At 70.6% G+C, this 114,280-nt stretch carries 93 protein-coding genes and 2 pseudogenes; 49 read left to right on the forward strand and 46 right to left on the reverse strand.

Going from position 1 to position 114,280, the window contains the following annotated elements:
• Positions 1–3 precede the first annotated feature (3 nt).
• Together ACH4D5_RS25735 and ACH4D5_RS25740 are read left to right on the forward strand one after the other, a co-directional pair.
• Positions 4–579 (forward strand): TerD family protein, encoded by a 576-nt coding sequence (locus tag ACH4D5_RS25735; protein ID WP_362988564.1) that lies wholly within the window; start codon positions 4–6, stop codon positions 577–579.
• 20 nt (positions 580–599) lie between these two features.
• Complete coding sequence (locus tag ACH4D5_RS25740) at positions 600–1,007, forward strand: CoA-binding protein (protein ID WP_398306816.1); 408 nt, start codon at positions 600–602, stop codon at positions 1,005–1,007.
• 85 nt (positions 1,008–1,092) lie between these two features.
• Here ACH4D5_RS25740 and ACH4D5_RS25745 read toward each other — a convergent pair whose 3' ends face one another.
• The gene (locus tag ACH4D5_RS25745; protein ID WP_398306818.1) at positions 1,093–2,172 is read right to left on the reverse strand and encodes a PucR family transcriptional regulator; all 1,080 of its coding nucleotides are present in this window, start codon (positions 2,170–2,172) and stop codon (positions 1,093–1,095) included.
• 143 nt (positions 2,173–2,315) lie between these two features.
• Here ACH4D5_RS25745 and ACH4D5_RS25750 point away from each other — a divergent pair, with 143 nt between their 5' ends.
• On the forward strand, positions 2,316–2,756 hold the full coding sequence (locus ACH4D5_RS25750; protein ID WP_398306820.1) for a nitroreductase family deazaflavin-dependent oxidoreductase: 441 nt from the start codon (positions 2,316–2,318) through the stop codon (positions 2,754–2,756).
• Positions 2,757–2,861: 105 nt separating this feature from the next.
• Here the strand turns inward: ACH4D5_RS25750 and ACH4D5_RS25755 are convergent, their stop codons facing one another.
• The 5 genes from ACH4D5_RS25755 to ACH4D5_RS25775 all read right to left on the reverse strand — a co-directional run bounded on the left by ACH4D5_RS25755 (position 2,862) and on the right by ACH4D5_RS25775 (position 7,083).
• Positions 2,862–3,512 (reverse strand): CGNR zinc finger domain-containing protein, encoded by a 651-nt coding sequence (locus ACH4D5_RS25755; RefSeq protein WP_398306822.1) that lies wholly within the window; start codon positions 3,510–3,512, stop codon positions 2,862–2,864.
• Between the two features lie 98 nt (positions 3,513–3,610).
• Positions 3,611–4,774: a 12-oxophytodienoate reductase gene (locus ACH4D5_RS25760; protein ID WP_398306824.1), complete on the reverse strand. Its 1,164-nt coding sequence runs from the start codon at positions 4,772–4,774 to the stop codon at positions 3,611–3,613.
• Positions 4,775–4,840: 66 nt separating this feature from the next.
• Positions 4,841–5,914, reverse strand: coding sequence for an LLM class flavin-dependent oxidoreductase (locus ACH4D5_RS25765; RefSeq protein WP_398306826.1), 1,074 nt, complete (start codon positions 5,912–5,914; stop codon positions 4,841–4,843).
• Positions 5,914–6,468, reverse strand: coding sequence for an SRPBCC family protein (locus tag ACH4D5_RS25770; protein WP_398306828.1), 555 nt, complete (start codon positions 6,466–6,468; stop codon positions 5,914–5,916). The genes ACH4D5_RS25765 and ACH4D5_RS25770 overlap by 1 nt, the downstream gene beginning before the upstream one ends.
• A gap of 117 nt (positions 6,469–6,585) precedes the next feature.
• A complete protein-coding gene (locus tag ACH4D5_RS25775; protein WP_398306830.1) occupies positions 6,586–7,083 on the reverse strand; it encodes a winged helix-turn-helix transcriptional regulator in 498 nt (165 codons plus the stop codon).
• A 196-nt stretch (positions 7,084–7,279) separates the two neighbouring features.
• Here ACH4D5_RS25775 and ACH4D5_RS25780 point away from each other — a divergent pair, with 196 nt between their 5' ends.
• Together ACH4D5_RS25780 and ACH4D5_RS25785 are read left to right on the forward strand one after the other, a co-directional pair.
• Positions 7,280–8,149, forward strand: a complete 870-nt coding sequence (locus tag ACH4D5_RS25780; RefSeq protein ID WP_398306832.1) for an AAA family ATPase — start codon at positions 7,280–7,282, stop codon at positions 8,147–8,149.
• A 50-nt stretch (positions 8,150–8,199) separates the two neighbouring features.
• Entirely contained in the window at positions 8,200–9,624 is a 1,425-nt protein-coding gene (locus ACH4D5_RS25785) for a VWA domain-containing protein (protein ID WP_398307094.1), read from the forward strand.
• On the opposite strand, the gene ACH4D5_RS25790 is transcribed toward ACH4D5_RS25785, so the two are convergent.
• Positions 9,590–10,558 carry a tellurite resistance/C4-dicarboxylate transporter family protein gene (locus tag ACH4D5_RS25790; RefSeq protein ID WP_398306834.1) on the reverse strand — a complete coding sequence of 323 codons (969 nt, stop codon included), beginning with the start codon at positions 10,556–10,558 and terminating at the stop codon, positions 9,590–9,592. The genes ACH4D5_RS25785 and ACH4D5_RS25790 overlap by 35 nt on opposite strands.
• Positions 10,559–10,693: 135 nt before the next feature.
• On the opposite strand from ACH4D5_RS25790, the gene ACH4D5_RS25795 reads away from it, so the two are divergent.
• The 3 genes from ACH4D5_RS25795 (at position 10,694) to ACH4D5_RS25805 (ending at position 15,840) form a co-directional block, all read left to right on the forward strand.
• A complete protein-coding gene (locus tag ACH4D5_RS25795) occupies positions 10,694–12,007 on the forward strand; it encodes an acetyl-CoA carboxylase biotin carboxylase subunit family protein (RefSeq protein ID WP_398306836.1) in 1,314 nt (437 codons plus the stop codon).
• 72 nt (positions 12,008–12,079) lie between these two features.
• A complete protein-coding gene (locus ACH4D5_RS25800; RefSeq protein WP_398306838.1) occupies positions 12,080–14,119 on the forward strand; it encodes a CocE/NonD family hydrolase in 2,040 nt (679 codons plus the stop codon).
• 176 nt (positions 14,120–14,295) lie between these two features.
• Positions 14,296–15,840 (forward strand): FAD-dependent oxidoreductase, encoded by a 1,545-nt coding sequence (locus ACH4D5_RS25805; RefSeq protein WP_398307096.1) that lies wholly within the window; start codon positions 14,296–14,298, stop codon positions 15,838–15,840.
• Here ACH4D5_RS25805 and ACH4D5_RS25810 read toward each other — a convergent pair.
• The 7 genes from ACH4D5_RS25810 to ACH4D5_RS25840 form a co-directional block, all read right to left on the reverse strand.
• Positions 15,835–17,106, reverse strand: a complete 1,272-nt coding sequence (locus ACH4D5_RS25810) for a carboxylesterase family protein (protein ID WP_398306840.1) — start codon at positions 17,104–17,106, stop codon at positions 15,835–15,837. The genes ACH4D5_RS25805 and ACH4D5_RS25810 overlap by 6 nt on opposite strands.
• A 91-nt stretch (positions 17,107–17,197) precedes the next feature.
• Positions 17,198–18,166 (reverse strand): anti-sigma factor RsbA family regulatory protein, encoded by a 969-nt coding sequence (locus tag ACH4D5_RS25815; RefSeq protein WP_398306842.1) that lies wholly within the window; start codon positions 18,164–18,166, stop codon positions 17,198–17,200.
• Positions 18,163–19,056, reverse strand: coding sequence for an MEDS domain-containing protein (locus tag ACH4D5_RS25820; RefSeq protein WP_398306844.1), 894 nt, complete (start codon positions 19,054–19,056; stop codon positions 18,163–18,165). The genes ACH4D5_RS25815 and ACH4D5_RS25820 overlap by 4 nt, the downstream gene beginning before the upstream one ends.
• Before the next feature lie 64 nt (positions 19,057–19,120).
• Positions 19,121–20,317 carry an XdhC family protein gene (locus ACH4D5_RS25825; protein WP_398306846.1) on the reverse strand — a complete coding sequence of 399 codons (1,197 nt, stop codon included), beginning with the start codon at positions 20,315–20,317 and terminating at the stop codon, positions 19,121–19,123.
• Positions 20,310–22,439 carry a xanthine dehydrogenase family protein molybdopterin-binding subunit gene (locus ACH4D5_RS25830; RefSeq protein ID WP_398306848.1) on the reverse strand — a complete coding sequence of 710 codons (2,130 nt, stop codon included), beginning with the start codon at positions 22,437–22,439 and terminating at the stop codon, positions 20,310–20,312. Before ACH4D5_RS25830 ends, ACH4D5_RS25825 begins: the two co-directional genes overlap by 8 nt.
• A complete protein-coding gene (locus ACH4D5_RS25835; protein ID WP_398306850.1) occupies positions 22,436–23,428 on the reverse strand; it encodes an FAD binding domain-containing protein in 993 nt (330 codons plus the stop codon). Before ACH4D5_RS25835 ends, ACH4D5_RS25830 begins: the two co-directional genes overlap by 4 nt.
• Entirely contained in the window at positions 23,425–23,970 is a 546-nt protein-coding gene (locus ACH4D5_RS25840) for a (2Fe-2S)-binding protein (RefSeq protein ID WP_398306851.1), read from the reverse strand. The genes ACH4D5_RS25835 and ACH4D5_RS25840 overlap by 4 nt, the downstream gene beginning before the upstream one ends.
• A 248-nt stretch (positions 23,971–24,218) precedes the next feature.
• Here ACH4D5_RS25840 and ACH4D5_RS25845 point away from each other — a divergent pair, with 248 nt between their 5' ends.
• The 4 genes from ACH4D5_RS25845 to ACH4D5_RS25860 all read left to right on the forward strand — a co-directional run bounded on the left by ACH4D5_RS25845 (position 24,219) and on the right by ACH4D5_RS25860 (position 27,609).
• A complete protein-coding gene (locus ACH4D5_RS25845) occupies positions 24,219–24,797 on the forward strand; it encodes a TetR/AcrR family transcriptional regulator (protein ID WP_398306853.1) in 579 nt (192 codons plus the stop codon).
• A 164-nt stretch (positions 24,798–24,961) separates the two neighbouring features.
• Positions 24,962–25,657 (forward strand): type 1 glutamine amidotransferase domain-containing protein, encoded by a 696-nt coding sequence (locus ACH4D5_RS25850; protein WP_398306855.1) that lies wholly within the window; start codon positions 24,962–24,964, stop codon positions 25,655–25,657.
• Positions 25,658–25,661: 4 nt separating this feature from the next.
• Positions 25,662–26,225 (forward strand): TetR/AcrR family transcriptional regulator, encoded by a 564-nt coding sequence (locus ACH4D5_RS25855; protein WP_398306857.1) that lies wholly within the window; start codon positions 25,662–25,664, stop codon positions 26,223–26,225.
• A gap of 49 nt (positions 26,226–26,274) precedes the next feature.
• A complete protein-coding gene (locus tag ACH4D5_RS25860; protein WP_398306859.1) occupies positions 26,275–27,609 on the forward strand; it encodes an aldehyde dehydrogenase family protein in 1,335 nt (444 codons plus the stop codon).
• A gap of 17 nt (positions 27,610–27,626) precedes the next feature.
• On the opposite strand, the gene ACH4D5_RS25865 is transcribed toward ACH4D5_RS25860, so the two are convergent.
• Together ACH4D5_RS25865 and ACH4D5_RS25870 are read right to left on the reverse strand one after the other, a co-directional pair.
• The gene (locus tag ACH4D5_RS25865; RefSeq protein WP_398306861.1) at positions 27,627–28,286 is read right to left on the reverse strand and encodes a M15 family metallopeptidase; all 660 of its coding nucleotides are present in this window, start codon (positions 28,284–28,286) and stop codon (positions 27,627–27,629) included.
• Positions 28,287–28,611: 325 nt separating this feature from the next.
• Positions 28,612–31,758, reverse strand: coding sequence for an AfsR/SARP family transcriptional regulator (locus ACH4D5_RS25870; protein WP_398306863.1), 3,147 nt, complete (start codon positions 31,756–31,758; stop codon positions 28,612–28,614).
• Positions 31,759–31,973: 215 nt separating this feature from the next.
• Between ACH4D5_RS25870 and ACH4D5_RS25875 the strand changes: the two genes are divergently transcribed.
• Complete coding sequence (locus tag ACH4D5_RS25875) at positions 31,974–32,600, forward strand: histidine phosphatase family protein (protein ID WP_398306865.1); 627 nt, start codon at positions 31,974–31,976, stop codon at positions 32,598–32,600.
• 30 nt (positions 32,601–32,630) lie between these two features.
• On the opposite strand, the gene ACH4D5_RS25880 is transcribed toward ACH4D5_RS25875, so the two are convergent.
• From ACH4D5_RS25880 to katG, 3 genes are all read right to left on the reverse strand, one after another.
• The gene (locus ACH4D5_RS25880; protein ID WP_398306867.1) at positions 32,631–33,995 is read right to left on the reverse strand and encodes an FAD-dependent oxidoreductase; all 1,365 of its coding nucleotides are present in this window, start codon (positions 33,993–33,995) and stop codon (positions 32,631–32,633) included.
• A gap of 156 nt (positions 33,996–34,151) precedes the next feature.
• On the reverse strand, positions 34,152–34,769 hold the full coding sequence (locus ACH4D5_RS25885) for a TOPRIM nucleotidyl transferase/hydrolase domain-containing protein (protein ID WP_398306869.1): 618 nt from the start codon (positions 34,767–34,769) through the stop codon (positions 34,152–34,154).
• A gap of 104 nt (positions 34,770–34,873) precedes the next feature.
• The gene (gene katG / locus ACH4D5_RS25890) at positions 34,874–37,099 is read right to left on the reverse strand and encodes a catalase/peroxidase HPI (protein ID WP_398306871.1); all 2,226 of its coding nucleotides are present in this window, start codon (positions 37,097–37,099) and stop codon (positions 34,874–34,876) included.
• 307 nt (positions 37,100–37,406) lie between these two features.
• On the opposite strand from katG, the gene ACH4D5_RS25895 reads away from it, so the two are divergent.
• Positions 37,407–37,847: a Fur family transcriptional regulator gene (locus ACH4D5_RS25895; RefSeq protein ID WP_398306873.1), complete on the forward strand. Its 441-nt coding sequence runs from the start codon at positions 37,407–37,409 to the stop codon at positions 37,845–37,847.
• Here ACH4D5_RS25895 and ACH4D5_RS25900 read toward each other — a convergent pair.
• The 3 genes from ACH4D5_RS25900 to ACH4D5_RS25910 all read right to left on the reverse strand — a co-directional run bounded on the left by ACH4D5_RS25900 (position 37,831) and on the right by ACH4D5_RS25910 (position 44,450).
• On the reverse strand, positions 37,831–38,688 hold the full coding sequence (locus ACH4D5_RS25900; protein ID WP_398306875.1) for a hypothetical protein: 858 nt from the start codon (positions 38,686–38,688) through the stop codon (positions 37,831–37,833). The two genes, ACH4D5_RS25895 and ACH4D5_RS25900, sit on opposite strands and share 17 nt — an antisense overlap.
• On the reverse strand, positions 38,685–43,922 hold the full coding sequence (locus ACH4D5_RS25905) for a caspase family protein (protein WP_398306877.1): 5,238 nt from the start codon (positions 43,920–43,922) through the stop codon (positions 38,685–38,687). Before ACH4D5_RS25905 ends, ACH4D5_RS25900 begins: the two co-directional genes overlap by 4 nt.
• A 105-nt stretch (positions 43,923–44,027) precedes the next feature.
• Positions 44,028–44,450 carry a secondary thiamine-phosphate synthase enzyme YjbQ gene (locus tag ACH4D5_RS25910; protein ID WP_398306879.1) on the reverse strand — a complete coding sequence of 141 codons (423 nt, stop codon included), beginning with the start codon at positions 44,448–44,450 and terminating at the stop codon, positions 44,028–44,030.
• A 102-nt stretch (positions 44,451–44,552) separates the two neighbouring features.
• Here ACH4D5_RS25910 and ACH4D5_RS25915 point away from each other — a divergent pair, with 102 nt between their 5' ends.
• The 6 genes from ACH4D5_RS25915 to ACH4D5_RS25940 all read left to right on the forward strand — a co-directional run bounded on the left by ACH4D5_RS25915 (position 44,553) and on the right by ACH4D5_RS25940 (position 49,965).
• Positions 44,553–44,636: a putative leader peptide gene (locus ACH4D5_RS25915; RefSeq protein ID WP_355809829.1), complete on the forward strand. Its 84-nt coding sequence runs from the start codon at positions 44,553–44,555 to the stop codon at positions 44,634–44,636.
• A 191-nt stretch (positions 44,637–44,827) separates the two neighbouring features.
• Positions 44,828–45,712: an ABC transporter permease gene (locus ACH4D5_RS25920; RefSeq protein ID WP_398306881.1), complete on the forward strand. Its 885-nt coding sequence runs from the start codon at positions 44,828–44,830 to the stop codon at positions 45,710–45,712.
• Positions 45,685–46,440, forward strand: a complete 756-nt coding sequence (locus tag ACH4D5_RS25925; protein WP_398306883.1) for an ABC transporter ATP-binding protein — start codon at positions 45,685–45,687, stop codon at positions 46,438–46,440. The genes ACH4D5_RS25920 and ACH4D5_RS25925 overlap by 28 nt, the downstream gene beginning before the upstream one ends.
• A gap of 55 nt (positions 46,441–46,495) precedes the next feature.
• Positions 46,496–47,542 (forward strand): ABC transporter substrate-binding protein, encoded by a 1,047-nt coding sequence (locus tag ACH4D5_RS25930; RefSeq protein WP_398306885.1) that lies wholly within the window; start codon positions 46,496–46,498, stop codon positions 47,540–47,542.
• 2 nt (positions 47,543–47,544) lie between these two features.
• A complete protein-coding gene (locus ACH4D5_RS25935; RefSeq protein ID WP_398306887.1) occupies positions 47,545–48,753 on the forward strand; it encodes an LLM class flavin-dependent oxidoreductase in 1,209 nt (402 codons plus the stop codon).
• Positions 48,754–48,906: 153 nt separating this feature from the next.
• On the forward strand, positions 48,907–49,965 hold the full coding sequence (locus tag ACH4D5_RS25940; RefSeq protein WP_398307098.1) for an NAD(P)-binding domain-containing protein: 1,059 nt from the start codon (positions 48,907–48,909) through the stop codon (positions 49,963–49,965).
• A 49-nt stretch (positions 49,966–50,014) separates the two neighbouring features.
• On the opposite strand, the gene ACH4D5_RS25945 is transcribed toward ACH4D5_RS25940, so the two are convergent.
• The 4 genes from ACH4D5_RS25945 to ACH4D5_RS25960 form a co-directional block, all read right to left on the reverse strand.
• A complete protein-coding gene (locus ACH4D5_RS25945; protein ID WP_398307100.1) occupies positions 50,015–51,346 on the reverse strand; it encodes a S8 family peptidase in 1,332 nt (443 codons plus the stop codon).
• Between the two features lie 263 nt (positions 51,347–51,609).
• Complete coding sequence (locus ACH4D5_RS25950; RefSeq protein WP_398306889.1) at positions 51,610–52,311, reverse strand: antibiotic biosynthesis monooxygenase; 702 nt, start codon at positions 52,309–52,311, stop codon at positions 51,610–51,612.
• Between the two features lie 119 nt (positions 52,312–52,430).
• Positions 52,431–53,243 (reverse strand): endolytic transglycosylase MltG, encoded by an 813-nt coding sequence (gene mltG / locus ACH4D5_RS25955; RefSeq protein WP_398306891.1) that lies wholly within the window; start codon positions 53,241–53,243, stop codon positions 52,431–52,433.
• Positions 53,244–53,286: 43 nt separating this feature from the next.
• Positions 53,287–55,095 carry an ABC transporter ATP-binding protein gene (locus tag ACH4D5_RS25960; RefSeq protein ID WP_398306893.1) on the reverse strand — a complete coding sequence of 603 codons (1,809 nt, stop codon included), beginning with the start codon at positions 55,093–55,095 and terminating at the stop codon, positions 53,287–53,289.
• Positions 55,096–55,189: 94 nt separating this feature from the next.
• Here ACH4D5_RS25960 and ACH4D5_RS25965 point away from each other — a divergent pair, with 94 nt between their 5' ends.
• The 3 genes from ACH4D5_RS25965 (at position 55,190) to ACH4D5_RS25975 (ending at position 60,218) form a co-directional block, all read left to right on the forward strand.
• On the forward strand, positions 55,190–55,633 hold the full coding sequence (locus ACH4D5_RS25965) for a MarR family winged helix-turn-helix transcriptional regulator (protein ID WP_398306895.1): 444 nt from the start codon (positions 55,190–55,192) through the stop codon (positions 55,631–55,633).
• Positions 55,634–55,667: 34 nt separating this feature from the next.
• The gene (locus tag ACH4D5_RS25970) at positions 55,668–58,592 is read left to right on the forward strand and encodes an FAD-binding and (Fe-S)-binding domain-containing protein (RefSeq protein WP_398306897.1); all 2,925 of its coding nucleotides are present in this window, start codon (positions 55,668–55,670) and stop codon (positions 58,590–58,592) included.
• Between the two features lie 144 nt (positions 58,593–58,736).
• Positions 58,737–60,218, forward strand: coding sequence for a Gfo/Idh/MocA family protein (locus ACH4D5_RS25975; RefSeq protein WP_398306899.1), 1,482 nt, complete (start codon positions 58,737–58,739; stop codon positions 60,216–60,218).
• A gap of 69 nt (positions 60,219–60,287) precedes the next feature.
• Here the strand turns inward: ACH4D5_RS25975 and ACH4D5_RS25980 are convergent, their stop codons facing one another.
• Complete coding sequence (locus tag ACH4D5_RS25980) at positions 60,288–61,901, reverse strand: peptide-N4-asparagine amidase (protein ID WP_398306901.1); 1,614 nt, start codon at positions 61,899–61,901, stop codon at positions 60,288–60,290.
• 105 nt (positions 61,902–62,006) lie between these two features.
• Positions 62,007–62,765, reverse strand: a complete 759-nt coding sequence (locus ACH4D5_RS25985; RefSeq protein ID WP_398306903.1) for a L,D-transpeptidase family protein — start codon at positions 62,763–62,765, stop codon at positions 62,007–62,009.
• 202 nt (positions 62,766–62,967) lie between these two features.
• Here ACH4D5_RS25985 and ACH4D5_RS25990 point away from each other — a divergent pair, with 202 nt between their 5' ends.
• The 4 genes from ACH4D5_RS25990 (at position 62,968) to ACH4D5_RS26005 (ending at position 70,345) form a co-directional block, all read left to right on the forward strand.
• Entirely contained in the window at positions 62,968–64,824 is a 1,857-nt protein-coding gene (locus ACH4D5_RS25990; RefSeq protein WP_398306905.1) for an ABC transporter transmembrane domain-containing protein, read from the forward strand.
• Positions 64,821–66,602 carry an ABC transporter ATP-binding protein gene (locus ACH4D5_RS25995; RefSeq protein WP_398306907.1) on the forward strand — a complete coding sequence of 594 codons (1,782 nt, stop codon included), beginning with the start codon at positions 64,821–64,823 and terminating at the stop codon, positions 66,600–66,602. The genes ACH4D5_RS25990 and ACH4D5_RS25995 overlap by 4 nt, the downstream gene beginning before the upstream one ends.
• Before the next feature lie 129 nt (positions 66,603–66,731).
• On the forward strand, positions 66,732–68,540 hold the full coding sequence (locus ACH4D5_RS26000; protein WP_398306909.1) for an ABC transporter ATP-binding protein: 1,809 nt from the start codon (positions 66,732–66,734) through the stop codon (positions 68,538–68,540).
• Entirely contained in the window at positions 68,537–70,345 is a 1,809-nt protein-coding gene (locus ACH4D5_RS26005; protein WP_398306911.1) for an ABC transporter ATP-binding protein, read from the forward strand. Before ACH4D5_RS26000 ends, ACH4D5_RS26005 begins: the two co-directional genes overlap by 4 nt.
• Before the next feature lie 65 nt (positions 70,346–70,410).
• Here the strand turns inward: ACH4D5_RS26005 and ACH4D5_RS26010 are convergent, their stop codons facing one another.
• The gene (locus ACH4D5_RS26010; RefSeq protein ID WP_398306913.1) at positions 70,411–71,205 is read right to left on the reverse strand and encodes a metal-dependent hydrolase; all 795 of its coding nucleotides are present in this window, start codon (positions 71,203–71,205) and stop codon (positions 70,411–70,413) included.
• 61 nt (positions 71,206–71,266) lie between these two features.
• Here ACH4D5_RS26010 and ACH4D5_RS26015 point away from each other — a divergent pair, with 61 nt between their 5' ends.
• The 4 genes from ACH4D5_RS26015 (at position 71,267) to ACH4D5_RS26030 (ending at position 76,628) form a co-directional block, all read left to right on the forward strand.
• Positions 71,267–73,840, forward strand: a complete 2,574-nt coding sequence (locus tag ACH4D5_RS26015) for a DEAD/DEAH box helicase (protein ID WP_398306915.1) — start codon at positions 71,267–71,269, stop codon at positions 73,838–73,840.
• Between the two features lie 46 nt (positions 73,841–73,886).
• Positions 73,887–74,789 carry an acyl-CoA thioesterase gene (locus ACH4D5_RS26020; protein WP_398306917.1) on the forward strand — a complete coding sequence of 301 codons (903 nt, stop codon included), beginning with the start codon at positions 73,887–73,889 and terminating at the stop codon, positions 74,787–74,789.
• 28 nt (positions 74,790–74,817) lie between these two features.
• A complete protein-coding gene (locus tag ACH4D5_RS26025; RefSeq protein WP_398306919.1) occupies positions 74,818–76,008 on the forward strand; it encodes a winged helix DNA-binding domain-containing protein in 1,191 nt (396 codons plus the stop codon).
• Positions 76,009–76,115: 107 nt separating this feature from the next.
• On the forward strand, positions 76,116–76,628 hold the full coding sequence (locus ACH4D5_RS26030; RefSeq protein ID WP_398306921.1) for a tetratricopeptide repeat protein: 513 nt from the start codon (positions 76,116–76,118) through the stop codon (positions 76,626–76,628).
• 48 nt (positions 76,629–76,676) lie between these two features.
• Here the strand turns inward: ACH4D5_RS26030 and ACH4D5_RS26035 are convergent, their stop codons facing one another.
• Positions 76,677–77,612, reverse strand: coding sequence for a DUF6397 family protein (locus ACH4D5_RS26035; RefSeq protein WP_398306923.1), 936 nt, complete (start codon positions 77,610–77,612; stop codon positions 76,677–76,679).
• A gap of 112 nt (positions 77,613–77,724) precedes the next feature.
• Entirely contained in the window at positions 77,725–78,138 is a 414-nt protein-coding gene (locus ACH4D5_RS26040) for a roadblock/LC7 domain-containing protein (RefSeq protein ID WP_362988439.1), read from the reverse strand.
• Between the two features lie 92 nt (positions 78,139–78,230).
• Between ACH4D5_RS26040 and ACH4D5_RS26045 the strand changes: the two genes are divergently transcribed.
• A complete protein-coding gene (locus tag ACH4D5_RS26045; RefSeq protein ID WP_398306925.1) occupies positions 78,231–78,659 on the forward strand; it encodes a PPOX class F420-dependent oxidoreductase in 429 nt (142 codons plus the stop codon).
• A gap of 70 nt (positions 78,660–78,729) precedes the next feature.
• Here the strand turns inward: ACH4D5_RS26045 and ACH4D5_RS26050 are convergent, their stop codons facing one another.
• The 5 genes from ACH4D5_RS26050 to ACH4D5_RS26070 are packed head-to-tail and all read right to left on the reverse strand — an operon-like array spanning position 78,730 to position 83,614.
• On the reverse strand, positions 78,730–79,335 hold the full coding sequence (locus tag ACH4D5_RS26050; RefSeq protein ID WP_398306927.1) for a GTP-binding protein: 606 nt from the start codon (positions 79,333–79,335) through the stop codon (positions 78,730–78,732).
• Positions 79,316–79,729: a DUF742 domain-containing protein gene (locus ACH4D5_RS26055; protein ID WP_398306929.1), complete on the reverse strand. Its 414-nt coding sequence runs from the start codon at positions 79,727–79,729 to the stop codon at positions 79,316–79,318. The genes ACH4D5_RS26050 and ACH4D5_RS26055 overlap by 20 nt, the downstream gene beginning before the upstream one ends.
• 18 nt (positions 79,730–79,747) lie before the next feature.
• Positions 79,748–80,182, reverse strand: a complete 435-nt coding sequence (locus ACH4D5_RS26060; RefSeq protein WP_398306931.1) for a roadblock/LC7 domain-containing protein — start codon at positions 80,180–80,182, stop codon at positions 79,748–79,750.
• On the reverse strand, positions 80,179–82,785 hold the full coding sequence (locus ACH4D5_RS26065; protein WP_398306933.1) for a nitrate- and nitrite sensing domain-containing protein: 2,607 nt from the start codon (positions 82,783–82,785) through the stop codon (positions 80,179–80,181). Before ACH4D5_RS26065 ends, ACH4D5_RS26060 begins: the two co-directional genes overlap by 4 nt.
• Before the next feature lie 55 nt (positions 82,786–82,840).
• Positions 82,841–83,614, reverse strand: coding sequence for an MHYT domain-containing protein (locus ACH4D5_RS26070; protein ID WP_398306935.1), 774 nt, complete (start codon positions 83,612–83,614; stop codon positions 82,841–82,843).
• Between the two features lie 152 nt (positions 83,615–83,766).
• Here ACH4D5_RS26070 and ACH4D5_RS26075 point away from each other — a divergent pair, with 152 nt between their 5' ends.
• Complete coding sequence (locus tag ACH4D5_RS26075) at positions 83,767–84,366, forward strand: methyltransferase domain-containing protein (RefSeq protein WP_398306937.1); 600 nt, start codon at positions 83,767–83,769, stop codon at positions 84,364–84,366.
• Between the two features lie 28 nt (positions 84,367–84,394).
• Here ACH4D5_RS26075 and ACH4D5_RS26080 read toward each other — a convergent pair whose 3' ends face one another.
• Positions 84,395–85,153: an alpha/beta fold hydrolase gene (locus ACH4D5_RS26080; protein WP_398306939.1), complete on the reverse strand. Its 759-nt coding sequence runs from the start codon at positions 85,151–85,153 to the stop codon at positions 84,395–84,397.
• A gap of 136 nt (positions 85,154–85,289) precedes the next feature.
• On the opposite strand from ACH4D5_RS26080, the gene ACH4D5_RS26085 reads away from it, so the two are divergent.
• On the forward strand, positions 85,290–85,823 hold the full coding sequence (locus ACH4D5_RS26085; protein ID WP_398306941.1) for a PadR family transcriptional regulator: 534 nt from the start codon (positions 85,290–85,292) through the stop codon (positions 85,821–85,823).
• On the opposite strand, the gene ACH4D5_RS26090 is transcribed toward ACH4D5_RS26085, so the two are convergent.
• Positions 85,800–86,705 carry an oxygenase MpaB family protein gene (locus ACH4D5_RS26090; RefSeq protein WP_398306943.1) on the reverse strand — a complete coding sequence of 302 codons (906 nt, stop codon included), beginning with the start codon at positions 86,703–86,705 and terminating at the stop codon, positions 85,800–85,802. The two genes, ACH4D5_RS26085 and ACH4D5_RS26090, sit on opposite strands and share 24 nt — an antisense overlap.
• 100 nt (positions 86,706–86,805) lie before the next feature.
• Here ACH4D5_RS26090 and ACH4D5_RS26095 point away from each other — a divergent pair, with 100 nt between their 5' ends.
• Both ACH4D5_RS26095 and ACH4D5_RS26100 read left to right on the forward strand, forming a co-directional pair.
• Positions 86,806–87,111, forward strand: coding sequence for a hypothetical protein (locus tag ACH4D5_RS26095; RefSeq protein WP_398306945.1), 306 nt, complete (start codon positions 86,806–86,808; stop codon positions 87,109–87,111).
• Positions 87,112–87,240: 129 nt separating this feature from the next.
• Entirely contained in the window at positions 87,241–88,062 is an 822-nt protein-coding gene (locus ACH4D5_RS26100) for a hypothetical protein (RefSeq protein ID WP_398306947.1), read from the forward strand.
• A gap of 40 nt (positions 88,063–88,102) precedes the next feature.
• On the opposite strand, the gene ACH4D5_RS26105 is transcribed toward ACH4D5_RS26100, so the two are convergent.
• Complete coding sequence (locus ACH4D5_RS26105) at positions 88,103–88,285, reverse strand: hypothetical protein (RefSeq protein ID WP_398306949.1); 183 nt, start codon at positions 88,283–88,285, stop codon at positions 88,103–88,105.
• Positions 88,286–88,462: 177 nt separating this feature from the next.
• On the reverse strand, positions 88,463–89,515 hold the full coding sequence (locus ACH4D5_RS26110) for a fatty acid desaturase family protein (RefSeq protein ID WP_398306951.1): 1,053 nt from the start codon (positions 89,513–89,515) through the stop codon (positions 88,463–88,465).
• 147 nt (positions 89,516–89,662) lie between these two features.
• On the opposite strand from ACH4D5_RS26110, the gene ACH4D5_RS26115 reads away from it, so the two are divergent.
• From ACH4D5_RS26115 to ACH4D5_RS26125, 3 genes are all read left to right on the forward strand, one after another.
• Positions 89,663–92,629 carry an SNF2-related protein gene (locus ACH4D5_RS26115; RefSeq protein ID WP_398307102.1) on the forward strand — a complete coding sequence of 989 codons (2,967 nt, stop codon included), beginning with the start codon at positions 89,663–89,665 and terminating at the stop codon, positions 92,627–92,629.
• Positions 92,626–93,948, forward strand: a complete 1,323-nt coding sequence (locus ACH4D5_RS26120) for an SWF or SNF family helicase (protein WP_398306953.1) — start codon at positions 92,626–92,628, stop codon at positions 93,946–93,948. Before ACH4D5_RS26115 ends, ACH4D5_RS26120 begins: the two co-directional genes overlap by 4 nt.
• Before the next feature lie 134 nt (positions 93,949–94,082).
• The gene (locus tag ACH4D5_RS26125) at positions 94,083–95,435 is read left to right on the forward strand and encodes an esterase-like activity of phytase family protein (RefSeq protein WP_398306955.1); all 1,353 of its coding nucleotides are present in this window, start codon (positions 94,083–94,085) and stop codon (positions 95,433–95,435) included.
• Between the two features lie 20 nt (positions 95,436–95,455).
• Here ACH4D5_RS26125 and ACH4D5_RS26130 read toward each other — a convergent pair whose 3' ends face one another.
• Positions 95,456–95,779, reverse strand: coding sequence for a hypothetical protein (locus ACH4D5_RS26130; RefSeq protein WP_398306957.1), 324 nt, complete (start codon positions 95,777–95,779; stop codon positions 95,456–95,458).
• Positions 95,780–96,037: 258 nt separating this feature from the next.
• Positions 96,038–97,204, reverse strand: a complete 1,167-nt coding sequence (xylA, locus tag ACH4D5_RS26135; RefSeq protein WP_398306959.1) for a xylose isomerase — start codon at positions 97,202–97,204, stop codon at positions 96,038–96,040.
• Positions 97,205–97,329: 125 nt separating this feature from the next.
• On the opposite strand from xylA, the gene xylB reads away from it, so the two are divergent.
• From xylB to ACH4D5_RS26165, 6 genes are all read left to right on the forward strand, one after another.
• A complete protein-coding gene (gene xylB, locus ACH4D5_RS26140; RefSeq protein ID WP_398306961.1) occupies positions 97,330–98,784 on the forward strand; it encodes a xylulokinase in 1,455 nt (484 codons plus the stop codon).
• A 14-nt stretch (positions 98,785–98,798) separates the two neighbouring features.
• Complete coding sequence (locus ACH4D5_RS26145) at positions 98,799–100,025, forward strand: ROK family protein (RefSeq protein WP_398306963.1); 1,227 nt, start codon at positions 98,799–98,801, stop codon at positions 100,023–100,025.
• A gap of 306 nt (positions 100,026–100,331) precedes the next feature.
• Positions 100,332–101,402: an acetamidase/formamidase family protein gene (locus ACH4D5_RS26150; protein ID WP_398306964.1), complete on the forward strand. Its 1,071-nt coding sequence runs from the start codon at positions 100,332–100,334 to the stop codon at positions 101,400–101,402.
• A 144-nt stretch (positions 101,403–101,546) separates the two neighbouring features.
• The gene (locus tag ACH4D5_RS26155; protein ID WP_398306966.1) at positions 101,547–102,146 is read left to right on the forward strand and encodes an N-acetylmuramoyl-L-alanine amidase; all 600 of its coding nucleotides are present in this window, start codon (positions 101,547–101,549) and stop codon (positions 102,144–102,146) included.
• 74 nt (positions 102,147–102,220) lie between these two features.
• Positions 102,221–103,510, forward strand: a complete 1,290-nt coding sequence (locus ACH4D5_RS26160) for a GAF domain-containing protein (protein WP_398306968.1) — start codon at positions 102,221–102,223, stop codon at positions 103,508–103,510.
• A 172-nt stretch (positions 103,511–103,682) separates the two neighbouring features.
• Positions 103,683–105,206: an aldehyde dehydrogenase family protein gene (locus tag ACH4D5_RS26165; RefSeq protein ID WP_398306970.1), complete on the forward strand. Its 1,524-nt coding sequence runs from the start codon at positions 103,683–103,685 to the stop codon at positions 105,204–105,206.
• A gap of 161 nt (positions 105,207–105,367) precedes the next feature.
• On the opposite strand, the gene ACH4D5_RS26170 is transcribed toward ACH4D5_RS26165, so the two are convergent.
• Positions 105,368–106,756, reverse strand: a complete 1,389-nt coding sequence (locus tag ACH4D5_RS26170; protein WP_398306972.1) for a tyrosine-type recombinase/integrase — start codon at positions 106,754–106,756, stop codon at positions 105,368–105,370.
• The gene (locus ACH4D5_RS26175) at positions 106,753–106,950 is read right to left on the reverse strand and encodes a helix-turn-helix domain-containing protein (RefSeq protein WP_361846699.1); all 198 of its coding nucleotides are present in this window, start codon (positions 106,948–106,950) and stop codon (positions 106,753–106,755) included. The genes ACH4D5_RS26170 and ACH4D5_RS26175 overlap by 4 nt, the downstream gene beginning before the upstream one ends.
• A 1,167-nt stretch (positions 106,951–108,117) precedes the next feature.
• Here ACH4D5_RS26175 and ACH4D5_RS26180 point away from each other — a divergent pair.
• The 3 genes and pseudogenes from ACH4D5_RS26180 to ACH4D5_RS26190 all read left to right on the forward strand — a co-directional run.
• Positions 108,118–108,546: pseudogene (locus tag ACH4D5_RS26180) on the forward strand (transposase); the annotation flags it as partial.
• 32 nt (positions 108,547–108,578) lie between these two features.
• A complete protein-coding gene (locus ACH4D5_RS26185) occupies positions 108,579–109,160 on the forward strand; it encodes a hypothetical protein (RefSeq protein ID WP_398306973.1) in 582 nt (193 codons plus the stop codon).
• 684 nt (positions 109,161–109,844) lie between these two features.
• Positions 109,845–111,481 (forward strand): annotated as a pseudogene (locus ACH4D5_RS26190) (TROVE domain-containing protein).
• Between the two features lie 52 nt (positions 111,482–111,533).
• Here ACH4D5_RS26190 and ACH4D5_RS26195 read toward each other — a convergent pair.
• Entirely contained in the window at positions 111,534–112,226 is a 693-nt protein-coding gene (locus ACH4D5_RS26195; RefSeq protein WP_398306975.1) for a hypothetical protein, read from the reverse strand.
• Between the two features lie 109 nt (positions 112,227–112,335).
• Here ACH4D5_RS26195 and ACH4D5_RS26200 point away from each other — a divergent pair, with 109 nt between their 5' ends.
• A complete protein-coding gene (locus ACH4D5_RS26200) occupies positions 112,336–112,851 on the forward strand; it encodes a hypothetical protein (RefSeq protein ID WP_398306977.1) in 516 nt (171 codons plus the stop codon).
• Between the two features lie 558 nt (positions 112,852–113,409).
• Here ACH4D5_RS26200 and ACH4D5_RS26205 read toward each other — a convergent pair.
• Positions 113,410–114,054 (reverse strand): class I SAM-dependent DNA methyltransferase, encoded by a 645-nt coding sequence (locus tag ACH4D5_RS26205; protein WP_398307104.1) that lies wholly within the window; start codon positions 114,052–114,054, stop codon positions 113,410–113,412.
• Between the last annotated feature and the right edge of the window lie 226 nt (positions 114,055–114,280).

Genomic DNA, 114,280 nt, shown 5'->3' on the forward strand with positions numbered 1-114,280 from the left:
ATCGTGGGAGTTTCCCTGGCCAAGGGCGGCAACGTCTCGCTGAGCAAGGAGGCGCCGGGCCTCACCGCCGTACTGGTCGGCCTGGGCTGGGACGTGCGCACCACGACCGGCACGGACTACGACCTCGACGCCAGCGCGCTGCTCTGCGACGACTCCGGCAAGGTCGTCTCCGACCAGCACTTCGTCTTCTACAACAACCTGACGAGCCCGGACGGCTCGGTCGAGCACACCGGCGACAACCTCACCGGTGAGGGCGAGGGCGACGACGAGGCCGTGAAGGTGAACCTCGCGCAGGTGCCCGCCGACATCTCGAAGATCGTCTTCCCGGTGTCGATCCACGACGCCGAGAACCGCGGCCAGAGCTTCGGCCAGGTCCGCAACGCGTTCATCCGCGTGGTGAACCAGGCGGACGGCGTGGAGATCGCCCGCTACGACCTGTCGGAGGACGCCTCCACGGAGACCGCCATGGTCTTCGGCGAGCTCTACCGACACGGCGCCGAGTGGAAATTCCGTGCGGTCGGCCAGGGTTATGCCAGTGGGCTGCGCGGCATCGCGACAGACTTCGGCGTGAACGTCTGACGGTTTTGAGGAGGCAGGTCATGTACGGCGACCAGGAGACGGTGCGCAGGATCCTGACGGAGCTCGGCGACACCTGGGCCGTCGTGGGCCTGTCCAACAACCGCGACCGGGCGGCGTACGGCGTCGCGGCCGTCCTGAAGCGCTTCGGCAAGCGCGTCGTGCCGATCCACCCCAAGGCGGAGACGGTCCACGGCGAGCAGGGGTACGCGTCCCTGTCAGACGTGCCGTTCCGGATCGACGTGGTGGACGTGTTCGTCAACAGCGCGCTGGCGGGCCGGGTCGCCGACGACGCGGTGGCCGCCGGCGCGCGGGCGGTCTGGTTCCAGCTCGGCGTGGTCGACGAGGCGGCGTACGACAGGACGCGCGCGGCGGGCCTGGACATGGTCATGAACCGCTGCCCCGCGATCGAGATCCCGAAGCTGGGCTAGCCCGACGCCACCTTTCAGAACGGCTGGCCGGTTCAGAACGACTGTCGGTTCAGAACGACTGTCGGTTCAGAACGGCCGGCCGGTTTCAGAACGGCTGGTCGGGCCAGTCCAGCAGGCGGGCGCCGATCACCGCGGTCTGGAGGGTGTAGCGGTGCACGGGGTCGGCCGGGTTGGCGCCGGTGAGCTTGTGTATGCGCTCCAGACGGTACGTCAGGGCGCGCACGCTCAAGGAGAGGCGGCGGGCCGCCTCCGCCGCGACACAGCCCGCGTCGAAGAACGCGGCGAGCGTGTCGATGAGCGGCTGCGCCCCGCCGCGGGCCTGCCGCAGCGGGCCGAGCGTATGGACCACCAGGTCGGCCATGGCCTGCCGGTCGCGGGTCAGCACCGGGTAGACCAGCAGATCGGCGGCGTGCAGCACCGGCTCGTCGAGTTCCAGGCGTTCGGCGAGATCGAGGGCGTTGAGCGCCTCCTCGTACGACTGGACGACACCGCCCGGGCCCGGCTGCGAGCGGCCGATGGCGACCCGGCCGCCCTGGACGGCGGCGTACGCGTGCTTGGCGAAGAAGGCGAGAACCTCACCCTGGTCGCCGGGGGCGATGCACACCATCCGGCCGTCCTTGGTGGTGAGCAGGATGCTGCGGTCGCCGAACCGGCCGATGAGGGCGCGCTCGACCTCGCGGGGCACGGCGTCCCCCTCCTCGTATCCGCTCGCTCCCTGGGCGACGGCGACCGCGTGTTCGTAGGAGAGACGAAGGCCGAAGCGTTCGGCGCGCTCGGCGAGCAGGCCCAGGTCGCTGCGTCCGTGGAGGAGGTCGTCGATGAACTCCCGCCGGGCGGCCTCCTCCTGACGGACCGCGAGGCGCTGCGCGCGCTCGTACCCCTCGGCGAAGGCGTCCACGGCCTGTTCGACGGCGGCCAGCGCACTGTCCGTGGAAACCGTCCGCGCGGCGGGCCAGTGCTCGCGGGCCGCCGCCAGATGCGCGCCCACCAGAGCCCGCAGCCCCAGCCCCGCCTCGGCCGCCCGCTCCCCCAGCACCCGCCGCGAGTCCAGCTCGTCACGGTTCAGCCTGCGCCCGGTCGCGGCCGCGGCGGCCAGCATGCGGGCATAGCCGTCGAGGTACTCCCCGGGTACGCCGTACCCCTCCACACCTGCTCCGTCCGCCATGCCCGCCCCGCTGCCGTGGTGAACCGCCGCCACCGTACTGAATGATTTGATGCCTTTTTAACGCATACGGATTAACGCATACGGAGTCGGGGAGTGCCGACCGGGGCCGGAACAATCGGTGGTCCCTCACCGTTGAAGCCGGTATGCCTCTGACTGGTGAATACGAGCCCGGCACATGGGACTGGGCGAGCAAGCAGGCCCAGCTGTACGAGAGCTCCGGCGGGACCGAGGGGACGACCATGCAGGGAAAGCCGGTCATCCTGCTGACCTCGGTCGGCGCCAAGAGCGGGAAGCTCCGCAAGAACCCCCTGATGCGCGTCGAACACGCCGGGGAGTACGCGGTGGTCGCGTCGAAGGGCGGCGACCCGGCGAACCCGTCCTGGTACCACAACCTGATCGCGCACCCGCACGTGGAGCTGCAGGACGGCCCGGTGAAGAAGGACTACCGCGCGCGGGTCGCCTCCGGTGAGGAGCGGCGGCTGTGGTGGGAGCGGGCGGTCGCGGTCTGGCCGGCGTACGACGAGTACCAGAAGAAGACGGACCGGGAGATCCCGCTCTTCATCCTGACCCCGTTCGAGTCCTGATCCTGTTCGGGCCCTGATCCTGTTCGGTCACCGCCCCTGTTCGAGTCCTGCCCTTGTTCGGGCCCTGATCCGCTTCGGGTCGGGTGCCGATCCTGTTCGGGCGGCCTACCGCTCCCGCTGCCGGGCGCGGTAGGCCCGCAGGTTCGCCGCGTTGCCGCAGGTCTTGACGTCGTGCCAGACGCCGCTGTTGTTGCGGGAGCGGTCGTAGAAGGCCACACGGCAGGCGGGGTTGCGGCAGGACTTCAGACGTCGGGTGGTGTCCGCCTGCTGCGCCTCGTACACCGCCGCGAGGAAGAGGGCGACGAGTCGGCGCCACCCTCCGTCGCCGTGGGGTTCGAGTCGTACGACACCGTCCGCACCGAGCCGCAGTACCGCCTCGGCGGTGTGCTCCGGCACCGGGGACGGGTCCGCGGCCTCGCCCCCTGTTCCCCGGGCGGCGATCCCCTGAAGACTGTCGCGGAAGGCCCGGAGCTCGGGCAGCGCGTCGGCGTCCAGGATCACGCGCGGCGCCGGTCGCCCGGTGACGGCCGCCCACTCGGCGCACGCCTCGTCCGCCCACGACTGCGCGTCGGCCACGTCCCCGAGCAAGTCAGCTCTTCCGGAGCCCGCAGAACCCGAACCCGCAGAACCCACCGAACCCGGCGAACCTGGCGAACCCGGCGCCCCCGCCGAGACGGTGTTGAGCAGGTCCTGGACGAGTCCGAGGCCGCCGGGCGCGGACTCCAGGCGATACCGCTCGGTCGCCGACCAGGTCATCGTGGATCACCTTCCGGGGTGCGGGGGAACGCCCCGGCCTTCGGGGCGCCCCACTCTTTCACGCCGGACCGGCACCGCCCTCCCCCGCCCGTCAGGTGTCACACCAGTGCGCTCAACAGCGCGGCGTCGTACGGCACCGCTTCGTCGAGGCGGCCGGTGAGGGCCTTCGTCGGCCACTCGGGGTCGGCGACGAGCGCGCGGGCGACGGCGACCAGATCGAACTCGTCGCGCTCCATGCGGTCGAGGAGCGGGCCGATGCCGGTCACGCCGGATCGCTGGGTGCGCCCCGGCGCGCCCGCGAACTGCTGGGCGAGGCCCACGGAGCCGACGGTGACCGAGGGCTTGCCGGTGAGCTTCTTCGTCCAGCCGGCGAGGTTCAGATCGCTGCCCTCGAACTCGGGGAGCCAGTAGCGCCGCGTCGAGGCGTGGAAGGCGTCCGCTCCCGCCTCGGCCAGCGGCACGAGGAGCGCCTCCAGTTCCCGCGGCCCCTCGGCGATCCGCGCGTCGTAGTGGTCGGTCTTCCACTGCGAGAGGCGGAACAGGACCGGGAAGCCGGGCGAGACCGCAGCCCGCACGGCGGCGACGACCTCGGCGGCGAACCGGGCCCGGGAGGCGGGGTCGCCGCCGTAGGCGTCGGTGCGGGTGTTGGTGCCGCGCCACAGGAAGCTGTCGATCAAGTAGCCGTGGGCGCCGTGCAGTTCGACGCCGTCGAAGCCGATGCGTTCGGCGGCGGCCGCGGCCTCGGCGAAGGCGCGGACGACCGCGTCGATGTCGTCGAGCGTCATGACCCTGCCGTGCGCACGCCCGTCGAGGTCGATGCCGGACGGCCCCTCCGCAGGGATGCTGGACGGACCTTCCGCGGAGCCGCCGTGCGGCTGCCCCGCACCGCCCCGCAGCACACCCGTGTGCCACAGCTGGGGCATGATCCGGCCGCCCGCCGCGTGCACCCGCTCGGCCACCGCCGCCCAGCCGGCGAGGGCCCGCTCACCGTGGAAGTGCGGCACGCCGTCGTACGCGGCGGCCGCGTCCCGCCGCACATAGGTGCCCTCCGTGACGATCAGACCTGCGCCGCCGGCCGCGCGCCGCGCGTAGTACGCGGCGACATCCTCGCCGGGCACGCCGTCCGGCGAGAAGCGCCGGGTCACGGCGGCCATCGCGATGCGGTTGCGCAGCGTCAGGTCGCCGAGGGCGAGGGGGCGGCCCAACAGACGTGCGGCGCGCGACGCGTCCTCGTTCGATACGCCGCTGTCCACGGTCTCCATGGCGGGTTCCTCTGCTCTCGAGTGCTCTTGGGTACAAGCACTATGAAAGAAGCGTAACCGCTTTGCCTATGTCGGCTGCCCTTGCGTCCCGTCCCCGTCCACCTCCCGTACGAGCTCGATCGCCCTGCCCAGCGTGCTCAGCCGCGCGTCGAGCGTGTCGCCCGCCGGATAGAGCCGGACCGTGTCGACGCCAGCGGCGCGCCAGACCCGCAGCCGTTCGCGCACCATCTCCTCGGTGCCGATCAGGGTGGTCGCGAGGACCATCTCGTCGCTCACGAGAGCGGCCGCGCCGTCCCGGTCGCCCGCCTGCCAGCGCTCGCGGACCTCCGCGGCGGCCTCGGCCCATCCCTGCCTGCTGTAGGCGGCGTTGTAGAAGTTGGTGGTGGCGGAGCCCATCCCGCCGAGGCTGAAGGCGAGTTCCTTCTTGCGGCCCGCGACCATCGCGCGCAGGGCGTTCTCGTCGTCCGCGAACGCCACCTCGGCGCCCTGGCAGATGTCGAGGTCGGCACGGGTGCGACCGGCCGCCGCGAGGCCCGCGTCCAGGTGGTCGAAGTACGCCTCCTTGGCGCCCTCCGGCACGAAACTGGTGCCGAGCCAGCCGTTCGCGACCTCTCCCGTGAGGCGGAGCATCTTCGGGGAGAGGGTGGCGAGATAGATCGGCAGGTCGTGCTCGGTGCGCAGCGAAAGACGCATGGGCCGGGCCTCGCCGCCGGGCAGCGGCACGGTGAACTCGCGGCCCTCATGGACGATCTTCTCGCCGGAGGCCGCCCGCCGGATGATGTCCACGGTCTCCCGCATCCGGGACAGCGGGCGCGCGAACGGCACGCCGTGCAGCCCCTCGATCACCTGCGGCCCCGACGGTCCGAGGCCCAGCAGGAACCGCCCTTCGGAGATCTGCGCGAGCGTGAGGGCGGCCCGGGCGATGGCGACGGGGGTGCGGGTGCCGAGCTGGATGATCCCCGAGCCGAGCAGCAGCCGTTCGGTGCGGGCCGCCAGGTAGCCGAGCGGGGAGGGCGCTTCGGAGCCCCAGGCCTCGGCCACCCAGCAGATGTCCATGCCCAGCTTCTCGGCCTCGGTGACGAAGTCGACCGTCTCCCGCCAGTCCGCCCCGGACGCCTCGATCGTCGTCGACGTACGCATCAGGACCGCGCCCCTTCCACGGCCGACGTACCGCCCGCGTCGGCCACGCCCTCGGCCAGCGCCTTGATCGCGTCGACCGTGGCGGTCATGCTCCGCTCGAACTCCCTCAGCCGTACGAACACGATCTTCTGCTCCTTCTCCGGCATCCGTTCGATCGCATGGCTGAGTCCCGAGCGGCCGGGGCCAAGGCGCATCCACTGCGTCAGGAGCGTGCTTCCGTCCTCCTGTGCCGCGAGACAGAACCGCCACAGGGCGCTGGGGTGTTCGGGGTCGTTCACCGCCCACGCGAACTCGCGCGGCGCCTCGCACGCCACGACGTACGACGTGGTCTCCCACTCCCCCAGGGAGTCGTGCCTGCTGCGCCCGGTGAACCGTGCGCCGAGCGCGGGGCCGCTCGCTCCGTCCAGCCATGCGACCGACTGCAACTCCGCACTCAGCGCGGGCAGCAGGCCGATGTCGGAGACGAGCTCCCACACCCGCTCCGGCGGCGCGGCGATCCGCCCGCTCACCTCGACCGTCGGCCCGTCCGCGTAACGCGCGCCTGTCCACTCCATCGAAGACCGCCCTCCACGTCGCCTGGGAGGCTGACGCCTCTGACCTTGAGAGTTGCGTAGATAGACTCACTCGTCAAGGGTCGAGAACCGTCATAGGCACGCGGAGGCGCGGCGCCCTCAGCGGCTGAACCGCGCCTGCACGTCCGGGCGTTCGGCGAGGCGGGGCGGATAGCCGGGACCGAGCCGCGGGCTCGTGTTCGCGGCCGTCATCGGTTCCCCGCAGTCGGCGCAGACGACCTCGGCGCGGCTGTCCTGGCCGCAGCGGTCGTGGTGGAACACGATCGGCGCGCCCTCCTCACCGCTCAGCCAGCGGTCGCCCCAGCTGTTCATGGCGGCGAGGACACCGAAGAAGTCGCGGCCCTTCTCGGTGAGCACGTAGTCGTAGCGCACCGGCTCGCTCTGGTAGGCCCGCTTCTCCAAGAGGCCCTCGTCGACGAGGCGGCGCAGCCGGTCGGTGAGGGTGTTGCGGGCGATGCCGAGCTCTCGCTGGAAGGCGTCGAAGCGCTTGATGCCGTAGAACGCCTCGCGCAGGACGAGCGGCGTCCACCAGTCGCCGAGCAGGTCCATCGTGCGGGCGATGGAACACGGCCAGTTCGCAAAGGAGGTCCGCCTCATGACGCCAGCATACGGAGGTCGGTCTCAGCACGAGACCCAGCAGACCCGGCAGGCCGGCAGGGCGGAACCGCGCCTGGGACGTGACGTTCGACGCAAACGGCGCCCGCCTGTTGTGAGCGGGCGCCCGCGGCTGATCAGGTACGGAGACCGGGCCCTCGCGGTAACCGGCCGAGCCGAGCAGTCAGGAGAACTCCCCATGACGACCGGGTACTTCACATCCGTCGACGACGTCTCGGCACGCCTGGCCACGACCGGCTATCTGGCCTCCCCGGCCGTCGCCACGACCGTCTTCCTGGCGGACCGGCTCGGCAAACCGCTGCTCGTGGAGGGCCCGGCCGGAGTGGGCAAGACGGAGCTGGCGAAGGCCGTCGCCGAGATCGCGGGCGCCCGGCTCGTACGGCTGCAGTGCTACGAGGGTGTCGACGAGTCGCGCGCGCTGTACGAGTGGAACCACGCCAAGCAACTCCTGCGCATCACGGCGGGCCGCGACGAGTCGTGGGACGAGACGCGCACCGACATCTTCAGCGAGGAGTTCCTGCTCTCGCGCCCGCTGCTCACCGCGATCCGCGGCGACGAGCCGAAGGTCCTGCTGATCGACGAGACCGACAAGGCCGACGTCGAGGTCGAGGGACTGCTCCTGGAGGTCCTCAGCGACTTCCAGGTCACGGTGCCGGAGCTGGGCACGATCCGCGCCGGGCGCCGCCCGTTCGTCGTCCTCACCTCCAACGCGAGCCGCGAGCTGTCCGAGGCCCTGCGCCGCCGCTGCCTGTTCCTCCACATCGGCTTCCCCGAAGAGGAGCTGGAGCGCCGCATCGTCCACATGAAGGTGCCCGGACTCGACGAGGCGCTCGCCGCGTCGGTGGTGCGGGTGGTCGGCGCGCTGCGCGCGATGGACCTGCGGAAGGTGCCGTCGGTCGCGGAGACGATCGACTGGGCGCGTACGCTCCTCGCGCTCGGCGCCGACACGCTGGACGAGACCGTCGTACGCGACAGCCTCGGCGTGGTCCTCAAGCACCAGGACGACGTGCTGAAGGCCGTCGCCAAGCTGGACCTGGACGCCGTGTGACGGCCCCGCCGACCGAGGACGGGCCCGACTCCACCGCTCCCGACTCCACCGTGCCCGGCCCTCCCGCACCCGACTCCCCCGTCCCCGGCATCACGGGCCGCCTCACCGGCCTCGTCGGCACCCTCCGCTCGCACGGGCTGCGCATCGGCCCCGGTGAGACCGTCGACGCCGCGGCCGCCCTTGAAGTGCTCGGCCTCACCGACCGGGAGCGGGTCAGGGAAGGGCTCGCCGCCGCGCTGCTCCACCGAGAGGACCAGCGCGCCGTCTTCGACCCGGTTTTCGACCTGTACTTCCCGCTGGGCGTCGGTGCGCCGGACGGCGGGAGCGACCGCGTGCACCAGGGCGGCGGTGACGCCGACCGGGACGCGCTGCGGGAACGGCTCGTCGCCGCCCTCGCCGCGAACGACCAAGGGCTGCTCGGCCAGTTGGCGGGCGAGGCGGTGGACGGCTTCGGCGGCTATGGCTCCTCCTCGTCGGGCGCGGACGGCTGGTCGTCGTACCAGACACTGAGCCGGCTGCGTCCGGAGACGCTGCTCACCCGTGTCCTCGCCGCACTCCGCGCGGGCTCCACCGGGCAGGACACCGGTGAGGCGGCGTTCACGGACCGCCTCGAAGCGGACGAGGTACGGCGCCGCATCGAGGGGTTCCGAGAGCGGGTCCGCACCGAGGCGCGCCGCCGGGTCGCCGAGCGGCGCGGCACCGAGGAGATCGCCCGCCGTGCCGTGGCGACCACCGCCGACCGCGTCGACTTCCTCCTGGCGGGCCGGGCGCACCTGGACGAACTCCGCCGGGCGGTGCACCCCCTGGCGCGCAGGCTCGCGACCCGCCTCGCGGCCCGTCGCAGGCGGGCCGCGCACGGCAGCATCGACCTGCGCCGCACCTTGCGCGGTTCGCTGTCGACGGGTGGCGTGCCGATGCGCCCTGTGCTGCGCCGTCGCCGTCCCGCGCGCCCCGAACTGGTCCTGCTGTGTGATGTGTCCGGTTCGGTGGCGGGCTTCGCGAACTTCACAATGCTGCTGGTCCAGGCGTTGCACGACCAGTTCAGCAAGGTGCGTGTGTTCGCCTTCGTCAACCGCGTGGACGAGGTGACAGGGCTGGTCGCGCGCGGCGCCGCCGATCCGGGGGGCCTCGGTGCCCGGATCCTCGGGCAGGCCACCGTGACGGGCTGGCACGGGAGCAGCGACTACGGCACCTCCCTTGGCGAGTTCGCCGAGCGGTACCTCGACGCGGTCGGCCCGCGCTCGACGGTCTTCGTCCTCGGCGACGCCCGGACGAACATGAGCGATCCGAACCTCCCCGCGCTGCGGCACATCGCCGAGCGGGCCCGCCGCGTGTACTGGCTCAATCCGGAAGGGCGCTCGCAGTGGTCGACCGGAGACTCGGCGGCGTACGCGTACGCCGATCTCGTCGAGATGCACGAGTGCCGCAACGCGCGGCAGCTCAGCGGTCTGATCGCACGTCTGCTGCCCGTCTGACCATCCCCGCGAACGCGCACAGCCAGGCCGCGACCGCGATCCACAGCAGCACCCTGCCCGGCTCCCGCAGCCAGGAGAGATCCGCCGCCGCGCTCACCGAGAGCGTGGCGACGGCCGTCATGCCCATCGGGAAGACAGTGGCCCAGCGCCGCACGTCGTAGCGCGGGCGCGGCCAGCGCACCTCGGCGACCAGCAGGACGAGGTACCAGGCGAGGTCCAGCGCGAGGACGACGAGGGTCACCGTGCGCAGGACGTCGTGCCAGGCCCCGGTGAACAGGGGCGCGGCCATGAGCTTCGTCCCGGCGAGCGCGGAGATCGCGAGGGCGCCGCCCGCCACCCACTGGTCGCCCGCTCCCGTCCGCAGGCCTGCGAGGTCGAAGCGGGCGAAGGCCGCCGCGTACAGCACCAGGCCGAGGCAGAAGAAGCCGAGCGCGACGCCGGAGAGCGGGCGCGCGGGCAGGGCGATGGCCAGGGTGCCGCACAGCACCGCGACCCCCTGGGTGGCGACGCAGACGAGGAAGACCGCGCCCGGCATGCGGTGTCCCCAATGGCGTACGACAGCGGGCAGCAGGACCGGCCAGAGGGCGGCGGCGATCACCAGCAGGGTCACGGCGAGCGGCTGCCGGCCGAGGAGCGAGAGGCGGGTGCCCAGCACGCAGGTGGCGGCGACGGCGGTGAGCGCGGGCGGCGTGTCCGCCTCCGCCGCCCAGCGCGAGCGCCGGCGCGCCAGGCGGAACGTGAAGTCCGCGGCGAGCGCGATCCAGGCGGCCGCGGCCATCGCCAGGGCCGCGCGGGAGAGCGTCTCATGGCCGAGGAGGTGCAGGCCCACCGAGATGATCCCGGTGGCCATCACCGCGGATCCCGCCGCGGGCGGCAGCCCCGTCCACCAGGCGGTGAACCGGGCCTGGCGCGTCGCGAGCGGGCTGGGCGTCATGGCTCCAGGATCGGCGACCCGGCCCGGGTCCGCCGGTCGGGCGGGGCCGGCCGGGATCTTCCCGCGCCCCGCCTGACGTGTGCCTTTTCGACGTGCGGGTACCCGGCCGCTCCGACGACGACTGGAGGAAAATCCGTGGCTGCACCCCGCAAGAACGTCTTTGTGCTCGGTCTGGACGAAGCCAATCTGCCCACCTTGAACAGCATTCCCGACGCGGCGCACTACCGCTTCCACCCGCTGCTCACCGTCGAGGAGCTGCAGGGGGGCGAGGTCTCCGTGCCGGAGCTGCTCGACAAGGCCCAGGGCATCCTCGACTCGTTCGACGGCAGCATCGACGCGATCGTGGGCTACTGGGACTTCCCCGTCAGCACGCTGGTCGCGATACTCGGCGACCGCTACGGCACCCGCAGCACCAGCCTGGAGTCCGTCGTCAAGTGCGAGCACAAGTACTGGAGCAGGCTGGAACAGCAGAAGGTCATCGACGAGCACCCGCGCTTCGGCCGGGTCGATCTCGACGCCGACGATCCGCGGCCGCCGGAGGGGGTGCGGTTCCCGATGTGGCTCAAGCCCGCGCTCTCCTATTCCTCCGAGCTGGCCTACAGCGTCAAGGACCAGGACGAGTTCCGGGAGGCCTGTGCCCGGATCAAGGAGGGCATCAGCCGGGTCGGGCGCCCCTTCGAGTACATACTCCAGCAGCTCGACCTGCCCCCTGAGATGGACGGGGTCGGCGCCCAGGTCTGCCTCGCGGAGGAGGCGATATCGGGCGTGCAGGTCGCCGTGGAGGGTTACGTCCACCGGGGCGAGGTCACCGTCTACGGCGTCCTCGACTCCATCAACTACCCCGACTCCTCCTGCTTCCTGCGCCACCAGTACCCGTCCGGCCTGCCCGAGCCCGTGATACGGCGGCTGCACGACGTGTCGAAGCGGGTGATGCGGCAGGTCGGCATGGACTCGGCGACGTTCAGCATCGAGTACTTCTACGACCCGAGCACGGACGCCATCAACCTCCTGGAGATCAACCCCCGGCACTCCCAGTCGCACGCGGAGCTCTTCGCGTACGTCGACGGCGTCCCCAACCACCACTGCATGGTCAGCCTCGCCTTCGACAAGGACCCGGCGCTCCCCCACCGCGAGGGCCCGTACGCGACGGCGGCCAAGTGGTACTACCGCTGGTTCGCCGACGGCGTGTCGCACCAGGTGCCGACGCCCGAGGAGATCGAGCGGATCGAGCGCGAGAACCCGGGCGTACGCGTCGATGTCCTCGCCGAGGAGGGCAGGAAGCTCTCCGAGGTGACCGACCAGGACAGCTACAGCTACGAGCTGGCCCACATCAGCACCGGCGGCGACAGCGAAGAGGACCTGCGGCGCAAGTACGACCGGTGCGTGGCCGCGCTGGGGCTCGCCTTCGACGACACCGAGCCCGGCGGCCGCGACCTCACCAACGACTAGCCGGCCCACCGAACCACCCCGCACCACCCGTCGGCCCCGGCGGGAAAGCAACTGAGAGGACGGCCCCGCACCATGCGTTACGTGGGCAATCTCCCGTACGCGACGAAAGAGGAAGAGCACGTCGTCATCCCCATGTCCGACGGCGTCCGGCTGTCGGCCCGCATCTGGCGGCCCACGGCCTCGGACGACGACCCGGTGCCCGCCATCCTGGAGTACATCCCGTACCGCAAGCGCGACCTGAGCTCGCAGCGCGACTCGATCCACCACCCCTACATCGCGGGGCACGGGTACGCGTGCGTGCGGGTCGACCTGCGCGGCACCGGCGAGTCCGAGGGCGTGCTCACGGACGAGTACCTGGAGCAGGAGCAGACCGACGCCGAGGAAGTCCTCGCCTGGCTGGCCGAGCAGCCCTGGTGCGACGGCACCACCGGCATGATGGGCATTTCCTGGGGCGCGTTCGCCGCCCTCCAGGTCGCCGCCCGGCAGCCCGAGAGCCTCAAGGCGATCGTCATCTCGTCGTTCACGGACGACCGGTACGCCGACGACATGCACTACATGGGCGGCGCGATGCTGTCGGACAACCTCGCCGAGGCCGGCACCATGTTCGCCTACGCCACCTGTCCCCCGGACCCCGCGGTGGTCGGCGACCGCTGGCGCGAGATGTGGCAGGAGCGCCTCGACCACGCCCGGCCCTGGGTCCTGGAGTGGCTGCGCCACCAGCGCCGCGACACGTACTGGAAGCACGCCTCCGTCTGTGAGGACTACCAGGCCGTGCGCTGCCCCGTCCTCGCCTCCAGCGGCTGGGCGGACGGCTACTCCAACGCCGTGACCCGGCTGCTCGCCCACCTCGACGTGCCGCGCAAGGGCCTCGTCGGCCCCTGGTCGCACAAGTATCCGCACCTGGGCGAGCCCGGCCCCGCCATCGGCTATCTGCAGGAGGTCGTGCGCTGGTGGGACCACTGGCTCAAGGGCGAGGACAACGGCGTGATGGAGGGCCCGATGCTGCGGGCCTGGATGCAGGAGAGCGTGCCGCCCTCCACCTCGTACGAGGAGCGCCCCGGACGGTGGGTCGGCGAGCCGGACTGGCCCTCGCCGCACATCGAACAGGTCAGCCGCCCGCTGGCACGGCACCGCATCATCATGGACGGCGAGGCGCCCGGTGACGAGGTGCCCGCCGGTGAGGTGATGACCGTGCAGTCCCCGCTCTCCGTGGGCCAGTTCGCCGGGAAGTGGGCGTCCTACAACGCGCCGCCGGACCTGCCCTACGACCAGCGCGAGGAGGACGGCGGGTCACTCGTCTTCGACTCGCCCGAGCTGACCGAGACCGTGGAGATCCTCGGCTCACCCTCCGTCGAACTCGACCTGTCGGTCAGCGAACCAGTGGCCACCGTCGCCGCCCGCATCTCCGACGTCGCCCCCGACGGGCGCGCCACGCGGGTCACCTACGGCGTGCTCAACCTGACCCACAGGAACGGCACAGGCGAGCCCGAACCGCTCGAACCGGGCCGCCGCTACCGCGCGACCCTCCAGCTCAACGGCGTCGCCCAGTCCTTCCCGCCCGGCCACCGCATCCGGCTCTCCCTGTCGACGTCCTACTGGCCGCTGGCGTGGCCGCCGCCGCGACCGGTGGTGCTCAGCGTGTACGAGGGGTCCAGCGCGCTGCGCCTCCCGGTGCGCCCGACGGCGGAACCGGACAACGCGCCCCAGCGGCCCTTCGGCGAGCCCGAGGGCACCCCGCCGCTCGCCACCACCCGGCTCTCGCCGCCGGAGCAGCGCTGGGAGGTCAAGCGCGACCTGGTCGGATACGACTCCTCGCTGGAGATCGTCAAGGACCGCGGCACCGTGCGCTACGACGAGATCGGCCTCGATGTCGGCTGCCGGGCGTACGAGCGGTACACCGCGACCGGGGACGACTTCACCTCCGTGGGCGGCGAGTCCGACTGGACGATGCGGTTCCGGCGGGACGACTGGGACGTCAGCGTGCGGACCCGCACGGTGCTGAGGTGCGACGAGGACAACTTCTTCGTCGACGCGACCCTGGACGGCTACGAAGGAGAGCGCCGCGTCTTCTCCCGCACCTGGAACGAGACCCTGCCGCGCGACTGGCTCTGACCCGTGCCCGCCAGACCCGGCCGCACCCGCGGAATGCCGCCGGCCGGTCCTCCGACCGGCCGTGACCGGCGGCGCGGCGGCCGGGTTTGGCGCACGGGCCGGGGGAGACTCGCACTCACGCACGCCGAGACCTTGGAGGCCGCCATGCACACCGTCACGGATGCCGCATGAACGACATGAAGACACCCGGCGCGCTGCCGGGCCGCCCCGAGTCGTACTGGATGGAGACCAGCGCGTCGACGTCCCACCCGCCCCTGGCCGAGGACATCGAGGTGGACGTCGCCGTGGTCGGCGGCGGTGTCGCGGGGCTGAGCACGGCCTGGGAACTCGCCCGCGCCGGGCGGTCGGTCGCCGTCCTGGAGGCCGACCGCATCGCCGCCGGCGTCACCGGCTACACCACCGCCAAACTCACCGCCCTGCACTCCCTCGTCTACGAGCGGCTGCGCCGCACGCGCGGCCCGGAGGGCGCCCGCCTGTACGCGGAGTCGCAGCAGCGGGCGGTGGAGCACGTGGCGGCGGTCTCCGCCGAGCTCGGCATCGACTGCGACCTGGAACGCGCACCGGCCTTCACCTACACGACCCGCGCCGACCGCACCGACGAGCTGCGGGCCGAGGCCGCCGCGGCCCGGGAGGCCGGCCTCGCCGCCACGTACACGGAGGAGACCGGCCTGCCGTTCCCCGTGGCGGGCGCGGTGCGCGTCGAGGACCAGGCGCAGTTCCACCCCCGCTCCTACCTGCTCGCGCTCGCCGACGACCTGCTGGCGCGCGGCGGTGTCATCCACGAGCGGACCCGGATCACCGGCCTGCGCGAGGGTTCGCCGTGCACCGTGACCTCCGAGTCCGGGCACACGGTCACCGCCCGGGCGGTCGTCATCGCCACGCACTACCCGGTCTTCGACCGCGCCCTGCTGTTCGCCCGGCTCTCCCCCAGGCGCGAGCTCGTCGTCGCCGCTCCCCTGGCGGCCGGCCAGGACCCGGGCGGCACCTACATCACCCAGGACGAGGGCAAGCGCTCGGTGCGCACCGCGCCGTACGGCGGTGACGGCGGGCGGCTCCTCATCGTCACGGGGGACAGCTTCACCCCGGGCACCGGCGACCCCGCCGCGGGGTTCCGCACCCTGGACACGTGGATGCGGGAACGCTTCGACGTCGGGGAGACGGCCTACCGGTGGGCGGCGCAGGACAACGACGTCACCGACACCGTCCCGATGGTCGGCCCCTTCCACCCGGGCGCCCGGCACACCTATGTGGCGACCGGGTTCGGCGGCTGGGGCATGAGCGGCGGCGTCATGGCGGGCCAGCTGCTGACCAAGCTGATCCGCGGCGAGAAGTCGCCGTGGGCCGAGCTGTACGATCCCCGCCGGCTGTGGAGCGCCGTGCGGGAGATGCCGTCCCTGCTGAGCACGCAGGCGGAGGTCGCACGGCACTTCATCGGGGACCGGCTCCGCCCGACCCACGTCGACTCCGTGGACGAGATCCCCGCGGGGTCCGGGGCGGTGGTCCGGGTCGAGGGGCGGCGCTGCGCGGTGCACAGGGACGCGTCGGGCGCGCTGCACGCGGTCTCCGCCACCTGCACCCACCTCGGCTGCCTGGTCTCCTTCAACGACGCCGAGACGACGTGGGAGTGCCCCTGCCACGGCTCCCGGTTCGCCACCGACGGGTCGGTCCTCCAGGGGCCGGCGACCCGCCCGCTGGAGCGGCGCGAACTGCCCGGCTCATGACGCCTTGCCCCTGACCTTGGGCGCCGGTCCACCGGTCAGGGGCGCGGGCAGGTCACCGGGCGTTCCCGTGCGGGCGAAGGTGAGCCACGCGGAGCGCAGCGCCCTGCCGAGCCGGTCGGTCTCCTCCCACGGCGTCCCGCCCAGCATGGGGGCCGATCGCCACGCGTCGCGCGTCCCGAAGAGCAGGGGCAGTTCGAGGCAGTGGGTGGCGCCGAACGGGGATCCGGCCGGGCGCCAGTCGATGCGGTACGCGTGCACCCGGGCACCGGCCCGGGCCAGGCGCTCCCCGTAGCGGGACAGCGGCTCCTCGTACACCTCGCGGGTGCGCACCGCCGGGTCCTCGCCGTCGCCGAGGAACACGGTCATGTCGTCGGCATTCCAGCCGTACAGGACGTCGAGGCGGCGTACGTTCTCGTCGGACGGGGTGTCCGGGGGCGCGAGGGGGGCGACTCCTTCCACGGGTATGAAGGCGGGCTCCATCCGCCGGCCCGCCGTGCGCAGGTGAACAGCTGCCGTCTCGCTCTGGGCCGCCAGGATCGCGGGTACGTCGGCCGTGCGCGGATCCGTGCCGAGGGCGTCGGCGAAGACCTGCCCGAGCGCGAGGGACTCCTCGCGGGGGCGGGCGGTGATCTCCAGCGGGGCGCTCTGCAGGACGGCCCGGCGGAAGAGGCCGCGCGCCTCGGGCAGTTCCATCAGGAGGCGGACGGAGATGCCACCGGCGGACTGTCCGACCACGGTGACGTTCGCGGGGTCGCCGCCGTAGCCGGCGATGTGCGTGCGCACCCAGCGCAACGCCTCCACCTGGTCGTAGAGGCCGAGGTTGCCCTCGCTCACCCCGTCGAGACAGAGGTAACCGAGTGCTCCCAGGCGGTAGTTGACGCTGACGACGACCACATCGCCTTCGGCCGCGAGGACTCCCCCGTCGTACCAGTCCATGAGGCCCGCGCCGGTGGCGAACCCGCCGCCGTGCAGCCACACGAGCACCGGCCTGGCCCCCGCGTCCCGGGCCGGTGTGGCGATGGACAGGTTGAGGCAGTCCTCGCCCTGCGGGTGGGTGTCGGAGGGGGGACCCATCACGAAGTCGAGCCGGGAAGGGGGTTGCGGACAGATCTCGCCGGTGGCGGGGCGCGGGTCCCGGTCCGGTACCGGCCGGGGCCGGGCGAAGCGTTCGGCGGTGGCGTAGCGGATCGGTCCCGTCCGGATCACTTCCTTACCGGTCACTTCCGTACCGATCTCTTCCGTACGGGACGGCGTGCTGTCGCTCATGCTTCCGCACCTTCCGTGGTGAATACACTCAACACGGCGAAGTCTCCGCCACCGGCGGAAAATACGCCACCAGTTCGACCCGGGCGTGCGGTCAGCGGCGGAAGTGGACGCGGACCGTCGATCCGTCGGCGCCGAGGTGCGCGGTGACCAGATCGCTCAACTGCCGTACGACCCAGAGGCCCTGGCCCTTCGCGGCGCGCGGGTCGGGCGGGACGTGTCCCAGATAGCCCGTGTCCCGCGCCTCGACAGCGGGGCGCCCGCCACCGGAGTCGGCGATCTCGCAGACCACCCAGTCGGCGTCGCTCCACAGCCGCAGCACGCCCCGGCCGCCGCCGAACCGGACGGCGTTGACCACGGCTTCGTGCACGGCCGCCGCCATGTCGCGTGCGCGGTCGTCGGTGAGCCGGCAGCGCCGGGCGTACTCGGCGACGGCGATCCGGGCGGCCACCGACTCGCCACGGGTGAAGGGGACTGTCCGGGGTGCGTGCGGCGGTGCGGGTGTCTCGGGTGAGGTGCGCGCGAGTTCGTCGCACTCGGCGTAGAAGGCGGGCGGGTCCGCGTACCGGCCGCCGTCGGCCGATCCGTCGCCCGGGACCATCTCGGGGTGGGTGCGCCGGGCGTCGGCGAGGACTCCCGCGGGCAGGACACGGGCGTCGTAGGGGCACAGGACCCAGTGACCCGATGCGGCGAACGCCACGTTGATCAGGGATTCGTAGCGCGTCCATTCGCGGGTCTCGAAGGCGGTCCGCCCCGTCCACACCGGTTCGCCGATGACGCGGACGCGCCGGTCGCCGCCCTCCTCGCGCTCCGTGCAGTAGGCGTTGTACCGGCCCAGGGTGCGGGACGGGTAGTGGTACCAGTCCAGGGCGTCGACGAAGTCGACGTCCCGCGCGGCGCCGCCGAGCGCGTCCCGCAACAGGGCGAGGTTGTCGCCACGGACGACGGCGAGCACCGCGTCCCCGGCCGTGAGGCCGTCCCGGACGAATCCGACGGTGCCGGACAGAAACTCCTCGTCAGAGGAGTAGCGGAGTGCCTGGTGGACGAAGCCGGTCCGCTTCATCGCTCCTCGTGCCCCCTTCCCAGGTCCAGGCCGGGGATGCGGTCCCAGCCGGTGGCCTGCATGACCCGGCGCACGTGCGGGGCGACGCCGTCGAGGACCAGGCCGCCGCCCAGTGCGTACAGACCGAGGCCCGTGAAGACCAACAGGCGCAGCGCGCAGACGTCGATGAAGGTGAGGTCGCGCAGGTCGAGACAGGCGCGGTACCGGTCGTCCGGCCGGTCGGCGGCCCGCTCGGTCTCGGCGCGCAGCGCGCGGGCCACCGCGGTGAAGTTGCTGTCGTCGACCTCGCCGCACAGGGCGAGGCCGGGCGGCGTGAACGTCCGGGTGATGCGCAGCAGTTCGTCCTGCCACACGTCGTCGGCGATCGCCCTGCCCTGGTGCAGCGTGTCGAGGGCGGCCAGTTCGTCCGGGCCGAAGAGGCGGCGGTCGTACTGGCACAGGCCCAGGACGGGCAGCGTCGCGAAGAGGGGATCAAGGCGTCGCTCGGCGTCGCAGAGCCCCTCGGCCGTCTCGGTGTCCCGGCGCGGCGCCACCTCGAAGGCGATCCGCAGCCCGAGGAAGCCGTCGGCCTCGGCGGCCGCGGCCTCGCGGCGCACCAGTCCGGAGAGGTCCCGCAGCCTCCCGGGCTCGCTCAGCCGGGAGCTGGTCCGCAGCCGGCCCTCGGCGAGCGCGCCCTGCACGTCGCACCCGTGCCGCCGCAGGAAGCCGAGCAGGGCGGCGGGCGGCTCCTCGGCCGAGGTCAGAAGCAGTCCGCGCTGACCGCAGGCCAGGGCGTCGAGGAGGTACGCGGCGAGCACCGCCTCGCGCTCCTCGTCCGTCCGGTGGCCGAGGAGGAGATGGTCCCCCGGCCGCATCTGCCCGACGGCTCGCAGGGCCGGCGTGGTGTCCATCTCACGCACCCCCTCCGCACGGCGTCCGCCGCGCCGCTACCCGGTGTGGCTGGACGACTACACGTTACGCATGTGAGGCGCCCTCCGGAACGGGCCCCCGGTGTTCCCCACCCTGCCGGGTGTCACCGGGCACGTCGTGGTGGATCGGTGTGCGCGAGCCGGTCAGCGGCAGGCCGGTGCCGCCCTGCCGCGCCGCGACGATCTCCGCCGCGATGGACAGGGCGGTCTCCTCGGGCGTGCGGGCCCCGAGGTCGAGGCCGATCGGCGAGTGGAGCGCGGCCAGTTCGTCCTCGGTGACGCCCTCCTCGCGCAGGCGGCGGTTGCGGTCCTCGTGGGTGCGGCGGGAGCCCATCGCGCCGACGAACGCGACGGGCAGCCGCAGCGCCGCCGCGAGGAGCGGCACGTCGAACTTGGCGTCGTGGGTGAGCACGCACAGGACGGTGCGGCTGTCCGTGGCGGTGCTCCGGAGATAGCGGTGCGGCCACTCGACCACGATGTCGTCGGCCTCGGGAAAGCGGGCCGGGGTGGCGAAGACGGGGCGGGCGTCGCAGACCGTCACGTGGTAGCCGAGGAACTTGCCCGCGCGGACCAGGGCCGCCGCGAAGTCGACGGCACCGAAGACGATCATGCGGGGTGGCGGCACGCTCGACTCGACGAGGACCGTCACGGCGCTCCCGCAGCGCGTGCCGCTCTCGGAGACGACGAACTCGCCGGTGCGGCCGGCCGCCAGCAGAGCGCGGCTCTCCCCCGCCGCCGTGCGGTCCAGCTCCGGGTGCCCGCCGAGCGTTCCCTCGTACGTCCCCGCTGCCCCCTCCTCGCCCTCCGGGGCCACCAGGAGCGGTCTGCCGAGGAGTTCGGCCGGGCCCTTGAAGACGCGGGCGAGGGCCACGGCCTCGCCGCGTCCCGCGGCGGACAGGGCGGCGGCGAACACCGCCCTGTCCGGCGCGGCCGCGGTCACCGGGGTGACCAGGACCTCGATGACCCCGCCGCAGGTCAGCCCGACGGCGAAGGCGTCCTCGTCGCTGTAGCCGAACCGCTCGACGGTGGCTTCGCCGTCCTGGAGGGACTGGAGGCACAGGTCGTAGACCGCCGCCTCGACGCAGCCGCCGGAGACCGAACCGATGACGGTGCCCCCGGCGTCGACGGCCAGCGCGGCGCCCGGGCCCCGCGGTGCGCTGCCGCCGACGCTCACGACGGTGGCGACGGCGAAGTCCCGGCCCTCCTCGACCCAGCGGTTCAGGTCGTCGGCGATGTCAAGCACGGGACGCGGTTCCTGCCGACAGGACGCGGTCGGGGCGGATCGGGAGGGTCCGGTGGCGGACGCCCGTCGCGTGCCAGACCGCGTTGGCGACCGCCGCAGCGGCCCCGACGATCCCGATCTCCCCGACGCCCTTGATGCCCACCGGGTCGTCCGCGTCCGGGTCGGCCACCCAGTCCGCCTCGATGTGCGGCACGTCGGCGTGCGTGGCGATGTGGTAGCCCGCGAGGTCGGGGCCCACGAGACCGCCCGACGCCGCGTCCCTGACCGCCTCTTCGTGCAGTGCCATGGACAGGCCCCAGGTCATGCCGCCGATCAACTGGCTGCGCGCGGTCAGTGGGTTGACGATGCGCCCCGCGGCGAAGATGCCGAGCATGCGCCGCACCCGCACCTCGCCGGTGGTGACGTCCACGGCGACCTCGGCGAACTGGGTGCCGAAGGCGTGCCGTTCCTTCTGGCTGAGCGCACCGATGGCCTCGCTGGTGCCCGCCCGTGCGGTGATCCCCTCCGGCGGGATGTCCCCGCCGGGCACCAGCTTCTCCCGCAGCTCGCGCGCCGCGAGGTTGATCGCCCAGCCCCAGGACCGGGTGCCCATGGAGCCGCCCGCGATCATCGCGGGCCCGAAGTCGCTGTCGCCGATGTGGACGCGGACCCTGTCCGGGGCGACTTCCAGGGCGTCCGCGGCGATCAGGGTGAGAGCGGTCCGCGCTCCGGTGCCGATGTCCGCCGCGGTGATGCGCACGGTGTAGGTGCCGTCGGCCTCCGCCGTCACGCCGGCGGTGCTCGGGGCGACGAGCACCGGGAAGGTGGCCGCGGCGGTGCCGGTGCCGAGCAGCCAGCGTCCCTCGCGGCGGAGGCCGGGGCGCGGATCGCGGTCCGCCCAGCCGAACCTGCGGGCGCCCTCGTCGAAGCACGCCAGCAGATTGCGGCTGCTGAACGGCAGGCCGGAGACGGGGCCGACGTCCGGTTCGTTGCGGGACCGGAGCGCGATGGGGTCCATGCCGCACTTCTCGGCGAGCTCGTCGAGAGCCGACTCCACCGCGAAGGATCCCGGCGCCTCGCCGGGGGCGCGCACCCAGGTCGGTGTGGGCACGTCGAGGCGTACGACGCGGTTGACGGTGTGGTGCGCGTCGGCGGCGTACATCGAGCGTCCGAACCCGGCGCTCTGTTCGACGAATTCATGGACGGTCGACGTCAGGCTCTGTGCCTGGTGGTCGAAGGCGAGCAGCCGCCCGTCGGGCGCGGCGCCGAGCCGGACGCGCTGTGTGGTGGGGCTGCGGTAGCCGACGAGGGAGAACATCTGGCGGCGTGTCATGACGACGCGGACGGGGCGGTCGAGGGTGGTCGCCGCCATCACGGCGAAGACCTGGTGGACCCGCAGCCCTTTGGACCCGAAGGCGCCGCCGACGTGCTCGGACCTCACCCGCACCGAGGCCGGGTCGAGGGAGAAGAGCTTCGCCAGCTCGTCCGCGACCCAGGCACTGCCCTGGTTGGAGTCGACGATGTCGAGGCGGCCGTTGTCCCAGCGCGCGGTCGCGGCGTGCGGCTCCATCGAGCTGTGGTGCTCTTCGGGCGTGCTGTACTCGGCGTCCACGACGTGGGCGGAGGCGGCGAGTTGTGCCTCCAGGTCGCCCTTCTCCATACGCATTCCGTCGCCGTCCGGCGTGTACGTGCCCGGACGCCCCGCGGAGAACTCGATGTCGTGCGGCTCCTGGTCGTAGTGGACCACGAGCGCCTCGGCAGCTTCCCTCGCCTGTTCGGGCGTCTCGGCGACGACCAGCGCCACCGGCCAGCCGACGAAGGGCACCCGGTCGTGCTGGAAGGCCTCGACGATCGGGTCGGGCCGCCCGAGCATGCCCACGTAGTCGGCGTCGACCCGCGGTGCGTTCCCGTGGTGCAGCACGGCGAGGACGCCGGGCATCGCGAGGACGGCCTCGGTGTCGAGGGAACGGACGCGGCCGCGGGCGATCGTCGACAGCACCAGCCAGCCGTGGGCGAGGTCGGCGAAGGGGATCTCTCCGGCGTAGCGGGCCGCGCCGGTGACCTTGTCGCGGCCCTCGACGCGGGTGTGCGCGGTGCCCACGGCACCGGTAGGAGCCGTGGTCGCTGTCGTCGTGGTGGTCATCGGGGCGCCTCCTCGGTGAGTTCGGTCAGCAGGGCCACGACGAGGTTGCGCGTGAGCGTCACCTTGTAGCCGTTGTCGGGCAGGGCGCGGGCGGCGGCCAGTTCGGCGTCGGCCGCGGCGGCGAAGGCCTCGGCGCTCGCCGGGACGCCGGTCAGCACCCGCTCGGCCTCCCGGGCCCGCCACGGCCGGGACGCGACCGCGCCGATGCCGATGCGCACGTCCCGCACGAGACCGTCCTGTACGTCGAGGGCGGCGGCGATCGAACCGATGGCGAAGGCGTAGGAGGCGCGCTCGCGCACCTTGCGGTAGCGGGAGACGGCCGCGACCGGGGCGGGCGGCAGGGTGACGGCCGTGATGAGCGCGCCGGGCGGCAGCGCGGTCTCCAGATGCGGCGTGTCCCCCACGGGCAGGTAGAAGTCGGTGATCGGCAGCGCGCCGGGTCCGTCGGCGGTTTCGTAGTGGACGACGGCGTCGAAGGCGGTGAGGGCCACGCCCATGTCGGAGGGGTGGACGGCCACGCAGTGCTCGGTGGCGCCGAGGATCGCGTGGTTGTGGTGCACGCCCTCGATGGCGGAGCAGCCGGTGCCGGGCTCGCGCTTGTTGCAGGGCTTGCTCAGGTCGGTGAAATAACCGCAGCGGGTGCGCTGCAGGAGATTCCCGCCCACCGTCGCCATGTTGCGCAGCTGGCCGGACGCGCCCGCGAGGACCGCCTGCGACAGCGCCGGGTAGCGGCGGCGCACGTCGGGGTGGGCGGCGAGATCGCTGTTGGTGGCGGTCGCGCCGATGCGCAGGCCGCCGTCCTCGGTGGTCTCGATCCCGTCCAGGGGCAGTTCGCGGATGTCGACGAGGAGCGCGGGCCGCTCCACGCCCGTCTTCATCAGGTCGACGAGGTTGGTGCCGCCGCCGAGATAGCGGGCGTCGGGGTCGGCGCCGAGCACGGCGACCGCGCCGGGCACGTCATGGGCTCGCTGGTAACCGAAGTCCCTCATGCGGTGGCACCTTCCTCGGCGCTCGCGGCCTTCGCGACGGCCTGCACGATCGATACGTACGCGCCGCAGCGGCAGAGGTTGCCGCTCATCCGCTCGCGGATCTCCTCGGCGGTGAGCTCGGGCACGCCCGCCTCGGGCCGCACGTCGGTGGTGGCGGCGCTCGGCCAGCCCGCCGCATGCTCCTCGAGGACGCCGAGCGCGGAACATATCTGTCCCGGCGTGCAGTAGCCGCACTGGTAGCCGTCGAGGTCGAGGAAGGCCTGCTGGACGGGGTGCAGCCGGTCGCCGTCCGCGACGCCCTCGATGGTGGTGATCTCGCGCCCCTCGGCGGCGACCGCGAGTTGCAGACAGGAGACGGCCCGGCGGCCGTCGATCAGCACCGTGCAGGCCCCGCACTGGCCTTGGTCGCAGCCCTTCTTGGTGCCGGTCAGATCGAGTCGCTCGCGCAGCGCGTCGAGCAGGGTGGTGCGGTGGTCGACGGTCAGTGTGTGCTTCTCACCGTTGATGTTCAGGGTGAGGGCACTGGACGTCGATGGAGCCATGAGCAGCCTTCTTTCGCGAATCGCGTCGAACGAGGCGGTCCCGGCGGGAGGTACGGGAAAGGATGGCGCTGTACAGGGAGGAAGACCCTGCCGCTCCGACAGCGGGGGTCCCCAGTGGCCGTGACTGCCGCTATGGTGACCCTAAGCGGACAGCCGTCCGTTAACCGTCGAACTTAGCGGACAGCTGTCCGCTCAGCAAGGCACAACCAGGCCGCGCTGCGCCGCGTGATGGGTCGAAGGAGAGCGAAATGGGCCGGCACAAGGACGCGCCCTTGCGCTCGGACGCGCAGCGCAACCGCGAGCGCATCCTCGAAGTGGCCCTGGCGGAGCTGACGCGGGCGAGCGACGCGCCGCTCAGTGCGATCGCGAAGAAGGCGGGCGTCGGACAGGGCACGTTCTACCGCAACTTCCCCAACCGCGAGTCGCTCGTCCTCGAGGTGTACCGCTACGAGGTCCAGCAAGTGTCGGACGCCGCCTGCCAGTTGCTGGAGACCCGCGCCCCGGACCGGGCCCTGCGGGAGTGGATGGACCGCCTCGTCCGGTACGCGATGGCGAAGGCGGGCCTCGCCGACGCGATCCGCAAGGCCACGAGCACGCTCGGCAGCCTGGCGGGGGTGGGCCCCGGACCGCTGACCGAGGCCATCGAGCACCTCCTTCGGGCGAACGAGGAAGCGGGCACCATCCGGCCGGGCGTCACCCCCGACGACTTCCTGCTCGCCATCGCCGGCCTCTGGCACATCGACCCGCACAGCGACTGGGAGTCGCGGGCCGGCCGCCTCATGGATCTCGTCATGGACGGACTGCGGGCGGGCGCGCCGGGCCGCTGAACGCCGCCGCCCCCGTGGCATCGGTTTTCCGATACCTGCCATCGGTTTCCTCATTGGATACCTATGCCGGAAAGATTTACCGTCGGAAACATCGCCGCGCTGACGTTCTGGATGCAGAACGTCAGCCCGACCGGAATGTCACCCCCGTCATCGGAGAGCACCGCATGTCGAAGATCCTGTTCGTAGTCACCGGCGTCGACCACTGGACCCTGGCCGACGGCACCCGCCACCCGACCGGCTTCTGGGCCGAGGAGGCCGTCGCCCCGTACGAGGCGTTCAAGGCCGCGGGGCACGAGGTCGTCGTCGCCACCCCGGGCGGTGTCGTGCCCACCGTCGACCGGGGCTCCCTCGCCCCGGAGGCCAACGGCGGCCAGGAAGGTGCCGACCGGGTCGCCGCCTCCCTCGCCGCGTTCACCGAGCTCCTGCACCCGGTCACGCTGGCCGAGGTGAACATCGACGACTACGCCGCCGTCTTCTACCCGGGCGGTCACGGCCCCATGGAGGACCTCGCCGTCGACGCCGACTCCGGCCGGCTGCTCACCCGCGCCCTGGAGAGCGACAAGCCGCTCGGCATCGTCTGCCACGCCCCGGCCGCGCTCCTGGCCGCCGTCTCCGCCGACGGCACCCCCGCCTTCGCGGGCCGCCGCCTCACCGGCTTCACCAACGCCGAGGAGACCCAGGCCGGACTCGCCGACCGGGCCGCGTGGCTGCTCCAGGACCGCCTGGTCCAGGGCGGCGCGGACTTCCAGGAGAGCGAGCCGTGGGCCCCGCACGTGGTCGTCGACCGCAATCTCGTCACCGGCCAGAACCCGGCGTCGTCCGCCCCGCTCGCCGACGAGCTGCTCAAGAAGCTGGCCTGAACCCATGGGCACCGACCGGCTCGACGAGGTCCTCGACGCCGCCTACGACTGCCTCACGCGGTACGGCGTGCGACGCACCACGATGGACGACATCGCCACCGCCATGGGCGTGTCCCGGTCCGCTGTCTACCAGTACGTCCGCGGCAAGGACGACGCCTTCCGCAGGCTCGCCGGACGCCTCCACGAGCAGGCGCTCCGGCGGGCCAGGGAGGCCGCCGCCGCCGACGCGCCGTACCCGGACCGGCTGCACGGCGTGCTGGCCGCCAAGCTCGACCTGGTGCTCCAGCTCACCGGCGACTCCCCGCACACCGCCGAGCTGATCGACGAGAAGACCCGCCTCTTCGGCGACATCTGCACGTCGTTCACCGGTGAGCTGCGCTCCCTGCTGACCGGCCTTTTCGCCGAGGCGGGCACCGTCGCCGGAGTCGGCCCCGAGCGGGCCGCCGACATCTGTGTCGCCCTGGTCGTCGGCCTGGAGTCGGCGCCCGACCCCCGGGGGCTGCTGCCGCCGGCCACGGACGCCCTCGCGACCGGCCTGCTCGGCGGCCCGGCCGACGCCCGGGAATAACGGCCTCCCCTACCGCACCATCTGCACCACACCCCCTGAGGACTCCCCCATGACCACCGATGCCACCCTCACCGACCAGACCGCGGCCCTCGTCGCCCGCCTGCGTGCCACCTTCGCCACCGGTCGCACCCGGCCGCTCGCCTGGCGCCAGGAGCAGCTGACCCGGCTGCGCGCGCTGTTCACCGAGAACCGCGAGGCCATCGCCGACGCGCTGCACAGCGATCTGCGCAAGCCCCGCCCCGAGGCGTACGGCGCCGAGGTCGACCTGCCCGTCCACGAGATCGACCACACGCTGGCGAACCTGGCCGAGTGGCTCGCCCCGCACCCTCTCGACCAGGCTTCCCTCGCCGGGCTGCCCGAAGGGTCCACGGCGGGTACGCAGTACGAGCCGCTGGGCACCGTGCTGGTCATCGCGCCCTGGAACTACCCGGTGCAGCTGTCCCTCGTGCCGGTCGCGGGCGCCCTCGCCGCGGGCAACACCGTGCTCCTCAAGCCGAGCGAACTCGCCCCGGCCACCTCGGCACTGATGGCCGACCTCGTCCCCCGCTACCTGGACCCCGAGGCGGTCGCCGTCGTCGAGGGCGGCGTGCCGGAGACCACGGCGCTGCTCGCCCAGCGCTTCGACCACATCTTCTACACCGGCAACGGCACGGTCGGCCGCATCGTGATGCGCGCCGCCGCCGAGCACCTCACCCCCGTCACCCTCGAACTGGGCGGCAAGTCCCCGGTCTTCGTCGACCGCGACGCGGACGTCACCGCGGTGGCCGCGCGCCTCGCCGACGCCAAGTTCCGCAACGCCGGGCAGACCTGCGTGGCCCCGGACTACGTCCTGACCGACCCGGCCACCGCCCGCGCCCTGGAAGTCGCGCTCGCCGAGGCCGTGGAGCGTCTCTTCGGAGCCGACCCGCAGTCCTCCCCGGCGTACGGGCGGATGGTGAACGAGCGGCACTTCGACCGCGTGTCCGCCCTGCTCGGTTCCGGTACGACGGCCTTCGGCGGGCGGACCGACCGGGACGACGTGTACATCGCGCCGACCGTCCTGACCGGAGTGACGGGGAACGACCCCGTCATGCGGGAGGAGATCTTCGGCCCCGTGCTGCCCATCGTCGAGGTCGAGGACCTGGACGAGGCCATCGCCTTCATCAACGACCGCGACAAGCCGCTCGCCCTGTACGGCTTCACGGAGAACGAGACGACCCGGCGCCGCCTCGCCGCCGAGACCTCGTCCGGCGGGCTCGGCTTCGGACTGCCGATGGCTCATCTGCGCGTGTCCGAGCTGCCGTTCGGCGGCGTCGGCGAGAGCGGCATGGGCAGCTACCACGGCCCGCACTCCATCGCCACGTTCAGCCACCGCCGCGCCCGCCTGGACGTACCGCTCGGCTGAAGCCTGCGTCTCGTCTCTCAACCGGCGCGGAAGGCGACCGCTCCGTAGTGGGCCCTGGGGGCGCTGGTGGTGAAGGCCCAGTAGCGGTCGCCGTAGGACCAGTGCCACCACTCGGTGGGGTAGTTCACGAGGCCCGCCGTGGCCAGGGCCGCGACGAGCGTGCGGCGGTTGCGGCGGGCCGCGGCTGAGATGCGGTCGGTGTCCGTGTAGCAGGCGCCGTCGCTCTCCTCGGGGCTCGCGTTCACCGGTGTGCCCAGGTCGAGTTCGGTGCCGCTCGTGGTGCACAGGGTGATGTCGACGGCGGCGCCCGCGACGTGCGGGGCCACTTCGGGCGGTGACAGGGACCGGCTCGCCTGGTGGTGGAGGTGGTCGTCCGACCAGTCGGGGTGGGCCAGTCTGAGCTCGGCGGCGTACTCCTCGAAGTACTTGATCTGCAGGTCGATCGGCCGGTAGCCCTCGGTGATCAGCAGGCGCAGGCCTTCGGGCAGCAGCCGGGCGGCGCGGGCTAGCCGCCACGTGACGCCCTCGCGCAACTGGGCGTAGGCGCCGGCGGGGTCGGCGAGGCGGTCGTCGACGTCCACGAAGGGCAGGTGGCGCAGGTCGACGAGGGCTTCGCCGCAGTCGTGGACGGGCATGTCGACGACACGGGGGTCGCTCATGAGGATGATCGGCGGCATGCTCGGCTCCCTCTGTTACGGAAGTCTTCGCGGCGGGCACAGCTCCGGGGACGGGCTGAACGCCCGCCCCCGGAGTCCCCCGGTCTTGCCGTGGCTCCACGCGCCGTTGCAGTGGCTCCACGCGCCGCGGGCCCATACGGCCGACTGCCTCGGTCGTATGGGCCGCGAGCGCAACAGTGGCCTTTCCCCCGATAGTCCCCCGTTGTTCCCCCGTTGCTGTCGGCCTCACTGCGCCGCCGACACGTAGAGCCTGACGCACACCGCTGCAAGTTCTCTGTAATTCCGCGCCAAGTGGGCTTGTGGTCCGGTCGGTTCGGGTGCCCGGTCAGTTCTCGTACCGCTCGCGCGCCTCGTAGGCCGTGAAGACCTCCTGTGCCTCCGCGCGGAGCGCGAGCGCCTCCGCCCGCGCGCCCGCGGCCTCCCGCGCCGCCGCGAGATCGCGCAGCGTGCGGGCGCGGGCCAGCGGCAGGCCGAGGGACTCCCACAGGCCGGCCGCCTCGGTGAGGAACTGTTCGGCGGTGGCGACGCGCCCCGCGGCGAGTTCGCACTCGCCGATGGTGCGCAGGGCGAGCGCCTCGCCGAAGCGGTCGTGGTGGGTCCGGCAGGTGTCGAGGACGCCGCGCAGCTCGGCGGCCGCCTCGTCCGAACGGCCCAGCCGCATCCGGCACTTGGCCCTGGCCTGCACGGCGTACGCCGACATCAGCGAGTCCCCGATGGAGGCGAGGAGCGTCACCGCCCGGTCGGCGAGCCGCTCGGCCTCCGCGTACTCGCCGAGTGCGCGGTGCACGAGGCTCAGCGACCGCAGTGTGAGCGCCTCGCCGCGGCGGCTGCCGAGCCTCCGGTAGGCCCGCAGGGAATCGTCGAGGAGCGCGAACGCCGCCTCGTGCTCGCCCAGTTCGAGGTGCACGGTGCCCGCGAAGCGGCAGGAGAGGCCGAGTCCGGGGTCGTCACGGAGTTCGCGGAAGCCGTCGACGGCCCGGCCGAGGACGTCCAGCGCGGCGCGCAGCCGTCCCGCCTCGCGCAGGGCGCTGCCGAGCCCGGCGAGGGCGGCGGCCCGGCCGCGGACGTCCCCGAGGTCGGCGCAGAGCCCGGCCGCCTGCCGGAAGTACTCCTGCGACTCGGCGAATCTGTCCTGTTCGTAGCGGAGTTGGCCCAGGCCGATGAGGAGCAGCGCCTCTCCCGAGCGGTCCTCCGCGCGCCGGGCGGCGGCCAGGGCGGCGTCGTGGCTGCGCCACCAGGCCTCGAAGCGGTTGCCGACGGCGTACGCGGACGAGCACAGGGCGGCCGCGGCCTCGCAGGCCAGGGTGTGCAGGTCGAGGGCGGCGGCGCGTTCCACGGCGGCGGCGAACGCGTCGGCCTCGGCCTCGAACCAGGCCGCCGGGTCGGCGAGGGCACGCCGGGTGGCCGCAGGGCCGACGGGCCGCACGAGGTCCCGCAGGGCGCCGGACGCCGAGCCCGCGGGCCCGCTCGAGTCCAGGAAGCCGCGGTGCAGTTCGACGGCCCCGGAGGGTGTGGCGGACGCGACGCGGCCGGTCAGCCAGAGCCCGGCGCCGAGGGCCCGGCCGACGGCGGCGGAGCGTTCGGCGGGGGTGTCCTCGGCCTCGGCGCGTTCGGCCGCGTAGACCCGGACGAGGTCGTGCGGCCGGTAGCGGGGCTGGCCCGCGCGGTCCACGAGGGTGCAGTGCAGCAGCTGGGCGTCGATGAGCTGCTCCACGACGCGTTCCGCGTCGGCCTCCGGCACGTCGAGCAGCGCGGCGACCACCCAGGACGCGACGTCGGGGGCGGCGAGGAGGCCGAGGCGGCGCAGGGCGGTCCTGGCCGGGACGTCCAGGGCGCGGTAGCTCAGGCTGAGGCCCGCCCGGACCTCCAGGTCGCCGACCGCGAGCTCGTCGAGGCGGTGGTGCTCGTCGGCGAGCCGGTCGGCGAGCGTGCGCGCCGACCAGTGGCTGCGGGTCGCGAGGCGGGCCCCGGCGATGCGGAGGGCCAGCGGGAGTCCGCCGCACAGCTCCACGATGCGGCGGGCGACCGCGGGGTCCTCGCGCACCCGCCGTTCGCCCGCGACCTTGGCCAGCAGGTCGGTTCCGGGTGCCGTGTCGAGCACGTCGAGGTCGGTGCGGTGGGTGCAGGGCAGCGCGCCGAGGCGGGCGCGCGCGGTGATCAGCACGCCGCAGGTGGCGCTGCCCGGGAGCAGCGGGCGCACCTGGGACTCGCTGCCCGCGTCGTCGAGGACGAGCAGGACGCGGCGGCCCGCGACGAGGCTCCGGAAGAGGTCCCTGCGTTCGGCGTCGCCCTCCGGAGGGTCGGCGCCCAGGGCGCGCAGCAGGCGGCCGAGGACTTCGCCGGGGGCCACGGGGTCGGTGGCGCCCCGCAGTTCGGCGTAGAGCTGTCCGTCGGGGTAGGCGTCGGCGGCCCGGTGTGCGGCCGTGACGCCGAGGACGGACTTGCCGATGCCGCCGGGCCCGGAGATGACGACGACGGGCACGGCCTGCCGCGGCCCGGGGCTTGTCAGCGCGGCCCGCACCTCGTCGAGCTGGGTCTCGCGTCCGGTGAAGTCACCGATGGCGGGCGGCAGCAGGGCGGGGGGCGGGCGGGTCGCCGGCGGGCCGGTGTCGGGGGCGGAGGTGGCTTCGGGGGCGTCGTCGGGGGTGGTGCCTTCGGAGGCAGGGGCGCCCTTCGCCCCGGGCCCGGCGACGTTCGTCACCGCTGTCGCCTGCCTCGGGGCGGGCAGCAGTGAGGCGTCCGCCCGCAGGATCGCCTCGTGCATCGAGCGGAGTCCGGGTCCGGGGTCGAGGCCCAGCTCCTCGGCGAGTACGTCGCGCCCGTCGGCGTACACCGCGAGGGCGTCGGCCTGCCGGCCCAGCCGGTAGAGGGCGAGCATCAGCTGGGCGCGCAGCCGTTCGCGGGTGGGGTGGGTGGCGACGAGCGCGGTGAGCTCGCCGACCAGCTCCGTCTCGCGGCCCGTCTGCGCGAGGTCGGCGGCGATCCGCTCCTCCAGGGCGGCCTGCCGGGCCTCCTCCAGCTGGTCGGCCATGGCGCGCAGCGTCTCGCCGATCCCGCCGAGGGCGGGGCCGCGCCACAGTGCGAGGGCGTCGCTGAGCAGCCGCGCCGCCTGGGCGTGGTCGCCCGCGGCCGCCGCCTGCCTGCCCCGCGCCGCGAGCTGTTCGAACGCGACGCGGTCGACGACGTCGGCGTCCGCGTGGATGAGATAGCCCGGCGGCTGTGTCTCGATCACGTCGGGGGACAGCGCGCGGCGCAGCGCGGAGACGTACGACTGGATCAGCGACCGCGCGGTGTCCGGCGGCCGGTCACCCCAGATCACGTCGATCAGCGCCTCGGCGGAGACCACGCGCCCCGGCTCCAGGAGCAGTGCCGCGAGCAGCGCGCGGGGCTTGGGGCCGCCGAGGGCGAGGCGACGGCCCGCGCGCCACGCTTCGACCGGCCCCAGCAAGCGGTAGTGCATGTCCCTGTTCACGCCCAGCTCCATGGGTCCTTGCCCCGCGCCGCCCCCGCTCCACGATCTCCACCCTTGGTCCGGCCCGCCCCGCCCCGCTCCGGAACCGGCTCACCGATCGACAGGTCATGCTACGACGGAGCGCCACCGACTCGCCTGCGCACGCGGCGGATCAGGCCAGCTCCGCGACACGGCATCATCTCCTGGGGAGCCTCTCGGCGGAAAGGCAGGAACTGATGCGGAGCATGTACGTCGTCGCCCACCCGGAGGCGACTCACCACGTCGAGAAGGTGGTCGGCGGCTGGCACGACTCGCGCCTCACGGCGGCGGGCCGGCGGGCGGCGGCCGCCATCGCGCGGACCCTGCGGGCGCGGATCCCGGAGGGCACGGAGGTCGAGGTGGTCTCGTCGGACCTGTGGCGGGCCCGGGAGACGGCGGAGGAGATCGCCGGAGTGTTCGGCGTGGTGCCGGTCCTCGACCGCAGACTGCGGGAGAAGTCCTACGGGGAGGCGGAGGGCCGCCCGCAGGAGTGGCTGGACCGGCGCTTCGTCCCGCCACCGGCAGACGGTGACCGGATGGGCCATCACGAGGGCGTGCGGGGCGCCGAGAGCAGAGGGGAGTGCGCGCGGCGCGTCCACGCCGCCATGGACGACATCCTGGGGCGCACGCGCACTCACCAGATCGTCGTGACACACGGTTTCGCCCTGACGTTCGTCGTGACGGCCTGGATCAAGATGCCGTACGAGTCACTGGGCTCGGTCAGTTTCCGGGCGCCCTCGGGCAGCATCACCGAGCTGCGCGAGGACGACTTCTTCCACAACCGACAGGTCGTCAGCCTCGGCGCCACGGGGCACCTCGGCTGACGACCTGGATCGGGAATCCTGTCAGGCGACTTACGCGCCGCTCGCCTTGAGCATGTCCTCACGCTCGACGATCTTCACGCGCTCGCGGCCGTGCGGCTCGCCCAGCGCCTTCTCGGCGGCGTCGAGGCGGTACCAGCCGTCCCACGTCGTGAAGCGGATGTTCCGCTCGCCGAGGAAGGCGTCGACGGCCTCGGGGTCGGGCGAGGCCGGGGTGTGCAGCCGGCCGTTCTCGCGGTCGTCGAGGAGGCTGGCGACCGTTTCGTTGGCGTCGCCCTTGGTGTGGCCGATGAGGCCCACGGGGCCGCGCCTGATCCATCCGGTGACGTACGTCGACTGAAGGTGCTCGCCGCTCTCCTCGATGACGCGTCCCGCCTGGTCCGGGACGGTGCCGGAGGCGATGTCCCAGGGCAGCTTGGGCAGTTCGTCGGAGAGGTAGCCGACGGCACGGTAGACGGCGCCGAGGTCCCAGTCCTTGAACTCGCCGGTGCCCTTGACGTTGCCGGTGCCGTCGAGGGCGGTGCGCTCGGTGCGCAGGCCGACGACCTTGCCGTCCTCGCCGAGGATCTCGACCGGCGACTCGAAGAAGTGCAGGAACAGCTTGTGCGGGCGGTCGCCGACGTCGCGGATGGCCCAGTTCTCCAGGGTCTTGGCGACCATGTCGGCCTGCTTGTTGCCGCGCCGGGTCGCGATCGACCCGTCGTCGTAGTCGATGTCCTCGGGGTCGACGATGACCTCGATGTTGGGCGAGTGGTCCAGCTCCCGCAGCTCCATCGGGCTGAACTTCGCCTGGGCGGGGCCGCGGCGCCCGAAGACGTGGACCTCCAGCGCCTTGTTGGCCTTCAGGCCTTCGTAGACGTTCGCCGGGATCTCGGTGGGCAGCAGCTCGTCGGCGGTCTTGGCGAGGATGCGGGCCACGTCGAGCGCGACGTTGCCGACGCCGAGGACGGCGACCTTCTCGGCGTCCAGCGGCCACGTCCGCGGCACGTCGGGGTGCCCGTCGTACCAGGAGACGAAGTCGGCGGCGCCGTGCGACCCTTCGAGGTCGATGCCGGGTATGTCGAGCGCGCGGTCGGCCGTCGCACCCGTGGAGAAGATCACCGCGTCGTAGAAGGTGCGCAGGTCGTCCAGGCTGATGTCGCGCGGGTAGTCGACGTTGCCGAAGAGGCGGATCTGGGGCTTGTCGAGCACCTGGTGCAGGGCCGTGATGATGCCCTTGATGCGCGGGTGGTCGGGGGCGACGCCGTAGCGGATCAGGCCGAAGGGGGCCGGCATCCGCTCGAAGAGGTCGATCGACACACCCGGCTCGACCGCCACTGCGGACTTGAGCAGCGCGTCGGCGGCATAGATTCCGGCGGGGCCGGCTCCGACAATGGCTACCCGCAGAGGGCGAGGCATGTTCAGGTTCCCTTCGAGCGGTGATGGAGTGACTCGAGGGAAAGCCTAAACTAAGGCAAGCCTAAGTAAGTAGGCGGGTCTGCTTTATGACCTCATAAGGCCGCCTTATGACTTCCATCATAGGCGCTTGGGGTCGGGCCCCGGGCAGGGCCCGCTTCACACGCTCGCGAGCAGACCGTCGAGCGGAGCGGGCACTTCGCCGGGCGCGAGAGCCTCCGTGAGCAGGCTGCCGTATCGGATCTTGCGCCCCTTCTTGGTGCCGAGGAAGCGCCGCAGCTGCTGGTGGCGCGGCGTGCCCTGGTGGGCGGGCTGCCGCTGCAGAGTCTGCCAGGCGCGCAGGTCGCCCTCGTTCTCGACGATCTCCTCGACCCGCGCCGTGCCGAGCGCGCGGATGAGCTCGTCCTCCAGGTCGGCGGCGCAGACGTGGACGTCCTGCCGGGACGCCCCGGCCCGCTCGAGACCACGGTCGTAGAAGCGCCGCTCTCCCACGTCGCACAGCCCCGTCAGGCGCAGGCCCAGAGCGGTCGGCCCGAGGAGCCCGGCATAACGGCCGACGCTCATGGCCCCGCCCATGGGTAGGACGCACACGCCCTCGGCGGCGAGGTCCCGGCCCCGGCGCGCGGCGAGCGTTTCGACGGCCGCCAGGTCGCTGGGTCCCTCCAGAAGCACCGCGGTCCGCAGCCCCAGCCGCACCGCCAGCTCCCTCGCGGGTCCGCCGGGAGCACCCGCCGCCCAGCTGCTGACCGCGTCCCTGAACGCCCACATGTCCGCCATGCGACGAGTCTGCACGCCGGGCGTCCGGGACGGCACCGAATATCGGCGCGCGGCACTCGGCCCGGCGACCGGTCGCCCGGTGTCACCCGGGCGACCGGCACGTGTCACGCGATGTCGAACCGGTCGAGGTTCATGACCTTCACCCACGCCGCGACGAAGTCGTTCACGAACTTCTCCTGCGCGTCGTCGCTCGCGTACACCTCGGCGAGCGCGCGCAGTTCGGAGTTGGACCCGAAGACCAGGTCGGCACGGGTGCCGGTCCACTTGACCGCGCCCGATGCGTCGCGGCCCTCGAACGTGTCCTGGGCCTCCGACGTCGACTTCCACTGCGTACCCAGGTCGAGCAGGTTGACGAAGAAGTCGTTGGTCAGGGTTCCGGGCCGCGTGGTGAGGACGCCGTGCCGGGACCCCTGGTGGTTCGCGCCCAGGACGCGCAGGCCGCCCACGAGGACCGTCATCTCCGGGGCGCTGAGCGTGAGCAGGTTCGCCTTGTCGACGAGGAGGAACTCGGCCGGCAGGCGGTTGCCCTTGCCGACGTAGTTGCGGAACCCGTCGGCGGGCGGCTCGATCGCGGCGAACGACTCCACGTCGGTCTGCTCCTGCGTCGCGTCGACGCGGCCCGGCGTGAAGGGCACCTCGACGTCGAAGCCGGCGTCCTTGGCGGCCTGCTCGACGGCCGCGCCGCCGGCCAGCACGATCAGGTCGGCCAGCGAGACCTGCTTGCCGTCGGTGCGGCCCGAGTTGAAGGACTCCTGGATGCCCTCCAGGGTGCGGAGGACCGACGCGAGCTCGTCCGGGTTGTTGACCTCCCAGCCGCGCTGCGGCTCCAGGCGGATGCGCGCGCCGTTGGCGCCGCCGCGCTTGTCGCTGCCCCGGAACGAGGAGGCCGCCGCCCACGCGGTCGACACGAGCTGGGACACCGACAGGTCCGAGTCGAGGACCTGGGCCTTCAGCGCGGCGACGTCCTGCGCGTCGACGGTCTCGTACGTCGCCTCGGGCAGCGGGTCCTGCCACAGCAGCGTCTCGCTCGGGACCTCGGGGCCGAGGTAGCGGACGATGGGGCCCATGTCGCGGTGGGTCAGCTTGTACCAGGCCCGCGCGAAGGCGTCCGCGAACGCGGCGGGGTCGTCCTTGAAGCGGCGCGAGATCGGCTCGTAGACCGGGTCGAAGCGGAGCGACAGGTCGGTCGTCAGCATCGTCGGGGCGTGGGTCTTCGAGGCGTCGAAGGGGTCGGGGACGGTGCCCGCGCCGGCGCCGCCCTTCGGCCGCCACTGGTGGGCGCCCGCGGGGCTCTTGAAGAGCTCCCACTCGTAGCCGAAGAGGATCTCGAAGAAGCTGTTGTCCCACGTCGTGGGGGTGTCGGTCCAGATGCCCTCCAGACCGCTGGTGATGGCGTCGGCGCCCACGCCGGTGCCGTGCGTGCTCTTCCAGCCCAGGCCCATCTGCTCCATCGGGGCGGCCTCGGGGTCGTCGCCGACCGCGTCGGCCGGTCCCGCGCCGTGAGTCTTGCCGAAGGTGTGACCGCCCGCGATCAGGGCGACCGTCTCCTCGTCGTTCATCGCCATGCGGCGGAACGTCTCGCGGATGTCGCGGGCCGCCGCGATCGGGTCCGGATTGCCGTTGGGGCCCTCGGGGTTGACGTAGATGAGGCCCATCTGGACCGCGCCGAGCGGGTTCTCCAGCTCGCGGTCGCCGGTATAGCGCTCGTCGCCGAGCCAGGTGGTCTCGGGGCCCCAGTAGACGTCCTCGTCGGGCTCCCACACGTCGGCGCGGCCGCCGCCGAACCCGAAGGTCTCGAAGCCCATGCTCTCCAGGGCGACGTTGCCGGTGAGGATCAGGAGGTCGGCCCACGAAAGGGCTTGGCCGTACTTCTTCTTGACCGGCCACAGCAGACGGCGGGCCTTGTCGAGGCTGGCGTTGTCCGGCCAGCTGTTGAGCGGGGCGAAACGCTGCTGGCCGGCGCCTGCGCCGCCGCGGCCGTCACTGATCCGGTAGGTGCCCGCGCTGTGCCACGCCATGCGGATCATCAACGGGCCGTAGTTGCCGAAGTCGGCGGGCCACCAGTCCTGCGAGGTCGTGAGGACCTCGGCGATGTCCCGCTTCACTGCGGGCAGGTCGAGGGACTTGAACGCCTCCGCGTAGTCGAACTCCTCGCCGAGCGGGTTGGCCACGGCGGGGTTCTTGGCGAGGATCTTCAGATTGAGGCGCTCCGGCCACCACTGCCGGTTCCCGCCGCCCTGCGTCGGGTGCGGCGCGCGGTGCGCGACCGGGCAGCCGCCCGTCTCCTCCGGTTTGGGGTCGGTGACGATCGCGTCGTGGTTCTCAGTCATGGGAATCCTTCCGGAGAGGGCGGATCGCGGTGCTCAAGAGCGGAGGGTGGTGGAGCAGGCGCCCGCACGGGCCGGAAGGCGATCCAGTGAAGTCCCTTGCCGTCACCTGCTGTTGCCCTGTCCCTTGGCTGTCAGCCGGATCCGATCCTACGATGGACGAAATCCAAGTCAATACGACGGACAGGCGCACGGGGACTCATTAATCGGACCGAGCGCGCACGGGCGCGGACCGGCACGGGAACGGACAGGCACGGGAACGGACAGGCACGAACCAGGCACGGACTATGCACAGTGAGGGCTGGTGGTCATGAGTGACCTGCTCCAACGGCTTCGGGGGCGCGGCTGGCGGATGACCGCCCAGCGTCGAGTGATCGCCGAGGTGCTCGACGGCGACCATGTCCACCTGACCGCCGACGAGGTACTGGCCAGAGCGACCGGCCGCCTGCCGGAGATCTCCCGCGCCACCGTGTACAACACCCTCGGCGAACTCGTCTCGCTCGGCGAGGTGATCGAGGTCGCCACGGACGGCCGCGCCAAGCGCTACGACCCGAACGCCCACCGCCCCCACCAGCACCTGGTGTGCTCGGCCTGCGGCACCATCCGGGACGTCCACCCCCTCGGCGACCCACTGGCCGACCTGCCGCCCTCGGAGCGCTACGGCTTCACCGTCGCGACGGTCGAGGTGACCTATCGAGGGCTGTGCCGGGAGTGCCGGCCACCGGACCGCCCGGTCATGGATCCGGCGTGAGGGTCTCGGCGATCCGGCGCCCCGTCTCGCGGGCCGTGAGATACCTGGTGACGTCATGAGCCCTGGCACCGTTGTGGATCGAGACGTCCTCGATCCCGTCTCCGAACCTGTCGGCGAGTCTCTTCACGACGGGCACCACGTCGCCCCGGTCGGCCACATTGATCCATCTCTTCACCGGCTCCGGCCAGTGGCCGCGGCCGTCCACGGGCCTCGGCGTGAGCCTGTCGAAGGTCAGATTGCGTATGCCCAGCGGAGATCCCAGGGTGACGAACGACAGTTCCTGCCACTCCGGGTGGGCGCACAGGGCTTCGTAGGCGACCACCGAGCCGAGCGAATGGGCGACTATCACCTCGGTCCGTGCTGTCACGCCGCGCTCCATGCGACGCTGGACCGCCGACCGGACCTCGGCGTCGGTGAAGTACACGCGCACCTGCCGCGCGCTCCAGATGAGGAACCGCTCGCTGAGCCCGGCGAAGAACGCGGAGTGGCTGAGCGCGTCCAGCGCCCGCTGCACGAGGTATGGGGTCCGCAGCCGGGCCGGGGCGTCCGGACCGGGAACGCGTGGGTCGATCTCGGCGGCGTATGTCCACCACTGGATCAGCAGATCGCGTTCCATATCGTCCGAGACGTCCGAAGCGTCTAATTCCGGGATACCGAGTCCTCGGTGCCCCGCGGGACGGAAAAGATCTCCGTAGAAGGCCATCGACACGTCTTCGCGCGGAAGTCGGACGTCCGAAGCCAGGGCCATGCCGTCAGCCAGCGCCGGATACCAGTCGGCGAGCAGCGTTTCCTCGCCTTTGTACTGCTGGCCGATTCCGTGCACGAGAACGACCCGGCTCATGACGCGTCCCCCTGCCCGGCAGACTTCTCGGAATGGATCCGGAGCGTGACCACTCCCATGAAGGTGGCGACACACACGCGGCCGGCGCTGTCGAGCGAGACACCCCGGATGGCACTGCCGATGTTGAGTTCGGTGTTCCAGCCGGGTGAGCCCGGCGTCCAGACCCGCATCAAGCCGTGCCGGTCCGCGGCCACCATGGTGGGGGTTCCCGCCACCTCCGCGACGCGGATCGCGTGGATCGCGGACGGGAAGGGCTCCAAGTCCACGTCCGCGGCGCTTCGGTCGTCCAGGTTCCAGAGCCGCAGTACGCCGTTTCCGGCGCCCGTGACGATCACGTCCCGGTCGATGCGAGCCAGTTCCAGGCCGAACGCACCCATCGCGTGATCGCCGAGAGGTTCTCCGACAGGGACTCCCGTGTCCAGGTCCCAGACGCGCACGGTTCCGTCCAGCGAGGCGCTCGCCACCAGGTCCCGTCCGCCCACGCTCGCGGCACGCACGGTCATGACCTCCGCGGTGTGTCCGGTCATCGGAGGGCACACGGGCGAGTGCGTATACAAGTCCCAGGCGTGGAGCACGTAGTCGTCGGCCACCGAGATCACCATCGCGCGGTCGCCCGCCAGGTGCGTGCACGCTCTCCACGTCACCCCGGAGCGCTTACCCAACCGGCGCCGTGGCTCCAGGCTCCACACTTCGGCTTCTCTGAAGGTACTGCGTACGACGATGCTGTCACGCCCCAACGAGGCGGCCGTCACTCCGTTCACCGACATCGCGGCCGACGGCAGATGTGCCGCGATCTGACGGCCGTCGTTCAGATCGTGCGTGCGCACCACGCCGTCCGTGCTGCCGGTGACCACGACGTCCCTGCCGTCCTGGGTGCTGAGGATGTCGGCGGACACCAGACTCGGCTCGGCCCCGCTCAACGGCTCCCCGATGGGCCACATCGTGGTGAGGTCCCAGACACGCACCTCACGAGCGGTGACCACGACCGCGACGGGAGTGCCGTCGATCTGCCCGAGGGCCGGCGCCTCGCGTTCGGCGGTCGCCCCCATGCGTGTGTAGCTCTCCATGGGGGGTCCCAAGGGCTCCGCGGACTCCATGTCCCATACGCGCGTCGTGTCGTCGAAGGCCATCGAAGCGACAAGGGAGCGCCGTCCGACGCGCGCGAGGGCACCGACCATCACGTACTCCGTGTGGCCGGTCATCGGCCCGGCCAGCGCCGCATGGTTCTGCACGTCGTGCACGTACAGGTTGTTGCCTTCCAGCACGGTCAGCACGACAGGACGGCTGTCGTGGAAGGCGACTCCCACCGTACGGGCCGCCGGGCTGAGGTCCTCGACGTCGAAATGAGCCTTCAGGCCGGCCCGGCCGGGTTCGGAGGTACCTGCCACCTGCCAGACGTACGCATGATCGAGTTGGGTGGCGAGGACGATCTCCATGCCGCTGCCGACCATCCGCACCGCGAGGTGACGGATCCCCCCGATGTGGCCCTCGAGAGGATGGCCGACGGCGGTCCCGCCCAGGAGGGACCAGATGCGGACCGTGCCGTCCTCGCCGCCGCTCACCACGACCGGTGTGCCGCCCAACTCCCCGAAGGCCAGACACCGCACCGCGTTGGTGTGCCCGCCGAGAGGCGCTGCCAGGGTCTTCCCCGCGAACGGGTCCCACAGCCGGACCGTGGTGTCGGACCCTGCCGTGGCCACCACGGTTCTCCCCCGCACCTGGCCGAGCGCCACCGCGAGCACCGGCCCTGAGTGCCCTTCCATGGGGCCACACACTTGTGCTCGTGTGCGCGGGTCCCACAGCCGCGCCGTGCCGTCCTCCCCACCGGTCAGGACGAGGGCACGGCCGTGCACCGTGGCGAAGGCACTCGAGCAGACCGGCCTGGCGTGCCCCTCGACCGGTTGGTCGGCTGTCAGGTCCCAGATGCGGGCCGTGCGATCCTGACCGACGGTGACCGCGAGAGAGGTGTCCGCACGGCCGGTGAACGCCGCCGCGGTGATGTCCTCCACGTGGCCGCGGAGCGGGTGTCCCAGTTGTTGCAGGGTTCGCAGATCCCACAACCGTGCTTCGCGACGGCCACTGGTCAGCGCGACGGGGCGGCCGTCGAACTCGCCGACCACAGCGGAGGCGACTCCGCTGCGGACGTAGTAGACGTGCGCGATCACCGGTTCACCGATCTGGCGGCGGGATTCCACGTCCCAGCGGCTGAGCATGCCCGAGCGGTCGCCGACCAGGGCCACCGTCCGGTCGTCCAGCCGAGCCAGGCACACGGCGGTGACCGCCTGCGAGGGGCCGATGAGCGGGCTGCCGTCCAGCCGGGCGTCACCGCCGTGGAGCACCTCGCTCAGGTCCCAGACGTGCACCGCTTTGTCGTCGCCACCCGTGATCGCGACGGGACGTCCTTTCAACTCGCCCAGGTCGGCGTCCCACACGGTGCGTCGATGGGCACTCAGGGCAGCACCCAACTGCCTCCGGGTCACGAAGTCCCACACTCGGGCCGTGCCGTCGGCGCTGGCTGTGAGCACCACCGGGTGGCCGTCGATGGCACCCACCACGATGCTCTGGACCTGGTTGGTGTGCCCGGTGAGCGGCGCGCCGTACTCCTGGCCCGCCGACAGGTCCCAGACACGGACGGTGCCGTCCTGGCCGCCTGTGAGCGCCACCGTGTAATCCCCGAGGTCCCCCATGGCGATGGCGCTCACCGCGATGCCCACGCGCAGCGGGTCACCGATCTGCCGCTGCGAGGTCAGGTCCCAGACACGGGCGGTGCCGTCCTGGCCGCCGGTCACCGCGATCGGGCGACCGTCGAGGCCTCCGACAGCCACGCAGCGCACGGACTTCGTGTGGCCGCTCAGCAGCCTGTGCACACCGCTCGTCGACCACCACGCCCACCGGGCGGACCAGGGCAGGTCGACACCGAGTTCCTCGATCCGGTCGGCCACGCGGTCGGCCTCGCACCGGCGAGCGGAGAGCTGGAGGTCGGCCGCGCGCTCACCGATGGGCCGGTCGGCCGTCAGCCGGTGTGCCACCTGCTCGTACGCACCTCGAATGCGGCGGGAACGGTCGCCCTCGATGGACGCGAAGGCCCGCAACAAGGAGAGCGGTTCACCGGCCAGGAGGAACCCCGGATCCTCGATGAGGTCACCGAGCTGCCCGGCTGCGGCGGCGTGGGTGGACAGGTGCTGGCGGACGTACGGTATGGCCGCGAACCACTCCAGGCGCCCGTCCGGCGATGTGGGGACCAAGGAGCGCAGGGCCTGGACGACCGAGCGCTGGATGTCCTCGGGAGGCCGGTCCGCGGTCGCGCGCAGATGCTCGGCGAGGGCTTTGTGGTAGAGCCGGTAGACGGACCGCTGATCGTCGTCGATGACCTCGGCGACATACGCCTCGGCCACGTCGAGGACCCACGCGACGTCCTCCTCCGTGCAGGGCCGTCCCGAGATCACCGAGCTGAGGGCCGTCCAGACCCGTCCCCGGGGCAGCCCCTTGCCCTCGGAGAAGGCCAGGGCGAGCAGCATCCGCCGCACCCGCGGCTCATCGGGGCCGAACCGTGCCAGGTAGTCGTCGAAGGCTTCCCCGACCTCGCTGGGCAGCGCATCGGCCCAGCCGGGGCTGTCCACGTTCACCGCGACCCGGTCCGAGCGCAGTGTGCGGGCGGTGGTCCTCGCGTAGAGGTACACGCCGGCGGCCTTCCTGGCGACACCGCGGGCAACCGTTGCGGCCAGCTCGGGCAGCCCCCGATAGGGCGTTCCCACGTTCTCCTCTTCGGTGGCGAGGAGCACTCTGGTCACGTATTCGGCGACGTCGTCCTCACTGGCCCGGTACTCGGCGCGGTCCAGATCCATCACGGTGAAGGTCGGGCCGAGGGGCGCGACCAGTTCCTGCCGGGTGCCCACGAGCAACCGCACCCCGGCGATCTCGGACATGGGCCTGAGCAGTTCACGGGTGATGCGGCGGGGCTCTCCGTGACCGCCGGCGTCTGCGGCGGTATCCGATCCCGCTTCGTCCACGGCGTCCACCACGATGACCGAGGTGTGGCCGAGCCGGCCGCGCCGGGTCAGTTCCTGGAGCAGAGCCGCAGCGCCGTCCGCCGCAGTCCCCAGCGCCGTGGCGACCCGCTCGACGACCTCTTCGAGCCGCTTGTGCCGGGCATGCACCGCCACCGTGACGCAGCCTTCCGGCACCACTGTTCCCGACGTGAGGCTCGGCAGATCGAACCGTGTTCGATAGCGCGCGTCGGACAGCGCGACGAGCCGCCCGAGCACCGCCGACTTGCCACATCCGGGGCTGCCGGTGACCACGCGGCCCCGACCGTCCCCGCCCGCTGTCGTCAGCCATGTCACCAGTTCCGAGAGCACACGGTCCCTGCCGCTGAAGTACAGGCCCTGCTCCGACTCGAACTCGACTCCGCGGGAACGTGGCCCGAAGTGCTCGGTCAAGTCCCTCTGTGCGGCGCGGCGTTGCACCTCCAGGTCGGTGCCGAGCGGCGGGAGCCCTTTCTGGTAGCCCCTGTTGGGGAGAAAGGGAGCGAGCCCGGTGACCAGTCCGCTGGCCAATTCGGCGCGCTGGCCCCGGCCCTCCCTCTCGAAGCGCTCGTTGACCGCCTTGACCAGCTCGGTGAGATCGAGGAACTGCTGACGCTGACCGGTACGTTCGGTCGTCGTGTGCACCGCCTCGGCGAGCGCCGCCACGAAAGCGCCGTCCTCCGCTATGTCCTTCCGCCGCGCGGAGGCGAGGAACCACAGGCCGGCCGACGCGCGCATGCCCGTGTTGCGGTAGGCGATGGACTGGAGGGCGACGGCCGACGCCTCAGCACTGCCGGCGCCGCCCGCGCAGGTGTCCAGGACGAGCAGCAGATGGCGCAGCTCTCCGCGGCACAGGATCCGCAGCAGATCCTCGGTGGCCAGCGCGGTCGTCGCCAGGTCCTCTTCCTGCGAGTCCCAGCAGAGCAGGTAGTGCCGGTCGCGGTCCTCCACCACGCCGTGCCCGGCGAAGTAGACGACCACTATGTCCTCGTCCGTCAAGCCGGCGTCCGCGGACCAGTGCCGCAGTTTCTGCCGGATCTGTTCGGCCCCCTCGTACTCCCCCAGACCGGGAAGCACCGCCTGGTATCCGAAGGACTTGAACAGCTCGGCGACGGCGCGCACGTCGCCGGACACGGACTGGAGCTGCGCGTCCTCGGGGAGGTGGCGGTACCGACTGCTTCCGAACGCAACAAGATACCGCCGCCCCACCGTCAACCACCCTGCTGTCCGGCCCGTTTGCTCCTAGTGGGACACCATCTTCCTCTTGAAGACCTACGTCCGTGAAGCACTTTGGGGACCGACACGGAGGCGCCGTCAACCGAGGAACGACAGCCGCACCTTCCGCTCCGGATTGTCGACGTTCGTGTCGACCAGGCACACCGACTGCCAGGTGCCCAGCTCCAGGCTGCCGTTGACGACCGGCAGGGTCGCGTGCGGGGGGACCAGGGCGGGCAGGACGTGGTCGCGGCCGTGGCCCGGGCTGCCGTGGCGGTGCTGCCAGCGGTCGTCGGCGGGCAGCAGGGTGTGCAGCGCGGCGAGCAGGTCGTCGTCGCTGCCCGCGCCCGTCTCCAGGACGGCGATGCCCGCCGTGGCGTGCGGGACGAAGATGTTGAGGAGGCCGTCGCGGCCGCCTGCCGCCTCGCGCAGGAAGGCCTCGCAGTCGGTGGTGAGGTCGACGACCACCTCGCTCGAACCGGTGGTGACCTGCAGGACTCGGGTGGTGAATGCATCGGACATACGCCCATCTTCCCCCACGCCGTCTCCCATTCACTGATACCGGGAGTCCGCCTTTCGAGACGCCATTGACCGTGCGTGCACGATCTGGCTACGTTCTGCGGCATGTTGCGTTCAGCCCTGCTCACCACGCGCGGTCACATCGACCTGCTGCGGGTGGCCTCCTCCGCGTGTCGCCGCGGCTGCTGACGCCCTTTCACCCGCTTTCGCGTTTCCTTCCGCCGGTTCTTCCGGGCGGTAGATGCCTCGTGTCGTCCGCGCATGTCCGCATGCGCGGTCTGATCGGCACGCCGGGCCCCGGGCCGAGCCCCCTGCGCACCGGCCGCCCGTAACCCCTCCTTCTCCCCCAGCCCCTGTCCCTCTCCTCCCCTGGAGCGCTCGTGCGCGTCAGTCATGCCCCTCCGCACGCCCCATCAGCACCCGATATATCCCCTAAATCGGTTTTCCCTCCCACCTCAGGACCTGAGCTCGTAGCCCTCGTCCCCGCCTCCAGCCACCGCACCCGCGTCCCCCGCTGGGTGCGCCGCACCTCCGGCCCGCTCGCGCTGCTCGCGCTCTGGCAGGTCCTCAGCGCCACCGGCGTGCTGACCGGCGACGTGCTCGCCTCGCCCGGTACCGTCGCCCGGGTCGCCGGTGACCTCATCGGGGACGGGTCGCTGCCCAACGCCATGGGTGTCTCGCTGCAGCGCGTCGCGCTCGGGCTGCTCTTCGGCACCGTCGTCGGCACGGCCCTCGCCCTCATCTCCGGGCTCTTCCGCATCGGCGAGGACCTCGTGGACGCCAGCGTGCAGATGCTCCGCACCGTGCCGTTCGTCGGGCTCATCCCGCTGTTCATCATCTGGTTCGGCATCGGCGAGGCGCCGAAGATCGCCATCATCACGCTCGGTGTCTCGTTCCCGCTCTATCTGAACGTGTACGCCGGCATCCGGGGCGTCGACGCCCAGTTGATCGAGGCCGGGGAGTCGCTCGGCCTGTCGCGGTGGGGACTCGTGCGGCACGTCATCCTGCCGGGGGCGCTGCCCGGGGCCATGACGGGACTGCGCTACTCGCTGGGCGTCTCCTGGCTCGCCCTCGTCTTCGCCGAGCAGGTCAACGCCGACGCCGGGATCGGCTTCCTCATGGTCCAGGCCCGCGACTTCCTGCGCACCGACGTGATCGTCGTGTGCCTGGTCGTCTACGCCTTCCTCGGCCTGACCGCCGACTTCGTCGTCCGAACCCTCGAAAGGCTGCTGCTGCAATGGCGACCGACGTTCACCGGCCGGTGACCACCACCGCGGCCCCGTCCGCCGTGCGCGTCGACGGACTCACCCGCACCTTCGACGGGCGTGCCGTCATCGACGACCTGCACCTCGACGTGCGGCAGGGCGAGTTCGTGGCGCTGCTGGGCCGGAGCGGCTGCGGGAAGTCGACGCTGCTGCGCATCCTCGCCGGGCTCGACCGCGACATCGAGGGCACCGTGCTCGTGCCGCGCCGCAAGGCCGTCGCGTTCCAGGCGCCGCGGCTGATGCCGTGGAAGCGGGTGTGGCGCAACGTGCTGCTCGGACTGCCGGGCCGACCCGACCGGGGTGTCGCTGAGCGGGCGCTGGCCGAGGTGGGTCTGAAGCACCGCACCACGGCCTGGCCCAAGACGCTCTCCGGTGGGGAGGCCCAGCGCGCCTCGCTGGCGCGGGCCCTGGTGCGCGAGCCCGATCTGCTGCTGCTCGACGAGCCGTTCGGCGCGCTCGACGCGCTCACCCGCCTCAAGGCGCAGCGGCTCGTCGACGAGCTGTGGCAGCGGCGCGGCTGCGCGGTGCTGCTCGTCACCCACGACGTGGAGGAGGCGGTGCTCCTCGCCGACCGGGTGCTCGTCATGGACGGCGGTGTCATCGCGTACGAGAAGGAGATCGGCCTGGAGCGACCGCGCGGCATCTCCGACCCCCGCTTCGGCGAGCTCCGCGCGGAGCTGCTCCAGCGGCTCGGCGTCGAGGCGCCCGCCGAAGCCCCCGCCGCCTGAACAGACCTCCGAGCCCACACCCTCGTCCCCACATATCGAAGTGAACGGAACCGTCATGCGACGACCACGCCCAGCCCCCGCCGTCCTCCTGCTCCCCCTGGCCCTGCTGCTCGCCGCCTGCTCCGGCACCTCGTCCGCCGGCACATCGATCGGCGGCGCGGGTGGCGGCACCGACGGCAAGGGGTCGTTGACCTTGAACGTCGGTGACCAGAAAGGCGGCTCGGAAGCCGTGCTGCGCGCGGCCGGGGAGCTCGACGACCTCGACTACAAGATCCGCTGGTCCACCTTCACGTCCGGCCCACCCCTGCTGGAGGCCATCAACGCCAAGGCCGTCGACATCGGCGGCATCGGCAACACCCCACCGGTCTTCGCGGCGGGCGCGGGCTCGAAGATCTCCGTGGTGGCCGCGAGCCACGGCACGGCGGCCGGGGACACGATCCTCGTGCCCAACGGCTCGCCGTTGAAGAAGACCCGGGAGCTGAAGGGCAAGTCGGTTGCCGTGGCGCAGGGTTCGTCGGCGCATTACCAGCTGATCGCGTCGTTGCGGAAGGCCGGGCTCGACTTCAAGGACGTCGACGTCAAGTATCTGCAGCCCGCCGACGCGCTCGCCGCGTTCACCAGCGGGAAGGTGGACGCCTGGGCTGTCTGGGATCCGTACACCTCGCAGGTCCTGCGCGGCAAGAAGGGTCGCGTCCTGACCGACGGCGACGGGGTGGTGAACGGCCTCGCCTTCCAGGCCGCGGCGCCCGGCGCGCTCAGGGACAAGAAGAAGAGCGCGGCGATCTCCGACTACCTGAAGCGGCTCCGCAGGGCGCAGGACTGGGTCCACAAACACCCGGAGGCCTGGGCGAAGGTCTGGGCGAAGGACACCGGCCTGCCCTACGAGGTCGCGCTCGACGCGGTCAAGCGCACCAACGGCACCCGCGTCACGGTGGCCGTCGACAAGAACGTGGTCAGGTCCGAGCAGAAGATCGCGGACACCTTCGCCGAGCTGAAGCTGATCCCGCGCCGCATCGACTTCGGCGACTACGTCGACACCCGCTTCAACGGCGATCTGCCGCCCTCCACCAGCAAGCCGCGCACGTACCGCAAGGAGTCCTGACCATGACCGTCCACCTGCACTGGTTCCTGCCGACGGGCGGCGACGGCCGCACCCTCGTCGACCGGCACGCCTACACCGACGGCGGCATCACGCGCTCCCGCGTCACCCCGGTGAGCGGCGTCCGCGCGCCCGACATCGAGTACCTGGCCCAGATCGCCAAGGCCGCCGAGCAGTTGGGCTTCGAGGCGGTGCTCACCCCGACCGGCACGTGGTGCGAGGACGCCTGGCTGACGACGGTCGCGCTCGCCCAGCACACCGAGCGCCTCAAGTTCCTCGTCGCCTTCCGCCCGGGCGTCCTCTCCCCCGTGCTCGCGGCGCAGATGGCGGCGACGTATCAACGCATCACTCGTGGCCGGCTGCTGCTCAACGTGGTGACGGGCGGCGATTCGACCGAGCAGCGGCGGTTCGGCGACCACTTGGACCACGACCGCCGCTACGCCCGGACCGATGAGTTCCTCTCGGTCGTACGAGGGGTGTGGAGCGGCAAGCCGTACGACTTCGACGGCGAGCACTTCCAGGTCGAGGGCGGCCTGACCGCGCTGCCGCCGGACCCGCTGCCGGAGATCTTCTTCGGCGGGTCGTCGGCGGCCGCCGGGCCGGTTGCCGCGCGCCACACGGATGTGTACCTGACGTGGGGCGAGCCGCCCGAGCAGGTCAAGCAGAAGATCGACTGGATTCGCGGGCTCGCCGAGCAGGAGGGCCGCACGGTCCGCTTCGGCATCCGGCTGCACACCATCTCCCGTGACTCGGCCACGGAGGCCTGGGCGACCGCGAACCGACTGCTCGACGATCTGGATCCGGACACCGTCGCCGCCGCTCAGGAGGCCCTCGGCCGCAGTGAGTCGGTGGGCCAGCAGCGCATGCTCGCGCTGCACGGCGGCTCCCGGGACAAGCTGGAGATCGCGCCGAACCTGTGGGCCGGTGTCGGCCTGGTGCGGGGCGGCGCGGGCACGGCCCTGGTCGGCAGTCACGCCGACGTCGCCGACCGGATCGAGGAGTACCACGCGCTCGGCGTCGAGCACTTCGTGCTGTCCGGCTATCCGCACCTGGAGGAGGCGTACTGGTTCGGGGAGGGCGTCATCCCCGACCTCGCCGCGCGCGGGCTGCTGCCCCGGATCCCGGCCTCACCGCTCGGGGGCGTGCCCGCGGCGAACGGCCGCCCCGCCTCCGCGCCCGGCGGCGCCCCGCTCCTGGTGGCCGGAGGGCGCTGAGAAATCCGAACCGGTGGGAAGATCCCGGACCCCGACGAAGTTAGTAGAAATGTGAACGACATCGGGGTACGAGACGCGACCGCCCCAGCGGCGGTACGGGAAGCGGCAGCGCCGGCGGCAGTACGGGAAGCTGCGCAGGACGCCGCTCATGAGGTGGACGTCGTCGTCATCGGCGCCGGGCAGGCGGGTCTGTCCAGCGCCTACCACCTGCGGCGGGTCGGCTTCGCGCCGGGCCGGGACTTCGTGGTCCTCGACCACGCTCCCCGGCCCGGGGGCGCCTGGCAGTTCCGGTGGCCTTCCTTGACGTACGGGAAGGTGCACGGCATGCACGCGCTCCCCGGCATGGAGCTGGCGGGCGCGGACCCCGCGCGCCCGTCGTCGGAGGTCATCGGTGAGTACTTCGAAGAGTACGAGCGCCGCTTCGACCTGGGGGTTCGGCGCCCCGTCGACGTGCGCCGGGTCCGCGAGGTCGACGGCGGCAGGCTGCTCGTCGAGACATCGGCGGGCACCTGGTCGACGCGGGCGCTGATCAGCGCGACGGGCACCTGGGACCGGCCGTTCTGGCCGCGCTACCCGGGCCAGGGCACCTTCCGCGGGCGACAGCTGCACACGGCGATCTACCCCGGACCCGAGGCGTTCGAGGGACAACGGGTGATCGTCGTGGGCGGTGGCGCGTCCGGCACGCAGCACCTCATGGAGATCGCCCCGTACGCGGCCGCGACGACCTGGGTCACCCGGAGTGAGCCGGTGTTCCGCGAGGGGCCGTTCGACGAGAACTGGGGGCGTGCGGCCGTCGCCATGGTCGAGGAGCGCGTGCGCAAGGGCCTGCCGCCGCGGAGCGTGGTGTCGGTGACGGGGCTGCCGGTGAACGACGCGATCCGGCGGGCGCGGGCCGACGGCGTCCTCGACCGGCTGCCGATGTTCGACCGGATCACGCCGACCGGCGTCGAGTGGGACGACGGCCGCCGTGTCGACGCCGACGTGATCCTCTGGGCGACGGGCTTCCGCCCGGCGGTCGATCACTTGGCGCCGCTGCGGCTGCGCGAGCCGGGCGGCGGCATCCGGCTGGAGGGCACCCGGGCCGCCGCCGACCCGCGTGTCCACCTCGTGGGGTACGGGCCTTCGGCGAGCACGATCGGCGCCAACCGCGCGGGCCGTGCGGCGGTGCGCGACATCCGGCGGCTGCTGGCGGGCGCGCCCGTCGCGGTGTGACGGGACCTCGCTCGCCGCACAGCCCCTAGGGCAGGTACAGGGTGTACCTCTAGGGCAGGTACAGGGTGTAGAGGAGTCTGTCGGGTGTGACGGGTGGGGTGCCCTGGAGCGCACCCGTGGTCGCGTTGTCGACGAGGCCTCGCTTGACCTGCGCCGGCGTGTCCGTGGGCCGGAAACCGAGGTGCAGCGCGGCGGCGCCGGCCGCGTGCCCGCTGGCCATCGACGTGCCGTTGAGCGTGGCGGTGGCGGTGTCGCTGTCCTTCCACGCCGAGGGAATCTGCACGCCCGGCGCGAACAGGGACACGCAGTTGCCGTGGTTGGAGGAGGAAGCCCGGCCGTCGCCCCGGTCACTGGCGCCGACACTGATCGTCTCGGCCACCCGTGAGGGCGAGGTGTTGCAGGCGCCGCCCGCCTGTCCGGAGCTGCCCGCCGCGACGGTGTAGGTGACCCCGGAGCGGATGGAGCGCCGCACCGCGCTGTCGAGAACGTCGCTGGCCGCTCCGCCGAGGCTCATGTTCGCGACCGCGGGCCTGGTGCCCTTCGCCGTCACCCAGTCGACACCCGCGACGACGCCCGAGGTGGTGCCCGAGCCCTGGCAGTTGAGGACCCGCACCGCGACCAGGCGGGCCTGCTTCGCCACGCCGTACGTCGCGCCCGCGGCGATGCCTCCCACGTGGGTGCCGTGGCCGTTGCAGTCGTCGCCGTTCCGGCCGTCGCCCACGGTGTCGGTGCCGACCGAAGCCCGGCCGCCGAACTCCGTGTGCGTGGTCCGCAGTCCGGTGTCGATGACGTACACGCTCACACCGGGAGCGGTGGTGCGGTAGGTGTACGTGGTGGACAGGGGCAGGCGCCGCTGGTCGATGCGGTCCAGTCCCCAGGGCGCGTCGGGCTGGGTCTGTTCGCGGGTGGATACCCCGTCGGCCTCGGCCCGGGGCGGGGCGGCCCGTGGGGTGTCGACGCGGACCCGGGTGTCCTGGCGGACGTACGCGACGCGGGGGTCGGCGGCCAGCTCGGCGGCCTGTGCGCGGCTCATCCGGGCGGAGAAGCCGTGCAGCGCCGCCCGGTAGACGTGCCCGAGCCGCGCCCCTTCGGCCCGGCCGACGAGCTCGCGCGCCACGACGGGCACGGCGGAGGAGCCGACAGCGGCGCTGCTGCTCCCCGGACCGGGTTCCTTCAGCACGACGATCCAGCCGTTCGGCACCGGGGTCTCCAAGCCGCTCGCCAGCCGCAGCTTCCTGTCGGGGGCGGTGGAGCCGACGGAGTCGCCGGGGGTCACGTGCGTGGCGGTGGCGGCGGCAGTGGCGGGAGTGGCGCCGAGCAGTCCAGTGGCGGTCAGCGCGGCGGACAGCAGCACCGCTGCCTGCCGCCGACGGGAGGGCATTCTCATTCCCGGTGCACCTGAACCTTTCGTTGACCAGAAGGGGTCGGATCATGTGCGGTGCGCGGTGCGGTTGTTGCCCGTGGTTCTGCTGGTTCTGCTGATTCTGCGCGGAGCGCATGCCAGCCTCTCGCGCCAGTCGGCGCGGCACAAGAGGCCGGACGGCCACTCCGGGAGCGGTGGTTCAGGGCGCGGCGATTCACGGCACGACGATTCATGGCACGACGATTCAGCGCGCGGCGAAGCTCACCTTCGCTTGCCGCTGTTCAGGGCGCGGCGACGTTCACCAGGCTCTTGTACGGGAGGTAGCGCGGCACGCTGGGCTGGGTGGGGGCCGGAGTGACGCCCTCCAGGCCGTCGATCATCACGCCGAGCTCGACGGTGCCGCCCCCCTCGGTGAAGCGCCGCCAGGCCGACATGTCCCGCCACTCCCCGTGGTTGAGCACCAGCCGGCCGTCCTTGCTCGTGTGGAAATGGGCCGCGAGGAGACCCGGCGGGCGGGTCCGCTCCAGAATCGCCACCACACCGTCGATGAAGGCGCGCTGCCGGTCGGGCCCGTCGGTCTCGAAGATGGGCGTGACCAGTGCGCCGGGGGTGCTTTCCGCCCTTTCCTCGGTCGCATAGCTGCGATAGAGGGAATAGCGCACCTCCCCGGGCCGCTCGATGCCCAGAACCATGCGGTCGACCCTGCTCAGCTGCTCGGAGTTCTGGGCCGCGCGTGCCCACTCGCGGTGGGAGTCGTCGTCCGTCCACTGCGCGTAATTCAGTACCTCACGGCCGTTCTCGCTGAGGAATGTGGTGAACGACAGCATCGCCGCCGGGCGTTCCTGGTGTTCCCACTCCTCGATCACCAGGTCCGCGGCCTGCTTCTGGACCCCCGGCGCCGGCAGGGTCCAGGAACTGACGAGGATCGTCCCGGCGTCCGCGCGCCGGACGTCGGGAAAGGCACGTGATATCGGTGCGGCCATGGTCGGCTCCTCCTGCATACTGAGCGGTACGGTTGAGAAAAGCGTTGTACCTGAACCACGGTTGAGGTCAAGGAGAAGCCGAACCCCGGCGAGTCCCCCTATCTCGCCCTGGCCTCCTGCTACTTCTCCTTGTTGAACTCCCCCACGTTCTTCTGGTGTTCCTCGAAGCTCGCCGTAAAACGCGTGTCTCCCGGCTTTACCGTCACGAAGTACAGCCAGTTCCCCGGAGTCGGGTTGATGGCCGCCCGCATCGCCTCTTCTCCGGGATTGCCGATCGGCGTGGGCGGCAGCCCCATGCGTGCGTAGGTGTTGTACGGGCTGCTGATCTTGGTGTCACGTTCGCTGGTGGCCAGTGTGGAGCGGTTGAGCGCGTAGTTGATGGTGGAGTCCATTTGTAGCGGCATGCCCTGGTCAAGGCGGTTGTAGATGACCCGGGCGACCTTGCCCATCTCCTCCTTGGAGCCCGCCTCGGCCTCGATCATGCTCGCGATGGTGACGGTTTGGTAGAGGTTCACGGCATTCCGGTCTGCGCCCGCCGTGACCTGACCGCCGCCGAACTTCTTGTTCGCCGTGTTCACCATGTACGACAGGACGGATGCCGGAGTCGACCGCGAGTCGATCGGGTACGTCGCCGGGAAGAGGTACCCCTCGGGGTTGCCGCCGGCGTCGCGGGGGAGTTTGAGGCCGGCCTTCGGGAGAGCCTTCTTCGTGGTGCCGGCGGGCACCCCGAGGGCCTTGTCCACGGCCGCGTACACCTGCCCCGAGCGCCACCCTTCCGGGATGGTCAGCGTCTCGGGCTGTGCGTCGTCGTCAGGAAGCAGCAGCGGCACCGCCACAGCGGCTGCCGCGACGGCGGCTCCGGTCGCGATCAGGGCGATCCGGCCCCGGCGCGTCAGTTGAGTCGTGCCCCGTCTCGGAGTCTTGGTCTGCATGCGGGCACGGTAACCCGCAAATGCTCATATTCCTGGCATATCTTCACGTCACCGGCTCCAGTTGGGCGTCTCTGCGAACGAGGGCGGCGTAACGTCCGTCGCACTCCATGAGCTCCTCGTGGGTGCCGCGCTCCGCGGTGCGGCCGGCGTCCAGGACCACGATCTGGTCGGCGCCGCGGACGGTGGAGAGGCGGTGGGCGATGGTGAGGGTGGTCCGGCCCGCGGACAGCGCGTCGATGGCCTCCTGCACGGCTCGCTCCGTGCGGGTGTCCAGGGCGCTGGTCGCTTCGTCGAGGATGAGGACCGGCGGGTCCCGCAGGATGGTGCGGGCGATGGCCAGGCGCTGCTTCTCACCGCCGGAGAAGCGGTGGCCACGCTCGCCGACGACCGTGTCGTACCCGTCGGGGAGGGATGCGATGTGGTCGTGGATCTGGGCGGCGCGGGCGGCGGTCGCGAGCTCCTCGTCGGTGGCGTCGGGCTTGGCGAAGCGGAGGTTGTCCGCGACCGAGGCGTGGAAGAGATACGTCTCCTGGGAGACCACGCCGACGGCACGCGCGAGGGTGTCGAAGTCGAGGTCGCGCACGTCGACCCCGTCGAGGGTGACGCGGCCGGCCGTGACGTCGTAGAGCCTGGGCACCAGATGGCTCAGGGTCGACTTGCCGGAGCCGGTGGGGCCGACCACGGCGAGGCTGCCGCCCGCGGGTATGACGAGGTCGATGTCCTGGAGGGTGGGGCCCGACTTCTCGTCGTAACGGAACTCGACCTTCTCGAAGCGGACCTCGCCCTTGATCTCGTCGAGGTGCACGGGCTTCTCCGGCTCGGTGATGTCGACGGGCAGGTCCAGGTACTCGAAGATGCGCTGGAAGAGCGCGAGCGAGGTCTGGATCTGCACGCCGGTCGAGAGGAGGCTCACCGTCGGGCGGAACAGGCCCTGCTGCAGCGAGACGAAGGCGACGAGCGTGCCGAGCGAGACGGTCGGGCCGCCGGCCTGGAAGGCGATGCCCGCGGTCCAGTAGATGACGGCGGGCATGGCGGCCATGACGATCGAGATGACGGCCATGCGCCAGCGGCCCGCCATGTTCGACCGGATCTCCAGGTCGACCAGCCGCTCGGACTCCTCGGCGAAGGACTTGGTGAGGGAGTCGGCCCGCCCCATGGTGCGACCGAGGACGATGCCGCTCACGGAGAGCGACTCGGTGACCGTCGCGGCCATCGCGGCCATCTGCTTCTGGCGCTGCGTGGCGATCTTCTTGCGCTCACGGCCGACGCGGCGGCTGATCCACACGAAGACCGGGAGCAGCAGGAGCGAGACCACCGTGAGCCGCCAGTCGAGGGCGAGCATGGCGACGACGGTCGCGATGACACTCGTGAGGTTCGAGACGAGGGACGTGGCGGTGGAGGTGACCGTCGCCTGCATGCCGCCGATGTCGTTGGCGATGCGGGACTGGACCTCGCCCGTGCGGGTGCGGGTGAAGAAGGCGAGGGACATGCTCTGCAGCCGGCCGTAGACCGCGGTGCGCAGGTCGTGCATGACGCGCTGGCCGACGGATGTGCTGATCAGGGTCTGCAGGACGCCGAAGACGCTCGTGACGACCGCGCTGAGGATCATGCCGAGCGCGAGCAGGCTCAGCAGGCCCGTGCGCCCCTGCGGCAGGGCGGTGTCGAGGATCTCCTTGAGCAGGAAGGGGGTCGCCACCGAGACGAGCGACGCGGCGCAGACCAGCAGGCCCACGAGCGCGAGGCGGCCTCGGTAGGGCCGGAAGAGGCGGAGGATGCGGCGCATCTGGCGCGGCTGCGGCTCCTCGCCGGGGGCGGGGGGCTGCGGCGTCCAGGTGGGTTCGTCGTGACGCATGGGCTCCTTCGGGATTTCGGACGACGATGACTCAGGGAGCATAGCTCACTGTTACCTATACTCACAATGCACAAGGTCCTGGTAATGTTCCCGCATGAACACCCCGGACCCCGACGGCCTGCTCGCCGAACAGTTGCTGCGGCTGACCCGCAGGCTGCAGCGGATCCAGAAGCGCCATCTGGTGCCGATCGGCATCACACCCGCGCAGTCCCGCCTGCTGCGCACCCTCGCGCACTACGAGACCCCGCCGCGCATGGCCGACCTCGCCGAGCGCCTAGAAGTCGTGCCACGCGCCGTGACCACCCTGGTCGACGCACTGGAAGCCGCCGATCTCGTGCGACGCGCACCCGACCCCACCAACCGCCGGGTGATCCGGATCGAGCTCACCGACGCCGGGCTCAAGGCCCTCGGTGAGCTGCGCGGCGCGCGCCGCGCCGCCGCGGAGGACATCCTGGCTCCATTGGACACCGAGCAACGCGCCCAGCTGGGCGTCCTGCTGAACGCGCTGTTCGACGTGCCGGACGTCCGCCGCTGCTGACACCGTCCGCCGCCGCAACCGTCGAGGAGAGCTCATGCCACTGCTGGAGCCCGAGCCGGACACCCTGCGCCCCGGCCCCGCGTCGCGCACGGAGGGCCCGTCGCACGACCGCGTGCCGGACCGACGGGGCGGCGGCACCCCTGAGCCGCTGCGCTCCGACCTGACCGCGCTGCTCGGCGCGGACAAGGTCCTGACGAAGATCTCCGACCTCGTGCGGTACGCGTCGGACGCCAGCCCCTACCGCTTCGTGCCGCAGGTCGTGGTCGTCCCCGAGGACATCGACGACGTGTCGGCCGTCCTGTCGTACGCGCACGGCAAGGGCCGCGAAGTCGTCTTCCGCGCGGCGGGCACGTCGCTGAACGGCCAGGCGCAGGGCGAGGACATCCTCGTCGACGTGCGCAAGCACTGGTCGGGCGTCGAGGTGCTCGGCGAGGGCGAGCGCGCCCGCATCGACCCCGGCACGACGATCGTGCGCGCCAACACCACCCTGTCCCGATACGGCAGGGTGCTCGGCCCCGACCCGGCGAGCGCGATCGCCTGCACCGTCGGCGGCGTCGTCGCGAACAACGCGTCGGGCATGACCGCGGGCACCACCCGCAATGCGTACCGCACAGTCGCCTCACTCACCTTCGTCCTCCCCTCCGGCACGGTCGTGGACACGGCCGAGCCGGACGCCGACGAGCACCTGGCGCACGCGGAACCGGAGCTGTGCGAGGGCCTGCTGGCCATCAAGCGGGAGATCGAGGCGGACACCGAGCTGGTGGCCCGCATCCGCGCCAAGTACGAGATCAAGAACACCAATGGCTACCGCCTCGACGCCTTCCTCGACGGCGCGACGCCCGTGGAGATCCTGCGCGGCCTGATGGTCGGCTCCGAGGGCACCTTCGCCTTCATCTCCGAGGTCGTCTTCGACACGCTGCCTTTGGAGCGGCACACGACGACCGCTCTGCTGTTCTTCCCCTCGCTGCCCGCGGCCGCCGCGGCGGTGCCGTTGTTCACTGCCGCGGGCGCGCTCGCCGTCGAGCTGATGGACGGCAACACCTTGCGCGCATCGGTCAGCGTCCAGGGCGTGCCCGCCGACTGGGCCGGCCTCCCGAAGTCCACGGCCGCCCTCCTGGTGGAGTTCCGCGCCCCGGACGAGGCCGCACAGGAGGCGTACGAGGCGGCGGCCGCCCAGGTCCTCGAAGGGCTCGAACTGGTCGCGCCCGTCCCGTCGGTGACGAACACGTTCACCCGTGACGCGAAGACGATCGGCGGTTACTGGAAGGCGCGCAAGGCGTTCGTCACCGCTGTCGGCGGCTCCCGCCCTTCGGGGACGACACTCATCACCGAGGACTTCGCGGTTCCGCCGGGTCGGCTCGCCGAGGCCTGCGAAGCGCTGCTCGACCTCCAGACGCGGCACGGCTTCGACACCGCCGTCGCGGGCCACGCGGCACACGGCAACCTCCACTTCCTGCTCGCCTTCGACGCGGCGGTCCCCGCCGACGTGGAGCGCTACGCCGCGTTCATGGACGAGTTCTGCCGCCTGACGGTGGAGCGTTTCGACGGCTCCCTGAAGGCCGAGCACGCCACGGGACGCAACATCGCCCCCTTCCTGGAGCTCGAATGGGGGCCGAAGGCGACCGAGTTGATGTGGCGCACGAAGCAGGTCATCGACCCGGACGGCGTGCTCGCGCCCCGCATCGTCCTCGACCGTGATCCGAAGGCTCATCTGCGCGGCCTGAAGACCATCCCCAAGGTGGAGCCGATCGCCGACCCGTGCATCGAGTGCGGCTTCTGTGAACCGACCTGCCCCAGCGAGGACTTGACCACGACACCGCGCCAGCGCATCGTGCTCCGCCGCGAGATGATGCGCCAGCCCGCGGGCTCTCCCGTCGAGGACGGCCTCGTCGAGGCGTACGGCTATGACGCCGTGGACACCTGCGCGGGCGACTCGACCTGCCGGATCGCCTGCCCCGTCGGTATCGACACGGGGGCCCTGATGAAGGACTTCCGTCATGCGCGGCACTCGCCCCGCGAGGAGAAGGCGGCCGCCCTCGCCGCGAGGAACTTCAAGGCCGTCGAGGCGTCCGCGCGGCTGGCGGTGGCCGCCGCCGACAGGATCGGCGACCGGCTGCTGACCGCGGTGACCCGCACCGCCCGCAAGGCCGTGCGTCCGGACCTGGTCCCCGAGTGGCTGCCGCAGATCCCCGGCGCCGCCGCACGCAGACTGCCGCGCACCCGACGCGTCGGCGCCTCGGCCGTCTACTACCCGGCGTGCGTCAACCGCATCTTCGGCGGGCCGGGCGACCGCTCCTTGGCGGAGGCCGTTGTCGCCGTCTCCACGCGCGCGGGGAGGCCGGTTTGGATTCCGGACGATGTCGCGGGGACGTGCTGCGCGACGATCTGGCACTCCAAGGGGTACGACGCCGGGAACAGGGTCATGGCCAATCGCATCGTCGAGGCGGCCTGGGGCTGGACGGCCGGCGGTCGCCTGCCGCTGATCGTCGACGCCTCGTCCTGCACGCTCGGCATCGCACACGAGGTCGTGCCGTATCTGACCGCCGACAACCGCGAGCTGCACCGGGAGCTGACGGTCGTCGACTCGATCGTCTGGGCCGCCGACGAGCTCCTCCCCCACCTGACGGTGCACCGCACGGTCGGCTCCGCGGTGCTGCACCCCACCTGTTCCATGCAGCACCTCGGCGACGAGCCACAGCTCCGGGCCGTCGCCGAGGCCTGCGCGGACGAGGTGGTCGTCCCGGACGACGCGGGATGCTGCGCCTTCGCGGGCGACCGCGGCATGCTCCACAAGGAGCTCACGGAATCGGCCACGCGCAAGGAGGCGGCGGAAGTCACGTCCCGCGCCTTCGACGCGCACCTCTCGGCGAACCGCATGTGCGAGGTGGGCATGGACCACGCGACGGGCCGCGGCTACTACTCCGTACTCCTTGAGTTGGAGCGCGCGACACGTCCCTGACCGGTATTCCGCGTACCCCCTGATGCTCCTTCGATAAATCCAACTCTTCGGTCCCTCCAGTCTCTTGCGCCCCGGCCGGGCCGCCACCAGGGTGGCTTCCGCCCCAGTGGTAGAGACCAGCCGACATTCAGCTACGGAGGTCCGATGCACGACGAGAACGCCACCCCGACCCCTGACGGCACCACCCCCGACGACGGCACCCGGAGCGCGGCGGGAGACGGCCACTCCCGGCGCACGGTGCTCCGCACGGCGGGCCTCGCCGGTGCGGGACTCGGAGTCGGCGCCTTCGCCGGCGGCACGGCACACGCCGACACCCCTGCAGCCGCGGCCGCGGCCGCCCCGGCGTCGGACACAGGGACGGCCGAGGCTCCCGCCCGCAAGGGCGACACCATGATCGGCGTGCCGTTCGAGCGGCGCTCCACGGTGCGGGTCGGGATCATCGGACTCGGCAACCGCGGCGGCAGCATGATCGACCTGTTCCTCGCGATACCGGGCGTGCGTGTGGTCGCGCTCTGCGACCCGGTCAAGGACAAGACCGCGGCCGCCGCGAAGAAGGTCACGGCCGCGGGCCAGCCCGCCCCCGCGACGTACACCAAGGGCGAGCACGACTACGAGAACCTGTGCAAGCGCGGCGACATCGACTTCGTGTACGTGGCGACGCCCTGGGAACTCCACTTCGCCATGGCCAAGTCGGCGATGGTCAACGGCAAGCACGTCGGTGTGGAGTGTCCGATCGCGATGCGCCTCGACGAGCTGTGGGAGCTCGTCGACCTGTCCGAGCGCACCCGCAGACACTGCATGCAGCTGGAGAACTGCTGTTACGGCAAGAACGAGATGCGCGTCCTGCGCATGGCGCACGCGGGCAAGTTCGGTGAGCTGCTGCACGGAGCGGGCGCCTACAACCACGACCTGCGCGGTCTGATGTTCGACCCCGACTACTACGAAGGTCCGTGGCGGCGCCTGTGGCACACCCGGCTGCGCGGCGACCTCTACCCCAACCACGGCTTCGGCCCGGTCGCCAACTACATGGACGTCAACCGCGGCGACCGCGTCACGCACATCTCCAGCTTCGGCACGCCCGCCCTCGGCCTCGCCGAGTACCGCAAGGCGCACATGCCCCCGGGTGACCCGAGCTGGAAGGAGACGTACATCGAGAGCGACCGCACGATCAGTCTCGTCCAGACGGCGAAGGGGCGGGTGATCCGCCTGGAGCACGACGTCAGCACCCCGCACCCCTACTCCCGCATCAACAGCCTCGGCGGCACGAAGGGCGTCTTCGAGGACTACCCCGCCCGCATCTACATCGAGCCGGACCACACGGACGACCAGTGGGCCGACTTCTCCAAGTACGCCGACTTCGACCACTGGCTGTGGAAGGAGCACTCCAACCCGCCCGGCGGCCACGGCGGCATGGACTACATCATGATCTTCCGGCTGATGCAGACCATGCAGCTCGGCCTGGTACCGGACTTCGACGTGTACGACGCCGCGACATGGACGGCACCCGTGCCGCTCAGCCATCTGTCGATCAAGGCGAAGGGCGCACCGCAGGCGATCCCGGACTTCACCCGCGGGCTGTGGAGGAAGGCCCGGCCGGGAATGGACTCGGAGAAGCCGAAGGCGTAAGGGCCCGGGCGGGCTCGGTGGCGGGTTCAAGCCACCGAGCCCGCCCTCGGGCCTCGGCGTCCTCGCCGGTCAGCAGCGCCGGCGGTCCTCCGTCAGGGTTCCCTGGACGGTGGAGAGGGTCCGGTCGTAGCAGCCCGTGTCGCCGACCAGGCGGTAGCGCTCGCGCGAGATGCCCACGGCGTGCCGCTGATCGCGCGGGACGTTGGCGGTGTACGTCGCGTCGCCGTCGTAACGGTCGTCCAGCACCGACCAGCCGGTGCGCCGGCCACCGCGTTCGGTGACGCTCTCGGCGCGGTCCCCGAGGGAGATCTCGGTCCGCAGCCGGTCGCCGGCCCCGAGCGTCGTGGTGCCGTCCATGGTGTACGTCCGGTCGGTGCGCGCGGCGCGATGGCCCGTCGTGACCGTCTCGCGGTCGGTCCATGTGGCCTTGAGCGCGTCCGTCGACTCGCCGTCCGTCCAGCGGTGGACGGACGTGTTCGCGAGGGTGCGCGTCACGGTCGTCGAGACGCGGCCGTGGGAAGTGTTCACGTACCCCGAAACGCTCAGCCGGTGGCCGCCCTCCGTGTCGAGCCGGTGCGCCTCGCCGCCCGAACCGGGCGTGTAAGTCGACTTGTTGGCGAGGTCGCCCTCCTTGTGACGGGTCAGGCTGCCCGTGACGAGGTCGCTCTTCTCGTCCTGCCAGACCAGTACGTTGACCGGTGTGCTCCAGCCGGTCTGTGCCTCGGGTACGCCGGCGACGGAGACCTCCACCCGGTGCGGGCGGCCGTCGTTGAGGGTGCCCGCGAAGGGAGTCAGGTCGTACTCGATCGGCTTGATGTCGAAGGCGCGCGGTCCTGGGATCACGTACCAGAGGAAGGGGTTGGACCAGCCGCCGGTCCACACGGTCGGGAACGGCGCGGCGATGCCCGCCAGCCGGCCGTCGACCTTGACCTGCACCTCACGGTAGGGGCCCTTGTCGGCCTTGCAGGAGTAGGGCGCGGCGTCGGGCACGGTCAGGTACCAGTACTCCTCGCCGCCTCCGCCGGAGCCCGTGGCGTACACCTCGGCGACGATGCGTTCGCTGTTGCGCGGGGTGGTGAGGGTGGTGCCGGTGGCTCCATCCCCGAGGGGGATGATCCGGTCCGGGGTCTCGCGGGCGGCGGCGTCCGCCTTCCGCTGCTGGTAGAAGGTCAGCTTGACCTTGGCGTCGATGATGCCGGTGTAGGTGTCGTTGACGACGTTCCCGATGAGCATCTCGACCTGTTGGGCGCGGGCCAGAGTGTCGCTGTACCGCGTGACGTCCTTCTCGACGGACCAGGTGATGCCGTCGACCGACGGCTGCGGAGTCGACGTACGGAAGACTTCGACGCCGCCGATGCGGAGGTAGCCGAGACGGTCGTACTGGCGTCCCTTGACCTTTCCGTCGAGCCGCAGGACCACCTTGCCCCAGTCGCCCTTGCCGCACTTCTCCGGAGGGGCGTAGTCACCCTTGTACGGCGTGAAGTCCTTGAACTGCGCTTCGGCGACCGTCACTTCACAGGACTTGGTGGGCGGTTTCGGCACGGGTGGCGCGGCGGTGATCGGGTCGTGCCAGTCGTTCCCGAACTCCGGTGGGGGCGTGGCGGCCGCGGCCGGGCCGGCGCCGAGGAGGGTGCTCGCCGCGAGGGCCGCTCCGGCGAGCATGGACATGACGCGTCTTCTCATGGAGGCTTTCTATGGGGCGGTCGCCGATCACCGCAATGGTGCGGCCTCTCCCCCCCCCCGGCCTCCGGGGCGCCCTGCCGGGGCGCCCTGTCTTCCGCGTCGTGCTCAGGCCCGTAGGTTCGCCCTGTCACCCATCACCACGACCGGGTGCTGCTTCGGGTCGAGCGTGCGCAGCAGGTACTTCATGCCCGCCTTGGACAGGCTCACGCAGCCCGACGTACCGCTGCCGTGGTCCATGTGCAGCCAGATGCTGCCGCCCTTCGCCTGCCCTTGCGGCCGCGTCGGGTCGTTCGGCGGGGTGCCCTTGGCGCGGTTGTAGTCGATGGCGATGACGTAGTCGAAGTCGTGCCAGTGCGTCTTGGGCCAGTAGTGCGGGGCCTGCATGGACACCGACTCCGTGTAGGGGAACTTGGCCCCCGGGTCCGCGAGGACGCCCCCCGCGTCGGTGAGCGTGAATACTCCCACCGGGCTGCGCTTGTCGTTCTCACGGTGGTCGGTGGTCCACCCCTTCTTGCCATTGTGCGCGGGCCAGCTGCGGGCCTTCTCCCAGGTGGTGTCCTTGCTGCCCGACTTCGTGTAGAGCACGACGGTCGACTTCGCCGAGTCCTCACCGTCGCCGTAGACAGCCACGACCTGACGGGAGTTCCGAGGAATCTCTGACTGCAGACGGTCGCCGACGTCCGGAATGCGCCGGGGGTCGTCGGCCCCGGCCCGGTCACTCTGGCCGTGTCCCGCATTCTTGCCGTGCTCCCCGCCGGCGTCGCCCTTCCGCGAACCGTCGTCGTTCCCACTCGCGCAGGACGTCAGAAGAACACCGCAGGCCGCTGCCGCGACCACCACTCGCACCCCACCGGCTATTCGCATCCGTCCATGGTCGCACCCGCTCCGCGCTCCCCCTGTCCACCGCCACGGCGCACGGCGGGACCGGGCCGATTCTTTACCCCGGGGCGGAAAACCGTTTGCTTCCGACCACCGCGCGAGGCGAACCTTTCACGGTTTGTAACCGCCGTCCGCTCCTTCGAACTCCTCGTCGGAGCGACGCCGCCGCACCTAGTCCTGGGACGTCATGCAGATTCGCGACCTTCCGTTTCCCGACCCCGGTGTCCCCGACGTCCGGTCGGGGCCGCGCTTCCTGCTGTGGCTGGGCCGCAACCAGCTCGGCGGGCAGCTCAAGTCTCTCGCCTGGGGCCTGCTGCACTTCAGCTCCATCGCGGGCCTGCCCTACATGGTCGGCGTCGCCGTCGAGGCCGTGCTCGACCGCTCCGGCGGCCGGCTCGCCCTGGGGGGCGCGTTGATCGGCCTGCTCGGCATCGGCATCGCGGTGGGCGACACCATGCTGCATCGCACCGCGGTCACCAACTGGATCACGGCCGCGGCGCGCGTGCAGCAGCTGCTCGCCCGGAAGACCGCCGCGCTCGGCTCCGCGCTGACCCGGCGTGTCGCCGCCGGTGAGGTCGTAGCCGTCTCCACCGGTGACGTCGAGAAGATCGGATGGTTCGTGGAGGCGCTGTCGCGGTTCGCGGCGGCCGCGCTCACCGTCGTCCTGGTCTGCGTCGGTCTCGTCGTCTACCAGCCCGCCCTCGGTGTCGTCGTCGCTGTCGGCATCCCGGTGCTCGCGATGGCCGTGCTGCCGCTGCTGCCCCGCGCCACGCGCCGGGCGGACTTCCAGCGCGAGAAGGCGGGGCGGGCCACGGAACTGGCGTCGGACACCGTCGCCGGGCTGCGGGTGCTGCGCGGCATCGGCGGCGAGGAACTCTTCCTCGACCGCTACCGCCGCGCCTCGCAGGAGGTCCGCTCCGCCGCGGTGCGCAGTGCCCGGATGTGGGCCGTCATCTCGACGATCCAGATCCTGATGCCGGGGCTGCTGCTGATCGCGGTCGTCTGGCACGGCGTGCACCTCGCCCGCGAGGGCCGCGTCACGGTGGGCGAACTCGTCACCGTCTACAGCGCCATCATGATGCTCAACTACCCGCTGCGGCACTTCGAGGAGATCGCCATGGCGTACTCCTTCTCCCGGCCCTCCGCGAAGCGAGCGGCCCGGGTTCTCGCCCTGCAGCGGACGGCGCCGAAGGCTACGGACTCCGCGGATGCGGAGTCTTCGGCGGGTGACCCGCCTGCGCCTTCCGGTGACCTGTACGACCCCGCGACGGGCCTGCTCGCCCCGGCGGGTCGCCTGACCGCCGTGGTGTGCGGCGACCCGGACGAGGCGGGACGGCTCGCCGAACGGCTCGGCGGACACCCCGCCTTCGACGACGCCGCGGGCCTGCCGTCCGTGCGTCTCGGAGACGTACCGCTGGACGACCTGCCGCTGGACACAGCCCGCACCGCCGTCCTCGTCCAGGACAAGGACCCCGTCCTGCTCTCCGGAACCCTTCGCGCCCTCCTCGACGTACCGGCGTCGGGCGCGGTCAGCCCCGAGGAGGCGCTGGCCGCGGCGCAGTGCTCCGACGTCCTGGACGCGCTCGCGCAGGCGTCGGTGGACGACGACCCCATGGCCGCCCACCTCACGGAACGTGGCCGCTCCCTCTCCGGAGGCCAGCGCCAACGCCTCGCTCTGGCCCGTTCACTGGTCGCCGACCCCGAGGCACTGGTGCTCGACGAGCCGACGTCCGCCGTGGACTCGCACACCGAAGCCCGGGTCGCCGACGGCATCCGGCAACTGCGCCGGGGGCGCACCACCGTGGTGCTCACCTCGTCACCGCTGCTCCTCGACCGAGCCGAGCGTGTCGTCTTCCTGGCGGACGGCGAGGTCGCGGCGGTGGGCGCCCACCGCGAACTGGTGCACAGCGAACCGCGATACCGCGCGGTCGTGACCCGGGAGACCGACACCGAACACACCGAACGCACGGACCGCGTCGCCGCGGAGGCCCTGACCGGCTCCTCGGACGCCCTGGCGAATTTCGACATCGAGGAGACGGCATGATCGGCCTGGCGCCCCCGGCATACGATCCGGCGGCCCCCACGACGGCGGAGACCCTGCCCGTCGGCTCGGCCACGACCGTGCGCGACTACGTCCGCGAACTGTTCCGGCGCCATCGCCGGTCCTTCCTCCTGCTCATCCTGGTGAACACGCTCGCCGTCATCGCCTCGATGGTCGGCCCCTATCTCCTCGGCGGTCTGGTCGAGAAGGTCTCGGACGACGCACCGGACCTTCACCTCGAACTCACCATCGGGCTGTTCACGGCGGCCCTCCTCGTGCAGGCCTTCTTCGTGCGCGAGGTGCGGCTGCGCGGTGCGATGCTCGGCGAGCGGATGCTGGCGGATCTGCGGGAGGACTTCCTCGTGCGCTCCGTCGGGCTGCCGCCCGGCGTCCTGGAGCGGGCCGGTACCGGCGACCTGCTGTCGCGCATCACCACGGACATCGACCGGCTGGCCAATGCCATGCGTGAGGCCGTGCCGCAGCTCGCCATCGGCGTGGTGTGGGTGGTGCTGCTGCTCGGCGGGCTCGTCGTCACCGCACCGCCGCTGGCACCCGCCGTGCTCGTCGCCGTGCCCCTTCTCGTCATGGGCTGCCGCTGGTACTTCAAGCGGGCTCCCGCCGCCTACCGTTCGGAGGCCGCCGGATACGCCGCCGTGGCCGCCGCCCTCACCGAGACCGTCGACGCGGGACGCACGGTGGAGGCCCACCGCCTCGGCCGCCGCCGCGTCGAACTGTCGGAGCGCCGCATCGCGGAATGGACCGCTTGGGAGCGGTACACCCTCTACCTGCGGTCGGTCCTCTTCCCGGTGATCAACCTCACCCACACGACCGTGCTCTGCTCGACGCTGATGATCGGCGGAGTCTTCGTCCTCCAGGGCTGGATCGGCGTCGGCCAGCTGACCACCGGGGTCCTGATCGCGCAGATGCTCGTCGACCCGCTGGGGATCATCCTGCGCTGGTACGACGAACTTCAGGTCGCCCAGGTGTCGCTGGCCCGGCTCGTCGGCGTGCGCGACATCGAGCCGGACGCGGGCGACTCCTCCGTGACTCCGGAGGGACGACATGTCCTCGCCGACGACGTCCACTTCGGCTACCGCGCGGGCGTCGACGTGCTCCGCGAGGTGTCTCTGGCCGTCGAACCCGGCTCGCGTGTCGCGCTGGTCGGTCCGTCGGGCGCGGGCAAGTCGACCTTGGGCAGGCTTCTCGCCGGGATCTACGGACCGCGCACCGGTCATGTCACCCTGGGGGGCGCCGCGCTGTCGGACATGCCCGCGGAGGCGGTGCGCGCCCATGTGGCGCTGGTCAACCAGGAACACCACGTCTTCGTGGGCTCTCTGCGCGACAACCTCCTCCTCGCCAGAACCGGAGCGCGGGACGCCGAACTGTGGGCTGCCCTCGGCGCGGTCGACGCGGCCGACTGGGCGCGTGGCCTCGACGAGGGTCTGGACACCGAGGTCGGCTCGGGCGGGTTCGCACTGACGCCCGCACAGGCGCAGCAGATCGCCCTGGCCCGACTGGTCCTCGCCGACCCGCACACGCTGGTCCTGGACGAGGCGACCTCGCTCCTCGACCCGCGTGCAGCACGGCACTTGGAGCGCTCCCTCGCCCGCGTCCTGGACGGCCGCACGGTCGTGGCGATCGCCCATCGACTGCACACCGCACATGACGCCGACGTCATCGCGGTGGTCGAGAGCGGCCGGATCAGCGAACTCGGCAGCCACGACCAGCTGGTGGCGGCGGACGGTGCGTACGCGGCACTGTGGCGGTCCTGGCACGGGTAGGAAGGGCCGGGTGTGCGGGGAGGCGGGCTCGCTGAGCACGGGTAGGCAGGACCGGGCGTGCGGGGAGGCGGGCTCGCTGAGCACAGGGGGCCCTATTGGCCTCCGGAAGAGGGTAGTTAGGGTTCGTGGATGGCTGCATCGTCCACGGAACCCGGCGTCCCCGATCGGCGCGGGCCCGCCCGCTACCTGTGGTGGGTGACCGTCAGCCAGCCTCGCCGGGTGGCCGCCGGAGCCGTGTTGGGCAGCGCGTGGATGGTCTGCCTGACGCTTCCCCCGTATGTCCTGTCGCGCGCCATCGACGAGGGCCTGCGGACGGGTGACCGGTCCGCCCTGGTGGGCTGGTGCGCGGCCCTGTTCGGCATCGGCGTCCTGAACGCCTGGCTGGCGATCATGCGGCATCGCACGATGACCCGGATCCGGCTCGACGCCTACTTCCGGACCGTGCGGGTCGTGGTCGACCACGCGACCCGGCTCGGCGCCGCGCTGCCCCGCCGTGTCTCGGCCGGTGAGGTCGTCACGATCGGCCACTCCGACGTCGGTGTGATCAGCCAGACCCTCACCGTGACCGGGCCTGGTGTGGGCTCGGTGATCGCCTACTTCGTGGTGGCCGCGCTGTTGCTGTCCGTCTCCACGTTGCTCGCTGTGGTGGTGCTGGTCGGCGTGCCTCTGCTCGCCGTGCTGATCGGGCCGCTCCTCAGCCGGTTGCAAGGGGCGGAGACGGCCTACCGGGAGCGCCAGGGCGCACTCGCCGCGACCCTCGGAGACCTCGCGGGCGGGCTCCGTGTCCTCAACGGCCTTGGTGGCAAAGGGGTGTTCGCGGCCCGCTACCGCGAGGGCTCCCGCCAACTGCGGGACGAGGGCTACCGGGTCGGGTCGAGCATGAGCTGGATCCAGGCCTTCGGTCTCGGGCTGCCCACCCTGTTCCTGGCCGCTGTGACATGGCTCGCCGCACGCATGGCCGCTCAGGGCACCATCACTGTTGGTGAGTTGGTGGCCATCTACGGCTACGTCGCCGTGCTCGTGGTGCCGGTGACGTTCTTCATCGAGGGCAGCTACGACATCGGCCGGGGCCTCGTCGCCGCGCGTCGGGTCGTCGACTTCCTGAACTTGGAGCCGCAGGGCTGGGAGAACGAGAACCGGGCGAACTCGGAGGAGGCTGCGGTCCCTGGCCCCGCGACACCGTCCGTGCTGCGCGATCCCTCGTCCGGCGTCGAGGTCGCCCCCGGACTCCTCACCGCGCTCGTCAGCGCTCGCGCGTCCGACGGCACGGAGATCGTCGACCGGCTCGGCCGGTTCGCTCCCTCCTCCGTCACATGGGGTTCGGTCCGCCTCGACGCCGTCGCGCTGGACGAGGTGCGGGCCCGGATCCTGGTGGCGGACAACGAAGCGGACCTCTTCGCCGGTACCTTGCGTGCCGCCGTTTCCGGCCGGGGGGATCCGGACGAGGACGCCATCGCCCGCGCGGTCGAGGCGGCCATGGCCGGCGACATCGTCCTCGGCCTCCCGGACGGGCTCGATGCCCTCCTCGACGCACAGGGCCGCAACCTCTCCGGCGGCCAACGTCAGCGCGTCCGCCTGGCGCGGGCCCTCCTCGCCGACCCCGAGGTGCTCCTGGCGGTCGAACCCACATCGGCGGTCGACGCCCACACCGAGGCGAACATGGCGTCCCGTCTCCGCGCCGCCCGCGACGGTCGCACGACCCTCGTCACCAGCACGTCTCCCCTCGTTCTCGACCAAGCCGACGTCGTGTACCACCTGGTGGACGGCCGCGTCGCCGCCGTCGGCCGCCACGCCGACCTGCTGGCAGGCCATCCGGGCTACCGACGCCTGGTGTCGCGCGGGGCTGAAGAGGGCGACGAGGCGGAGGAGCAGGACACGCCACAGGGACAGAAGCGCTTCCGACCTCCCGCCGAGCCGACTCATGAGGCACTCCGATGACGCCGCCCCGCCGCGAGGACGTGGCCGATCCCGCGCCCGGACACCTGCCCGTGGCCGACCACCGCCAGGTCCGAGATGCCGCCCTCCGGCTCATCCGGCAGGACACCGGCGCCTTCGTCACGATGATCGTCTTCAATGCCCTTGCCGCGGCGGCGGGGCTCGTCGGCCCTTGGCTCCTCGGACGCATCATCAATACGGTCAGGGCCGGCGGAGGCGTCGACACCGTCGACCGCCTCGCCCTCGGCATTCTTGTCGGCGCCGTCGCCCAGCTCCTTCTGGCGCGCCACGCCCGCTACCTCGCCCATCGCTTCGGCGAACGGACCCTCGGCCGCATTCGTGAGCAATTCGTCGACCGGGCCCTCGCCCTGCCGGCCTCCGTCGTGGAGCGGGCCGGAGCAGGCGATCTGACGGCCCGCGGCACCACCGACGTCGTGACCGCCGGGCAGATGCTGCGCGACACCGGGCCGGATGTCTTCGTGGCGGCCGTGCAAGCGCTGTTCATCCTCGGCGCAGTCTTTCTGCTGGACCCGCTGCTCGGTGTCTGCGGTGTGGTCGGCCTCACCGGCATCTGGTTCGCCACCCGCTGGTACCTGCGCCGTGCGCACTCCGCCTACCTCGAGCAGGGAACCGCCCACTCCGCGCTGGCAGAGGTCCTCGCGGCCACGGCCTCCGGGGCCCGCACCGTCGAGGCCCTGCGTCTGCGCGAGCGTCGTGTCGCGGACAGTGAGGCGGAGATCGGACGGTGTGTCGCCGCCCACGACCGGACACTGTTCCTGCGCAGCGTCCTCTTCCCCTCCATCGACATTTCGTACGCCGTCCCGGTCGTCGCCGTGCTGCTCCTCGGCGGGATCCTGCACGACCAGGGCTCCGTGAGCCTGGGCACGGTGGTCGCTTCGGCCCTCTATCTCCAGCAGCTCTCCCAGCCGCTGGACACGATCCTGCAGCAGGTGGAACAGCTGCAGAGCAGCGGCGCCTCCTTCGCCCGGGTCGAGGGCCTGGCCGCAACCCCGACGGGCCCTACCGGCGCCACCACTCCCCTCCTCCCCCACGGCGGCACCCCTGAGGACGACCGCATCGAGGTCAACGGCGTGCGCTTCGCCTACAGCGGCACCGCCGACGTCCTGCACGGCGTCGACCTCTCCGTACATCCTGGCGAGCGCCTCGCCATCGTCGGGCCGTCGGGGGCGGGGAAGAGCACTCTGAGCCGACTCCTGGCAGGGATCGACGCACCGGTCGAGGGCACGGTAACCGTCGGCGGCGTACCGATCGCCGACCTGCCGCCCGACCGGCTGCGCCGTCAGGTCGTCCTCGTCACCCAGGAGCACCACGTCTTCCTCGGCACTCTCCGGGACAACCTCGTCATCGCGGCGGAGTCCGCCACGGACGTCGAGCTGAAAGCCGCCCTCACCGCGGTGGGTGCGGACTGGTCCGACGGCCTGCCGGCCGGTCTGGACACCGAGCTGGGCCCCGGAGGCCATCGCCTGCACGGAGCACAGGCCCAGCAGCTGGCCCTGGCCCGCGTCGTGCTCGCCGATCCGCACACACTGATCCTGGACGAAGCCACCGCGCTCCTGGACCCGACGACGGCGCGGCACACGGAACGGGCCCTCGCCGCCGTCCTCCGAGGGCGCACCGTCATCGCCATCGCCCACCGGCTGCAGACGGCCCATGACGCGGATCGCGTGGCGGTCATGGAGGACGGCAGGGTGACCGAGCTCGGCACCCACGACGACCTCGTGACGGCCGACGGCGCCTACGCCGCGCTCTGGCACTCCTGGCACGGGGAGCACCGGCGCACGACCTGAGCCGGGAGCGACGTGGGCATCAGCCTCGGCATGGGCTTGGCCACGCTTCGGATGAGAGGTATTCCTCAGATGAAGTTGAGCGCCGCTGCGCCGCCCACTCCCCCGAGCAGCATGAACACCGGCATCAGCACCTTGAGCTCGATCCAGCTCCCGGCCCGGAACCGCATCGCCTTCGGCGGCCCGATCGGATACCAGCGCTTGCGGCCGATCGGGATGGGCCACAGGATCGGGCACCCGGATACGGTCAGCGCGTCCCCGATGTCGTGCACCAGCGCGCCGAGCACGATCGGCAGCCCCAGCCACAAATACTCCTGGCCGGGTTCGGTGAACATCCAGTCGGAGCCGTTGCCCGGCTTGTCCAAGACGCCGGCGAGGATCCAGGCGCTCGTCGCGGCGAGCAGCCACACCAGGACATCGCTGCTCGACCCGCGGGCGGCCCGCCAGAGCAGGCCTTCGATGGCGAGCACCATATGGACGAAGAGGATGCCGAGCACCGCCCAGCGACCGCCGAAGATCGCCAGGGCCGACGCGCCCGCTCCTATCAGCACCGCCCACAGCCAGGTGTGCGTGAGCGTGCGGTGCCCGCCCGAGCGACGCGGGTCTCCCTGTTTGCGGGTCGCCTTGTAGACGGCGTACGAGAGTTTGTCGACGATCTCGCACAGCCCCCGTGAGAGCGGCCCGAAGGCTCGCGAGATGGTCGCCGACTTGTGGTCGAGGTCGGGCGCGAGCGCCGCTCCGGCGCAGATCAGCGCTCCTACGAGGAGGACCGGCCAGGGCATCGTGTGCCCCGCGGCCGCTGCCGCGGCACCGACCCCGAGCCAGGCCGCCGCCCCCGACAGTGAGTGTGCCGGTCCCATCATTGGTGTTGCCCGCCCCATTTCCATTGTTCTGACGCCCCGTTGGCGACACAGCGTAGCGTTCGTGATCTTCGTGGATACCTCCGGTTCCGTGATCGGGCAGGAAGGAAGGCAAGATGGGGGTGTGACCCTTATCGATCAGCTGCCGCCGGACGCCGACCCAGATGCCCTCTTCGAAGCCTTCTCGTCGTGGGCCGAGGACCAGGGCATCACCCTCTACCCGGCCCAGGAGGAGGCACTGATCGAGGTGGTCTCCGGGGCGAACGTGATCTTGTCCACGCCGACCGGCTCCGGCAAGAGCCTGGTCGCCGCGGGCGCCCACTTCACGGCTCTGGCCCAGGACAAGGTCACCTTCTACACGGCGCCGATCAAGGCTCTGGTGTCGGAGAAGTTTTTCGACCTGTGCAAGCTCTTCGGCACCGAGAACGTCGGCATGCTGACCGGCGACGCGTCGGTCAACGCCGACGCTCCCGTCATCTGCTGCACGGCCGAGGTCCTCGCCTCGATCGCGCTGCGTGACGGCAAGCACGCCGATATCGGCCAGGTCGTGATGGACGAGTTCCACTTCTACGCCGAGCCGGACCGCGGCTGGGCCTGGCAGATCCCGCTGCTCGAACTTCCGCAGGCGCAGTTCATCCTCATGTCGGCGACGCTCGGCGACGTCTCCATGTTCGAGAAGGACCTGACGCGCCGCACGGGCCGGCCCACCTCGGTCGTCCGGTCCGCGACACGACCGGTGCCGCTGTCGTACGAGTACCGTCTGACACCGATCACCGAGACGCTCACCGAGCTCCTGGAGACCAAGCAGGCGCCGGTCTACATCGTCCACTTCACCCAGGCCCAGGCGGTCGAGCGCGCACAGTCGCTGATGAGCATCAACATGTGCACGCGCGAGGAGAAGGACAAGATCGCCGACCTGATCGGCAACTTCCGCTTCACCACCAAGTTCGGCCGCAACCTCTCGCGTTACGTGCGCCATGGGATCGGTGTGCACCACGCCGGCATGCTGCCCAAGTACCGCCGCCTGGTGGAGAAGCTCGCGCAGGCAGGCCTCCTCAAGGTCATCTGCGGCACCGACACCCTCGGGGTCGGGGTCAATGTGCCGATCCGCACCGTGCTGTTCACCGCCCTCACGAAGTACGACGGCACGCGTGTCCGCACGCTGCGCGCGCGGGAGTTCCATCAGATCGCCGGGCGCGCCGGCCGTGCGGGCTTCGACACGGCGGGGCTCGTGGTCGCCCAGGCGCCCGAGCACGTCATCGAGAACGAGAAGGCGCTCGCCAAGGCCGGCGACGACGCGAAGAAGCGCCGCAAGGTGGTCCGCAAGAAGGCACCCGAAGGCTTCGTCGCCTGGTCCGAGAGCACCTTCGAGAAGCTCATCGCCTCGGAGCCCGAGCCGCTGACCTCCCGGTTCCGGGTCACGCACACCATGCTGCTCTCCGTGATCGCCCGGCCCGGCAACGCCTTCGAGGCGATGCGGCACCTCCTCGAGGACAACCACGAGCCGCGCAAGCAGCAGCTGCGGCACATTCGCCGGACCATCGCGATCTACCGCTCCCTCCTCGCCGGCGGCGTCGTGGAGAAGCTCGACGAGCCGGACGCGACGGGCCGCATCGTGCGTCTGACCGTCGACCTGCAGCAGGACTTCGCGCTCAATCAGCCCCTGTCCACCTTCGCCCTCGCCGCCTTCGAAGTCCTCGACCCCGAGTCCCCTTCGTACGCCCTGGACATGGTGTCCGTCGTCGAATCCACTCTCGACGATCCGCGGCAGATCCTCGCGGCTCAGCAGAACAAGGCGCGGGGCGAGGCCGTGGCGCTGATGAAGGCGGACGGCGTCGAGTACGAGGAGCGGATGGAGCGGCTCCAGGACATCACGTACCCGAAGCCTCTGGAGGAGCTGCTCTTCCACGCGTACAACACGTACCGCACGAGCCACCCGTGGGTCGGCGATCACCCGCTGTCCCCGAAGTCCGTTGTCCGCGACATGTACGAGCGGGCGCTGTCCTTCACGGAATTCACGTCCTTCTACGAACTCGCTCGCACCGAGGGCATCGTCCTGCGCTACCTCGCGAGCGCGTACAAGGCTCTGGAACACACCATCCCGGACGACTTGAAGTCCGAGGACCTGGAGGACCTGATCGCCTGGCTCGGCGAGATGGTGCGCCAGGTCGACTCCAGCCTCCTCGACGAGTGGGAGCAGCTGGCCAACCCCGAGGTCATGACGGCGGAGGAGGCACAGGAGAAGGCCGACGAGGTCAAGCCGGTCACGGCCAACGCCCGCGCCTTCCGCGTCCTGGTCCGCAACGCGCTGTTCCGCAGGGTCGAGCTGGCCGCCCTCGACCACGTCGAGGAGCTGGGCGAGCTGGACGCCGATTCCGGGTGGGACGCGGACGCGTGGGGTGAGGCCATGGACAAGTACTGGGACGAGTACGAAGATCTCGGCACCGGCCCCGATGCCCGCGGGCCCAAGCTGTTGCTCATCGAGGAGGATCCTGAGCACGGTCTGTGGCGCGTCCGGCAGACGTTCGCCGACCCGAACGGCGACCATGACTGGGGCATCAGCGCGGAGGTCGATCTCGCGGCTTCCGACGAGGAGGGCCGCGCCGTCGTCCGGGTCACGGACGTCGGCCAGCTCTGAGAGCCCCGAGGATCCGTGTGCCCCGGACAGGAGTCGAGGAACTGTCATGAACAATCCCGCCGACCGGCTGGTCGACCTGCTGGACCTCGAGCAGATCGAGGTCAACATCTTCCGGGGCCGCAGCCCGAACGAGTCCTTGCAGCGGGTGTTCGGCGGGCAGGTCGCCGGACAGGCCCTGGTGGCGGCGGGCCGGACCACCGAGGGCGACCGCCCGGTGCACTCGCTGCACGCGTACTTCCTGCGCCCTGGGCGCCCGGGCGTGCCCATCGTGTACCAGGTCGAACGGGTCAGGGACGGGCGCTCCTTCACCACGCGCCGCGTCACCGCCGTCCAGCAGGGCCGCACCATCTTCAACCTCACCGCCTCCTTCCATCAGCCTGAACAGGGCGCCTTCGAACACCAGCTGCCGCCGCGCCTGGACGCCCCGGATCCGGAGTCGCTGCCGACGGTCGCCGAAGAGATCAGGGAGCACCTCGGCGCACTCCCCGAGCAGTTGGAACGCATGGCCCGGCGCCAGCCCTTCGACATCCGCTATGTCGACCGGCTGCGCTGGACCGCCGAGGAGACCAAGGGCGCCGAGCCGCGCAGCGCGGTGTGGATGCGTGCTGTCGGCCCGCTGGGCGACGACCCGCTCGTACACACCTGCGCGCTCACCTACGCGAGCGACATGACGCTCCTCGACGCCGTCCGCATCCCCGTGGAACCTCTGTGGGGCCCCCGCGGCTTCGACATGGCGTCGCTGGACCATGCCATGTGGTTCCACCGGCCCTTCCGTGCCGACGAGTGGTTCCTCTACGACCAGGAGTCCCCGATCGCGACGGGGGGCCGCGGCCTCGCCCGGGGCCGTATCTACGACCGGGAGGGCCGCCTCCTCGTATCGGTGGTGCAGGAAGGACTGTTCCGCCCGTACGGGGAGCGCCACATGGACGGTCCGGCAGCCGGCGCGTAATCGCTGAAGGGCCTGGAGGGGAGGCACGGTGCGACGAGTTGACGCGGTGGAGCGGCGGGCGAGGCTGGCGCTGCGCCACCGGCTGACGGTGGACACCAGGACGGACGATCCGGTCGAGGTGGCACGGTCTCTGCTGGCCCTGCACGGCACCGACCCGTCGTCGGTGTACGTCGGCGCCTGGGCCCGCATGCGGGACGGTCAAGTGGCGGACGTGGAGCGCGCGCTGTACGAGGACCGCTCGCTGATCCGCCTGATGGGCATGCGGCGCACGGTTTTCGTGACGTCCCTCGACGTGGCACCCGTACTGCAGGCCGCCTGCTCGCGGGCGGTCGCCGCGCGGGAGCGTCGCCTTCTTCTGGGGATGCTGGCCGAGTCCGGCGTCGCTGACGACGCGGCCGGGGTGGAGGCGTGGCTGGCGCAGACGGAAGAGGTGGCGCTGCGCGCGCTCAAGGAGCGGGGCGAGGCGACCGCCGCCGAACTCGCGAGCGACGACCCACGGCTGGCCACCGAGCTGGTCATGGCGCGTGGCAAGAGCTACGAGGGCCGGCAGAAGCTGGCCAGCCGACTCCTTCTGCTGCTGGCCGCCGAGGGACATGTGGTGCGTGGCAGACCGCGTGGCACATGGACCTCCCACCAATACCGCTGGGCGTCGTTGACGGACTGGTTTCCCGGTGGCCTCGCCGACTGGGACACCCGCGAGGCCGAGACGGAGCTCGCCCGGCGCTGGCTCCGGACGTTCGGTCCGGCCACCGCGGATGATCTGCGGTGGTGGGCCGGGTGGACCAAGACCCAGACCAAGCGGGCCTTGACCGAACTGCGCCCCGTCGAGGTCGACTTGGACGGACTGCACGGGTTGTTGCTCCCGGATGACCTGGAGGAGACCTCGCGGCCGGAGCCGTGGGCGGCTCTGCTGCCGGCGCTCGACTCCACTCCGATGGGCTGGCAGCACCGCGGCTGGTTCCTGGGCGAGCACGGACCGCGTCTCTTCGACAGGAACGGCAACATCGGCCCGTCTGTGTGGTGGGACGGCCGCATCGTCGGTGGATGGGCCCAGGACAGCAGTGGCGAGATCGTGTGCCGGTTCCTCGAGGATGTCGGTGCAGACGCGCAGAGCGCGGTGCGAGCCGAAGCGGAGCGCCTCGCGACGCGCCTGGGCGGTGTGCGGCTCACTGCTCGTACCCGGGGGCGTACGTGGCTGGAGGAGGAACTGGCCGCTTGACGGCCGGAGGGCGGGCAAGGCAGGCACGGGACGGGGTACGAAAGGCATCTCTGCCTCCGTTCGGGATAGATTCCGGGTGCGGACGCGAGCACGAAGGGGACGGGGCGTTGAGCGGAAATCCGAGTGAGGACAGGGATCGGCTGCTGGCGGAGGCCGTACGGCTCCGCGAGGGGGGCCGGCCCGAAGAGGCCAGGGAGCGACTCGTCGCCCTTGCGGCAGAGTTCCCGCACGATGCGGAGGTCGCGTACCAGACGGCTTGGGTCCACGACACGCTCGGTCTCGAGGCCGAAGCGGTGCCGTACTACGAGCGCGCTCTCAAGGGAACGGGTCTGTCGAACGACGATCGCCGCGGAGCTCTTCTGGGGCTGGGCAGTACCTACCGGATTCTGGGGCGCTACGAGGAAGCCGTGGCCACACTCGGCCAAGGGGCGGCCGAGTTCCCGGACGACGGCGGTCTCAAGACGTTCCTCGCCATGGCCCTGTACAACACCGGCCGGACCCACGACGCGATGCAGATGCTTCTGACGCTGCTCGTCGCCACGAGCAAGGATCCTGACATCGCGGGCTATCGCCCTGCCATCGAGGAGTACGCCAAGGACTTGGACGCGACGATGCAGTGACGGCGACGAGCATCCGGGCCCCGGTCCCGACGTCGCGGCTTCGGCGGTCTACGTCCTCCTGCGGCGCAACCACCTCATCAAGCCTCGCGTCTCCTGCATCGAAGGCTCGGCCGAGACGTCGGTCGGCGGCTCCAACTCCGGTGCAGAGGGGCCTGTTTCAGGAGCGGGCTCGGGAGCGGGCCGTGGCGTCGGTCGAGGCGCCGGGCGCTCCGCGCGGGCCTGGACCAGGCCGATCAGCAGGCTGGAGCGCAGCCACCGGATCTCGTCGGGGTCGTCCGCGGTCGTGATGGTCTCCACGATCCGCACCGCGGGCGACTCCGGTCCGCCCTGGGTGCGGGGCACGGGCTTGAGCCGACTGAGATACGCGCGTTCATAGGGGTCCCTGACGATCTCCGCGATCTGCACCGGATCGAGCAGCGAGGCCATCGCGGCGGCGCGCTCCCACGCGTCTTCGGCATGGCGCAGCAGGGATTCCGCGTACCGCCCTCGCCAGTTGCGTGCCCGCAGATCCTGCCCGTCTTCGAGGCGCCCTCGAATCGTCTCCGGCATGCGTCCCTTGAGAAGCACGGCATTGATCTCGGACTCTGCGAAATGCCGCAGCTCTTCGGCGAGATAGAGCCAGACAACTGCCCTATAGCGGTTGAGATAGAACTTTACGGGCGTCAGAACTCCTGCGCGTGCCAGACGGGTGAAGCGGGCCGTGGTGATCTGCATGAGCTCCGCGCCCTCGGTGGTGCCCACGGCTCTGACGCTCTCTCGCAGCGCCTCGGGGAAGCCCTCGCACCCGCGCACACGCTCGATCTCCTCGTGGGTGACGCGGCGCCGGCCGCCCGGTACGTCCGCGACGGTACGGATGCGCCCCAGCATCACGGCCAGGTCGAATTCGCCCCGCTTCAGCCCCAGTTCTTTCGCTGCCCAGCTCGGCGTGACCGTCGGTCGAGTGGTCGTCGTGCTGGTGGATTGCGTGATGGTGTCACCGGTCATGGTGGATCCCCCGTGAGATGTGCTTGCTTGCTCTCGGGAAAAACCGTAGCCCGATCACCACGATCCTCGCTGGGCCTGTGGATAACTCTTGGCGTGGCAGCGTCAGTGCAGGTCAGAGGTCCACGACTGGCGTGCGTTCGGGTTTCCGTGCGTCCACGGCCAGGTGCTCCCCGACGCGGTTCACGAGCAGTGTCATCTCGTAGGCGACCTGTCCGATGTCGGCCTCCGCGGAGCTCAGAACGCACAGGCAGCTGCCGTCGCCCGCGGCCGTGACGAAGAGGACCGCGTCGTCGAACTCGATCATCGTCTGGCGCACGTTGCCGGCGTGGAAGTGGCGTCCTGATCCCTTGGCGAGGCTGTGCAGTCCGGATGAGACCGCGGCGAGGTGTTCCGCGTCCTCCCGCTTGAGGTCCGTGCTCGCGCCGGTCACCAGGCCGTCGTTGGACAGCACCAGCGCGTGCCGTACGTGTTCCATCCGCTGGGTCAGGTCGTCCAGCAGCCAGCCGAGCCCCATGCTCTGCCCCATGTTCCCGTCTCCCCGTGTCCGCTCCTCCTGGCTGGAGGATCTGACCTGCCAGCCTTCACCACGACCGGCCCCCCGGCAAGCATGATGGGGACATGGCACAGAAGATGACCGACGACCAGTGGCGGGCCTTCGTCTCGCACGGCACCCGAACCGGCAAGCTCTCGACCGTCAGGGCGGACGGCAGTCCGCACATCGCGCCGATCTGGTTCCTGCTCGACGGCGACGACCTGGTGTTCAACACGGGTAAGGAAACCGTGAAGGGGCGGAACCTCACACGGGACGGGCGTGTGGCCCTGTGCGTCGACGACGATCAGCCGCCGTTCGCCTTCGTCGTGCTGCAGGGGCGCGCGGAGCTCAGCGAAGACATCGGTCAACTCCAGCACTGGGCAGCCCGCATCGGCGCACGCTACATGGGCGAGGACCGCGCCGAGGAGTTCGGCAAGCGCAACGGCGTCCCCGGGGAACTCCTGGTACGCGTGCGGATCGACAAGGTGCTCGCGCACTCCGGGGTCGCCGACTGACGGCACACGCGGAACCTGCGACCGACGGCACAGGCAGGATCTGAAACAGACTGGCAGTGGACGCGGCACCTCAGCCCACGGAGTCGAGCAGCCGGGCGCTATGAACCCGCCCGGCATACTCGACCAGCCGTATCAGCACCTCCTTCCCCGAATCGCGATCCCGGGCGTCACACAGCACCACGGGTGTCCCGCGATCGAGGTCCAAGGCCCGTGTCACTTCGAGCGCCCCGTACGTACGCGCGTCCGTGAAGCAGTTGACTGCCACGACGAACGGGATGCGACGGTGCTCGAAGTAGTCCACGGCGGGGAAGCAGTCCTCGAGCCGCCGGGTGTCCGCGAGGACCACGGCGCCGAGGGCACCTTGTGACAACTCGTCCCACAGGAACCAGAAACGGTCCTGGCCCGGGGTGCCGAACAAGTACAGCGAAAGGCCCGATCGGATAGTGATGCGCCCGAAGTCCATGGCCACGGTCGTCGTGGTCTTCCGGTCGACCCCCTCGGTGTCGTCCACCGACTGACCCGCCTCGCTCAACAGCTCTTCGGTGCGCAGCGGACGGATCTCGCTGACAGCGCCCACCAAGGTGGTCTTGCCCACCCCGAAGCCGCCCGCGACCAGAATCTTCAACGCCATGGCAGAGGTCTCGGCGCCCGTGGCGTCAGAGTGCTCGGAGCCCATCGATCACCTCTCGGAGGATCTTTTCGTCGGGAAGCTGTGCGGGCGGGACAGGCCGACTGATCTTCACGCGGCCGGCCTCCAACAGGTCGCCCAGGAGCACGCGGACCACACCCACGGGCAGGTCCGCGCCGGCGGCGAGCTCGGCGACGGACTGCGTCTCGGCGCGGCACAGTTCGATGAGCGCCCGGTGTTCGGGCCCGAGCCCGGAGGTGTCGTCATGCTCCGGAGTGGTGTCGTCGAGCGTCACGAGGGCGATCAGGTCGAAGCGGACGCCCCGCGGTCCCGGCCTGGTCCGTCCGCCCGTCATCGCATAGGGCCGTACGAGAGGGCCGGCTTCGTTGTCGTACCACTGGCTGCCCGGCTGGCCCGGGGTGGCGCTCATGTCCTCGGTCATGGGTACCGGCCGCCCTCGTCATCCGAGGGTCGGTGGCCGCTCGGCGAAGCGCGCCGGGGTGTAGAGGTGCTCGCCCACCCGTTTGACCATGCGCGCCATCTCGTACGCCACGAGGCCGATGTCGGCGGTCACAGTGGTGAGAACGGCGAGGCAGGATCCGTCGCCGGCAGCGGCCACGAACAGGAAGGCATCGTCCATCTCCACCATCGTCTGGCGTACTCCACCGGCTCCGAAGTGCCGACCCGCCCCCTTGGCGAGGCTGTGGAACCCCGAGGCCACCGCAGCGAGGTGCTCGGCGTCCTCGCGGGTGAGAGCGGTCGACGCGCCGACCGGGAGCCCGTCGGTGGACAGCACCACCGCGTGCCGCACCTCACCGACGCGCAGCACCAAGTCGTCCAACAGCCAGCCGAGCTCGCCGGTCCGACCGGTGGGGATGCTCTGGTCCTGGATCATGCGCGATCTCCTTCGCTGCTGTCACTGCCCGGTACGGCTCCCGGCGTGCCCATGCCCGGGAGCCGGCCGCCCCCGCGTGCCCAGCCGTCGCGGTAGGCGGTCATACGGTCGCGCACCTGCTCCGGGCTGCGCTCGTCCTGAGCTCCGGCGCCCTCTGTCGTGGTGCCACCGTCAGTGGGGCGCTCCCGGAGTTGAGGGGCGAGGCTCGCCTGGCGTACGCGACGCGGCAGTTCCTCCGAGCAGTCCTGTGGGCCGGCGTCGGCAGCATCAAGAGCGTCGACGCTGTCGGGACGTGATTCCGGGGTGTCGCGAGCGTCTCGTCCTTGGTGCAGCCGGAGCGTGGAGACGCCGGGCGGGTGCGGCGTCTCGGCCGCTGCGGCCAGCGCAGGACGTGGGGCCGAAGCCGGAACGGAGTTGTTGTTCATGTGGTGTCGTGGTGCTCCCTGCACGCCTGCGTGCTCCTTGTCCAACGCGGCCCTGCGCGCCACCGGGGCGGGCTCAGCGGCGTGCGGCTCCGTGCTGCCCACCGTGCCGCTGTCCAGAAGTGCGGTGGGCAGCAGTACGACGGCGGTGGTCCCCCCGTAGGGGGACGTGCGCAGATGCACTTTGATGGCGTGGTGGGCAGCGAGCCTGCTGACCACGAAGAGACCGAGTTGGTCGCTGTCGAACAGATCGAGTGCTTCCGACTGCTCGATACGGCGGTTGGCCTCCGCGAGCGTCTCCTTGCCCATGCCGAGCCCTCGGTCCTCGATCTCCAGGGCATAGCCGTTGCCGACTGGTTCGCCGCTGACCCGCACCTTGGTGTGGGGCGGCGAGAACTGGGCGGCGTTCTCGACCAGTTCGGCAAGGAGGTGGGTGAGGTCGGCCACCGCCGTTCCGAGGACCGACGCGGCGGGGAGTTGTCGTACCTCCACGCGCGCGTAGTCCTCGACTTCGGAGACTGCCGCGCGCACCACGTTGGTCAAGGAGACGGGCCTGCGCCAGGCCCGGCCGGGGGCAGCTCCGGAGAGGATGATGAGGCTTTCTGCGTGGCGCCTCATCCTGGTCGTCAGATGGTCGAGCCGGAAGAGGTCGCTGAGCTCGTTGGGATCGTCGGACCTGCGCTCCATGCTGTCGAGGAGGCTGAGCTGGCGATGGACGAGGACCTGGGTCCTACGGGCCAGATTGACGAACACCCCGGAGATGCCGCTGGCCAGCTCCGCGCGCTCGATCGCCGCGCGCAGGGCCGCTCGATGGACGGTGCCGAGCGCTTCGGACACCTGCCCGGTCTCGTCCTCCGCCGGTGGCCCAGGGGGCGCCTCGGCACGGATGTCGATCTCCTCGCCGGCCCGCAGCCGTCGCATGGCCTGCGGGAGTTTGCGGCGCGCGATCTCCAGAGCACCGTTACGGAGGCTCACGAGTTCGACGACGAGACCTCGCCCGATGCGTACGGAGATGACGAGTGAGGCGCAGACGGCGACCAGCCCGAGGAGTACGGCGGCTCCTGCCGGGGTGAGCACCCCGTTGGCGAGCGGGTCCGTGCGGTCAGCGGCGCTACGATCCGCTCCCTCCTTGATGGCGTGGAGCTCGTCCCGCACGACCGCATAGGCGTTGTCCCAGGCACCTGCCGGTGCCGCGGCGAGTGCCTTGCGGCCTGGTTCGGCCACGAGGACCTTGTCCTCGACGGCGCGTACGTCTCCGTATGCCTTGCTCTGTTCAAGTCCGCGCCAGGCGGCCCGCTCGGGACCGCGCAGGTCCGCTGCCGCTGTTTCGATCAGGGTGCGGCGAGTGTCGACGGCCCCGGTGAACAGCCGCAGCCGTGCGCCGTCCAGGGCGCCGTCCAGCCGGGCCGCGGCCAGCATGGTGTTCTCGCGGGCCAGCATTTCGCCCGCCCTCGTGAACTCGAGCAGCACGCGCGCGTGGGAGCCGTGTTCGGCGTCCTGCATCCCGGAGAGGGCACCTCCCACCGCGAACGCCTGGGAGATCGTCTTCGTGTACTGGCCGTACGTCGCGTCCCAGCCCGTGCGTCGGTCCAGCACATCGGCGCGCAGGGAGCGCAGCTCCTCGGCACTGGTGACGAACGTGTCGAGCCGGTCGGCCACGCCATCAGGGAGTCCCGCGCCGTCGGCGACGGTCCGGTGGTCGCCGAGGCGTAGCTCGGCCACGGCGCGGTCGGTCCGTGTCGCCTGCCTTTCGAGTGCGGCGCCGCGGCCGGCGCCGGGCTCGACCGCGTAGCGAACGGCGGCCACGCGCTCGGCCTGGAGCGCGGTCACGGCGGCCTCGACCGGGGACCGTACGTCGGCATCCGCACGTTGGACCTGTCGTAAGCGGGCCACATCTTGCGCTGTGGTGACGGTCGCGTATCCCCACAGGGCGAGCAGTGAGACCACGGGCACCATCAGGAGGCACACGATCTTGGCGCGCACGGTGCGCGGCCTTACTCGCCACCATGCCGCGCCCGTGGGTGCCCGGTATGTCGATGCATCGACGAACTCGTCGTCTCCGCCGGGTGGTTCGACGGCGGGCGGGCCCGCGTGGGCACGACGTCCGCGCGCCGGGTGCTGTTCCGGAGGCGGCGTCGTCGTGCTCGCGGCCGGGTCGGGGGTGCTTCGCCGGGTGTCCATGGCCTCCTCGCTCGAGTGGTCGGTGTGTGTCGCCCGTTCGGCGCGGGAGGCGCCTCTAGGGGACGACGCCGTCCACCGGTCGCTGGGCCGACATCGACGCCGCACGCTCACCGGTGGTCGGGGACAACGCGACGAATGCCGAGGTCAGGAAGAGGTAGGAGCCGAGGCCGACGGCGAGGGGAAAGATGAACTGCATGGTCGTGGCGCCGGGCAGCGCGGCTTCGGAGGGCACCACCCGGACGCTGACAGCCAGCATCCCGGTGTAATGCATGCTGGTCACCGCCCCTCCCATGACCAGCGACGCCACCGCGACGGCGAGCGGGGACTTGATGTTGAGGCCGGCCCACAGGGCGGCGGTCGCCGCGACGACTGCGATGACCACGGAGAGCCCGACCAGCACGAGGTCGTACTCCACGTCGCCGTGCAGGCGCAGCGCCGCCATACCCAGGTAGTGCATGCTCGCGACGCCGAGCCCTGTGGTGAGCCCGCCCAGCGCCAGCGCGCGCCCACGGTCACGGCCGTACCCCACGACGAAGACACCGGCCCCCACGACGGCCATCGCGACGAGAAGGCTCAGGAAGGTCAGCGGCACGTTGTAGTGGATCTCGGTGCCGGTGACTCCGAAGCCGAGCATGGCGACGAAATGCATCGTCCAGATGCCGGTGCCGAGGGCGGAGGCGGCGGTGATGAGCCAGTTCCGGCGCGAGCGGCCTGAGGCGCCCAGCGCGCGGACGGTGCAGCGCAGCCCGAGGGCGGCACCGATGCAGGCCATCGCGTACGACAGCACGGGGGTCAGCCAGCCGAAGGTGGCGTGGTCCAGGTGTCCCATGGCCCCGGGACGCTAGTCCGACCAGGGGCGCACAACGGGGGCGCAGTTCGAAAGCTGGCGGAAGATGACAGAGAGACGATGCTGAACGATCGCGTCACGCTCGAACGAGTGCACCCAACGCGCGTGCGACCTTTTGCGGGATCATGGGTCGCATGAGCGACGACCACACGCAGGTCCAGGAATTCTTCACCGCCCGTGCCGCAGATTGGGACACCCGCTTCCCCGATGACGGGCCCGCCTATCGAGCCGCCGTCGCCGCGCTGTCGCTCGCTCCGGGCTCCGCCGTGCTCGACGCCGGGTGCGGGACGGGGCGGGCGCTGCCCGCGCTCAGGGACGCCGTAGGGCCTTCGGGTGTGGTGCTCGGCGCCGATCTGACTCCGGCCATGCTGGAGGCCGCGACACGCGCGGGCAGGGACCACGACGGCCGGCTTCTGCTCGCCGACGTCGCGCGGCTGCCGCTGCGTGCGCGGTCGCTCGATGCCGTGTTCGGCGCCGGGCTGATCGCACATCTCCCCGACCCGGCAGAGAACCTCAAGGAGTTGTGGCGGGTGGTGCGCCCCGGTGGGCTGCTGGCGCTCTTCCATCCCATCGGCAGGGCGGCGCTCGCGGCCCGGCAGGGACGACAGATCACTCCGGACGACCTGCGGGCAGAGGCCAACCTGCGCCCGTTGCTCGCCCGTTCCGGATGGCTCATGACCTCGTACGTCGACGAGGACGCGCGCTTCCTCGCCCTGGCGGTACGCCAGGCCTGAGCCTGGGCCGTCCGGTCTCGGCAAGCGGTCAGAGGCGACCGGCGATCGCCGCCGCGAACGCGTCCGCGTTGTCGAACATGATGTTGTGGCCCGCTTCGGGCACCGTCACCACGCGCACTCCGGAGGCTGTCAGTTCGTCGTGCCCGGGGAGCTCACCACTCGTGGCGCCCTGCAAGTAGACGCGGTCGATGGTCAGTCCCATGAGCATCCGGCGCATCGTGGGCCGGGTGCCCGCGACCAGGCCGGTGGCGCTCCGGTGCAGTGCCAGGGGGTCCGCGAGACGCATCGTGGCTGCCCATGTGGCGCCGATGTTCCCGAGCACGCGTGCGTAGCCACCGCCGCTGACGAAGGCCTCCTCCGAGTACGCGGCGATGCCGCTGCTGCCTGCGGTGGCGGGAGGGTTCGGGTCGAGGTTGGCCTCCGTGAGGACCAGCCTCGTCACCAGGTCGGGGCGTCGGCACGCGAGGACGATGGCGACGGATCCGCCCATGCTGTGCGCGACGATCTCCGCGCCGACCACATGGGCCTCGTCCAAAGCCGCGGCCAGCGCGTCGGCGTGCTCCTCCAGGCTGTACCCGAAGTCGGCGGGACGGTCGCTGAGGCCGTGCCCGGGGAGATCCACGAACAAGGAGCGGCGGCCGGCCAGTTCGGGCCTGGCGGCTATGTGTGCGTGGTAGACCGTCGAAGCCGCACCGAGTCCGTGCACGTACACCCGTGTCGGCTCGGTCCCGCCCACCTCGGTCCATCGCACACGGCTGCCCCGAGCATCGAACCGTGCTTCCTTCATCGCCGCACCCCGTATCCCTCGCCCCGTCGTCCGCTCCTACTCGTGACCAGCGGACTCCGGAGAGAATACATCGGCACCGAGGTATCTCGCATCAGATGTACAGCTGGCATGGAATGAGTGCGGCAGAATGCGGGCCATGCTCGAACTGGCCATCCTCGGATTCCTCTACGACGCCGCCCTGCACGGCTACGAGCTGCGCAAGCGCATCTCGGCCCTGACCGGGCATGTGCGCCCTGTCGCGGAGAGCACGCTGTATCCCGCCATCAAACGACTGGAGAAGGCAGGGCTGCTCGCCAGGGAGACGCAGCCCGGCACCGGGGCGGCACCTCGCCACGTCCTGAGTCTCACGCCGGCTGGCAGGCAGGAGCTGCGCAAGCGGCTCGCGGAGCCGGCTCGGGGAGACATCACCGACGAGAACCGCTGGTTCACGCTGCTCGCCTTCCTTCGCCACCTAGACGACGAAACGGCGCAAGCGGCGGTGCTCCGGCGACGTCTGGCCTTCCTTGAGGAACCCGCCAGTTTCTTCTACGACGGCGAACGCCCCCTGCGTGCGGAGGAGCTCGACGACCCCTTCCGACGCGGCATCCTCACGATCGCCCGCGCCACCAGCCAGGCCGAACTCGCCTGGCTCCGCGCGACCTTGACCTCACTCGGCGGGAGTGGTCGCTGAACTGTCCTTGTGTGGCACCGGGCACCCGCGCACACCCGGCACGGGGAACGAACCCAGCTCGGCGACCTCGTAGCCGTCGGGGTATCCCTTGATCTCCCGGTTCTGCCGCGCGTAATGCGGTGCCCTGCGCGGCGGCATGAGGCGCACTGCGCGTCCGCGAAGCCGTACCGCGCCCCGGACCACGGAGCGGGTGACCGCACCCGGTTGTTCGTACCGGAACGCCCGCAGCAAGGGCTCGTCGAGCAGTGCGAGGGTCGCGTTGCGCAGCAGGGGCGCCAGGGGTCGTGGATACCAGGAGGCCATCAGGTCCAGGGTCGCGTCGGAGACCCCACGCGCCCCTGCATCCCAGTCGAAGTGGGCCTCTTCGTAGGCATTGAGGCAGTCTTCGAACTCTTCGAAGGAGCCCGGGATCTCCTTGATGCCCATGTGCCGGCCGAGAGTGCGGTAGTACGCGGCAGCCGCGACCATCTCGTGACGCGAGAGCCTGCGCCAGCCATAGGCGTCGATCCACCGCTTCGGCACCACCACGAAGGTGCACAGTACGTAGCGCATGTCGTCGTTGCTGATGTCGTAGCTGCGGTGCATCTGGTTGATGCGCCGGATGGCGGTACGGCCCTTGTCGCCGGTGAAACCGTGCTCCACGACGGTGTCGAGAAGAAGAGCCGTGTCGTCGTATCTCTTCTGCGCACGGTCTGTCAGTTCCGCTGTCTGTGCCAGCAGACGGCCGATACTGGGGACTGCGTAGGTGCGATAGAGCGCCAGTTCCAGTGCGCGCGTATGGTCCCACGGGAATTCGAACGTCGTGGTGAGCCGGTAGATCTCGAGGAAGTCCCGCTCCGGGTCGAGTCGCCGGATCTGCTCGAGCCGCTCGAAACGCTTCACCGCGTGATCCTCCTTCTCGCACCGGAACAACAACTCTACGTTGGCCAAAGGCGGATGAGGGTTCAATGGTGGTAGCCGCACCTGGGGGAAGGTGGACCACATGTTTGAGGGACTCCGCAAGTTCTGGCGATCCAACAAGCCTGCGCGGGACGAGGGCGAGACCGCTCACGACCGGGGCAAGAACAAGCGCCCGCACAACATCTTCGAGGCAGCCGCCGTCTATGTGGCGGCGTGCGCCGAGGACGATCAGGCCGAGATGGACGAGGCCACCGGGTGGGTCTCTCCGGAGGCACTGTCATTCGGTGTCAACGAGCTCGCGTGTCGCGCTGTCATCGCCCTCGCACGCGAGCGGGACGAGTCACCACGGGACGTGGCCCGATCCCTTCTGGGGCTGCCCGCTGCCTGAGCCCGCGAGCGCACCGACCCGGTCGCATGAGGCGATCCGTCGGCGATTTTCCTGCTCATCGACCCCTCGACGATCTCTGGGGCGAGTGGTTAGGGTGCGCCGACGGATGAAGCGATCGGGGAGGCTGGCATGGCCGGGACGGACGACGCTGTCGATGCCGCCGACGACGCGCTGTACGTGCTGACGGCGGTGCTCTTGACACCCGCGAAGTTCCCCAGCGTACTGGGCGACGACTATCCGGAGGCGTGCGCGGCGCTCGGCCTCGCGCCGCTCGCCACCGGATACGGGCTGGTGCTAGGCCAGGACGGTGAAGGCGCGCGCTGGACGGTCGTCGTCGACGATGTGTCGCTGGTGGCCGTGGCGATCGCCTCCTGGGACTGCGGTATGGAGTACGACCTGTCCCCCGAAGAGCACACGGTGGTCGCCGCGCTGCCCGGATGGCCTCTGGCGGTCGCCGTGGCCGCCCCCGGCGTGCCCGCCCCGCACGATCCGGAGCCTGGCCCCGAGGACGCCGGCCGCCCACCACTCGCGCCGCCCCCGTCCGACACCTGGGGCCCGGCACAACGACGGCTGGGTGCCGACGAGATAGCACTGCAGTGGGCGGACTGGCGGGCACAGATCGACGACGAGGAATTCACCACGGACAGGACTGCGGTGGAGTCTCCGGAGGACGCGGACGCTCCTATGACCAGCGTCCGTCGCGTCCTGGCGGAAGCTCGTGCGTACGTGGACACTCCGCCGCCGTTGGGGCGGGTGCGGTCGTCCTTCGCCTCGGGGGACGCGCGCACCCTGCGGGCCGACGGTCCTGGCTGGTCCATGGTCGCCAGGACCGACGACATCGCGTTCGTGCTGCTGGACGAGGAGCCGGGAGAGGTGATGCCGGTGGGCCGTGGACCAGAGCTTCCCGCACTGCTGGAGGCCCTCGACAAGATGGCGGTGCGCCCTTCTTGAGCAGGAGCGACAGAACTCACTGCTGCACCATGCAGACGCCTCAGTGACCGATCTCCTTGCGTGTGACGCGGCGCAGCCTGCGCCGCTGACCCGAGTCGAGCGTCAGATAGGCCGCCGCGGGGACTCCCAGCACGATCAGGAGCGCGGCCCACCATGGCAACCAGAACAGCAGAATGATTCCGGCTGCCGCACCTCCTGCGGCGATCTTCGCCTTCTTCGACATGTGCGTCGCCTCCTTCGCGGCTTGTGCCGCTCTCTGCCTTGGAAAACGGGATCGGGGGTCCCACGGTTCCTGGCCGTGACCCTGAGACGTCCCTGAGCCTTGTCCCCTACTGGTCCCTGACGTGCTCGCCGCCTCCAGGGCTACTCGATCTCCCGTGCCCCTACTCGATCTCCCGGCCTACTCGACCCGGAGGGGCTCACCGACTTCGTACATGTGGCGCAGCACCTGGCGGTAGGAGTCGACGAATCCGGCCTCCGCGTAGGACATCCCCATGGCCGCACAGTGGGCGCGTACGACAGGTTGGGCGGCTCTGAGATGAGGGCGCGGCATGCTCGGGAACAGGTGGTGCTCGATCTGGTAGTTGAGTCCGCCGAGGAACCAGTCCGTCACAAGGCCGCCGCGCACGTTGCGCGAGGTGAGTACCTGACGCCGCAGATGACCCCATCGCTCGCCGTCCGGGTCGGGCATTTCCATGCCCTTGTGGTTGGGTGCGAAGGCGAGCCCGAGGTGCAGGCCGAACAACGCCTGGTGAAGCGCCGCGAAGGCGAGCGCGTGGCCGAGGGGCATGGCCGCGAGCAACAGCGTCACGTAGCCGACGAGATGGGCCACCAGCAGAAGGCCTTCCACCACTCGCTCGCGCCGGTCCTGCCGCCGCAGGTCCTGGAAGCCATAGATCTTCATGGCGACTCCCTGGAGGAGCGTCAGTGGGAAGAAGAGCCAGGCCTGGTTGCGGGTGAGCCAACGCCGGAAGCCCAGACGGACCTTGGCCTGCCTGCTGGTCCACACGAGGACGTTCGCGGCGACGTCGGGGTCCTTGTCGACATGGTTGGGGTTGGCGTGGTGCCTGTTGTGCTTGTCGTTCCACCAGGCCGAGCTCATCCCCAGCAGGAGGTTGCCGTGCACCAGGCCGATGGCGCGGCTGACGGATCGGTTTCCGGTTATCTGCGAATGGCCCGCGTCATGACCGATGAACGCCGTCCGAGCGCACACGACGGAGAGCACGGGGGCGAGCAGCAACACCCACCACGAGGTGCCGAGCAGGAACATCCCGGCCCCCACGGCCGCCAGCGAGAGGGCGTTGATTGCGATGGTCCGCGCGTACCAACCTGTACGGCGGTCCAAGAGCCCCTGTTCCTTGACCGTACGCAGGAGGGGCGCGAAGTCACTACCGGCGGACTGTCTGCCGGTGTCGGCTGGGGAGCGTTCCGCGACTGCGGCGGCCTGGGGCATGGTGGTCTCCGTCTGGTGGTGAGGGGCTGACCTCATAAAACGTACGGATCAGCGACCTTCGGCAACCATGACGGCACCACCCGTCTTGAACCGGGGGCCAGCCCCGGACGACAGTGGGGCTGGCTACACCATGTGACTGGGATCACCATGCTGGTGCACCCGCGAAACTCGCACCTTGCTGTACTATCGGGCGCTCCGGCCGCAGTAGTCAAATTTGAGGAATGCGTTATCGCTGTGCACAGGTTCCCCGTCGTGTCCCCTGCCGAACTCTCCGAACTGTCACGCTGTTCCGCCCTTTTCGTGCCCTCCGACCCGCCACGCGACGGTCGCGTCGCCTTCTGGCACAGCGACGGCACCGAGCCACCGGACACAGCTGCCGGTGCCTACGAAGAACTGGCCCTCGCGGTACCGGGGGATGACGGGATCGATCTTGCCACCGTGCACGCGGTGCTCCTCCCTGTCCGCGCAGCGCTGCCGGTCCTCACACGCGCGCGTGCCGCGACGGGAACACACCCGACGGCCGCATTCTGGGGGACTGCCGGAGTGCTGGCCCTGCAACTGGCGGCTCGTGGGCTCCTGCTGCCAGGGCTGACCGCCACTGACCACGACGCATGGCGCACCGGCCCGCTGAGCGCCGAGGACCTGCAGCGGCTGCGTGAGCTCTCCGCGGCGATGCCGCCGGCCGCCCACGCGCGCCCGCTGGACGACAGCCTGCCGCTGCGACTGCCCGAGCCCGAGAAGTTGCTGCGTCAGTTCCTCGACGCCGTGGCCGACACGCTTCCGCGCTCCCCCGCCGCGCCTCTGGCGTCGGGTGGAACCGTCTTCGCCGCACCAGAGCCCCAGCACGTGCCCGAGCAGCGCGCCTGGGCCCTCGATGTGGCGGCCGGTCACGACGCCGGCGTGCGGATCTCACTGCGCGTGGAGATCCCGGGCCTCGCCTCCGTAGCGGAGGACGGCACGCGGCTGCCGTTCCGCGCCGTGCTGCAATTGCACAGTGTCAGCGACCCCTCGCTCGTCGCGGACGCCGCCGAAGTGTGGGCGGGGTCCGGGGCTTCGGGACAAGCCTTCGGACCGCGTGCACGCATGGACGCCCTGCTCGCGTTGCGTCGCGCCACTCGCGCGTGGCCGCCTCTTGCCCCGCTGCTCTCGGCCACCGTGCCGGACGCGATCGAGCTGGCCGACGAGGACGTCACCGCGCTTCTGGGCGAAGGCGCCCGGGCCCTGGCTGTCGCGGGCGTGGACGTGCACTGGCCGAAGGAACTGGCGCGCAGCCTCACCGCGCGCGTGGTCATCGGTCCGGATGATGACGGGCAGGACGACAGCCGGAAGGGCCCGCACAAACTCGCCTCGGATACACCGTCCTTCCTCTCCGCCGACGCCCTGCTCGCCTTCAACTGGCGCTTCGCGTTGGGGGACCAGCAGCTGACCCGGGCGGAACTGGACCACCTCGCGGAGGCCAACCGTCCGGTGGTTCGCCTGCGCGACCAATGGGTGCTGGTCGATCCCGAAGAGGCCCGCCGCGCCCGCGACCGCCAGGATCACAAGGTCACCCCGATCGATGCCCTCAGTGCCGCACTGACCGGCACGGCCGAAGTCGAGGGTCGACGTGTCGATGTACAGCCGACGGGATGGCTCGCCACCCTGCGCGAGCGACTCGCGGACCCGGAGGGCATGGAGCCCGTCGGGCAACCCGAGGCGCTTGCCGCCGAGTTGCGGGATTACCAGCTGCGCGGCCTGAACTGGCTGGCACGGATGACTTCGCTGGGGCTCGGCGGCTGTCTCGCCGACGACATGGGCCTCGGCAAGACGATCACGTTGATCTCGTTGCATCTGCACCGCCAGGCCCAGGAGGAGACCGCGGGCCCGACGCTGGTGGTCTGCCCGACGTCGCTGATGGGCAACTGGCAGCGCGAGATCGAGAAGTTCGCGCCCGGCACGCGGGTACGCCGCTTCCATGGCGCCCAGCGCAGCCTGGAGGGCCTGACGGACGGCGAGTTCGTCCTCACCACCTACGGCACGATGCGACTCGACACAGAGAACCTCCGGCAGACCTCCTGGGGCATGGTCGTCGCCGACGAGGCGCAGCACGTCAAGAACCCGTACTCGGCCACCGCCAAGCAGCTGCGCACCATCGGGGCACGCGCGCGTGTAGCGCTCACCGGCACTCCCGTGGAGAACAACCTCTCCGAGCTGTGGGCCATTCTCGACTGGACCACTCCCGGCCTCCTCGGCAGGCTCGGCACCTTCCGGACGCGGTACGCACAGGCCGTGGAAGGCGGTGCGGATCCCGGCGCCGCCGAGCGGCTCGGGCAGCTCGTGCGTCCCTTCCTGTTGCGCCGGCGCAAGTCGGATCCGGGGATCGCTCCCGAGCTGCCGCCGAAGACAGAGACCGATCGTGCCGTCTCGCTCAGCGCGGAACAAGCGGGTCTCTACGAAGCCGTGGTGCGGGAGACGCTCGCGGAGATCTCCGGTGCCGACGGAATGGCACGCAGAGGGCTGGTCGTCAAGCTCCTCACCGGGCTCAAACAGATCTGCAATCACCCCGCCCAGTACCTCAAGGAGGACAAGCCGAGGATCCCCGGCCGCTCCGGAAAGCTGGAGCTGCTGGACGAGTTGCTCGACACGATCCTCGCCGAGGACGCGAGCGTGCTCATCTTCACGCAGTACGTGCAGATGGCGCGACTCATCGAGCAGCATCTGTCGGCCCGCGGGGTCCCCTCTCAGTTCCTGCACGGCGGTACGCCGGTAGCGGCGCGAGAGGCCATGGTGCAACGCTTCCAGGACGGCGAGGTCCCGGTGTTCCTGCTGTCTCTGAAGGCGGCGGGAACGGGCTTGAACCTGACGCGTGCCGAACACGTGGTGCACTACGACCGCTGGTGGAACCCGGCAGTCGAGGCGCAGGCCACCGACCGCGCGTACCGCATCGGGCAGACGCAGCCGGTGCAGGTGCACCGGCTGATCGCAGAGGGAACGATCGAGGACCGCATCGCCGACATGCTGCTGCGCAAGCGGGAGTTGGCCGATGCCGTCCTCGGGTCGGGTGAGGCGGCTCTCACCGAGCTGACCGACGCCGAACTGTCAGACCTGGTGGAGCTGCGAGGGGGCGCGCGATGAGTGACATCCATGACGAGATGTACGGGGCCGTGGACGACGACACGCGTGGGGGTACGCAGGCGGACGAGCGTACGTTCGCGGCGCTGCCGCCCGCCCATGGACGCGGCTTCGCGCAGAGCTGGTGGGGCCAGGCCTGGCTGAAGGCTCTCGAGGACACGGCGCTCGACTTCCAGCAGCTCAAGACGGGGCGCAGGCTCGCTCGCGCCGGCGCGGTGGGCGCGGTGTCGGTGCGGCCCGGCCGGATTACGGCAGTTGTCATGGACCCCGACGGCACACCGCATCGTTCCGATGTCCTCCTGCAGGAACTGAGCTCGGAGGAGTGGGACCGTTTCCTGGCCATGACCATCGAGCGGGCCGGGCACATCGCAGCGCTCCTGGACCGCGAGATGCCACCGCACCTGGTGGAGGACGCCGCGGCGGCGGGTGTCGAGCTGCTGCCGGGAATCGGCGATCTGGAGCCCGAGTGCGACTGCGACGCGTGGGATCACTGCGGGCACACGGCCGCACTCTGCTACCAGATGGCGCGCCTGCTCGACGAGGACCCTTTCGTGCTGCTGCTGATGCGGGGGCGCGGGGAGCGGATACTCCTCGACGAGCTACAGGTGCGCAGTGTCGCCGGGGTTGATCCCCAGGAGTCTCGGGAGGGGACTCAGGATGCCGCCCCAGAGGGTGTCAGTGCCGCGGAGGCGTACGAGGACGGTGCCATCCTCCCGCCGCTGCCCGCCCTGCCTCCGCTGCCCGCGGAGCCGGGCCTGCCGCCGACGCTCGACACGGAGGCGGAGCCCGCGCCGGGACTCGATGTGCCGGCAGTCGGGTTCCTGGCCTCGCAGGCGGCCAACGAGGCGTACCGCCTGCTGGCCGACGCGCTCGCCCCAGGCCACGAAAGCTCGCCTGTCGACGCCGAATTGACTGTTGCGGAGGACGCCGTTCGTCTGGCAGCCGCTCAGCCCGGTGCCGCGATCGAAGCGCGGCTCGCGGCGGCATCCGAACGTGGCCGGGACGGTCTGGCACTCGCCGTGCGGGCCTGGAAGTACGGCGGCCGGGCCGCGCTCCACGTACTCGAAGAGGAATGGACGCCTCAGGACGAGGCACTGGCACGCGCGCGTGCCGCACTGGACGCGGCCTGGGACGAGGACGAACGGCCTCGGCTCCGCGCGGCCCACAACCGCTGGACCGTGGTCGGCACGAACGCGCAGCTGCGCCACGGGCGTGACGGTCGCTGGTGGCCCTACCGGAAGGAGGGGGGCCGGTGGGCCCCCGTGGGACCGGCGGCCCATGACCCGGCGACAGCACTGGCCATGGTCGGCGGCGGGGAGTAGCGCCGGCGCGGATTCCGCCCCTCGCGGGAGGCGCCGTCGGCGCGTCTCCCGCTGTTCACCCGGTGGCCCCCTCGGGTTCGTGGCGGCGGCGAAGTCTGGCCGCTGTCACCGAATCCGTGCCCCAGGAGGCCCCGATGTCCCCGCACGCAGCCCGTAAGGGGCGTGTCCGCCGCTCCATAGCCGCCGGTATACCGCTCGCCGTGATCGCCGCTCTCACAGCGGCCGGCACCGCGACGGGCCGGCAGACGAGCGGCGGGCACGGTGAGCCGAGGATCACCCAAGCCGCGACGCTCGGGGACATCTCTCTCGGCGCCTTCAGCAACGCGCTGCTTCCCGGGACGGTGAAGAACGATCGCGGTGTCGATCTCGGCGGCATCGGCAGCGATCTCTATCCGGCGGGTCGCAAGGGCGAGTTCTGGACGGTGACCGACCGGGGGCCCAACGGCCAGATCAAGGTGGACGGAAAGAAGCGCCGCACTTTCCCGGTCCCCGGCTTCGACCCGGCGATCGTGAAGATCCGGGTGCGGGAGGGCAAGGTCAAGGTCGTCTCCGCGCTGCCGCTCACGACTTCCTCCGGAAGGCCCGTCACAGGCCTGCCCAACCAGGAAGGGCGTGACGAGGCCCCGTACACGTATGACGCGAAGGTCCCCGTCTCGTACGACCCGAACGGTCTGGACACGGAAGGCATCGTGCGGGCCCCGGACGGCACTTTCTGGTTGGTCGACGAGTACGGTCCTTCGCTGATCCATGTCTCCGCGCGCGGGAAGGTCATCAAGCGCTACGTCCCCCAGGGGCTGAAGCTGCGCGGCGCCGACTACCCGGTGGCCGAGGCGCTGCCGGGTGTGCTGCTCCACCGGAAGACGAACCGCGGCTTCGAAGGCCTCACCCGACTCCCCGGCGGTGACCTCGTGATGGCCGTGCAGAGCCCGCTGGCTCTCCCGGACGAGGACGCGGGTGACGACTCGCGCACGACGCGGCTGCTGCGCTTCTCTCCGAAGAAGCAGAAGGTCACCGCCGAGTACGCCTACCGGTTCGACGCCGTGGGCATCGTGGACCCCGGTGAGGACGACACCTCCGAGCTGAAGATCTCCTCCGTAGTCGCCACCGGGCGCGACCGGCTCCTCGTCCAGGAGCGGACCGACAAGGCCGCGAGGCTGCAGGTGGTCACGCTGGACCGCAGGTCGGACATCCTCGGCGACAAGTGGGACAAGGCCACGACCAGCCCCTCCTTGGAGCAGCTCGACGATCCCGTTGCCTCCGGAGTGCCCGTCCTCCGCAAGCGTCTGGTGGTCGACCTCAGGACCGTCGACGGCGTGCCCGGCAAGATCGAGGGCGTCGCGAGGGTGGACAGCCGCACCCTGGCACTGATCAACGACAACGACTTCGGGATGAGCGATGGGCCCGAGGCCTTCGACAAGCACGGGCGACTGGTCGACAGCGGTGTGGAGACCACGGTGACGTACGTCCGGCTACCGGAAAAGTACTGACTCTTCGGAGCGACGTTCGGTCAGGACTGTGGCTTGGTGTAAGGGACTTGGCCATCTGCGGGCGGGGAGGGCTGGAGGGAGTCCAGGCCGCTCGGGAAGTCGGTGGGCAGCGAAGGGAAGTCCGTAGGAAGCGACGGCATGTCGGTGGGCAGTGACGGGACCTCGCTGGGCAAACCGGTGGGCAGCTCGGTCGGAATCTGCGACGGGATGCTGAGCGATGGCGTGGGTTCCGGTGTGGTGTCCTTGCTGGTCTCCGCGGGCTCCTTCTTGCCGTCGCTGTCGTCGCCGGTGGCCACGAGGACGACAGCGATGACGGCTCCCACCGCCACGATGATCGCCAGCAAGACGAACAGTCCGTTACGCCGCCCTGAGGGCCCTCCCGGGGGCGGGGCCGACGGCCAGCCCCCGCTGCCGGGAGGCGGCCCGTACCCATCGCCTGGTGGTGGTCCGAACCCACCCCCGCCCGGTGGTGGACCAGTGGGCGGGGGCGGAGGGGGCTGCGGAGGTACGGGCGGCACGGCCATACCATCAAGAGTCGCCTCGAACCGGTGACAAGGCGACCCCCGTGCACCAGCTGATGGGGCGTCTGCTCCGGAGCGCACTCAGCTCCGGGCTGCCAGAAGGTGGTCCATGGCCAGTTGATCGAGCCGTTCGAAAGCCATTCCGCGTGCTGCGGCCGCCTCGACGTCGAACGCCTCGAAAGAGTCCCTGTCCGCGAGCAGGCCGGACAATCCGTCCGCGGCGGTGGGGGCCGCCAGTTCGTCCAGACGGGCGGCGCGCAGCGCCTCGCGCACCTCGGGGTCGGCCCGGAACGCGGCCGCCCGCTCCCGCAGGATCAGGTAGTTGCGCATGCACCCCGCGGCCGACGCCCACACCCCTTCGAAGTCCTCCGTGCGCGGTGGCTTGAAGTCGAAGTGCCGAGGGCCGTCGTAACCGCCCCTCTCCAGGAGGTCGACCAGCCAGAACGCGCTCCGCAGATCCCCCGCGCCGAACCGCAGATCCTGGTCGTACTTGATGCCCGTCTGACCGTTGAGGTCGATGTGGAAAAGCTTGCCCGCCCACATCGCCTGGGCGATGGAGTGCGGGAAGTTCAGACCCGCCATCTGCTCGTGGCCCACTTCGGGGTTGACGCCGAACATTTCGGGCCGTTCCAGGCGCTCGATGAAAGCGAGGGCGTGGCCGACGGTGGGCAGCAAGATGTCGCCGCGAGGCTCGTTCGGCTTCGGCTCGATCGCGAACCGCAGGTCGTAACCCTGCGCGGTCACGTACTCGGCGAGGAGGTCGAAAGCCTCCTTCATGCGGTCCAGCGCATTGCCCACGTCCTTCGCCGCGCCGGACTCTGCGCCCTCCCTACCTCCCCACGCGACGTAGGTGTGCGCGCCCAGTTCGGCCGCGAGGTCGATGTTGCGGATCGTCTTCCGCAGCGCGTAGCGGCGTACGTCGCGATCATTGGCGGTGAAGGCGCCGTCCTTGAAGACGGGGTGTGTGAAGAGGTTCGTGGTGGCCATCGGCACGACGAGACCCGTCGCATCCAGCGCCTGCCGGAAGCGCTTGATGTGGCCCTCCCGTTCGGATGCGGATGATCCGAACGGGATCAGGTCGTCGTCGTGGAACGTCACTCCGTAGGCACCCAGTTCAGCAAGGTGCCGCACCGAGTCGGCCGGGTCGAGCGGGGCCCTGGTGGCGTCCCCGAACGGGTCCCTGCCCTGCCAGCCGACGGTCCACAGACCGAAGCTGAACTTGTCCTCAGGAGTGGGCTGGTAGTTCATGTGCGGCTCCCTCACCTATTTCGTCATGGCCCTTTACAAATTAGTATCCGAGGGCGCCGCTGGGAAGGTCGTGGAAGAAAACTCCGGTGCGCACCCGGAGACAACCGCAGGAATCGGAGACCGTCATGTCATCAGCGCCCTCAGCCCAGGGGCCCCTCGTGGTCGGCGTGGACAGTTCCACGCAGTCCACGAAGGTCCTGGTCGTCGATGCGGCCACCGGCCGGGTCGTCGCGAGCGGCCAGGCTCCGCACCGCGTGAGTACGGGGGAACATCGCGAAAGCGATCCCCGGGAGTGGTGGGACGCTCTGTGCGCGGCTCTCGAACAGTGCGGTCGAGCTGCCCGGGAAGCCACCGCGGTGTCCATCGGCGGCCAGCAACACGGGCTGGTCACGCTCGACAAGGAGGGCAGGCCGGTGCGGCCGGCTCTGCTCTGGAACGACGTGCGGTCGGCGCCGCAGGCCCGGAGCCTCGTCGAGCGTCTCGGCGGCCCCAAGGTGTGGGCCGACCGGGTCGGCAGCGTCCCAGGACCTTCCTTCACCGTGACGAAGTGGGCCTGGCTCGCCGAACACGAGCCCGCCGCGGCCCGCGCCACAGCCGCGGTGCGCCTGCCCCACGACTACCTCACGGAACGCCTCACCGGTCTCGGCACCACCGACCGCGGCGACGTCTCCGGAACAGGATGGTGGGCGTCGGGAGCGGAGCAGTACGACGAGGACATCCTCGACATGGTCGGCCTCGATCCGGCTCTGCTGCCCCGTGTCGCACGCCCTGGTGAGGTCGTCGGAACAGTGCGGGACGGCGACGAACTGCCCTTCTCCAGGGGCACACTGGTCGCCCCCGGCACCGGCGACAACGCGGCGGCCGCCCTGGGGCTCGGCCTGCGCCCCGGCACGCCGGTGCTGAGCCTCGGCACCTCTGGCACCGTGTACGCCGTCTCACAGCGCCGTCCCGCGGATCCGACCGGCACCGTAGCGGGCTTCGCCGACGCACGCGGCGCATGGCTTCCGCTGGCCTGCACCCTCAACTGCACGCAGGCCGTCGACCGGGTGGCCACGCTGCTCAACCTGGAGCGCGAGGCCGTGGAACCGGGCGGCTCGGTCACGCTTCTGCCCTACTTGGACGGCGAGCGTACGCCGAACCTGCCCCACTCCTCCGGAGTACTGCACGGCCTGCGGCACGACACGTCACCCGGGCAGTTGCTCCAGGCGGCGTACGACGGGGCCGTGCACTCGCTGCTCGGCGCGCTCGACCTGGTCCTGGACCCCGACGCCGACCGGTCGTCCCCGCTGCTGCTCATCGGAGGCGGTGCACGCGGCACCGCCTGGCAGGAAACCGTACAGCGCCTCTCCGGACGTCCCGTTCAGGTCCCGCAGGCCCGGGAGCTCGTCGCGCTCGGCGCCGCGGCACAGGCGGCGGGCTTGCTGACCGGCGAGGACCCCAGCGCGATCGCGCGGCGCTGGGGCACGACCCAAGGACCCGTGCTCGACCCCGTGGAGCGGGACGAGGCGACGCTCGCCCGGATCTCCGGGGTACTCTCCGACGCGGCGCCGCTCCTGGACAGGGCGCCCCATGGGGAGTGAGGACTGACCGAGGCATGACCGCACCGCTGCACGACGAGCGCCGGGGTACGTCCGGCGCGAGGCTGCCCGACACCCAGCAGGCGATGCGTCGTCGCAACCTGTCCCGGGTGATGCACACCGTGGCCGCCCACGGCCCCCTGTCCCGTGCCGCCGTCGCCTCCCGCATCGGGCTGACCCGGGCCGCCGTCTCCACGCTGGTGGACGAGTTGATCCGCTCCGGGCTTCTGGACGAGCTGGGCCCCGAACGGCCGAGTCGGGTGGGCCGTCCAGGGTCCGCCCTCGCAGTCAGTGCTCAGGGGCCCGTCGGCATCGGCGCCGAGGTGGGAGTCGACCACCTCGCGGCGTGCGCGGTCGATCTGCGCGGGGAGGTCCGCGTACGCGCTGTGCGACGGGCCGCGAACCGCGGACGCTCGCCCGTGCCGGTGCTGAAGGAGCTTGCCATCCTGGTGCAGCGGGTGAGCGCGGAGGCCCGCCGAGCAGGTCTGTCCCCCGTGGGCCTCGCGGTGGCCGTGCCCGGGCTCGTCGCCCGCGGCAGCCGGACGGTCGTGCGCGCCCCCAATCTGGGCTGGCACGACATCGACCTGGGCCGGCTTCTCCCCACAGAGCTGCCGCTGACAGTGGACAACGAAGCCAACTTCGGCGCCCTCGCCGAGTTGTGGCTCGGCGAAGCATCGCCCCAGGACTTCCTCCACGTCTCGGCCGAGATCGGCATCGGCGCCGCACTCGTCGTCGACGGACGGCTGCTTCTGGGAACACGGGGGTACGCGGGCGAGTTGGGGCATGTGCCCGTGCACCCCGACGGGCCGACCTGCCCTTGCGGAGGCCGCGGCTGTCTGGAGCAGTACGCGGGAGAGGAGGCCGTTCTGCGTGCGGCAGGCCTCGGCCCCGGTGAGGAACGCGGTGAACTCCTGGCCGACCGCGCCGCCGCGGGTGACGAGACAGTACGGCGAGCGCTCCACGGCGCCGGAACAGCCCTGGGCATCGCCCTCACCGGCGCGGTCAACCTGCTGGATCCGCAGGCTGTGGTGCTGGGCGGCGCGCTGTCGCGCCTCGCGCCGTGGCTGCTGCCCGCTCTCGAGCAGGAACTGGTGGAACGCACTGCCGGCCGGGCCTGCGGAGTCACGGTGTCCGGGCTCGGACCGGACGGCCCGTTGCTGGGAGCAGCGCACTCGGTGGCGCGGGCGGTGCTGGACGATCCCGCGGGCGTGAGCGTCAGTGCTGGTGGGGGCGGGCAGGCGTAGGGCGGTAGGGGACGGGCGGGGCCGCGGGGGCGCAGCCGTAGGCGGTGCGCACCCTTGAGCGGGGCCCAGAGCCTGGGGGGGCCGCGGAGCCATTGAGGCTAGAGGGGGTGCCGTTTGCAGCGCCGCTCATCCAGCATCGCTCCCCCGATTCCCCCGAACGGGTGGCCGAGATATCCACAATCACGCCGCTTTGCACAGATCCAAGCAGCGCCCTTCCGCCCCAACCTCTGAGCGCCGTAACGTAATTCACGCACGGCCCACCCGGCCGGACCGACGGCCCACCGGCCGGAGTGGAGCGACACAGCGATGAATGACTTCAAGATCCTGACCGTCCGACCCGAACCCGACCAGTACGCGTGGACGTTCGGCGGCACCCCGCCCCTTGCGCGCATCACCCCGGGCACCGTCCTCGACCTGTTCACCGAGGACTGCTTCGCCGGGAACGTGCGCTCGGAGAAGGACCTCGTCTCCGAAGTCTGCGAGTTCCCGTTCCTCAACCCCCAGACCGGCCCCTTCCACGTGGAGGGCGCGGAGCCCGGCGACACCGTAGCCGTCCACTTCGTGTCGATCGAGCCGGCCCGCGACTGGGCCGCCTCCACGACGGTCCCGCTGTTCGGTGCCCTCACGTCTACCCACTCCACCGCTTCGCTCCAAGCGCCCCTGCCCGAGGCAGTGTGGATCTGGCACCTCGATCGGGCCCGACGTACCGCGCAGTTCAGCGCGCGGGACAGCGACTTCCAGATCGAGCTGCCCATGGATCCCATGCATGGCACGGTCGGTGTCGCGCCGGCGAATCTGGAAGTGCGCTCGGCGCTCGTGCCCGACGCGCACGGCGGCAACATGGACACGCCCGAGATGCGCGCCGGAGTCACCTGCTATTTGGGGGTGAACGTCGACGGCGCGCTGCTGAGTCTCGGTGACGGACACGCACGGCAGGGAGAGGGAGAGACGTGCGGCGTGGCCGTCGAGTGTGCCATGAACACTGTGGTGATCGTAGATCTCCTCAAGGGAGTGAGTACGCCCTGGCCGCGGCTTGAGTCGGACACGCACATCATCTCGACCGGTTCGGCGCGACCGTTGGAGGACGCGTTCCGAATATCCCAGCTCGATTTGGTGCAGTGGCTGGTCCGTGATTACGGATTCAGCGAACTGGACGCGTACCAGTTCGCGACGCAGACCGTCGAATCCCCGCTGGCCAACGTCTGCGACACGAACTACACGTGCGTGGCCAAGATCCGCAAGGAGTGGCTGCCCGCACGCGAGACGCACCGCGGCCTGCACGCGCGACTGCGCCAGATATCCGCCGCGCTACCACGGTCCGCCTCACTCCCGCTCTCCGCTCCACGATCACGCGGGTCGGACCACCGTCCCCCCTGAGAACCAGCGCCTTTCGACAGGGCGGCCGCTCCCGTCCGAAGACCGGCGCTGCGCCTCTCAGCCGCAGTCGAGCCCACCACCGCGATGAGCTCCTCAAGTACAGCGCCAGTCAAGCCGTTCCCCCCACCGAGAGGCAGGTCAGTCATGGATCGATTGAGACGCTCCCCGAGCAGACGCCGTCTGCTGCAAGGCGCATTCGCCGCAGCCGTACCCGCCGCGCTCCTGCCCGCCACCCGCGCCACTGCCGGAGACCGCGCGGTCGACTACCCCCTGGCCGACTGGGTGCCGGCCAGCACCTCCAACTACACGGCGTCCAACCGCCCCAGCAGCTATCCCATCGACTACGTGGTCATCCACGTCACGCAGGAGACGTACGCGGACACACTCGCCATCTTCCAGAACCCCGCGAAGAAGGTCTCGGCCCACTACGTGGTGCGGTCCACGGACGGCCACATCGCCCAGTGCGTCCGCGAACGCAACATCGGCTGGCACGCGGGGAACTGGACCTACAACACCCGCAGCATCGGTATCGAGCACGAAGGGTGGGTCGACAAACCCGAGTACTTCACCAACGCGATGTACGAGCAGTCCGCGGCGCTGACTGCCGCCATCTGTGCGAAGTACGACATCCCGAAGGACCGTGAGCACATCATCGGTCACCATGAGGTGCCCGGTTCGGATCACACGGATCCCGGGCCGCATTGGGACTGGACGCGCTATCTCCGCCTCGTCAACTTCGCCTGAGTCAGCGCGTCCTTGTCGGCTTCCGTCTCCGGGGCGACGATGGCAGCACCGCATCGCCGTCCCGGGAGGCCGAGTTGACCGATCCATGGGTGGCCCTGGAGCCGGGCACCGACCCCGTCGAGCGGGTGCGGGTGGTGGGCCGGGCCCATGAAAGGTTCACTGACGTGGGGGCGATCTCCCGTCCGGTGCGTTCGGTGGTCGCCGAGTCGTGGCGGAGGTCGGCCAGGGCGCGAGTGAGTCCGGAGGCAACCGGTGCCGCGGTGGAACTCACCGACGGCGATCTCGGGGCGTACCGGGCGGAGCATCCGTTGGCGAGGGTGATGCCGCTGTTCCGCGAGTTGATGGGCAGCTTCGCGACGGACGGGGAGCATCTTCTCGCCGTGTGCGACGCGCAGGGCAGGTTGTTGTGGGTCGAGGGCCACGCGGTGACGCGACAGCGGGCGGGGCGGATGAACTTCGTGCCGGGCGCACGGTGGGCGGAGTCCGCCATGGGGACGAACGCGCCGGGGACGGCGGTCGCCGTGGACCGGCCGGTGCAAGTCTTCGCCACCGAGCACTTCATGCGGCGCGTGCAGCCGTGGACGTGTGCGGCGGCTCCCGTACACGATCCGCGGACGGGGCGGCTGATCGGCGCGGTCGACATCACCGGCGGCGACGGGCTCGCGCACCCGCACAGTCTCGCTTTCGTGCAGGCGGTCGCGCGGGCCGCCGAGTCCCACCTGGCGTTGCTGGCTCCGCCGACGGGAGCAGGCGAGAGGATGGAACTGGCCGCTCTGGGCCGAGACGAGGCGCTGCTGCTCATGGGCGGACGCAAGGTGCGGCTGAGTCGGCGGCACAGCGAGATCGTCGTGCTGCTGGCCCGCCACCCGGAGGGGCTGACGGGGGACGAGTTGCTGTATGCGTTGTATGAGGACGAGTCGGTGCCGCAGGTGACGTTGCGGGCCGAGATGGCTCGGCTGCGACGGGGGCTCGGGGGCGAGTTGCTGCGGTCGCGGCCCTATCGGCTGGGGGTGCCTGTCGAGTGCGATGTCGACACGGTCGAGCGTCGTCTGGGTGCGGGGGCGGTGACGGCGGCCGTGGCCGCGTATGCCGGTCCGTTGCTGCCGCAGTCGCAGGCCCCCGCTCTCGTCCGGCTCCGCCGCAGGCTCGCCGACCAGTTGCGGGCGGCGCTCGTCGACCGCAACGACCCCGATCTGCTCGCGGACTGGGCGCACGCTCCGTGGGGCGAGGATGACCTGACGGTGTGGCGGGCGCTGGCCGCGCTGCGTCCGACGGCGCCGGTTCTGGCCCGCTTGAGGGAGCTCGACGCCGAGTTGGCGTCGAGCGGATTCGAGGGCACGGCGGCCCGAGGCCCCAACGATTAATGCAGGGCCCCCTCGTTCCCCGCGCCCACCCCTACGCCTCGCGCCTCACGCCTCACGCCAGCGTGGGGAAAGTACGACGAAAAGTTCGCAACGTCGATGCAACGTCCGTGCTTCTAGCCTCCGGGCTAGAGCTGCCCAACGGTGGGCAGCCTGCCACGGGAGGCCAGCCAAGATGACTCGTTACGCAGCGCCCGGCACCGAGGGTGCGATCGTCTCCTACCAGTCGCGCTACGACCACTTCATCGGCGGCGAGTATGTGGCGCCGGCCCGTGGCCAGTACTTCGAGAACCCGAGCCCGGTCAACGGCCGGACCTTCACCGAGATCGCTCGGGGCACCGCGGAGGATGTCGAGCGAGCACTGGACGCGGCGCATGCGGCGGCGCCCGCGTGGGGGCGCACGTCGGTCACCGCGCGCGCGGACGTGTTGTTGAAGATCGCCGACCGGATGGAGGCCAACCTCGAACAGCTCGCGGTAGCCGAGAGCTGGGAGAACGGCAAACCGATCCGCGAGACGCTGGCCGCTGACATTCCGCTCGCCATCGACCACTTCCGTTATTTCGCGGGTGTCATCCGTGCGCAGGAGGGGTCGCTGAGCGAGATCGACGAGGACACCATCGCGTACCACTTCCACGAGCCGCTCGGTGTCGTCGCGCAGATCATTCCGTGGAACTTCCCGATCCTCATGGCCACGTGGAAACTGGCGCCGGCGCTCGCTGCCGGGAACGCCGTCGTCCTGAAACCCGCCGAACAGACCCCGGCCTCCATCCACTACTGGATGAGCCTGGTCGCCGATCTGCTGCCGCCGGGGGTCATCAACATCGTCAACGGATTCGGGGCCGAGGCGGGCAAGCCGCTGGCGTCCAGTCCGCGCGTCGCCAAGGTCGCGTTCACCGGGGAGACCACCACGGGGCGGCTGATCATGCAGTACGCCTCCGAGAACATCAAGCCGGTGACGTTGGAGCTGGGCGGCAAGTCGCCGAACATCTTCTTCGACGACGTGTGGGCGGCCAACGACGACTTCAGGGACAAGGCGCTCGAAGGCTTCACGATGTTCGCCCTCAACCAGGGTGAGGTGTGCACCTGCCCGTCTCGGGCGTTGGTGCAGCGCGGTCACTACAGCGAGTTCCTGGAGGCGGCGATCGCGCGCACCGAGCAGATCAAGGCCGGGCATCCCCTCGACACCGACGCCATGATCGGAGCGCAGGCTTCCAATGACCAGCTGGAGAAGATCCTCTCCTACCTGGACATCGGCCAGCAGGAGGGCGCCAAGGTCCTGACGGGCGGCCAGCGCGTCGAATACGACGGCGAGTTGGCCGGGGGCTACTACGTCCAGCCGACGATCTTCGAGGGCGACAACCGTATGCGGATCTTCCAGGAGGAGATCTTCGGGCCGGTCGTCTCGGTCGCTTCGTTCAACGACTTCGACGACGCCATCAAGATCGCGAACGACACCCTGTACGGCTTGGGGGCGGGAGTGTGGACGCGTGACATCAACACGGCGTACCGGGCGGGCCGTGCGATCCAGGCGGGTCGCGTCTGGACGAACTGTTACCACGCGTATCCGGCGCACGCGGCGTTCGGCGGTTACAAGCAGTCCGGCATCGGCCGCGAAACCCACAAGATGATGTTGGAGCACTACCAGCAGATGAAGAATCTCCTGGTGTCGTACTCGGCGAAGAAGCTCGGCTTCTTCTAGGGGCTCGAGAAAAGGCGCCTGACCTGAGGTTTTGCCGGTCAGGCGCCTTCCGCTCGACCCATTCAGAGCAGGGATTGATTTGTGCTATAACTCCCAGTTCCTCCCACCGTCATCCCGCCCCTGACCAGCTCTTCCGGTCTATTTCCGGTCCACATCCCGGCTTACCCCTCGAGCGTCGCGCCCTGGCTGACGCGGTCCCACTCCTGCATGGACTGCTCAATCAGCCGGTTGGCCTGCTCCCTCACGCCATCCAGGAACTTGGCGTTATGCCGGAAGAGGACCTCGATGCTCTGGCCCGCGCGGCGAGCGCATTCGGCCGGGTCCACCCCAGAGTACAACCAGGACGAGATCCCGGCGTGCCGGAGATCGTAGGGCCGCTTGGCCAGACCGGAGGCGAGTTCCGTGCGGGTCAGGACATGCTTCCGTGCCCGCGCCCATGTAATGCCATACGCGGAAGCGTCCACGTAGTTGCCGGCCTGGTTCCGAAACACCCGACCGTCCGGCGCCACGCCGAACCGTTTGATGTGCGCACGCAGGACGCGCACGAACTTCGGAGGGATAGGCACCGGCCGGGTCGCGGTAGCCGCGCGACGCTTGAGCGAGTGCACCTCGTGCACCGCGCCGTCGTCCGTCCACTCCTTGCCCGCGGTGATGACGCCGCCCGACAGGTTGAGCATCCCCCACCCGGTCCCGGGCAGATGGCACTGTTCGAGGCGGAGGTGAATGACCTCTCCCGGCCGCATGCCCGCGTAGTACATACAGCCGAAGAACGCCTCCAGGTGGGGTCCACGCCCGCGCTGCTGAGCAACTGCCGCAAGCAGCTGGGAGACTTGGGCCGGATTGGGGACGGCAGCAGGGTCCACCTCTTCGCTGACCGCCGGAGCGTTCCACCTGAGCCCGTTGAGAGGATTCTCCGCGAAGTAACCTTTCTCCACCGCGGTGCTGAGAACTTCACTCAACGCAGCCCGCTTGCGCCGCACCGTCTTGGCCGCAGCCGCTTTGCCGTCCAGCTTGCGACACAGGGCGTCCAGTGCCCGCCGCAGCACATCTGCTTCCGCGAGAGCACCGACGGGCAAGGAGTTTCGCTTCAGCCAGTCCAGGGCCTTCCGCCACTCGTCGCTTGGCTCTTGGGCCCATGCGTTCTTATTGAACGCCCACGAGTAAAGGGCGCGCCGCAGCACCCGCGGCTCCGAATAGGTGGCGCCTGGACGCACCAAGGCGGGCGTGACGGTGGCGAATGCGTCGGCCAGGGTGCGGCGGGTGTTTCCCGGTGTACGGTCCCAGCGTTGGTCGATGTAGTCGTGGGCAAGGTCGTACCATGTCGTCCGCTGCTTGATGGCCCGCAGCTCGGACGCCGGCAGCCCCGTGTGCTCATCGAAAGGCTCGCCTTCGCGCGCCGCCGTCATCAGCTTCGCATGCCGACTCTCGGCGAGCCCGATAGTGCTGAATGATTCGGAATTTTCGCGCCCGTTGACCGTCCATCGCACCTGAAAACGGCTGCGCCGACCAGGACGCTCCCGTATGTCCCAGAAACGGGCGTTGTAACTCATCGCCAAGTGTCAAAATCTCTCTCGCAGGCGTCCCACCAGGCATCCAAATCTGCGCGACGGCAACGAAGTTCACCATTGGGCAGCTTGATCATGCGGGGGGCCTGCCCGCGGGCGCGCATGCGGTAGAACGCCGACGGGCTCATGCGGATCTCCGCAAGAACCTCGGCCAGCTTCAACGCAGGAGGACGAGCCATGCAATTTCACCTTCACATGGAGAAACGCTTCACGTCAAAAATCCAGGCGTGTATTGATACGCAGCACAAACCAGCCGTCTGAGAGATCTATCCATCGTGGAGTGACCCACAAAAAACGCAACGGTACATCGCGAATCCACACAGCACTGGATATTCCTCATGGCGCACAGCCGAACGGCCAGGGGGGCTCGCGTAGCAAGCAGCCGACCAAAGCCATGGGCATGAAGACGCGGTCATTGGTAGGGCAGCAGGCGGCAGGCCCTATTCCTCCTCGCGAATGAGTGCGGCACTGCCAACTGCGTCCGCCACAGCTCCACCGCCAAGCACAGCCACGTGCGAACACCATCAATGCTCTGCACGATCCCCGGTTTCGCTAACCGGGGATCGCCTGCTATGTATCGCGCAGCACGAAAAGAGAGTGGCTCATGGGCACCCCTGTCGTCTCCACCGGAGAGCGGGGATCGCTCCGTCCATGACGAGCGTCAGACGTCCGTCTTCGGTGAGTCGGCTGAGGCTACGCGCCACGACACGCTCGGGGCGCCAACGGCTCGGGCAACTTGTCGGGGTGCGGCCCCGGGGTGCACCGCGACGCACGCGACAACCGCTCGATCACGACGGTAGCCGCGAGGTAACAGGGCCTTCTCAAATAGCGCGGCCGCGCAGACGCAGTGACGGAGCACCGCGAAAAGCGGCCCATGGTCTTCTGCCTCCTGCATGGTCCACGCGTTCACGGCGCAGAGCCTCAACAGGATGGGCAGTGAAGCGAGCAGATCGGAGAGCGGGATTCGACAGCCGGGGCCTCCTTAGAACGAGTCTCGGCGGCGAGAGCGAGCAGAGCTGAAGTCCGGGTTCCCAGGGCGTCCGGCCTGCGTACCGGTCGTTCCGTAGCTGCATCACATCGCTGACCTGGTGTTTTCCGGGACGTTGTACGTTGACATGGTCTCCGAGGAGGTTCCAGTCCTTTGAGGGCCTTTCCTGTCTGCCGTGGGCGAATCCGCGCCGAGCACACGGCAGGCAGCATCTTCGCTGCCTGGCTTGGCCGGCCCCTCGGCACCGTGGTCGAGCAACTACCCGCCCGTGTGGATGACGGCTTACCCAGCACTCTCCGCCAGCGATTCCTTCTGGTGCGCGAGCAACTTCCCAGTGGTGGCATCGAGCTGTCGGCCGCTGAGCACGTCGCCACGGTCGGTCACCGCGCAGCCGCCAGCACCCCACGTGGTGACGAGATGGATCCTCAGCCGACCCGAGACGCTGACCGAGACCGTACAGCTCCACCTCAAGGCCGTCCTGGCCAACTGCCCCCAACTCGACGCCCTGACCGGTCACCTCCGGTCCTTCGCCCAGATGCTCACCGAGCGCCAGGGCGAACGGCTCCCGCAGTGGCTCGACGCCGTCCGACAGGACGACCTGCCCAGCCTCCACACTCCCGCGGCCGGAATCGACCGAGACCGCGACGCGGTCATCGCCGGACTCACCCTGCCCTGGAGCTCGGGCGTCGTCGAAGGGCACGTCAACCGGATCAAGATGCTCAAGCGCCAGATGTTCGGCCGCGTCAGCTTCGCACTGCTCCGCAAGCGAGTCCTGTTGGCTCACTGATCCATGTCAGATGCGCGCGATAGCTTCCCGACATGGGTGTCTATCTGGTGAGCGTTGGCGCGGAGGAATGGTTCAGTGATGAGGAGGACGGATGGGGTGAAGTTGCTTCGGCACTCAATGCTGAACTCAGACGGCGGGGCCTGCCGTCCTACGAGGAAGTCCCCGCAGAGACGGACTTCGCACCTGGCTCAGGGCAAGCTTTCGAGGAGAAGCTGACCCCCTATATGACCGGGTTCCTCGCCTTGTGTCAGATGCATCTGTCACGGGAGGAATCGGAGATCCTCTGCGGCTGGACCGTGCTCGTGCCCTTCTCGCTTGATGAGGAGATCTGGTTGCCCATCGCGTCCGACGACCACGAGTCCATGGTGGCCGGCGCTCCTCAGGTACTACCGCTCGCCGAGAAGCTGGCGGCAGCCATCGATCTGCCAGCCGAAACCCCGGTGACATGCGACAACCTCGACCTGAGCACGTGGTTCAGGCACCAAGCAAAGGAACTGGCCACTACTCGAATAGGGCCTCGGAGCAAGGACCTGGACACAGCCTTCTACGTCGCACTGTTCCTGCGCGCTGCCCAGCACTCGATCCGACGCAGCTGCCCCGTCGTCTGCACCTGAGACCGCCGACAGTCCCACTGGCCTCCCAGCGAAGATCACCCACCGTACGCACATCACGGAAAGCGAGCCAGAACCCTTCAAAGGCCACTGTTTATTCGGCAATCTGGGAGGCGGTTGGCGGTCCGCATGCCCGCCCGTGTTCACGAGAAATGACGGCACTCGACCTTCGCGGCGCCTGCTACTCAGCGGCAATCCAATCGCAAGTGGTTGCAGACTTCGGGGATGATCGAGGAAGAGTTTGAGCATGGTGGAGGGGCGACAGCATGGCGATCAGTGGGCTGCATCCAGAGAGGACGGCTCGGCTTGAGACGCTCGTCAACGAGTGTCGGCCACTGCTGACCGGTGACGGCGGGATGGCTGCTGTGCAGCAGCTACTGACTGAGCGCCGAGTCGAGGTGCTCGATGCGGTGGTGATCACGCGCGAGTTGCTTGGGGCGGGTCCCGCAGCCCTTTGCCAGCGGCCGACCGGCTGGAGGCGTTGGGCGCCAGCAGCTCTCTTCAGACACTACGCGCAGGAACTACCTGTCTATAGCCGCGGCATCGGGGGTGCCCGGTGCGATGGCTGTACGGTTACTTCTCTGGTTGAAGCGCCTCGTGCGCGCGGGCTCGAAACCCGCAGGGTCGCCGCCGACCTGATCTCGGGCACCCCACTGCTGACCTCCCCTCCACGCGAGGGGCTTTTTCATGGTCAGGTTCAACCAGCGCGGCGTCCGTGCCGCCGTCCACTCGCCCGTGACCACGACCGGACAGCAGGGCCGCACCCACGAGGGCGCCACCGGACACCTCCGTGACGCGAAGAGTGAACTCTTCCTGTTGGCGGTCAGCAACTTCGTCGGCCAAGACACCTTTTACGAGAAGGGCGGCCAGCGCGACGACCGCTACACCCAGCTCATCCGCGCGCTCGCCATCGAAGACCCCGGCTGGTGCGTCGACTTCCTCCGCTGGCTCCGCACCGAGGGCAACATGCGCACCGCATCCCTCGTCGGCGCAGCCGAGTTGAGCGCAGAACGCATCTTCCGCGAGGCACCCGGGTACAGTGGCCAGGCCATCGACGCCGTCCTTCAGCGTGCCGACGAGCCCGGCGAGATGCTCGGCTACTGGACAGCAAAGTACGGCCGCAAGCTGGCCAAGCCGGTGAAGCGCGGCATCGCTGACGCCGTACAGCGGCTGTACACCGAGCGTTCGCTTCTCAAGTACGACACCGACTCCAAAGGCTACCGGTTCGGTGACGTCCTCAACCTCGTCCACGCCTCGCCGCGCCCTGACCACCCTTGGCAGGGGGATCTCTACCGGCACGCCCTCGACCGCCGCCACGGCAACGTCACCGAGATCCCCGCACCGCTCCCCATGCTCCGCGCCCGCGATCGTCTGATGAACAGACCTGCCGACGAGCGAGCGGCCATGCTTCGGTCCTAGGGCGGCAGCGCGCCGCAACTCCTCAAGGACGCCGGGATGACGTGGGAAGCTCTCGCTGGCTGGCTACAGGGCCCGATGGACAAGACGGCCTGGGAGACGGTTATCCCCTCCATGGGCTTGATGGCCCTTGCTCGGAACTTGAGGAACTTCGACGAGGCCGGGGTATCCGACGAGGTAGCCGCGCAGGTCTGCGCCCGTTTCGCCGATCCGGAGCAGGTCGCGAAGTCCCGCATGTTCCCGTTCCGCTGGTGGGCCGCCTACAAGCACGCCCCGTCGCTGCGGTGGGCGCACGCGCTCGAGCAGGCCATCGGGCACTCGCTCGCCAACGTGCCGCGGCTGTCCGGCAGCACGCTGATTCTGGTGGACCGGTCGCCGTCGGTGTTCCCCGGCTACCACTTCTCCACGGAAAACCGATCCGACATCACGCTCGCCGAGCAGGCCGCGGTCTTCGGCTCTGCCCTCGCCCAGCGCGCCGAGAAGCCGACGCTCGTCGAGTTCGGCGGCGAGTCCAAGAAGCTCGACGCGCAAAAGGACGGCAGCATCCGCAAGCACATCGAGAAGTTCGGGCAGATTGACAGCACCGACATCCCGTCCGCCGTCAAGAAGCACTGGTTTGCCCATGACCGCATTGTCATCGTCACCGACGACCAGAGCCGGCCTGGCTGGCTCCCATCCCCAACATGGGCAGCTACGGCGGCATGCGAGAGACGACAATCGACGATCTCGTACCGAAGACGACACCCGTCTACATGTGGAACATGGCTGGTTACAGGGCGGGCGCCATGCCAAGCGGTACGACCGGACGGCACTGCTTCGGTGGGCTCACTGACCAGGCGTTCCGTATGATCCCGCTCCTCGAAAACGGACGTGACGCCGCCTGGCCGTGGATGCAGAGAGCAGCCTGACGCGAGCAGCGCAGAGCCCCGCCTCTCTCCGGAGCGCGGGGCCCTTCTGCGTCTACTCCACCAGCTGCTTCTTCAGCTCGGCGACGTGCGGTCCGGAGTCGGTGGCGGGCATCTTCCACCGGTGCGCGGTCTCCTCACCGTCCACGTAGATGAGGGTGCCGCCCGCCGCCTGCGCGGGCGTGAGATCGAATGCCTGCATCCGCCACTGGTAGGTGCCCGGCTGCACCGGGTCGGCGTTGTTGTACTTGTCGATGGTGATGCTCGACGAGTTGCCGTTGTCGGAGTCGATCGACTCGCCGTCGGGGGCGATCCATGACCAGCCGCCGCCGCTGATCGGCGCCACCTCGTCGGCTGGCGCCCCGGTCATCGCCTTGTCCTTCATCGTGACCACGGCGAACACGCCGTTCTCCGCGGGCTCCCCGCTGTCTTCCTTCACGTACGCGACGGTGTCCGGGGTGATCTGCAGGACGCCGGTCCCGCCGTCGCCGATGGTCTGCGCGGGCTCGCCGAGCTTCCGAGTCTTCGCCTGCCCTTCGGTCCCATCCCCGCCGGTGCCGGCGCCTTCCTTGCCGGCGCAGTGATCCGTCCACTCCTTCTGGCTGAGGTACTCGTCCGTACAGTCGACCTTCTTCGTGGACGGCTTCGCTGCGGATGACTTCCCGTCGGGGTCGCCGTCGTCGCTGCCGCATGCGGTGACCGCGGCGAGAAGCATGCTGATCGTGACCGCGGTGGTGCGAACGCGCATATGTCCCCCCAGGGATCGGCTAGGCGAAACACGGTAGGCCCCAGAGGGCCGGACGGTGCAGGCTGTCACCGGGTCGTGATGCACGCGATCCGTGACGCAAGGGAGCATCGTGGAAGAGTTCTTCGACGCCTTGGGGCGAGCCGTGTCCGAGCGTAACTGGTACGCGGCGCTCACACTGAGCCTGACGCTGCCCGACATCTGCGCTCAGGCGGAACAGCCCGGCACGCAGACGTCGGGAAGGCATTACAAGGCGTGGGTTGAGAAGCACCTGGTTCCTGCTTACACGCGCAACGTCGGATACCCGCCTGTGAGCATGGTGTTCCTTTCGGCCGACGACTGCTATGCGCTGCGCTGCGCTCTCCTCCACGGCGGATCGGCCGACATTGAGAGCCAGAAGGCCCGCAAGATCCTGAAGGACTTCATCTTCCTCACTCCGGGGAAGCGGGGGATCAGCTGGCACCGAAACCGGAAGGACGACAGTCTCATTCTGATGGTCGACGAGTTCGCTATCGATGTGCTGCGAGCAGCACGAGCCTGGTGGGGTTCGATGAGCGACGAGCAGAAGCAGGCGGCGCACGCATCGCTGATCAGCCTCACAGACGCCGATCACGTCGAAGGGTTCTAGCGGTCGAGGCTGCGCCCCACTGCCTCGCGCTGGGCGGCACTTGGCCGCAAAGCGCGCGTCCTCACCTGCCCCGCCGTAGGTGAGCCGGGGCACGCCTTTGCCCGGTGCCAGATCTGCCGCAAGCTCACCCCGCACGTTCTTCGTGCCTCCCGCATTACCCACATGCTCGACGCGGGGGAGCCGCTCGCCGAAGTCCAAGCATTCGCCGACCACGACAGCCCCGCCACCACCGTCGGCTACTGGGAGCGACGGAACAAGGGCCAGCGAAATGCCGCCCACGTCGACGCCGCCGAAGCTCTCTTCGGGGGATCGTCGACCGCTTCCGGCTTGCGCCGAAGGAGGGGAAGTGACCTACGAGTTCCCATTCGATGTGGGCGCGGCGGCCCACTCCCCGCCGCAGCCCTGCGGGTCTCACCAAGCGTGGAACGGCGTGCCAGCAGAGTCCGCTCGCGTACTGGCAGCCAAACCCTCAGTCATCCACCTGGGCCTGCCCACCTTCGGCGAGATCGCCGCACGAGCCACCTGATCCCGGCTCCGCCAGGCGACTGGCGGAGCCGCTCAAGGTTGACGACGCGCGAGGATGATCCCTCCCAACTTGCTCTCGGCCGAGGTGAGAGTCTTGTGCGTCTCGACGGAGAAGCCAGCTTCGTTAAGCCACGCAATCGTCTGGTCATGCTGCCGGCGATGGACATAGACCTTCATCGGGTGCCCGCCATAGCCCTCAGTCTTCAACCGCGACTCATCGCCGACATGGAAGCTGAGCAGCAACAGCCCACCAGGCCGAAGCACTCGACGGAAGTGCGCAAGAACCGAGCTGATCTCGTTGTCAGGAATGTGGATCAGTGAGTACCAGGCGACCAGCCCCGTCATCGAGGCGTCGTCCAAGGTCAGGTCCGTCATGGAACCGAGATCGAACCGCACCCCAGGGTGGTGGCGACGGGCCACATCGATCATCCCTGGTGACAGATCGATGCCGAACGCGTCCAGGCCCAGCTCCCGCAGGTGGCCCGTGATCCTGCCTGTCCCGCACCCCACGTCCGCGACCAGCCCGCTGCCTTGGGCACGCACCAGGTCGGTAAACAAGGCTAAGATCGCACGTTCTTCCGGCGATTCGTCCAAAATATGACGTGTCAGCTCTGCGTAACTTGCAGCGACGGTGTCATAAGACGCCCGCGTATCCGCCAGCCAGTCATCTGCGCTCAGTCCCATCTCCACCGACCGCAGACTACCCAAGTCATCAATCTGCGAGACGACTTAGTTCAGAGAAGGACTGCTCTGCCAGAGATGCAACACCGCCGAGGCGTTCCGCGATGCCGGTCCCTACAGGAGGTATCGGGAGCGTCCGCCCGCTGCGATCCTCGGAGTGAAGGCGCGCTACTGGCATCCGTTCACAGGGGAGTACGCGCAGCCGCAGTCCGCGACCCGCGAC

Origin of the sequence: Streptomyces sp. NPDC018029 (assembly GCF_044327655.1) — a bacterium.
Classification (GTDB): domain Bacteria; phylum Actinomycetota; class Actinomycetes; order Streptomycetales; family Streptomycetaceae; genus Streptomyces.

Excerpts from the sequence above, each read along its gene's own strand:
- ACH4D5_RS25740 (WP_398306816.1), top strand. The coding sequence starts at position 600 with ATGTACGGCGACCAGGAGACGGTGCGCAGGATCCTGACGGAGCTCGGC.
- ACH4D5_RS25745 (WP_398306818.1), bottom strand. The coding sequence starts at position 2,172 with ATGGCGGACGGAGCAGGTGTGGAGGGGTACGGCGTACCCGGGGAGTAC.
- ACH4D5_RS25750 (WP_398306820.1), top strand. The coding sequence starts at position 2,316 with ATGCCTCTGACTGGTGAATACGAGCCCGGCACATGGGACTGGGCGAGC.
- ACH4D5_RS25755 (WP_398306822.1), bottom strand. The coding sequence starts at position 3,512 with ATGACCTGGTCGGCGACCGAGCGGTATCGCCTGGAGTCCGCGCCCGGC.
- ACH4D5_RS25760 (WP_398306824.1), bottom strand. The coding sequence starts at position 4,774 with ATGGAGACCGTGGACAGCGGCGTATCGAACGAGGACGCGTCGCGCGCC.
- ACH4D5_RS25765 (WP_398306826.1), bottom strand. The coding sequence starts at position 5,914 with ATGCGTACGTCGACGACGATCGAGGCGTCCGGGGCGGACTGGCGGGAG.
- ACH4D5_RS25770 (WP_398306828.1), bottom strand. The coding sequence starts at position 6,468 with ATGGAGTGGACAGGCGCGCGTTACGCGGACGGGCCGACGGTCGAGGTG.
- ACH4D5_RS25775 (WP_398306830.1), bottom strand. The coding sequence starts at position 7,083 with ATGAGGCGGACCTCCTTTGCGAACTGGCCGTGTTCCATCGCCCGCACG.
- ACH4D5_RS25780 (WP_398306832.1), top strand. The coding sequence starts at position 7,280 with ATGACGACCGGGTACTTCACATCCGTCGACGACGTCTCGGCACGCCTG.
- ACH4D5_RS25790 (WP_398306834.1), bottom strand. The coding sequence starts at position 10,558 with ATGACGCCCAGCCCGCTCGCGACGCGCCAGGCCCGGTTCACCGCCTGG.
- ACH4D5_RS25800 (WP_398306838.1), top strand. The coding sequence starts at position 12,080 with ATGCGTTACGTGGGCAATCTCCCGTACGCGACGAAAGAGGAAGAGCAC.
- ACH4D5_RS25805 (WP_398307096.1), top strand. The coding sequence starts at position 14,296 with ATGAAGACACCCGGCGCGCTGCCGGGCCGCCCCGAGTCGTACTGGATG.
- ACH4D5_RS25810 (WP_398306840.1), bottom strand. The coding sequence starts at position 17,106 with ATGAGCGACAGCACGCCGTCCCGTACGGAAGAGATCGGTACGGAAGTG.
- ACH4D5_RS25815 (WP_398306842.1), bottom strand. The coding sequence starts at position 18,166 with ATGAAGCGGACCGGCTTCGTCCACCAGGCACTCCGCTACTCCTCTGAC.
- ACH4D5_RS25820 (WP_398306844.1), bottom strand. The coding sequence starts at position 19,056 with ATGGACACCACGCCGGCCCTGCGAGCCGTCGGGCAGATGCGGCCGGGG.
- ACH4D5_RS25830 (WP_398306848.1), bottom strand. The coding sequence starts at position 22,439 with ATGACCACCACGACGACAGCGACCACGGCTCCTACCGGTGCCGTGGGC.
- ACH4D5_RS25835 (WP_398306850.1), bottom strand. The coding sequence starts at position 23,428 with ATGAGGGACTTCGGTTACCAGCGAGCCCATGACGTGCCCGGCGCGGTC.
- ACH4D5_RS25840 (WP_398306851.1), bottom strand. The coding sequence starts at position 23,970 with ATGGCTCCATCGACGTCCAGTGCCCTCACCCTGAACATCAACGGTGAG.
- ACH4D5_RS25845 (WP_398306853.1), top strand. The coding sequence starts at position 24,219 with ATGGGCCGGCACAAGGACGCGCCCTTGCGCTCGGACGCGCAGCGCAAC.
- ACH4D5_RS25850 (WP_398306855.1), top strand. The coding sequence starts at position 24,962 with ATGTCGAAGATCCTGTTCGTAGTCACCGGCGTCGACCACTGGACCCTG.
- ACH4D5_RS25855 (WP_398306857.1), top strand. The coding sequence starts at position 25,662 with ATGGGCACCGACCGGCTCGACGAGGTCCTCGACGCCGCCTACGACTGC.
- ACH4D5_RS25860 (WP_398306859.1), top strand. The coding sequence starts at position 26,275 with ATGACCACCGATGCCACCCTCACCGACCAGACCGCGGCCCTCGTCGCC.
- ACH4D5_RS25865 (WP_398306861.1), bottom strand. The coding sequence starts at position 28,286 with ATGCCGCCGATCATCCTCATGAGCGACCCCCGTGTCGTCGACATGCCC.
- ACH4D5_RS25875 (WP_398306865.1), top strand. The coding sequence starts at position 31,974 with ATGCGGAGCATGTACGTCGTCGCCCACCCGGAGGCGACTCACCACGTC.
- ACH4D5_RS25880 (WP_398306867.1), bottom strand. The coding sequence starts at position 33,995 with ATGCCTCGCCCTCTGCGGGTAGCCATTGTCGGAGCCGGCCCCGCCGGA.
- ACH4D5_RS25885 (WP_398306869.1), bottom strand. The coding sequence starts at position 34,769 with ATGGCGGACATGTGGGCGTTCAGGGACGCGGTCAGCAGCTGGGCGGCG.
- katG (WP_398306871.1), bottom strand. The coding sequence starts at position 37,099 with ATGACTGAGAACCACGACGCGATCGTCACCGACCCCAAACCGGAGGAG.
- ACH4D5_RS25895 (WP_398306873.1), top strand. The coding sequence starts at position 37,407 with ATGAGTGACCTGCTCCAACGGCTTCGGGGGCGCGGCTGGCGGATGACC.
- ACH4D5_RS25900 (WP_398306875.1), bottom strand. The coding sequence starts at position 38,688 with ATGAGCCGGGTCGTTCTCGTGCACGGAATCGGCCAGCAGTACAAAGGC.
- ACH4D5_RS25910 (WP_398306879.1), bottom strand. The coding sequence starts at position 44,450 with ATGTCCGATGCATTCACCACCCGAGTCCTGCAGGTCACCACCGGTTCG.
- ACH4D5_RS25915 (WP_355809829.1), top strand. The coding sequence starts at position 44,553 with ATGTTGCGTTCAGCCCTGCTCACCACGCGCGGTCACATCGACCTGCTG.
- ACH4D5_RS25925 (WP_398306883.1), top strand. The coding sequence starts at position 45,685 with ATGGCGACCGACGTTCACCGGCCGGTGACCACCACCGCGGCCCCGTCC.
- ACH4D5_RS25930 (WP_398306885.1), top strand. The coding sequence starts at position 46,496 with ATGCGACGACCACGCCCAGCCCCCGCCGTCCTCCTGCTCCCCCTGGCC.
- ACH4D5_RS25935 (WP_398306887.1), top strand. The coding sequence starts at position 47,545 with ATGACCGTCCACCTGCACTGGTTCCTGCCGACGGGCGGCGACGGCCGC.
- ACH4D5_RS25945 (WP_398307100.1), bottom strand. The coding sequence starts at position 51,346 with ATGCCCTCCCGTCGGCGGCAGGCAGCGGTGCTGCTGTCCGCCGCGCTG.
- ACH4D5_RS25950 (WP_398306889.1), bottom strand. The coding sequence starts at position 52,311 with ATGGCCGCACCGATATCACGTGCCTTTCCCGACGTCCGGCGCGCGGAC.
- mltG (WP_398306891.1), bottom strand. The coding sequence starts at position 53,243 with ATGCAGACCAAGACTCCGAGACGGGGCACGACTCAACTGACGCGCCGG.
- ACH4D5_RS25960 (WP_398306893.1), bottom strand. The coding sequence starts at position 55,095 with ATGCGTCACGACGAACCCACCTGGACGCCGCAGCCCCCCGCCCCCGGC.
- ACH4D5_RS25965 (WP_398306895.1), top strand. The coding sequence starts at position 55,190 with ATGAACACCCCGGACCCCGACGGCCTGCTCGCCGAACAGTTGCTGCGG.
- ACH4D5_RS25970 (WP_398306897.1), top strand. The coding sequence starts at position 55,668 with ATGCCACTGCTGGAGCCCGAGCCGGACACCCTGCGCCCCGGCCCCGCG.
- ACH4D5_RS25975 (WP_398306899.1), top strand. The coding sequence starts at position 58,737 with ATGCACGACGAGAACGCCACCCCGACCCCTGACGGCACCACCCCCGAC.
- ACH4D5_RS25980 (WP_398306901.1), bottom strand. The coding sequence starts at position 61,901 with ATGAGAAGACGCGTCATGTCCATGCTCGCCGGAGCGGCCCTCGCGGCG.
- ACH4D5_RS25985 (WP_398306903.1), bottom strand. The coding sequence starts at position 62,765 with ATGCGAATAGCCGGTGGGGTGCGAGTGGTGGTCGCGGCAGCGGCCTGC.
- ACH4D5_RS25990 (WP_398306905.1), top strand. The coding sequence starts at position 62,968 with ATGCAGATTCGCGACCTTCCGTTTCCCGACCCCGGTGTCCCCGACGTC.
- ACH4D5_RS25995 (WP_398306907.1), top strand. The coding sequence starts at position 64,821 with ATGATCGGCCTGGCGCCCCCGGCATACGATCCGGCGGCCCCCACGACG.
- ACH4D5_RS26000 (WP_398306909.1), top strand. The coding sequence starts at position 66,732 with ATGGCTGCATCGTCCACGGAACCCGGCGTCCCCGATCGGCGCGGGCCC.
- ACH4D5_RS26005 (WP_398306911.1), top strand. The coding sequence starts at position 68,537 with ATGACGCCGCCCCGCCGCGAGGACGTGGCCGATCCCGCGCCCGGACAC.
- ACH4D5_RS26010 (WP_398306913.1), bottom strand. The coding sequence starts at position 71,205 with ATGATGGGACCGGCACACTCACTGTCGGGGGCGGCGGCCTGGCTCGGG.
- ACH4D5_RS26020 (WP_398306917.1), top strand. The coding sequence starts at position 73,887 with ATGAACAATCCCGCCGACCGGCTGGTCGACCTGCTGGACCTCGAGCAG.
- ACH4D5_RS26035 (WP_398306923.1), bottom strand. The coding sequence starts at position 77,612 with ATGACCGGTGACACCATCACGCAATCCACCAGCACGACGACCACTCGA.
- ACH4D5_RS26040 (WP_362988439.1), bottom strand. The coding sequence starts at position 78,138 with ATGGGGCAGAGCATGGGGCTCGGCTGGCTGCTGGACGACCTGACCCAG.
- ACH4D5_RS26045 (WP_398306925.1), top strand. The coding sequence starts at position 78,231 with ATGGCACAGAAGATGACCGACGACCAGTGGCGGGCCTTCGTCTCGCAC.
- ACH4D5_RS26050 (WP_398306927.1), bottom strand. The coding sequence starts at position 79,335 with ATGGGCTCCGAGCACTCTGACGCCACGGGCGCCGAGACCTCTGCCATG.
- ACH4D5_RS26055 (WP_398306929.1), bottom strand. The coding sequence starts at position 79,729 with ATGACCGAGGACATGAGCGCCACCCCGGGCCAGCCGGGCAGCCAGTGG.
- ACH4D5_RS26060 (WP_398306931.1), bottom strand. The coding sequence starts at position 80,182 with ATGATCCAGGACCAGAGCATCCCCACCGGTCGGACCGGCGAGCTCGGC.
- ACH4D5_RS26065 (WP_398306933.1), bottom strand. The coding sequence starts at position 82,785 with ATGGACACCCGGCGAAGCACCCCCGACCCGGCCGCGAGCACGACGACG.
- ACH4D5_RS26070 (WP_398306935.1), bottom strand. The coding sequence starts at position 83,614 with ATGGGACACCTGGACCACGCCACCTTCGGCTGGCTGACCCCCGTGCTG.
- ACH4D5_RS26075 (WP_398306937.1), top strand. The coding sequence starts at position 83,767 with ATGAGCGACGACCACACGCAGGTCCAGGAATTCTTCACCGCCCGTGCC.
- ACH4D5_RS26080 (WP_398306939.1), bottom strand. The coding sequence starts at position 85,153 with ATGAAGGAAGCACGGTTCGATGCTCGGGGCAGCCGTGTGCGATGGACC.
- ACH4D5_RS26085 (WP_398306941.1), top strand. The coding sequence starts at position 85,290 with ATGCTCGAACTGGCCATCCTCGGATTCCTCTACGACGCCGCCCTGCAC.
- ACH4D5_RS26095 (WP_398306945.1), top strand. The coding sequence starts at position 86,806 with ATGTTTGAGGGACTCCGCAAGTTCTGGCGATCCAACAAGCCTGCGCGG.
- ACH4D5_RS26100 (WP_398306947.1), top strand. The coding sequence starts at position 87,241 with ATGGCCGGGACGGACGACGCTGTCGATGCCGCCGACGACGCGCTGTAC.
- ACH4D5_RS26105 (WP_398306949.1), bottom strand. The coding sequence starts at position 88,285 with ATGTCGAAGAAGGCGAAGATCGCCGCAGGAGGTGCGGCAGCCGGAATC.
- ACH4D5_RS26110 (WP_398306951.1), bottom strand. The coding sequence starts at position 89,515 with ATGCCCCAGGCCGCCGCAGTCGCGGAACGCTCCCCAGCCGACACCGGC.
- ACH4D5_RS26115 (WP_398307102.1), top strand. The coding sequence starts at position 89,663 with ATGCTGGTGCACCCGCGAAACTCGCACCTTGCTGTACTATCGGGCGCT.
- ACH4D5_RS26120 (WP_398306953.1), top strand. The coding sequence starts at position 92,626 with ATGAGTGACATCCATGACGAGATGTACGGGGCCGTGGACGACGACACG.
- ACH4D5_RS26125 (WP_398306955.1), top strand. The coding sequence starts at position 94,083 with ATGTCCCCGCACGCAGCCCGTAAGGGGCGTGTCCGCCGCTCCATAGCC.
- xylA (WP_398306959.1), bottom strand. The coding sequence starts at position 97,204 with ATGAACTACCAGCCCACTCCTGAGGACAAGTTCAGCTTCGGTCTGTGG.
- xylB (WP_398306961.1), top strand. The coding sequence starts at position 97,330 with ATGTCATCAGCGCCCTCAGCCCAGGGGCCCCTCGTGGTCGGCGTGGAC.
- ACH4D5_RS26145 (WP_398306963.1), top strand. The coding sequence starts at position 98,799 with ATGACCGCACCGCTGCACGACGAGCGCCGGGGTACGTCCGGCGCGAGG.
- ACH4D5_RS26150 (WP_398306964.1), top strand. The coding sequence starts at position 100,332 with ATGAATGACTTCAAGATCCTGACCGTCCGACCCGAACCCGACCAGTAC.
- ACH4D5_RS26155 (WP_398306966.1), top strand. The coding sequence starts at position 101,547 with ATGGATCGATTGAGACGCTCCCCGAGCAGACGCCGTCTGCTGCAAGGC.
- ACH4D5_RS26165 (WP_398306970.1), top strand. The coding sequence starts at position 103,683 with ATGACTCGTTACGCAGCGCCCGGCACCGAGGGTGCGATCGTCTCCTAC.
- ACH4D5_RS26170 (WP_398306972.1), bottom strand. The coding sequence starts at position 106,756 with ATGAGTTACAACGCCCGTTTCTGGGACATACGGGAGCGTCCTGGTCGG.
- ACH4D5_RS26175 (WP_361846699.1), bottom strand. The coding sequence starts at position 106,950 with ATGGCTCGTCCTCCTGCGTTGAAGCTGGCCGAGGTTCTTGCGGAGATC.
- ACH4D5_RS26185 (WP_398306973.1), top strand. The coding sequence starts at position 108,579 with ATGGGTGTCTATCTGGTGAGCGTTGGCGCGGAGGAATGGTTCAGTGAT.
- ACH4D5_RS26195 (WP_398306975.1), bottom strand. The coding sequence starts at position 112,226 with ATGCGCGTTCGCACCACCGCGGTCACGATCAGCATGCTTCTCGCCGCG.